Consider the following 84,030-nt stretch of genomic DNA (forward strand, 5'->3'; position numbering starts at 1 on the left):
TATAAGGAAAATAGCAGCTCAACGAGCTGTACATTATAAAATACATATCAAAAAAGCTGATTTCTATCAAATAATTAATAGAAATCAGCTTTTTTACATTGCCTAAGAACTTAATGTCCCAAGCCCTCTAAAATTTATTTTGGTTGATTGTCTTCTGGTTTATCTGAAGTCATTGTTTTTTTTGTATTATCATTTAATGAATCTTGTGCTTTTTCTGTTTTTGTTTCAACAGATGTTGTCACTTTATCATTTTCTACTTTTGTATTTTTTGGTTCAGTGACAACATTTTTATTCTTGTCAGCTGTTTTTACTTTATCTTTAGTAATTTTTTGACCACGTTTTAAGTAATATTGAACGATACCCATTAAAATGATTGCATGAATAACAACGAATAAAATAATTGTCATTACTGTATAAACTCTTATGATATTTTCTGCAACACTTTGAGAGAGTGATTGCGTATTAAATGAAATCAAGTAACCAACAGGTGTTTTAAATAAAATAATAATTAAGTTTAATAATAGTATTCCAATGAAAAATTTGAAAAATGTTTTTTGACCATTTTTCATTGCTTTAAATCCATTAGCTAAGTGTGTTTTTACTTTATCGTTAGTTGATTCAACGAAACTAGTCATAAAGTTGAAAATAGGTATTAACAATAACCAAGTAATAATTGCTTTAATCAATAAAACAACAATGATTATGATGCTTTGAGTTGTAATAGCAATACCAATTAGGTGTGTACTATCTGCATATGATGATTGTACTGAATTCATAATCATTTCTGATACTGGAGAAAATAATTTGTATAGTAATGATGTCAGAAGTGAAAGAACGATAATCATTGCTATAGATACAAGACCGATCAGAACGCTCTTTAAATAATTACCTTTTTTAAATGCAATAAATAAATCGGTAAATTTTACTTTTTCATGACTCATTGCTCGTTTCATAACATTTGTAATTCCGATAAAAATTTGAACTAAAACAAACAGTGAAACTACAGCTGCTATAAGTAATACAGCGATAACTTTTAAATATGCATCTACTGGTGGTTTTTGCCCAAATTGTGAATAAATTGCAATAGTTTGTGCATACTTAGCAAGCTGGAAATTAGCAAGTAAATATACAACTGCAATTACAGCAAATGCTATAAGTGCATATATCAATGTTATTAATAATTGTGGTTTAGCATTTTTAAATGCTGATTTAAAGTAAGTAAACAAAGTGGTGCCTCCTTTTCTTCATATAAATACAATAACAAAAAACACGTTATTTTCATATTAATATCTAATAAAAATTAATTAAAGTGACTAAAGTTAGAGAATTATAATAGTAAATTGTCAAAAATATGACTAATGTAAGAAATAATAGTTGAAAATTTGTTAATAAACATTGCATCATCAAAGACCAAACAAGTCGCCATAAAGGCATAAAAAACCTACTGCCATTGAAAAGTTTAATCGATGCAATGGCAGTAGGTTAAAATTATTAATGTACATGCGCGTGATGATGAGCATGATGGTTATGTGAATGACTATGTGTTCCTGAACATATAATCGATTCATCATGTTTGTGATTAGGCGTTTCTAATTGAATAGTCATATGGTGAATATTTAAATGTAATAAATCATGCTCAATGTTTTCTAATAATAATTCACATTCTTTCATTGTCAATGTATGGTCTACAACAACATGACAACTTAATGCATTCATATCATTTGAAATTGTCCAAACATGGCAATCATGCACACTTTGTATTCGTGAATCCTTTTTAATAGTAGTTATAACTTCATCTATATCAACATCACTTGGTGTGCCTTCCATTAAAATGTTAATTGAAGATTTTGTGATACCCCAAGCACTTTTTAAAATAATAACGGAAACTAAAATACTTGCGATAGGATCGGCGATTGTCCATCCAAATGCCCAAATTAAAATAGCTGCAGTAATGGCGCCAACTGAACCTAATAAGTCTCCGATAACATGTAGAAAAGCACCACGCATATTTAAATTGTGTGAAGTGTCGCCGCCTTTAAACATAAAGAATGCAACAACGATATTGACAATTAAACCGATAATACTAATGATTAACATTTCTTTTGATTGAACTTCAGAAGGAACAAAGAAACGTTTAATCGCTTCAAAAACAATTAAAATACTTATTACAAAAAGCGTTACACCATTAAATAATGCTGCGAGTACTTCGAAACGTTTATAACCAAATGTTTTCGTAGCTGTGGCGTTCTTTTCAGCATATATAAATGCGATTAAAGCAACACCTAATGAGAATGTGTCGCTAAACATATGGATACCGTCAGATAGTAATGCCAAGCTGTTAGCAAGGAGACCGCCGATGATTTCGATAAACATATATAGACCGATTATTAAAAACGATATAAACAATACTTTCTTATTATTTGTAGTTACATGACTATGCATATGGTCATGATGATGATGTGAATGAGACATATTATAACCCACTTTCTTTAGGATGATTCGCGTGATGTATGGCTTGCTTTAACATAGTTGCTACGTGGATGTCATCTAATGAATAAATCATTGATTGGCCTTGTCGTTTTGCTTTCACAAGATGCACACTTTTAAGTAATTTTAATTGGTGCGAGACATTTGATTGAGATAAATTCAATTGATGTGAAATGTGACCAACACTTGCTTCACTGACTGATAACAATTCCATGATACGTATTCGATTGTAATCGCCTAATGCCTTGAAAATTTCAGTTACGCGTTCTAATGTATCTGTATTTATTTCTGAATATTGTTCTGACATTATATGACAATCCTTTCATATGAATATTTGTTCATATATTAATTTAATACGTTCCCAGTAGTATGTCAATTGATTTTTATAGTTGTAACAAGTTTTACATATCTCATAAAGTGGTATGGCATAGGGAATAATAAATAGGAGAGTGTTGTAAATGAATATTTTGGTTATAGGTGCTAATGGCGGTGTAGGTTCGTTACTAGTGCAACAATTAGCAAAAGAAAATGTACCATTTACTGCAGGTGTTAGGCAATCAGATCAACTTAATGCGTTAAAATCACAAGGTATGAAAGCAATTCTTGTTGATGTTGAAAATGATTCAATAGAGACTTTAACTGAGACGTTTAAACCATTCGATAAAGTTATCTTTTCAGTAGGTTCTGGAGGGAACACAGGTGCAGATAAAACAATTATTGTCGATTTAGATGGTGCTGTTAAATCAATGATTGCGAGTAAAGAGGCTAATATTAAACACTATGTCATGGTTTCAACATATGATTCGAGACGTCAAGCTTTTGATGATAGCGGTGATTTAAAGCCTTATACAATTGCTAAACATTACGCTGATGACTATTTAAGACGTTCAGGATTGAATTATACAATTTTACATCCAGGGGCACTTACAAATGCAGCAGGATCTGGAAAGATAGAAGCTGCACAATATTTTGACGGTAAAGGTGAAATTCCTAGAGAAGATGTTGCGACAGTATTAAAAGAAATTGTCACATCCAATCATTTTAATCACCAAGAGTTTCAAATTATTAGTGGTGACAAGGACATTAAAGATGCTTTAACTCAATTTGAAATTGAAAAGGATTAATAAGGATAGTAAATATGATTTGAAGCGGGTTACGTTTTCGTAACTCGTTATTTTTTTGAAAATGATGAATTATAAGTATGAATAAGTACGTATTGTCTATGCATTTTACAAAGAATTTGAACAATGTATGGCACAACTATTAAAGTTGTTTATTAATTGGTATAATGGGCGAGTAAATTTAAAGGGAAATGTGTACAAATGTAAGAGAGATATAATCTCTATGCTATTAATTTTTAAAAATGTTAAAGTACTGTAAATTTAAGTGAAGCGCTTTAATTGGCAGTACTGCAATGTTAGTAAATATGGTACAATCACTAATAGTTAATTTGAAATGTGGAAGTTTATAATACGATGTAAATGAGAACAAAATCAAAATATAATGGAACAACAACATCAGAGTTCTATTGCTTACTTAATCACAATGGAGGTGCAACAATGCCATTATTTTTACAACCAATTTTAAAAACAAAATTATGGGGCGGTCAACGTCTAAGTGAGTTTGGATATCAATTAGACAATGATACAACTGGGGAATGTTGGTGTGTGTCAGCACATCCAAATGGTACGAGCGAGATTATTAATGGACCATATCAAGGTCAAACATTAGACCGTATTTGGTCAGAACATCGTGAATTGTTTGGTGATTTCCCAAGCAAAGATTTTCCGCTTCTAACTAAAATAGTGGATGCAAGAGAATCACTTTCTATTCATGTGCACCCTGATAATTCTTATGCTTATGAGCATGAAAACGGGCAATATGGCAAATCTGAATGTTGGTATATTATAGATGCAGAAGAAGATGCAGAAATAGTTATAGGGACATTAGCAGAGTCTAGAGAAGAAGTTGCGAATCATGTTCAACACGGAACGATAGAGTCGATACTTAGATATATTAAAGTAAAACCTGGAGAATTCTATTTTATTCCAGCAGGAACAGTACATACTATTTCTTCAGGAATATTAGCATACGAAACGATGCAATCGTCAGACATTACATATAGACTTTATGATTTCAATCGTCAAGATAATCAATATAATGATAGACCGTTAAATATTGAAAAAGCTTTAGACGTTATTCAGTACAATGCACCATTACCTAATATTTTGCCTGAAAGCGAAATTATTGAAAACCATAAGTGTACACACATTGTATCGAATGATTTCTTTACATTGGTTAAATGGGAAATTTCTGGCACGTTAAATTATATGAAGCCTAGAGAGTTCTGTTTAGTTACAGTGTTGGAAGGCGAAGGGCAAATGATTGTCGATGGTGAAATTTTCAAACTGACTACTGGTACAAACTTTATTTTGACTTCTGAAGATTTGGATAGTGTCTTTGAAGGTGATTTCACATTGATGATTAGCTATGTGTAATAGTGTAATAACAATTTAGGAGTGAATGATTTGAAGCAATTTCTATATATTGCGTTAGTATGTGGTGTGATAGCAGGTCTTGGTGCTTTCTTACATATACCGCAGTATCCGAGCATGACAATTCCACGTATAGTAGCTATTTTAGGAATTATCAGTGCTATGTTGACTTTTAAAGACAAGCAAATCAGCGCCTCATTAAAGTTTAGCGCATTGTTAATTAATGTGCTGCCATTATGCGGTACCTTTGTAGCTTCAAATTAATTGTCGATAGCGCGTTTGAATATAATACAGTGCATTAACAGAAGAAATATGATTGTGTTAATGACATTGATGAAAATAAAGCACATCAACATAACCTCTCACTTGCATAGTAGTGAGGGGGTTTTTGTTGGTTTATATAAAATGAAGTATTTAATATTTAATGAAAATTAAGACATGCTAAAATTCTAACGGCAGTATAGATATTTAAAAATGTGTATCAATAGCGCTATAGAGATAAGCAAGCATAGTGGTATCATATATAAATTTGTAATTTTTATTGCATAGTGTATGCAAGCATGTTTTTTATATGCAAAATAGGTAGCTAAATATGTTAAACTGTTTGTAACAATTTTTATCATTAAGACAGATATAATAAATAAAATATAGAAAACTGATTAAAAGGTATACAGTTGCTCGTATGTGTGTCCAACTGTATTTAGAGTCGCACTTGTTGTAAAGCAAAATAGTTCGACTTACTTAGAAGTGAAAACGATAAGGGTCTGGGACGTAAATTAATGTCCTGGGCGCTACAATGTTATAGGAAATGCGATTAAAATCGCAGTGAACAAAGGGTATACAGTTGTTCGCATACGCGTCCAACTGCATAAGAAACACTAAAAGAATGTAATTCATAGTGTTTCTAAAATTTATTCAGGTTAAGGAGTATTAAGATGACAGCAGAAACGAATTATTTTTGGTTGAATTGTGGATATAACCGTTGGAATCATAATGAACCGTTAGTAGGACAAACAGCTTTATTTGAATCAGGCGCACATTTTAACCCATCTCAAGGATTTAGAGCGTTTAAAAAGGCTAAAGTAGGAGATCAAGTCATCTTTTATCAAGTTCAGACGGATACTGGACTACTTGGATGTGGTGAAATTATTAGTGTTGAAACAGGTGCACAAAATAAAATACGTGTACAGTTTCGTTTTAATGAACAATTGAAACCATTAACAGCTGATTATTTAAAGCGTAGTGAAGCTTTGGAATTTCGTATGAGTAATATGAAAGAGACATTGTTCAACCAAATCACTGCAGAAGAGTTTGATTTAATAAGTGGTCTTGGTAAAGGCGAAATTAAGATACCACGTTATTTCTTTTTAGCTGAAACTGAAGAATTTGAACCTGGAAACCAATATACGATTTATACGCACACGTACAACGGTATTAAACGTAATGGTTATCATTTTTATACTCAGTTAGAAGAAGGCGACAATATTATTTTTTATAATCGAACGAAAAATCAATCTGTCGTTGGAATTGGAGAAGTTTCAAAGCATATTCATGAAAAACCACCAATTCCTGGTAGAACAAATAGTACAGTGATTGAAGTGTCTTATGAGAAAGACATTACGCCGATTACATTAAGTACATTAAATAAGCATCCTAAATTGAAAAACTTATATTTCCTTCAAGAAAATGCAAAACAGGCTATTGCAAGTATGTCACAAGCACAGTATGATGCAATTATTGAAATGAGCGATAATAATGGATTGAAATCTCCATTTGAAATGGTTCAAAAACCAGATATGCTTGAAAGTGAAAAAGAAGAAGCGTTAAAGCCATTTATTTTACTTGTTGTAGATCGAAAAGAAGAAGGCTTAAAAGCGGCTAATGACTTATTGCAAAAAGCAAATGCAAATCCTGTTATAACAACAGGTCATCCTGATTTTTCAGAAGATATGCTTTATGGCAAGTATTTACCAAATGAAACAGGGGCATTATACTATCGTGAAGGGTTTATTACTCAATTAATGCCTAAAAAGGATAAAAGTTATTTAGTTATTGATAATTTTAATCGTATAGATACAGACATTTTCCAAACGTATATTAATGTGTTAGAAGGCTATGAAGTAACATTACCACGTTATAATAAAGACGGTAATATGATTAAATGGTCACGACAAAAAGATTCTTTCTATTATTTCAATCCTAATTGGCATATTGTAGGTATTACATATGACAGTTTAGAGGAAATTAAGGAGAAATATTCAGAGCAGTTTTTAAAATACACACGTATAGTCAAAGTCAAACATGACTAATGATATATGGTAGTTTTTGAAAAGAAGTAAGGATAGGATTAAAAATTGCATAATTGCATATTTGAATAACCGCATAAAGAAAAATGACGGGTAATCAACCATAAGAGCTAATTAAGAGCTTATGATAGATTACTCGTTTTTATTTTAATAAATAATAAAGACAGTATATGAATATAGATGAATTTATGTTACTGAATTAAAACTTTATATGAGTTTTCCAGTCGTATGTTGAATAAGACGAATGACCAAACGCTAAGTTAATAATAAGAAATAAGATTACACTGTAGATTGAGAAATTTAAAGTAAATAAAAAATACATTATACAATAAATATAAAACTGGAAAATAAATTTTATGGCAATTTCGTGTCGCGAGGACTTATCAAGTGACAACCTTGTTTAAATGTTTTTAAATTAGGAAAAATGACTATAAGTACTATTAAAGGAGCGAATAAATTATGCCAATCGTATATTATGATGGAAACTGTATATATTGTTATAACTATGTCATTTGGTTAATTCAACATGACCTACCAAGAAATTATCAATTTGCCACGTTAAAAGGTGAAGTTGGCCAACAATTTTTTAAACAACATCCAGAAGCGGCAAATAAAAATAGTGTGATTTTACAGAAAGGTGATCGTATATATTTTGAATCGCAGGCGATTATTAAACTAATCACAGCACTACCTAATCGAACTAAATTATTGGGCGTAGGTTTATGGCTTGTACCTAAACCAGTCCGTAATTTCGGTTATCGAATGTTTGCTAATAATAGAAATAGAATGTGGAAAACAACATGGCACCAACCAAATGATTATGAAAAATCGTTCTTTTTAGATGATAATGCGAAAGTAAAACTTACTGATTGATAAAACATACTTGCTAATTGATAATGGATATATTAGATGATGAATTAAAATTTAGGCATTTAAAAAGCGGAACACCTTACATTTATATTAGAATAATTATAAAAAAGAAGGTAAAAGCACTTTACAGATTAGAATCATTATAATATAATAATTAATATAAATAAGCAAGACGTAGACAATTTTAAGGAGTGTATTAAATATGAGTAATCAACAAGATGTTGTAAAAGAATTGAATCAACAAGTAGCAAACTGGACAGTAGCTTACACAAAGCTACACAATTTCCACTGGTATGTGAAAGGGCCTAACTTCTTCTCATTACACGTTAAATTTGAAGAATTATATAATGAAGCAAGCCAATATGTAGACGAATTAGCTGAAAGAATTTTAGCGGTAGGAGGAAACCCTGTAGGTACATTAACTGAATGCTTAGAGCAATCAATTGTTAAAGAAGCTGCGAAAGGTTACTCTGCAGAACAAATGGTTGAAGAATTATCACAAGACTTCACAAATATCTCAAAACAATTAGAAAACGCAATCGAAATTGCTGGTAATGCTGGCGATGATGTATCAGAAGATATGTTTATAGGTATGCAAACATCAGTAGATAAACATAATTGGATGTTTAAATCTTACTTAAGCTAATCTACAGATAAGTAATAATATAAATAAAAGCCAACACATAAATGGGGATACGCCCAGAATGTGTTGGCTTTTTGAGTTTAATCGCATTGTTAAAGAGCAATTAAAGTCAATTTAAATAAGTTACTCTGCGATTTCTAAAGCGATTTCCATCATTTGTGTAAATGAATTTTGACGTTCTTCAGGTGTAGTAGCTTCGTCACGTAAAATATGATCACTTACTGTGAAAATACCAAGTGCTTTTTTACCAGCATGAATCGCATTTAAATATAAACCAGCTGATTCCATTTCGATACCTAAAATACCCATTTTTTTCCAAGCATCATTGAATGTTGGATCGGCATTGTAAAATGTATCAGAAGATAATACGTTACCTACGTGTGTAGTAGCACCGATTTGGTCAGCGACATTTTTAGCTTTAGTTACTAACTCGAAGTCAGCGATAGGCGCGAAATGACCTGGAATATTGTATTGATCTACATAATTTGAATTAGTTGATGCAGCTTGTGCAATAATAACATCGTATAAGTTAACATTTTCTTGTAATGCGCCACAAGAACCGATACGAATGATTGTATCTACATCAAAGAAGTTGTATAACTCATATGAGTAAATACCAATACTTGGAATACCCATACCAGAACCCATTACAGAAACTTCTTTACCTTTATATGTACCAGTGTAACCAAACATGTTACGTACATCGTTAAATTGTTCAACATTTTCTAAAAAATTATCAGCAATATATTTTGCACGTAGCGGATCGCCAGGCATTAATACTGTTTTAGCAATTTTTACTCCATTTGGTTGAATATGTGGTGTACCTTTTGTCATTTGTTATCTTCTCCTTAATATTCATTAATAATTTTAAGATAACATTTGTTTCCCTTTTTTGCGAATTTTTGTACTATAGAATTAAAGAATTATAAAAATATAATCCTGATTAGCTTGTTGTCAAGTCATCGTTCATAATGAAGATATCATGTTCAATTGTATTGTTTGTTTATGGGAAATGAATTAATGTAATAGTATATGTATGCGGTTACATAAAAAGCGAACATCTAACCTGATATTTAAATGAACCTGACGCTCAAACAACTAATTTACAACCGTATTTTTATAATCAACCATAAAGGAGGAGATAGAAAATGAATAGTGCAAAATTGATTGATCACACTTTATTGAAGCCTGAGTCAACACGTACGCAAATCGATCAAATCATCGATGAAGCGAAAGCATATAATTTTAAATCTGTATGTGTGAATCCAACACATGTTAAATATGCAGCAGAGCGACTAGCTGATTCAGAGGTGCTCGTTTGTACGGTAATAGGATTCCCATTAGGTGCATCGACAACTGCAACGAAAGCATTTGAAACAGAAGATGCAATTCAAAATGGTGCAGATGAAATTGACATGGTCATCAACATCGGCGCATTAAAAGATGGGCGTTTTGATGATGTACAACAAGACATTGAAGCAGTGGTTAAAGCTGCGAAAGATCACACAGTAAAAGTGATTATTGAGACGGTATTGTTGGACCATGACGAAATTGTAAAAGCGAGTGAATTAACAAAAGCGGCTGGTGCGGACTTCGTTAAAACTTCAACAGGTTTTGCAGGTGGCGGTGCGACTGCAGAAGACGTTAAATTAATGAAAGATACAGTAGGTGCTGATGTAGAAGTAAAAGCATCAGGTGGCGTACGTAATTTAGAAGATTTCAATAAAATGGTTGAAGCAGGTGCGACACGTATTGGTGCGAGCGCAGGCGTTCAAATTATGCAAGGTTTAGAAGCAGATTCAGATTACTAATTTTATAAAAAAATATGTAAGCATGGGACATCGTAACCATATATAAGTATGTCGATATCAGCTTTAAGACATCATAAATGCCATGATGATTCTAAGTTAATTTAATAGGGACTTTAACGTTATAACCAATCTATTTAAGAATAATAACATCGCATTGAAATTGTGATATTAAAAATGAAATCGATAGCTTGCTATAATAATTTTCGCTTGTGCTTTTAAAAATGGACTAGAGAAAGCGCAGATGCTTTGTCCTAAGCTTTTTAAGAAAAGGATGATAAAAATGAGAATGATAGACATTATTGAGAAAAAGCGTGACGGTCATACACTAACAACGGAAGAAATTAATTTCTTTATTGACGGCTATGTTAAAGGGGATATTCCTGATTACCAAGCATCAAGTTTAGCAATGGCGATTTATTTCCAAGATATGAATGATGATGAGCGTGCAGCATTAACGATGGCTATGGTTAATTCTGGTGATATGATAGATTTGAGTGATATTAAAGGTGTCAAAGTAGATAAGCACTCAACAGGTGGTGTAGGAGATACAACTACATTGGTTTTAGCACCATTAGTAGCAGCTGTAGATGTTCCTGTTGCAAAAATGAGTGGGCGTGGATTAGGTCATACAGGTGGTACGATTGATAAATTAGAAGCAATTGATGGTTTTCATGTTGAAATAGATGAAGCAACATTTGTGAAATTGGTTAATGAAAATAAAGTGGCAGTTGTAGGACAATCAGGAAATTTAACTCCTGCAGACAAAAAATTATATGCCTTAAGGGATGTTACTGGTACTGTCAATTCAATACCATTAATTGCCTCTTCAATTATGAGTAAAAAGATTGCTGCTGGTGCAGATGCAATTGTATTAGATGTAAAAACTGGTAGCGGTGCATTTATGAAAACATTAGAAGATGCTGAAGCATTAGCGCACGCAATGGTACGTATTGGTAATAATGTGGGACGTAATACGATGGCGATTATTTCTGATATGAATCAGCCACTTGGACGTGCGATTGGCAATGCGCTTGAGTTACAAGAAGCAATTGATACGTTGAAAGGACAAGGTCCGAAAGATTTAACAGAACTTGTATTAACATTAGGTTCTCAAATGGTTGTACTTGCAAACAAAGCTGAAACGCTTGAAGAAGCGAGAGCGTTGCTAATTGAGGCAATTAATTCAGGTGCAGCATTAGAAAAATTCAAAACATTTATTAAAAACCAAGGTGGCGACGAAACTGTTATTGACCATCCAGAGCGTTTGCCACAAGCTCAATATCAAATTGAATATAAAGCTAAAAAATCAGGTTATGTGACTGAATTAGTCTCTAACGATATAGGTGTCGCTTCGATGATGTTAGGAGCGGGACGTTTAACAAAAGAGGATGATATTGATTTAGCGGTTGGTATTGTTTTAAATAAAAAAATTGGTGATAAAGTAGAAGAAGGAGAATCATTATTAACGATTCACAGTAATCGCCAAGATGTAGACGATGTTGTTAAAAAATTAGATTCAAGCATAACAATTGCTGATCATGTTGTATCGCCTACATTAATTCATAAAATCATTATAGAATAGGAGTTGAAGCTGATTGAACATACTAAGATATTTATTAGGAATAGGTTTTAGTGTAATAGGTGTATTGCATTTTACACGAGAACGACAATTTAGAAATATCATACCGAAATGTTTGCCACTTCGAAAAACAGCGGTTCTTGTTACAGGAATCTTTGAGATATTATTTGGACTTGCACTTTTAATTAAAAGACCATCTCAATGCTTGAAAAATACAATCAATCTATTCTTGCTAGCTGTATTCCCAGCTAATATCTATATGGCAGTTAAAAAGTTACCTTTAGGAGATAAACAATTGCCAACATGGCAACTATATTTAAGGTTACCTATGCAGTTCGTGTTAATGGGACTAATTAAGAAATTATAGTGGTTCTCAAATAAATCGGACAAATGTTAAAGATTTTACTTTTTCATTTGTTCGATTTTTTGACTTTGAAGCATAATAAAAAGCAGTTGGACAATGGCGATTGTAACATCATTGTTCGACTGCTTTTCTGATTAACTTGATTGACTAAGATTTATTTTCCTGTACCGAAAACATCATGCCATTCGTTTCGTTTGTCTAGAAATGCTTGAGCGATAGTTTTAGCACCTTCTAATGAATGACTTGCTGCCCAGCCACATTGTACTTCATTACAAGCAGGCACTTCAGTAGCATTTAGCACATCATTTAAAGTTGCTTCAACAATATTTAATACATCATCATAATTATCATGATTAATAAATGATACATAGAAACCAGTTTGGCAACCCATAGGACTTAAATCAACAACTTTGTCACTATGATTTCTAATATTTTCAGCCATTAAATGTTCTAATGAATGTAGTCCGGGCATATCCATATGTTCTTTGTTTGGTTGTTTGAAACGAATGTCGTATTTGTGAATGACATCTCCGTTTAATCCTTCCATCGTTCCCGCTAATCTAATAAATGGGGCAACCACTTTAGTATGATCTAAATTGAAACTTTCAACATTCATTTTTGTCATTTTGAATTTCCTCCTATTAACTACTCAAAACTATAAAACGCTTATGATTTGTTGCATTATAAAACTTAAGTTTGTTGTAAGTTGTGTTTCTAACAATACTTAAATTGTAACAATAGGGCTTATGTTTTACAATTTGAAACTGTTTTATAAATTTATGAAAGGCTTTTAGTTATTAGAAAATTTTGTAAATAAAGAAAAACTAGATGACATCATGAGATAAAACCGATAGAATAAGTAATAATTCATTTTGAAAGAACAAAATATTGTGGATGATTAAAATGAGTGTAGGGTAAAAGGGAGATAGTAAAAAATGAGTGAAAAACAACAAATTCTCGATTATATAGAAACAAATAAATATAGTTATATCGAAATCAGTCATAGAATTCATGAACGTCCTGAACTTGGTAATGAAGAAATATTTGCGTCTCGAACTTTAATAGATCGTTTGAAAGAGCATGATTTTGAAATTGAAACCGAGATTGCTGGGCATGCAACTGGGTTTATAGCGACATATGATTCAGGTCTTGACGGGCCAGCTATAGGTTTTTTAGCAGAATACGATGCTTTGCCAGGGTTGGGTCATGCTTGTGGTCATAATATCATTGGAACTGCAAGTGTGCTTGGTGCAATTGGTTTGAAGCAAGTGATTGACCAAATTGGTGGTAAAGTAGTCGTTCTTGGATGTCCAGCTGAAGAAGGTGGGGAAAATGGTAGCGCTAAAGCTTCTTATGTCAAGGCTGGTGTGATTGATCAAATAGACATTGCCTTAATGATTCATCCGGGAAATGAAACTTATAAAACGATTGATACTTTGGCAGTGGATGTTTTAGATGTTAAATTTTACGGAAAAAGTGCTCATGCCTCTGAAAATGCAGATGAAGCGTTAAATGCATTAGACGCTATGATTAGTTATTTTAATGGTGTAGCACAACTACGACAACATATTAAAAAAGATCAACGTGTGCATGGTGTGATTTTAGATGGCGGGAAAGCAGCTAATATTATTCCAGACTATACACATGCTCGTTTTTATACTAGAGCAATGACGCGTAAAGAATTGGATATATTAACAGAAAAAGTAAATCAAATCGCACGTGGAGCTGCGATACAGACTGGTTGTGATTATGAATTTGGTCCAATTCAAAACGGTGTGAATGAATTCATTAAAACGCCGAAATTAGATGATTTATTTGCTAAATATGCTGAAGAAGTTGGTGAAGCAGTTATTGATGATGATTTTGGTTATGGCTCTACGGATACAGGGAACGTAAGTCATGTTGTGCCAACAATACATCCTCATATTAAAATAGGATCACGTAATTTAGTAGGACATACGCATAGATTTAGAGAAGCGGCTGCGAGTGTACATGGTGATGAAGCATTAATTAAAGGTGCTAAAATAATGGCGTTGATGGGGTTAGAGTTAATTACAAATCAAAACGTTTATCAAGACATTATTGAAGAGCATGCGCATTTGAAAGGGAATGGGAAGTAATGACAAATAATGGTAATGAGCCGAACTTAACGTTAAGTGATTTATATGACAAAGATGTTGTCTATACGTCAAGACCTTCGTATATATCGAATCCATGGTTGAAACCGGACGAACATCAATCTAATTTTTTAACTGGTAGGGAGTTATTAATAGCAAATCAATTACCTGTTATTGTTCACGAAGCTAGTGCGACAGACAAATTGCATCAGCTATTTCAAGTTATTGGTAAGGAAGTACCGAACTCAATTTATACATTTAACAATCAGCAATCTTACGAAAACTTGATCAAACAATTGGCACATAAGGAAAATAAAAAGATTTATTTTCAATATATTCATGATGAAACAATCTTGAATCAGCAATATTATGCATTAGATAAAACGTTATTTGTTGCTTTAAATAATAAAGCAAGAATACCTGAATGGACAAATGGAAAGTTTTTACCAAAAAGAAAAGTTGTAAAAATTGAGCAATTCGAAAACGAGATTAAGAATTGGGAATTCCCGTTTGTAATTAAGCCGGGAGATGATCTTCCGACAGCAGGTGGCTATGGCGTTATGATTTGTTATCATGATGCAGATTTACAAAAAGCGATAACGCGTATTAAACAGGCAACTGCTGAAACGAATTCGCTTATTATCGAACAGAAGATTGAAGAAAAAGCGAATTATTGCGTTCAGTTTGCATACTCGGAATCGCTAGGCATTCAATATCTTGGTGCGGCAACGCAATTAACGGATAAGTACGGATTTTATAACGGAAATGAAAATACTACTAATGTACCAGAGCACGTTATAGAAGCAGGTAGACAAATTATGGAAAACGGTGTGAATCAAGGATTCTTTGGTGTAGCTGGTTTTGACCTACTCGTCGATGAGGATGATAACGTTTATGCGATTGATTTAAACTTTAGACAAAATGGTTCAACGAGCATGTTATTACTTGCTAACGAGTTGAATTCAGGATATCAAAAGTTTTATAGTTATCATTCAAAAGGTGATAACACACATTTCTTCAATACGATTTTGAAATATGTCAAAGAAGGTAGTTTATACCCGTTATCTTATTATGATGGTGATTGGTACGGTGAAGATAAAGTTAAATCAAGGTTTGGCTGTATTTGGCATGGTGATTCAAAAGAAACAGTACTGGAGAATGAACGCGCATTTTTAGCTGAACTTGAACACTATTAGAGTTCGGAACATAAGGCGCTACAATGTTGTGTTGCCAGTAGTTGACTGAATATGCGTTTGTAACAAGCTTTTTTCGATTCTAGTCAACAGTAATTAAATTTATGATATGGCAATACTTTGTAATACTAATATTAAATGGCGACTTTTATTTCACTATGTTATAAGAGTTGCCATTTTGTTGATAAAGGTATACTAAAGGTTATCGTTTTGAAATTTTTAGTAACTAAATATGTTTCGTGTTATAGACCGAATTTGTGTATACGTAAAATTTAATGCTATTGAATTTTTAAAATGAAAAACATGACATTAAATTGAATTCATAATATGTCTAATTGACTAACTTGTTGGAGTCATTTACTATTTTATGTATGACATATTTTAAAAAGTGAGGGTCAAGCATGTCTTATAAAGCATATCCATTCTTTAGAGATATATTAATAAATGAATGTATTTATTTCGCCTCTAAAAATAAAAAACTAGTACGCCTAAATTATAAAAGTGAAGCGTATGTAGGCGTTTGGACAGAAGAAAGTGTGGCCGTATCATTTTTAACAAGTCGTGATATTCCATTTGATAAAGTTGTAAAAATGGACGTTGATCGTTTTGCTACTTATGAATTAGATGAATTGTTTGATGAACAAGACCATATTATTATGAATCAAACAATGGAAGAAGAAGGGCATCTACTAAACGTTGTAGCTGTTACACAAGAAGTGATGACGGAATTAGATAAAATTAGAATCAAAGAATTTGTCCAAGATGTAGCGAAATATGATGAAGTATACGGCTTAACTAAAAAAGGTAGTAAGCAGTTTATTCTCATTAGTGAAAATGATAGCGACGAAAAAAAGCCGCATATTATGCCTGTATGGAGTATTAAAAACAGAGCGTTAAAAGTTCGAGATGAAGATTTTGAAGAGTGTGATTTAATTACGATTGAAGGTTCTGTTTTCGGAGAATGGCTAGATGAACTTAGAGATGATCATAAAGCCGTTGCGATAGATTTAAAAACTGGCGTGGTTGGTACAATTGTTTCAGCGCAAAAATTGTCTAATGAACTTACATTTTAATTGAATTGAGTTGTAATTAATTAAGTGATAATAAATGGAACAATACGTATTCAAAACACTTAGACCATAAAATAAAAGGCCATTTATATAGCGTTTATTTAAAACAACGCGCATATAAATGGTCTTTTTCTATTTACCTAAATATAATGCACCAATAGCACCTGAAAATGCGCCGTTTTCAACATAGTACGGTTTGCAACCGCGTAACACAGTATAATCTTCCACAACTTTGCGTAATAAAGCGTTATTATGAAATGAAGAACCGATATAAACGATATTTTCAGTTTTAAATTCACGTGCAACAGTAATGGCCATTGTCGTAACAACTTCGCCAACGACACCAATAACGGCTGCTAATTTATTGCTAGGTGTAAAATCAGCATCTAAATGATGTAGTACATGACCAAAATTAGCTGCTGTTAAATCACCGGGAATGGGTGGTTCGGTATCTTTATAAATATGTCTAACCTTTAAATCGATAGTGTTACGATCACCGTGTTGTGCCATGTCAGTTAACTGTTTATAATCAGTGATTTGACTTAGTAAATAACCGAGTCCTTGAATCATGCCTCCACCTGTACCGATACCGCCTACACGACGTTGTGATTGGCCGTCGAAATAATGTAGTGACGTACCGGTACCAACATTTGCAAAAATATAATCTGCTAAGTCATGGCCTTGCTCTTTTAACAAAATACCTAGTCCTTGAGATGCAGCATCAAACTCTACAAAAATTTGTGCAGGAATGTTGATGTTTTCAGCAATGACACCTGCATTACCTCCAGTTAAGCATAATTTTTCAATTTGCTGTTGGTTTAACCATTCCACAACTTGATCAATATTTTTAGTTAATTCAGTTTTAAAAGTACGTTGGTTATCTTGCTCTTGAACGATTTTAATTAGTGTACCGCCAGCGTCAATGCCAACTTTCATAAGATTCCCACCTCATTATTAATGTCTATCCTTAAATAATAGTATAGTAAAATGACTAAAAAACAAGTAATAATAGTAATTATTAACAAATTTGATGCCATTGCATTTCAACATTGTAAGCGTATCGCAATTAATGTTTTACAAACGTGGACGTTAAGTTATATATATTATTTTCTAGGAATTTTGAAGTTGTATAGGATTGTTAGTTAGTGACGCAATATTAAAAGTAGTTCGTACGCAGTGTATTTGTAACTCTCTGATTAAAATGATAAGTAATGAGGAATAGTACATTAATTTTGAAATTTAAAAAATATAAATAAGTAATTTATTTAACTTAGAGCAAATAATGGTATCGTAGTGAAATAATAGGTAAAATAATATGGGGATTCATGCTTCATATATAAAAAGATAGGGGTTAAATATATGGCTAAAGAACTTTGTTTTGAAGGTATCACTTTAAAAGCATTTGATGAACAATATCGTTCAGCAATTAATGATTTTGACTTGAATGAAAGACAACAAATATATTCATCTTTACCTAAAGAAGTTATTGATGATGCAATTAATGATGCTGATAGGATTGCTAACGTAGCAATAAACGATAAAAATGAAGTGGTGGGCTTTTTTGTATTACATCGTTACTATCAGCATGAAGGTTATGATACACCTGAAAATGTCGTTTATATTCGTTCATTATCGATTAATGAAAAATATCAAGGCTTTGGATATGGCACGAAAATAATGATGTCATTGCCGCAATATGTTCAAGGTGTATTTCCTGATTTTAATCATCTATATCTAGTAGTAGATGCGGAAAATGACAATGCTTGGAACCTATACGAACGTGCTGGATTCATGCATACAGCTACTAAAGAAGAAGGACCAATTGGCAAAGAACGACTATATTACTTGGACTTAGATTCAAAACATGTTTCGTCATTAAAGCTTGAAGAAGAAAGTCGTTCAGAAGTGACCAATGTACATATCATTAATTTAATGATTGATGGCCAAAAGGTTGGCTTTATCGCATTGGAGCAGATTGGTGAACGCATGAACATTGCTGCTATTGAAGTGGATAAATCATATCGCTTTAATGGTATTGGTTCAAGTGCGCTGCGACAATTGCCAACTTACTTAAGAAAAAACTATGACAACCTTAATGTGATTACGATGATTCTGTTTGGAGAGAATAATGATTTTAAACCATTATGTCTAAATAGTAATTTCGTTGAAATCGAACAAACTGATGATTATGTCGTTTTTGAAAAATATTTAAATTACTAACAGTGATTGCGAAATATGATATTGTCATTTATAATTTAGTTTTGTTACTATATATAAATGAATTCAGACGTATAAATTTAGATTATATCCTTCGAAAGGAAGTATTGGGCAATGAAAATTCAAGATTATACAAAACAAATGGTTGATGAAAAATCATTTATTGATATGGCTTATACATTATTGAATGATAAAGGCGAAACAATGAACTTATATGATATCATCGATGAATTTAGAGCGTTAGGTGATTATGAGTACGAAGAAATTGAAAATCGTGTTGTACAATTTTACACGGATTTAAACACAGATGGTCGTTTTTTAAATGTTGGAGAAAATTTATGGGGATTACGTGATTGGTATTCGGTAGATGATATTGAAGAGAAAATCGCACCAACTATTCAAAAATTCGATATTCTGGATGCAGATGATGAAGAAGATCAAAACTTAAAATTATTGGGCGAAGATGAAATGGATGACGACGATGATATTCCAGCTCAAACAGATGATCAAGAAGAACTAAATGATCCAGAAGATGAGCAGGTTGAAGAAGAAATCAATCATTCGGATATAGTCATTGAAGAAGATGAAGATGAACTAGACGAAGACGAAGAAGTGTTTGAAGACGAAGAAGACTTCAACGATTAATTTTTTGTTTGACTTTTAGTTGAAAGATGATAAAATTTTATTCGGGCTCCTTTAAATAGGACACGTGTATAAAATTTATACGCTCCCCTTACAGAATTTGTGAGAGGGAGCGTTTTTTTATTTAATTGAGTAAATCAAGAAATGATAACGCAAAAATCAAAGTTGTAAATGATATACATAGTGACATAGCAGTATGGAAACGGTAAGTAAACAGAATTTAATTTTGTCGAATTCGACAAATAAACAACTTGAATGAGCTTGCTTTAATGTTATGTTTTACGTAATTTTTACAATTGATGAGGAAGCATTCCCTTTAATAATTAGGAGGTCAAGACATGACAAAATTTATTTTTGTAACAGGTGGCGTAGTTTCATCATTAGGGAAGGGTATTACAGCATCTTCTCTAGGTAGATTATTAAAAGATAGAGGTCTAAATGTAACAATTCAAAAATTCGATCCATACTTAAATGTTGACCCAGGTACAATGAGTCCTTATCAACATGGTGAAGTATTCGTAACGGATGATGGTGCAGAAACTGACCTAGACTTAGGACATTACGAAAGATTTATTGATATTAATTTAAACAAGTTTTCAAATGTGACAGCCGGTAAAGTGTATTCACACGTATTGAAAAAAGAACGTCGTGGTGATTACTTAGGCGGAACAGTTCAAGTTATTCCGCATATTACAAATGAAATTAAAGAACGTTTATTACTTGCAGGGGAAAGTACGAATGCAGACGTTGTTATCACTGAAATTGGCGGTACAACAGGTGATATTGAGTCATTACCGTTTATTGAAGCGATTCGTCAAATTCGTAGCGATTTAGGTAGAGAAAATGTTATGTATGTTCACTGTACATTACTGCCTTATATTAAAGCTGCTGGAGAAATGAAAACGAAGCCAACACAACATAGTGTTAAAGAATTACGAGGCTTAGGTATTCAACCAGACTTAATCGTTGTAAGAACTGAATATGAAATGACACAAGATTTAAAAGATAAAATTGCATTATTCTGTGACATTAATAAAGAAAGTGTTATTGAATGTCGTGATGCAGACTCTTTATACGAAATTCCATTACAATTAAGCCAACAAAATATGGATGATATCGTTATTAAACGTTTACAATTAAACGCGAAATATGAAACACAGCTTGATGAATGGAAACAGTTGTTAGATATCGTTAATAATTTAGATGGTAAAATTACAATTGGTTTAGTAGGTAAATATGTTAGCTTACAAGATGCATATTTATCAGTTGTTGAATCATTGAAACATGCTGGATATCCTTTTGCCAAAGATATTGACATTAGATGGATTGATTCAAGTGAAGTAACAGATGAAAATGCAGCCGAATACCTTTCAGATGTCGACGGTATTTTAGTACCAGGTGGATTTGGTTTCCGTGCAAGTGAAGGTAAAATTAGTGCAATTAAGTATGCTAGAGAAAACAATGTACCATTCTTTGGTATTTGTTTAGGAATGCAACTTGCAACAGTTGAATTTTCAAGAAACGTATTAGGCCTTGAAGGCGCACATTCAGCTGAATTAGACCCAGCAACACCATACCCAATTATAGATTTATTACCAGAACAAAAAGATATCGAAGATTTAGGTGGTACATTACGCTTAGGCTTATATCCATGTTCAATTAAAGAAGGCACATTGGCACAAGATGTTTATGGTAAAGCGGAAATTGAAGAAAGACATCGTCATCGTTATGAATTTAATAATGACTATAGAGAACAATTAGAAGCAAATGGTATGGTAATTTCTGGTACAAGTCCAGATGGACGTTTAGTAGAAATGGTAGAGATTCCGACAAATGATTTCTTTATTGCTTGTCAATTCCACCCAGAATTCTTATCTAGACCAAATCGTCCGCACCCGATTTTTAAATCATTTATTGAAGCTTCGTTAAAATATCAACAAAATAAATAAATTTGCTAATAAAACCGGTACTTTCATTGTTAAACATTGAAAGTACCGGTTTTTCATATAATTTTAATATTATGTTAGTGACAAGGTATGAAATAACAATAGTGACTTTTATAATTCTAAGTCTCTTGTCATTTCAATCATATGTGTATAAATGTCATAGTATACATAATTCAATGCCATCGCATGTGGTTGGACAATCTTATCGTAATCTTCAGTGTAGACTATAGGTCTTGGTGTAGATAAATCGATAAAATGTACGAGATGATCAGGGAAATCATCTGTTTTAGGTTTGTTGCTTATTAAGACCACATCGATATCTAAGTCGATAAGTTTTTGAATATCTAATGCAACTTGATCATTATAAAATGGTGCGAATAATAATACACGATCAGTTGAGTCAATTTCTTTAAAGTCTTTAATAGCGTCAAGTTTTCGGCTAGATTTTAAACGCTCATCACTATGTAGAATGAAACTTTCGAAAAACTGTAAATCATCATAACCTTTTACATAAACATAACCTTCGCCACCAATTGCTTGAATTAAACATTGAGCGGCCATTTGAATTTCTAAAGATTGTTTTTCTAGCCTATTAAAGATACCTATTAGTTGTGTGTTTAAGATTTTTGACATCTTTATCCTCCAATCTACTTATAAAATATTGTAATTAATGACTACATATTATGCAACGGCTTAAATTGTATAAAAATGTATACGTTTGCATTTAGTATAACTATCGCATTTTTCAAAAAATACACATTTAATCTGCAGTATTTCAATGCATTGACGCTATTTTTTTGATATAATTACTTTGAAAAATACGTGCGTAAGCACTCAAGGAGGAACTTTCATGCCTTTAGTTTCAATGAAAGAAATGTTAATTGATGCAAAAGAAAATGGTTATGCGGTAGGTCAATACAATATTAATAACCTAGAATTCACTCAAGCAATTTTAGAAGCGTCACAAGAAGAAAATGCACCTGTAATTTTAGGTGTTTCTGAAGGTGCTGCTCGTTACATGAGCGGTTTCTACACAATTGTTAAAATGGTTGAAGGGTTAATGCATGACTTAAACATCACTATTCCTGTAGCAATCCATTTAGACCATGGTTCAAGCTTTGAAAAATGTAAAGAAGCTATCGATGCTGGTTTCACATCAGTAATGATCGATGCTTCACACAGCCCATTCGAAGAAAACGTAGCAACAACTAAAAAAGTTGTTGAATACGCTCATGAAAAAGGTGTTTCTGTAGAAGCTGAATTAGGTACTGTTGGTGGACAAGAAGATGATGTTGTAGCAGACGGCATCATTTATGCTGATCCTAAAGAATGTCAAGAACTAGTTGAAAAAACTGGTATTGATGCATTAGCGCCAGCATTAGGTTCAGTTCATGGTCCATACAAAGGTGAACCAAAATTAGGATTTAAAGAAATGGAAGAAATCGGTTTATCTACAGGTTTACCATTAGTATTACACGGTGGTACTGGTATCCCGACTAAAGATATCCAAAAAGCAATTCCATTTGGTACAGCTAAAATTAACGTAAACACTGAAAACCAAATCGCTTCAGCAAAAGCAGTTCGTGACGTTTTAAATAACGACAAAGAAGTTTACGATCCTCGTAAATACTTAGGACCTGCACGTGAAGCTATCAAAGAAACAGTTAAAGGTAAAATTAAAGAGTTCGGTACTTCAAACCGCGCTAAATAATTAATATTTAGTTTTTAAGTTATTAATAACGTAGGGATATTAATTTTAAGAGAAGCAGACAAAATGGTGTTTGCTTCTTTTTTATGTCGTATAAGTAATAAATAAAACAGTTTGATTTTAAAATGAAAGCGTAAAAATGGTAAAATATACCAAAATTGATTGTGATATAATTATAAGGAAAATGAGCAATTTATGAAAAAAGTTTACGTACAAATCGTAGAATTAAAACTAAATAATTATCAAAACAACGTCAATATTTAGTTGAATAATCAGACTTTAGACCATGGTCAAGTGGGGAAGAACAGCATATATTAGTAAAGGTGAATGATTTGTTATTAATCAATCGAAAATAGAAAGACAAGATTTTAACGATTAAAATAAACTATTTTACAAATAAAGTAAAATTAATTTATAATGCTAATAATGCAAAAAATTAAAAAGTAATGGACAAAGGAGATAAATGATATGGCTCAAGAGGTAATAAAAATAAGAGGTGGACGCACACTAAATGGGGAAGTTAATATCAGTGGCGCGAAAAACAGTGCTGTAGCTATCATTCCTGCAACATTATTAGCTCAAGGACATGTGAAATTAGAAGGGTTACCGCAAATCTCTGATGTTAAAACTTTAGTGAGTTTATTAGAAGATTTAAATATTAAGGCATCACTAAATGGTACGGAATTAGAAGTTGATACAACTGAAATACAAAATGCTGCATTACCAAATAATAAAGTTGAATCATTACGTGCTTCATACTATATGATGGGTGCCATGTTAGGTAGATTTAAAAAATGTGTGATTGGTTTACCGGGAGGATGTCCACTTGGGCCACGTCCAATTGATCAACATATTAAAGGATTTAAAGCTTTAGGTGCTGAAATTGATGAATCAAGCACGACATCAATGAAAATTGAAGCTAAAGAATTAAAAGGTGCGCATATTTTTCTAGATATGGTTAGCGTAGGTGCAACAATTAACATTATGCTAGCTGCAGTTTATGCAACAGGACAAACTGTAATTGAAAATGCTGCTAAAGAACCGGAAGTAGTTGATGTTGCTAACTTCTTAACAAGTATGGGAGCTAATATTAAGGGAGCGGGTACATCAACAATTAAAATCAATGGCGTCAAAGAATTACATGGTTCTGAGTATCAAGTTATACCTGATAGAATTGAAGCAGGCACATATATGTGTATCGCTGCAGCATGTGGAGAAAATGTTATATTAAATAATATTGTTCCGAAACATGTAGAAACATTAACTGCTAAATTTAGTGAATTAGGTGTGAATGTTGATGTAAGAGACGAAAGAATTCGCATCAATAATAATGCGCCATATCAATTTGTTGATATTAAAACACTAGTATATCCAGGTTTTGCTACTGATTTGCAACAGCCTATTACACCATTATTATTTATGGCAAATGGTCCTTCATTTGTAACTGATACGATTTATCCGGAGCGTTTTAAACATGTTGAAGAATTAAAGCGCATGGGTGCAAATATTGAAGTTGACGAAGGCACAGCAACGATAAAACCATCAACATTACATGGTGCTGAAGTTTATGCTAGCGATTTAAGAGCAGGAGCTTGTTTAATTATTGCTGGTTTAATTGCTGAGGGTGTAACTACAATTTACAATGTTAAACATATTTATAGAGGTTATACAGATATTGTAGAACACTTAAAAGCTTTAGGTGCAGATATTTGGACGGAAACTGTATAGATTTATCTTGTTTTGTGGTATAATAATTATACTGATTAAAAAAGGGTGTTCGTTTACATTCTAAATTTATTGATGAGAGGTGAAGATGATGGAAGTATGTCCGTATCTCGAAGAAACTTTTAAAATACTTGGTAGAAGTTGGAATGGATTAATCATTAATTATCTCTCAAGATGTAATGACTGTTCAGCACACTTTTCCGATATGAAAAGAGATTTGAAAACAATAACACCGCGTGCATTAAGTCTTAAGTTGTCAGAGCTTGCACAATGGGAGTTAGTTGAGAAGCAAATCATTTCTACGAGTCCAGTACAAATTATTTATGTGCTAACTGAAAAAGGTAAAGCGTTAGCAGAGGCTTTACATCCAATTGAAGCATGGGCGCAATCATATGTCGATTTAACAGATCAACGTACTGCTAAATAATTACATGACGTTTAAACATAGCATTGATTATAACTATTTCTAAGTCTTCGCATTATTTGCGATGATGTGGGAATAGTTATTTTTATTTAAAAATATAAAAAAATAGATGCAGCAAAATTTTAAAGCATTTTATTTTGAACATATTAAAAGGGAGCGTATCATAATGGAATGTAATGTTTATATCGTATGCATTACGGATAAATAATATATAAATCATTCTTGAGGAGTGAAAGAATAATGAGAGACTACACAAAGCAATACATTAATGGCGAATGGGTAGAAAGTAATAGTAATGAAACGATAGAAGTTATAAATCCAGCAACCGAAGAAGTAATCGGGAAAGTTGCTAAAGGTAATAAAGCTGATGTTGATAAAGCCGTCGAGGCGGCAGACGATGTTTATTTAGAGTTCCGTCATACATCTGTGAAAGAAAGACAAGCGTTATTAGATAAAATTGTAAAAGAATATGAAAACAGAAAAGACGATATTGTACAAGCTATTACGGATGAATTAGGTGCTCCTTTATCATTATCTGAGCGTGTCCATTATCAAATGGGACTAAACCATTTTGTTGCAGCGAGAGACGCATTAGATAACTACGAATTTGAAGAACGCCGCGGAGATGATTTAGTTGTTAAAGAAGCAATCGGTGTATCTGGATTAATTACACCGTGGAACTTCCCTACAAACCAAACATCATTAAAATTAGCAGCAGCATTTGCGGCTGGTAGTCCAGTTGTACTTAAACCATCTGAAGAAACACCATTTGCAGCTGTCATTTTAGCTGAGATTTTTGATAAAGTCGGTGTTCCTAAAGGTGTATTTAACCTTGTTAATGGTGATGGTGCAGGTGTTGGGAATCCTTTATCTGAACATCCTAAAGTACGCATGATGTCATTTACAGGATCAGGCCCTACTGGTTCTAAAATTATGGAAAAAGCCGCTAAAGATTTTAAAAAGGTATCATTAGAGCTTGGTGGCAAATCACCATATATCGTCCTAGATGACGTAGATATTAAAGAAGCGGCTAAAGCAACAACAGGCAAAGTTGTTAATAATACTGGTCAAGTATGTACAGCTGGTACACGTGTTTTAGTGCCTAACAAAATTAAAGATGCATTCTTAGCTGAATTAAAAGAACAATTTAGCCAAGTGCGTGTCGGTAATCCAAGAGAAGATGGTACACAAGTAGGCCCTATCATTAGTAAAAAACAATTTGATCAAGTACAAAATTATATTAATAAAGGTATTGAAGAAGGTGCTGAATTATTTTATGGTGGTCCTGGTAAACCAGAAGGACTTGAAAAAGGATACTTTGCACGTCCGACAATTTTTATTAATGTAGATAATCAAATGACGATAGCACAAGAAGAAATTTTTGGGCCAGTAATGTCAGTTATCACTTATAACGATTTAGATGAAGCGATTCAAATTGCAAATGATACAAAATATGGTTTGGCAGGATATGTTATTGGTAAGGACAAAGAAACATTGCATAAAGTAGCTCGTTCTATTGAAGCAGGTACAGTAGAAATAAACGAAGCAGGTAGAAAGCCAGATTTACCATTTGGTGGCTATAAACAATCTGGTTTAGGTCGTGAATGGGGCGATTATGGTATTGAAGAGTTCTTAGAAGTGAAATCTATAGCTGGATATTTTAAATAAATTTGATTTTTGAATTAAAAATCGCAATAAAACAGTGCACATGACTAATTAAGTTTTGTGTACTGTTTTAATTTTGCAATTTTTATAAATAGATTTTGTAATTAAAATAAAAATTTGCTATAGTTATTCATGTATTTAAAAGGTTGGGGATTAGCATAATGGGATTGTGCTAGCACAGTTATTTATGCATTGTCATGCCTATCTATTACTTACTAACTAAAAAATAATGAAATGGGTGTAAACTATATGCCTGAAAGAGAACGTACATCTCCTCAGTATGAATCATTCCACGAATTGTACAAGAACTATACTACCAAGGAACTCACTCAAAAAGCTAAAACTCTTAAGTTGACGAACTATAGTAAATTAAATAAAAAAGAACTTGTTCTAGCTATTATGGAAGCACAAATGGAAAAAGATGGTAACTATTATATGGAAGGTATCTTAGATGATATACAACCAGATGGTTATGGTTTTTTAAGAACAGTGAACTATTCTAAAGGGGAAAAAGATATTTATATATCTGCTAGCCAAATTCGTCGTTTTGAAATTAAACGTGGGGATAAAGTAACTGGGAAAGTTAGAAAACCTAAAGATAACGAAAAATATTATGGCTTATTACAAGTTGACTTTGTCAATGACCATAACGCAGAAGAAGTGAAGAAACGTCCGCATTTCCAAGCTTTGACACCACTTTATCCAGATGAGCGTATTAAATTAGAGACAGAAACACAAAATTATTCAACGCGCATCATGGATTTAGTAACACCGATTGGTTTAGGTCAACGTGGTTTAATAGTGGCGCCACCTAAAGCAGGTAAAACATCGTTATTAAAAGAAATAGCGAATGCAATCAGTACGAACAAACCAGATGCAAAGCTATTTATTTTGTTAGTTGGCGAGCGTCCTGAAGAGGTAACAGATTTAGAACGCTCAGTAGAAGCTGCTGAAGTCGTTCATTCAACGTTTGACGAACCACCAGAACACCATGTTAAAGTAGCTGAATTATTACTTGAACGTGCAAAGCGTTTAGTAGAAATTGGGGAAGATGTCATTATTTTAATGGATTCTATAACGAGATTAGCACGCGCTTATAACTTAGTTATTCCACCAAGTGGTCGTACATTATCAGGTGGTTTAGATCCTGCATCTTTACACAAACCAAAAGCATTCTTCGGTGCAGCGAGAAATATTGAAGCGGGTGGAAGTTTAACAATACTTGCAACTGCATTAGTTGATACGGGTTCACGTATGGACGATATGATTTACGAAGAATTTAAAGGAACAGGTAACATGGAGTTACATTTAGATCGTAAATTGTCTGAACGTCGTATCTTCCCTGCAATTGATATTGGCAGAAGTTCAACGCGTAAAGAAGAATTGTTGATAAGTAAATCTGAATTAGACACATTATGGCAATTAAGAAATCTATTCACTGACTCAACTGACTTTACTGAAAGATTTATTCGCAAACTTAAAAGGTCTAAGAATAATGAAGATTTCTTCAAGCAGCTACAAAAGTCTGCAGAAGAAAGTACTAAAACGGGTCGACCTATAATTTAATAAACATTATATAGGGGCTTGCGTTTTGAATTAATTACCTTTATAATTACACAGTATTGGGTAAAAACTCACAAATAACTCTGTTCCAGATGGTTCAGGGCAAAGGAGCTGAAAATAATGAAACAAGGAATTCATCCTGAGTATCACCAAGTAATCTTTTTAGATACTACTACAAACTTCAAATTCTTAAGCGGTTCTACAAAAACATCTTCAGAAATGATGGAGTGGGAAGATGGAAAAGAATACCCAGTTATTCGTTTAGATATTTCATCTGATTCACATCCATTCTACACTGGACGTCAAAAATTCGCTGCTGCGGATGGACGTGTGGAACGTTTCAACAAAAAGTTTGGTCTTAAATCAAACAACTAATATAGTAATCGTTAAGCTGTCTGCATCCTATAATGGAATTGTAGACAGCTTTTTTATTTATAAGCGTAGTAAGGGTATATACTTATGACTGTGTTCAAAGAAGTGACTCAATACCATGTTGTTAATACATAATGATAAATTTCCCCCTTTATTAAAGTTTGTATTGAGTAGAAACACCGCACGAATAAGAAGCAACAAATTAGAATAGCTGTATATAAATATGCAAGACAAATTTATAAAATAATTGTTCATGTACAATATCGATATAATTATGAAAAAGACATTTATGAATATTTGAAATATGATATAATAAAGCGATTATGTTTTGAAAAAGGTGGAACTCTCAATGTATGAAACTTACCATTCCGGTTGGATAGAATGTATTACAGGTAGTATGTTTAGCGGTAAATCCGAAGAACTAATAAGACGTCTAAGAAGGGGTATATACGCTAAACAAAAAGTCGTTGTATTTAAACCGGCGATTGATGATCGATATCATAAAGAAAAAGTGGTCTCTCATAATGGTAATGCCATTGAAGCGATTAATATTTCTAAAGCAAGTGAAATTATGACGCACGACTTAACTAATGTTGATGTTATAGGAATAGACGAAGTGCAATTTTTTGACGATGAAATTGTAAGTATAGTAGAAAAACTATCAGCAGATGGACACCGTGTTATTGTTGCTGGATTAGATATGGATTTTAGGGGCGAACCGTTCGAACCAATGCCTAAATTGATGGCTGTCAGTGAACAAGTAACGAAACTTCAAGCAGTTTGTGCTGTTTGTGGTTCTTCATCTAGTAGAACGCAACGATTAATAAATGGTAAACCAGCTAAAATCGATGATCCGATTATCTTAGTAGGTGCCAATGAAAGTTATGAGCCACGTTGTCGCGCGCACCATATCGTAGCACCTAGTGATAATAATAAGGAGGAATTATAAGTGTTTGATCAATTAGATATTGTAGAAGAAAGATACGAACAGTTAAATGAACTGTTAAGTGACCCAGATGTTGTAAATGATTCAGATAAATTACGTAAATATTCTAAAGAGCAAGCTGATTTACAAAAAACTGTAGATGTTTATCGTAACTATAAAGCTAAAAAAGAAGAATTAGCTGATATTGAAGAAATGTTAAGTGAGACTGATGATAAAGAAGAAGTAGAAATGTTAAAAGAGGAGAGTAATGGTATTAAAGCTGAACTTCCAAATCTTGAAGAAGAGCTTAAAATATTATTGATTCCTAAAGATCCTAATGATGACAAAGACGTTATTGTAGAAATAAGAGCAGCAGCAGGTGGTGATGAGGCTGCGATTTTTGCTGGTGATTTAATGCGTATGTATTCAAAGTATGCTGAATCACAAGGATTCAAAACTGAAATAGTAGAAGCGTCTGAAAGTGACCATGGTGGTTACAAAGAAATTAGTTTCTCAGTTTCTGGTAATGGCGCGTATAGTAAATTGAAATTTGAAAATGGTGCGCACCGCGTTCAACGTGTGCCTGAAACAGAATCAGGTGGACGTATTCATACTTCAACAGCTACAGTGGCAGTTTTACCAGAAGTTGAAGATGTAGAAATTGAAATTAGAAATGAAGATTTAAAAATCGACACGTATCGTTCAAGTGGTGCAGGTGGTCAGCACGTAAACACAACTGACTCTGCAGTACGTATTACCCATTTACCAACTGGTGTCATTGCAACATCTTCTGAGAAGTCTCAAATTCAAAACCGTGAAAAAGCAATGAAAGTGTTAAAAGCACGTTTATACGATATGAAAGTTCAAGAAGAACAACAAAAGTATGCGTCACAACGTAAATCAGCAGTCGGTACTGGTGATCGTTCAGAACGTATTCGAACTTATAATTATCCACAAAGCCGTGTAACAGACCATCGTATAGGTCTAACGCTTCAAAAATTAGGGCAAATTATGGAAGGCCATTTAGAAGAAATTATAGATGCACTGACTTTATCAGAGCAGACAGATAAATTGAAAGAACTTAATAATGGTGAATTATAAAGAAAAGTTAGATGAAGCAATTCATTTAACACAACAAAAAGGGTTTGAACAAACACGAGCTGAATGGTTAATGTTAGATGTATTTCAATGGACGCGTACGGACTTTGTAGTCCACATGCATGATGATATGCCGAAAGCGATGATTATGAAGTTCGACTTAGCATTACAACGTATGTTATTAGGAGAGCCTATACAGTATATAGTTGGCTTTGCCTCATTTTATGGTAGAACGTTTGATGTAAACTCAAATTGTTTGATACCAAGACCTGAAACTGAAGAAGTAATGTTGCATTTCTTACAACAGTTAGAAGATGATGCAACAATCGTAGATATCGGAACGGGTAGTGGTGTACTTGCAATTACTTTGAAATGTGAAAAGCCGGATTTAAATGTTATTGCTACTGATATTTCACTTGAAGCAATGAATATGGCTCGTAATAATGCTGAGAAGCATCAACCACAAATACAATTTTTAACAGGGGATGCATTAAAGCCCTTAATTAATGAAGGTATCAAGTTGAACGGCTTGATATCTAATCCACCATATATAGATGAAAAAGATATGGTTACGATGTCTCCAACGGTTACGAGATTCGAACCACATCAGGCATTGTTTGCAGATAACCATGGATATGCTATTTATGAATCAATCATTGAAGATTTACCTCACGTTATGGAAAAAGGCAGCCCAGTTGTTTTTGAAATTGGTTACAATCAAGGTGAGGCACTTAAATCAATAATTTTAAATAAATTTCCTGACAAAAAAATCGACATTATTAAAGATATAAATGGCCACGATCGAATCGTCTCATTTAAATGGTAATTAGAAGTTATGCCTTTGCTATGATTAGTTAAGTGCATAGCTTTTTGCTTTATATTATGATAAATAAGAAAGGCGTGATTAAGTTGGATACTAAAATTTGGGATGTTAGAGAATATAATGAAGATTTACAGCAATATCCTAAAATTAATGAAATAAAAGACATTGTTTTAAACGGTGGTTTAATAGGTTTACCAACTGAAACAGTTTATGGACTTGCAGCAAATGCGACAAATGAAGAAGCTGTAGCTAAAATATATGAAGCTAAAGGCCGTCCATCTGACAATCCGCTTATTGTTCATATACACAGTAAAGGTCAATTAAAAGATTTTACATATACTTTGGATCCACGCGTAGAAAAGTTAATGCAGGCATTCTGGCCGGGCCCTATTTCGTTTATATTGCCGTTAAAGCCAGGCTATCTATGTCGAAAAGTTTCTGGAGGTTTATCATCAGTTGCTGTTAGAATGCCAAGCCATTCTGTAGGTAGACAATTATTACAAATCATAAATGAACCTCTAGCTGCTCCAAGTGCTAATTTAAGTGGTAGACCTTCACCAACAACTTTCAATCATGTATATCAAGATTTGAATGGCCGTATCGATGGTATTGTTCAAGCTGAACAAAGTGAAGAAGGATTAGAAAGTACGGTTTTAGATTGCACATCTTTTCCTTATAAAATTGCAAGACCTGGTTCTATAACAGCAGCAATGATTACAGAAATACTTCCGAATAGTATCGCCCATGCTGATTATAATGATACTGAGCAGCCAATTGCACCAGGTATGAAGTATAAGCATTACTCACCCAATACACCACTTACAATTATTACAGATATTGAGAGCAAAATTGGAAATGACGGTAAAGATTGGTCTTCTATAGCTTTTATTGTGCCGAGTAATAAGGTGGCGTTTATACCAAGTGAAGCGCAATTCATTCAATTATGTCAGGATGACAATGATGTTAAACAAGCAAGTCATAATCTTTATGATGTGTTACATTCACTTGATGAAAATGAAAATATTTCAGCGGCGTATATATACGGCTTTGAGCTGAATGATAATACAGAAGCAATTATGAATCGCATGTTAAAAGCTGCAGGTAATCACATTATTAAAGGATGTGAACTATGAAGATTTTATTCGTTTGTACAGGTAACACATGTCGTAGCCCATTAGCGGAAAGTATTGCAAAAGAGGTTATGCCAAATCATCAATTTGAATCAAGAGGTATATTCGCTGTGAACAATCAAGGTGTTTCGAATTATGTTGAAGACTTAGTTGAAGAACATCATTTAGCTGAAACGACCTTATCGCAACAATTTACTGAAGCAGATTTGAAAGCAGATATTATTTTGACGATGTCGTATTCGCACAAAGAATTAATAGAGGCACACTTTGGTTTGCAAAATCATGTTTTCACATTGCATGAATATGTAAAAGAAGCAGGAGAAGTTATAGATCCATACGGCGGAACAAAAGAAATGTATGTACATACCTATGAAGAACTTGTAAGTTTAATTTTAAAATTAAAAGATATTATTTGCTAGTAGGAATTCTGTATAATTAGTATATGTTAACAGTTAAATAAGTTATAATAGAGGAGTGTAGCACTTTGCTATATTCCTTTTTTATTTTTAGGAAGGGTGGGCTTTTATGAAAGATTTGACAATGTTATTAGACGAATTAAAAGATATGTCCTTTTTTAATAAAGGAGATATATGTTTAATTGGATGTTCAACATCGGAAGTCATTGGCGAAAAAATAGGGACTGTCGGTTCGATGGAAGTTGCAGAAACTATTTTTAATGCATTAGATGTTGTGAGTAAAGAGACAGGCGTTACTTTTGCTTTTCAAGGATGTGAACATATCAACAGAGCGATAACAATAGAAAAATCTCAGTATAATCCATTAACAATGGAAGAAGTTTCCGTCGTTCCAGATGTACATGCTGGAGGGGGTTTGGCAACATACGCTTTTCAGCATATGAAGGATCCGATCGTGGTCGAACATATTACTGTTCCTTGTGGAATTGATATTGGTCAAACATTAATAGGCATGCATATTAAACATGTATGTGTACCTGTAAGGACTTCAGTAAAGCAAGTAGGACAGGCAATTGTAACTATTGCCACATCTAGGCCGAAAAAGATTGGTGGCGAACGTGCTAAATACCAATAAGTTTTTTTGAAAGAAGGGGAGATTTTATGTCTTATATCACCAAGCAAGATAAAGTTATCGCAGAAGCAATCGAGAGAGAATTTCAGAGACAAAATAGCAACATAGAGTTAATCGCATCGGAAAATTTTGTATCGGAAGCGGTTATGGAAGCACAAGGTTCAGTGTTGACTAATAAGTATGCTGAAGGCTATCCAGGACGCCGATATTATGGTGGATGTGAGTTTGTAGATGTTACTGAAAGCATCGCAATTGATCGTGCTAAAGCATTGTTTGGAGCTGAACATGTCAATGTTCAACCACATTCAGGTTCACAAGCGAACATGGCTGTTTACTTAGTTGCATTAGAAATGGGCGACACAGTTTTAGGTATGAATTTGAGTCATGGTGGTCACTTGACACATGGAGCGCCTGTTAATTTTAGTGGTAAATTCTACAATTTCGTTGAATATGGAGTAGATAAAGACACAGAACGAATCAATTATGATGAAGTTCGTAAATTAGCGTTAGAGCATAAGCCTAAGCTTATTGTGGCAGGAGCATCAGCATATTCAAGAACAATTGACTTCAAAAAGTTTAAAGAAATCGCAGATGAAGTAAACGCTAAGTTAATGGTAGACATGGCACATATTGCAGGATTAGTAGCGGCAGGTTTACATCCAAATCCAGTAGAATATGCTGATTTTGTAACAACTACAACACACAAAACATTACGCGGACCACGTGGTGGTATGATTTTATGTAAGGAAGAATATAAAAAAGACATAGATAAAACAATTTTCCCTGGTATTCAAGGTGGACCTCTTGAGCATGTTATTGCAGCAAAAGCAGTTGCTTTTGGAGAAGCGTTAGAAAATAATTTCAAAACGTATCAACAACAAGTGGTTAAAAACGCAAAAGTTCTTGCAGAAGCATTAATTAATGAAGGATTTAGAATTGTTTCTGGCGGTACAGATAATCACTTAGTAGCTGTTGATGTAAAAGGGTCTATAGGACTTACTGGTAAAGAAGCTGAAGAGACTTTAGATTCAGTTGGTATCACATGTAACAAAAATACCATTCCGTTCGATCAAGAAAAACCTTTTGTAACGAGTGGTATACGTTTAGGTACACCTGCTGCAACAACGCGTGGATTTGATGAAAAAGCTTTTGAGGAAGTTGCAAAAATCATCAGTTTAGCATTGAAAAATAGTAAAGATGAAGAAAAATTACAACAAGCTAAAGAACGCGTTGCGAAATTAACAGCTGAATATCCTCTATATCAATAAACATACACAAAGATAGGAGTAATTTTTATGAGTAAAGTACACGTTTTCGATCATCCATTAATTCAACACAAACTAAGCTATATTAGAGATGTAAATACAGGTACTAAAGAATTTAGAGAACTTGTAGACGAAGTTGGTATGTTGATGGCATATGAAGTAACTAGAGACTTAGAGCTTCAGGATGTTGATATTGAAACGCCTGTAACTAAAATGACGGCTAAACGATTAGCTGGTAAAAAATTAGCTATCGTTCCAATTTTAAGAGCTGGTTTAGGTATGACTGATGGTATTTTAAGTTTAGTACCTGCAGCCAGAGTTGGACATATCGGTTTGTATCGAGATCCCGAAACATTAAAGGCTGTAGAGTATTTTGCTAAGTTACCTCAAGATATTACTGAAAGACAAATCATTGTTGTTGATCCTATGTTAGCAACAGGCGCATCAGCAATTGAAGCTATTACTTCATTGAAGAAACGTGGCGCTAAAAATATTCGCTTCATGTGTTTAATTGCAGCACCAGAAGGCGTAGAAAAGATGCATGAAGCACATCCGGATGTAGATATTTATATTGCTGCACTTGATGAAAAGCTAAATGATAAAGCATATATCACACCAGGGTTAGGCGACGCTGGAGATAGATTGTTTGGTACTAAATAGAAGAATCGGAGATAAGTAGTTTGATGAAAAAGATTATGACCATATTTGGAACAAGACCCGAAGCCATAAAGATGGCTCCTTTAGTTAAAGCTTTGGAACAAGAAAAAATGCTCGAGCCAATTGTTGTTGTTACAGCACAGCATAGAGAAATGCTTGATTCAGTATTAAGTACCTTTGAAATCAAACCAAAATACGATTTGAATATTATGAAATCAGGACAGACACTTTCTGAGATAACTTCTAAATCAATCACTCAATTAGAACAAGTGATTCAATTAGAAAAACCAGACATGGTACTTGTACATGGTGATACGATGACGACATTTGCAGGTGGTTTAGCGGCATTTTATAACCAAGTGCCGATTGGACACGTTGAAGCAGGGCTTAGAAGTTATGATAAATATTCACCTTTTCCAGAAGAGGTGAATAGACAATTAGTTGGTGTATTAGCTGACTTACATTTTGCACCTACTAAAAATGCTGCATCGCATTTGTTAAGTGAAGGGAAATATTCAGAAAGTGTTGTTGTCACTGGTAATACTGCGATTGATGCTATGAAATATACAGTTGATGACAATTATAAATCTAACATCATGGATAAATACCATGACAAAAAATTCATTCTTATGACAGCACACCGACGAGAAAATATCGGGAAACCCATGGAAAATATATTTAAAGCGGTTAGACGCTTAATAGATGAGTATACTGATTTAGCACTGGTATATCCAATGCATAAAAACCCGAAAGTTCGAGAGGTGGCTCAAAAGATTTTAGGTAGTCATGACAGAATTGAATTGATTGAACCTTTGGACGTAGTAGATTTCCATAATTTTGCTAAAAAATCTTATTTTATTTTGACAGATTCAGGTGGAATTCAGGAAGAAGCGCCATCATTTAATAAGCCAGTTTTAGTTTTGCGAAGTGTTACAGAACGTCCTGAAGGTGTTGAAGCTGGCACATTAAAAGTCATTGGAACAAATAAGCAAAATGTGTATCAAGCTGCAAAAGAATTAATCGATGATGAGAGATTATATCATCAAATGTCTGAAGCATCTAATCCTTACGGTGATGGATTTGCTTCAGAAAGAATAGTTAATCATATTAAGTATTATTTGAATTTAATCACTGAAAAACCAAGCGATTTCTGAGGAAAATAGACTTTTTGTCTAATTGTGTCTAAATTGTGTCTAACTATGCTTATTTTTTTACAACAATTTGAATAGAATTGACACCACAAATCGCCTATATTATCATTTAGTTTGTATGAGTGGAACGGTTTTCATGATTGATATCAGTCACACGGAGGCATATAAAATGAGTCGTTTCTACAACATTTTTAAACAGTTCATTCAATATTATTTTTATCTAATAATAATATTGGGAGGATTATACCTTTATACACACCATGCATTTATCTTAGGATTAATCATTGGTGTTACTGGTTCTGCAATCAACACATGTATTTTTGAATGCTATTTAGCTAAAGCTAAAAGACCAGACACTATGTATATTTCAACTGGAAATATGTGGCGATACTTAGTTGCAATTATTGCCTGTATGATTTGGTACCTTAATAAAGCGCATGTAAGTATCATCGGTATAATTATTGGTTTAATGATTTCATATGTTGTAGTTATCATACGTCCTTTACTAAAGGTGAGCAAATAAATTAAGAAAGAGGTGAGATTATGGATCACAAATCCCCGCTCGTGAGTTGGAATTTATTCGGTTTTGATATCGTTTTCAATTTATCAAGTATATTGATGATACTTGTTACGGCGTTTCTTGTTTTTCTACTTGCTATCATTTGTACGCGTAATTTGAAAAAAAGACCAACTGGCAAACAAAATTTCGTTGAATGGATTTTTGATTTCGTGAGGGGAATCATTGAAGGTAACATGGCTTGGAAAAAAGGTGGTCAATTCCACTTCTTAGCAGTAACGCTGATTCTGTACATTTTTATAGCTAATATGTTAGGTCTTCCGTTTTCTATAGTAACGAAAGATCACACATTGTGGTGGAAATCACCGACAGCTGATGCAACAGTGACTTTAACGTTGTCTACAACGATAATACTGTTAACTCACTTTTATGGAATTAAAATGCGTGGTACGAAACAATATCTTAAAGGTTATGTACAGCCGTTTTGGCCATTGGCAATTATTAATGTTTTTGAAGAGTTCACTTCAACATTAACGCTTGGTCTGCGTTTGTACGGTAACATATTTGCAGGTGAGATACTATTAACATTACTTGCTGGCTTATTCTTTAACGAACCAGCATGGGGTTGGATTATTAGTATCCCAGGATTAATTGTTTGGCAAGCATTTTCAATATTTGTAGGAACAATCCAAGCATATATCTTTATTATGCTTTCGATGGTTTATATGTCACATAAAGTGGCAGATGAACACTAAAAATTTCAATAATTATATACAATCACAGGAGGAAATTAAATTATGAATTTAATCGCAGCAGCAATCGCAATTGGTTTATCAGCATTAGGAGCAGGTATCGGTAACGGTTTAATCGTTTCAAGAACAGTTGAAGGTGTAGCACGTCAACCAGAAGCACGTGGTCAATTAATGGGTATCATGTTCATTGGTGTAGGTTTAGTTGAGGCATTACCTATCATCGGTGTAGTAATTGCATTCATGACATTTGCTGGATAATTAACAGATAAAAGAGGTCGGGACAAAGCGCATAGGACATAATTCATGATGCATATATAGTAATATCTTTGAACTTTATTAAATAGTTGAGATATGAATGCACCATGCCTATCGCATAAATTCAGTAGGTCCTAACCTCGTCGTTTTTTTCTATATAACACTAGCGATTATTTTAATGAAAGGAGTGTCATGAACCCGTGACTGAAACAGCTAACTTATTCGTTCTTGGTGCAGCTGGAGGCGTTGAGTGGGGTACTGTGATTGTACAGGTCCTAACTTTCATCGTGTTACTTGCGTTACTTAAAAAGTTCGCATGGGGTCCATTGAAAGATGTAATGGATAAACGTGAAAGAGATATTAACAGAGATATCGATGACGCAGAACAAGCTAAGTTAAATGCACAGAAACTTGAAGAAGAAAATAAACAAAAACTTAAAGAAACACAAGAAGAAGTTCAAAAGATTTTAGAAGATGCTAAGGTTCAAGCACGTCAACAGCAAGAACAAATTATTCATGAAGCAAACGTACGTGCAAACGGTATGATTGAAACAGCACAAAGTGAAATCAATAGCCAAAAAGAACGTGCCATTGCAGATATTAATAATCAAGTATCTGAACTATCAGTGTTAATTGCTTCTAAAGTTCTTAGAAAAGAAATTTCTGAACAAGACCAAAAAGCATTGGTTGACAAGTATCTAAAAGAGGCAGGCGATAAATAATGGTAAAAGTAGCTAACAAGTATGCTAAAGCATTATTTGACGTGTCATTAGATACAAATAATTTAGAGACTATTAATGAAGAATTAACAGTTATAAATGAAGCAGTAAAAGATAAAATTGAGCAATTGAAAATGGTTGACAGTAATCCAACTCAAACAGCAGAACAACGTCGTGAGTTGATTAATGGTGTATTTACTGACATTAATCCATACATTAAAAATATGATGTACGTGTTAGCAGATAATAGACATATCTCATTAATAGCTGACGTATTCAAGGCGTTCCAAAGCTTATATAACGGACACTACAATCAAGATTTTGCAACAATTGAGTCAACATATGAATTGAGTCAAGAAGAGTTAGATAAGATTGTCAAACTAGTAACTCAACAAACGAAGTTATCTAAAGTTATTGTAGATACAAAAATTAATCCAGATTTAATTGGTGGATTTAGAGTTAAAGTCGGCACAACTGTATTAGATGGTAGTGTTAGAAATGATCTTGTCCAATTACAAAGAAAATTTAGAAGAGTTAATTAATTATAAAGAGGAGTGACATAGATGGCCATAAAAGCTGAAGAAATCAGTGCATTACTTCGCTCACAAATTGAAAATTATGAGTCAGAAATGTCCGTAACTGATGTAGGTACTGTATTACAAATTGGTGATGGTATTGCATTAATTCACGGATTAAATGACGTTATGGCTGGTGAGCTAGTAGAATTCCATAACGGCGTACTTGGTTTAGCCCAAAACCTTGAAGAGTCAAACGTGGGTGTGGTTATTTTAGGACCATATACAGGTATTACTGAAGGTGACGAAGTTAAACGTACTGGTCGTATCATGGAAGTACCAGTAGGTGAAGAACTAATCGGAAGAGTTGTTAATCCATTAGGACAACCTATTGATGGACAAGGACCGATTAACACAACTAAAACACGTCCAGTAGAGAAAAAAGCTACTGGTGTAATGGATCGTAAATCAGTAGATGAGCCATTACAAACAGGTATCAAAGCAATTGATGCTTTAGTACCAATTGGTAGAGGTCAACGTGAGTTAATCATTGGTGACCGTCAAACAGGTAAAACAACAATTGCAATTGACACAATTTTGAACCAAAAAGATCAAGGTACGATTTGTATCTATGTTGCTATTGGTCAAAAAGATTCAACAGTAAGAGCAAATGTTGAAAAGTTAAGACAAGCAGGCGCTTTAGACTACACTATTGTTGTAGCAGCATCAGCTTCTGAACCTTCTCCATTATTATATATTGCACCATATTCAGGTGTAACAATGGGTGAAGAATTCATGTTTAACGGTAAACATGTTTTAATCGTTTATGATGATTTAACTAAACAAGCAGCAGCTTATCGTGAGTTATCATTATTATTACGTAGACCTCCAGGTCGTGAAGCATACCCAGGTGACGTATTCTACTTACATAGTAGATTATTAGAAAGAGCAGCAAAATTAAACGATGACTTAGGTAGCGGTTCAATTACTGCATTACCAATTATCGAAACACAAGCTGGTGATATTTCAGCTTATGTACCAACAAACGTTATTTCAATTACAGATGGACAAATCTTCTTACAATCTGATTTATTCTTCTCAGGTGTAAGACCAGCGATTAATGCCGGACAATCTGTATCTCGTGTTGGTGGATCTGCACAAATTAAAGCAATGAAGAAAGTTGCTGGTACGTTACGTCTTGACTTAGCGTCATACAGAGAACTTGAATCATTTGCACAATTCGGTTCAGACCTTGATGAATTTACTGCAAGTAAATTAGAACGTGGTAAACGTACTGTTGAAGTCTTAAAACAAGATCAAAACAAACCATTACCAGTTGAACACCAAGTGTTGATTATTTATGCATTAACAAAAGGATATTTAGATGATATTCCAGTTGTAGATATCACACGTTTTGAAGACGAGTTAAACCACTGGGCAGAATCAAATGCTACTGAACTGTTAAATGAAATCAGAGAAACTGGTGGCTTACCAGATGCTGAGAAGTTTGACACAGCAATTAACGAATTCAAAAAAAGCTTTAGCAAATCTGAATAATAAACAAGTTTAGTATAAGGTGGTGAGATAGTGGCTTCTCTTAAAGAAATAGATACTCGAATAAAATCAACCAAAAAAATGAAGCAGATTACGAAAGCGATGAACATGGTATCAAGTTCAAAACTTCGTAGAGCTGAAAAAAATACAAAACAATTCACACCATATATGGATAAAATGCAAGATGCAATTACTGCAGTTGCAGGGGCAAGTAGCAATACAAACCATCCAATGCTAAGACCTCGTAAAATTACTAGAAGTGGATATTTAGTTATCACGAGTGATAAAGGTTTAGCAGGTGCATATAGTGCAAACGTGCTTAAAAAATTGATTACTGATATTGAAGCGAAACATCAAGATAGTAGCGAATACAGTATTGTAGTTTTAGGGCAACAAGGTGTTGATTTCCTAAAAAATAGAGGTTATGACATTGAGTATTCTCAAGTAGACGTACCTGATCAACCTTCTTTCAAATCTGTTCAAGCACTAGCTAACCATGCTATAGACTTATACAGTGAAGAAGAAATTGATGAATTAAATATATACTATAGTCATTATGTCAGCGTTCTTGAAAACAAGCCTACATCTAGACAAGTATTACCATTATCTCAAGAGGATTCTAGTAAGGGGCATGGTCATTTGTCTTCTTATGAATTTGAGCCAGATAAAGAATCTATCTTAAGTGTAATCTTGCCTCAATATGTTGAGAGTTTGATTTACGGAACAATATTAGACGCAAAAGCAAGTGAGCATGCAACACGTATGACTGCGATGAAAAATGCCACTGATAATGCAACTGAACTTATTGATGACTTATCATTAGAATATAACAGAGCGAGACAAGCAGAAATTACGCAACAAATTACTGAAATTGTTGGTGGTTCCGCAGCGCTTGAATAATATTTAAAGGAGGAAAATAGCATGGGAATTGGCCGTGTAACTCAAGTTATGGGTCCTGTAATTGATGTTCGATTTGAACATAACGAAGTTCCTAAAATTAATAACGCCTTGGTTATTGATGTGCCTAAAGAAGAAGGTACAATACAACTAACATTAGAAGTTGCGCTGCAATTAGGTGACGACGTTGTTCGTACAATTGCGATGGATTCAACTGATGGTGTCCAAAGAGGAATGGATGTAAAAGATACAGGCAAAGAAATTAGTGTACCTGTTGGTGACGAAACATTAGGTCGTGTATTTAATGTACTAGGTGAAACAATTGACCTTAAAGAAGAAATTAGTGATTCTGTTCGCCGCGATCCTATCCATCGTCAAGCACCAGCATTCGATGAACTTTCAACAGAAGTTCAAATTTTAGAAACAGGTATTAAAGTAGTAGATTTACTAGCACCTTATATTAAAGGTGGTAAAATCGGATTGTTCGGTGGTGCCGGTGTAGGTAAAACAGTATTAATCCAAGAATTAATTAACAACATCGCTCAAGAGCACGGTGGTATTTCTGTATTCGCCGGTGTAGGTGAACGTACTCGTGAAGGTAACGATTTATACTTCGAAATGAGTGACAGTGGTGTAATTAAGAAAACAGCCATGGTATTCGGGCAAATGAATGAGCCACCTGGTGCACGTATGCGTGTTGCATTATCTGGTTTAACAATGGCTGAATATTTCCGTGACGAACAAGGTCAAGACGTATTATTATTCATCGATAACATTTTCAGATTTACACAAGCTGGTTCTGAGGTATCTGCATTATTAGGTCGTATGCCTTCTGCAGTAGGTTACCAACCAACACTTGCTACTGAAATGGGACAATTACAAGAACGTATTACGTCTACAACAAAAGGATCAGTTACTTCTATTCAAGCGGTATTCGTACCTGCCGATGACTATACTGACCCAGCGCCTGCGACAGCGTTTGCCCATTTAGATGCAACTACAAACTTAGAACGTAAATTAACTGAAATGGGTATTTATCCAGCCGTGGATCCATTAGCGTCTACATCAAGAGCATTGGAACCATCAATTGTAGGTCAAGAACATTATGAAGTAGCTCGTGATGTACAATCAACACTTCAAAAATACCGTGAATTACAAGATATCATTGCTATCTTAGGTATGGACGAATTATCTGATGAAGATAAACAAACAGTTGAACGCGCACGTAGAATTCAATTCTTCTTATCTCAAAACTTCCACGTAGCGGAACAATTTACTGGTCAAAAAGGTTCTTATGTACCTGTTAAGACAACAGTTGCAAACTTTAAAGATATCTTAGATGGTAAATATGACCATATTCCAGAAGATGCTTTCCGTTTAGTTGGTAGCATGGATGATGTTATTGCAAAAGCTAAAGATATGGGTGTTGAAGTATAACAATTAGGAGGAATGGATAATGAATACATTAAACCTAGATATTGTCACTCCTAATGGTTCTGTTTACAATCGTGATAATGTTGAACTCGTTGTTATGCAAACAACAGCTGGTGAGATAGGTGTCATGAGTGGACATATTCCAACTGTAGCTGCTTTAAAAACAGGCTTTGTAAAAGTGAAATTTCACGATGGAACTGAATATATTGCTGTAAGCGATGGCTTTGTTGAAGTTAGAAAAGATAAAGTTTCAATCATTGTTCAGACTGCAGAAACTGCAAGAGAAATTGATGTTGAAAGAGCTAAATTAGCCAAAGCAAGAGCAGAGTCTCACTTGGAAAATGATGACGACAATACTGATATTCATAGAGCCGAAAGAGCTTTAGAGAGAGCAAATAACCGTTTGCGTGTGGCTGAATTAAAATAGTAAATAAAGGGTCGAAGATGTGATTTCATATCTTCGACCCTTTTTTGAATTATATTGATTTAAAGATACAAAACATGAGAGGGGGAAGGAATTGATAAAGAACCATTAAAGATTTATGATGTAGTGGTTCTTTATCATTAAACACAGCTAATGTGTACTTAAAAATAGGAATACATGAGTAAAACTCATGTATAAGAAATACTAATTTCTAAAGAAAAAGTATTTCTTTATGTTGGGGCCCCGCAAACTACTGCCAAATATAACACTATAGAGTCTAGACATTGATTTATGTCCGACTCCCAAGAATAGTTTTACTTTTTTACAATCACTAATAGATTGCTAAAATCAAAATTTCCTTCACCACTATCTACAGTCGACATTTCATTTTTTGAAAGTATCTACATTTTTTCATACCAAGATATTTTATAGTTATGATATTTATGTAAAAAGAATTATATAGTAAGTTAGCTTAAACTTTACTAAAAACGGGTATTAAACTTTGTATCATTATTTAAATTTTTCATGTACAATGTAATACAGTAATCTTATGAGGTGATAAAATGGATTATATCGGACAATATGCAGTTATCCATTTAGTGTTACATGTTGTATGTATTTGTATTGCCTATTGGGCTTTACAATCAATTAGATTAGATCAATTTTTTAAAAAAGGATACGCCACTCAATTACAAGTGTGTATGATATTTGTTGCTATTTTATTAGGCACAGCAGTAAGCAATTTTATTGTAGATTTGTTACAATACTCGACGCAGGTAAAATATTTAATAAAATAAGTCTAACTCTATGATTTGTAATCAAAACTAGATATAATTAAATAATGACTTAAAATAATTTTAAAATAGGGAAATGTAAAGTAATAGGAGTTCTAAGTGGAGGATTTACGATGGATAAAATAGTAATCAAAGGTGGAAATAAATTAACGGGTGAAGTTAAAGTAGAAGGTGCTAAAAATGCAGTATTACCAATATTGACAGCATCTTTATTAGCTTCTGATAAACCGAGCAAATTAGTTAATGTTCCAGCTTTAAGTGATGTAGAAACAATAAATAATGTATTAACAACTTTAAATGCTGACGTTACATACAAAAAGGACGAAAATGCTGTTGTCGTTGATGCAACAAAGACTCTAAATGAAGAGGCACCATATGAATATGTTAGTAAAATGCGTGCAAGTATTTTAGTTATGGGACCTCTTTTAGCAAGACTAGGACATGCTATTGTTGCATTGCCTGGTGGTTGTGCAATTGGAAGTAGACCGATTGAGCAACACATTAAAGGTTTTGAAGCTTTAGGCGCAGAAATTCATCTTGAAAATGGTAATATTTATGCTAATGCTAAAGATGGATTAAAAGGTACATCAATTCATTTAGATTTTCCAAGTGTAGGAGCAACACAAAATATTATTATGGCAGCATCATTAGCTAAGGGTAAGACTTTAATTGAAAATGCAGCTAAAGAACCTGAAATTGTCGATTTAGCAAACTACATTAATGAAATGGGTGGTAGAATTACTGGTGCTGGTACAGACACAATTACAATCAATGGTGTAGAATCATTACATGGTGTAGAACATGCTATCATTCCAGATAGAATTGAAGCAGGCACATTACTAATCGCTGGTGCTATAACGCGTGGTGATATTTTTGTACGTGGTGCAATCAAAGAACATATGGCGAGTTTAGTCTATAAACTAGAAGAAATGGGCGTTGAATTGGACTATCAAGAAGATGGTATTCGTGTACGTGCTGAAGGGGAATTACAACCTGTAGACATCAAAACACTACCACATCCTGGATTCCCGACTGATATGCAATCACAAATGATGGCATTGTTATTAACGGCAAATGGTCATAAAGTCGTAACCGAAACTGTTTTTGAAAACCGTTTTATGCATGTTGCAGAGTTCAAACGTATGAATGCTAATATCAATGTAGAAGGTCGTAGTGCTAAACTTGAAGGTAAAAGTCAATTGCAAGGTGCACAAGTTAAAGCGACTGATTTAAGAGCAGCAGCAGCCTTAATTTTAGCTGGATTAGTTGCTGATGGTAAAACAAGCGTTACTGAATTAACGCACCTAGATAGAGGCTATGTTGACTTACACGGTAAATTGAAGCAATTAGGTGCAGACATTGAACGTATTAACGATTAATTCAGTAAATTAATATAATGGAGGATTTCAACCATGGAAACAATTTTTGATTATAACCAAATTAAACAAATTATACCTCACAGACAGCCATTTTTATTAATTGATAAAGTAGTTGAATATGAAGAAGGTCAACGTTGTGTGGCTATTAAACAAGTATCAGGAAACGAACCATTCTTTCAAGGGCATTTTCCTGAGTATGCGGTAATGCCAGGCGTATTAATTACTGAAGCGTTAGCTCAAACAGGTGCGGTAGCTATTTTAAATAGTGAAGAAAATAAAGGTAAAATCGCTTTATTTGCTGGTATTGATAAATGTCGTTTTAAACGTCAAGTAGTACCTGGTGATACTTTAACGTTGGAAGTAGAAATCACTAAAATTAAAGGACCAATCGGTAAAGGTAATGCTAAAGCTACTGTCGATGGTCAACTTGCTTGTAGTTGTGAACTTACATTTGCAATTCAAGATGTAAAATAAAACAAAAAAAACATTCAAAGATTTAATGTGTTGGCATAATCTTTGAATGTTTTTTATTTTACTCTTCTAATTTTTCATCCTTTAACTTTGGTTTAGACTGCATCATTCGATTAAATGATTTTTTTAATTCTTCACCAGATAATCCATCATCAATAAGTTGTTCTAATAAACTTTCAGCATACTGTTGACGTAAAGTGTAAATATGACATTCAAATACGATAGACATTGTTGTTTTAAAATTTTTAATACTTTTCACAGTAGATTCAAATAAAGCTGGATCATTGGCTGGACGCGTGATGACGACACGAATATCCAATAACTGTTCATTGTCTTGATATTCCTTAAATGTTTCATAATGCTCATTAGAAATGACAATTTCAAGCAACCAACCCGTGCCACTTTCCTCTTTATTAATTATTACGCCATCTTCTAATTCATATTCTATAATTCTGCCGTGTTCATTCACAATTTGAAACCTTACTGCTTTAAAAGTTTTCATATTCCCACATCCCATTAGTTTAATATTTATGATTTTTGAATTATTTAGAAGATTTAAGGTCATTTCATGACTAATTTCTTTAAATATAACAAATAACGAGATGCTATAGCTATTAATTATATAAAATTTGCCATTTTGACCATTTTTAAGCTAGTAATTAAGATATAGGCATAGGAGGTGAATCACACACTACATGCTAAATAAAATCGTAATTGTCGGGAGACTGACGAAAGACGCACAAATATTTGAAAAGGAGGATAGAAAAATTGCAACGTTTTGTGTTGCAACGCACCGAAATTATAAAGATGAAAATGGAGAAATCGTCTGTGATTACTTATTCTGTAAAGCATTTGGCAAGTTAGCTTCTAATATAGAAAAATATACTAATCAAGGTACATTGGTTGGTATAACTGGTCAAATGAGATCAAGAAAGTATGATAAAGACGGACAAACACACTTTGTCACTGAATTATATGTTGAAACAATAAAATTTATGTCCCCTAAATCCCAAAATAATGAAATTCTCTCAGATAGTATTTTAGATATTGACTCTCAAAATATAGATAATCATGACTTATTAGAAATTTAAATCCAATTATCCTAAACATCCTTAATATACATTTAATCCATCCTAAATTTTTTATAGATCTAATTAACTTGAAATATACTCACTTAAAAACGACTTACATGACTAGTACTGTTGTGTAGGTCGTCTTTTTGTGTAGTTTTTCTAATAGAAAATAGACATAGATTGCAAAACGATTACATAAAAAATTGCAAATAAAAAACATTTTTACTGTCATGACAATTCTCGATAGAATCATATCTGAAATTATGGGGGATTTCGTTGTAATCACTGTGTAAAAAAGAAGGCTATTTTTTTATTTTGTTGTAACCTGCACGGATTTTATAGATGTTACAGTAGTCTCTGTAAAACTTTTAGAGAAACAAATTACTTGTAGGAGGATTTTAAGATTATGAAGAAAACATTACTCGCATCATCATTAGCAGTAGGTTTAGGAATCGTAGCAGGAAATGCAGGTCACGAAGCCCATGCAAGTGAAGCGGACTTAAATAAAGCATCTTTAGCGCAAATGGCGCAATCAAATGATCAAACATTAAATCAAAAACCAATTGAAGCTGGGGCTTATAATTATACATTTGACTATGAAGGGTTTACTTATCACTTTGAATCAGATGGTACACACTTTGCTTGGAATTACCATGCAACAGGTGCTAATGGAGCAGACATGAGTGCACAAGCACCTGCAACTAATAATGTTGCACCATCAGCTGTTCAAGCTAATCAAGTACAATCACAAGAAGTTGAAGCACCACAAAATGCTCAAACTCAACAACCACAAGCATCAACATCAAACAATTCACAAGTTACTGCAACACCAACTGAATCAAAAGCATCAGAAGGTTCATCAGTAAATGTGAATGCTCATCTAAAACAAATTGCTCAACGTGAATCAGGTGGCAATATTCATGCTGTAAATCCAACATCAGGTGCAGCTGGTAAGTATCAATTCTTACAATCAACTTGGGATTCAGTAGCACCTGCTAAATATAAAGGTGTATCACCAGCAAATGCTCCTGAAAGTGTTCAAGATGCCGCAGCAGTAAAATTATATAACACTGGTGGCGCTGGACATTGGGTTACTGCATAAGCCATTTATGCATAGCTAATTAATAGTTATATAAGTAACTTTTAGATTGGAATATATCGGGGAATTCTCGATATGTTCCGGTTTTTTTATTTCGCAAATATATGTCATTATAGAGGCTGGGACATAAATCAATGTTCTATGCTCTACGAAGTTATATTGGCAGTAGTTGACTGAACGAAAATGCGCTTGTAACAAGCTTTTTCCAACTCTAGTCAACCTTGCCGGCGGGGCCCCAACACAGAGAAATTGGATTCCCAATTTCTACAGACAATGCTAGTTGGGGTGGGACGACGAAATAAATTTTGCGAAAATATCATTTCTGTCCCACTCCCAACTGAGCAACAATAATTGAAAATGTTGAAACCGTTTGCTAAGATTAATTTGCAATTGAATACTAAGGAACTACTAGGGGAGCCTAATGATATGGCTGAGATGAATTGTTCAGACCCTTATGACCTGATTTGGTTAGTACCAACGTAGGAAAGTAGTTATTGAAGTGATGGGGCTAGTATAGCAACATTGCCATCAAACTACTTTCATGTTGGAAGTAGTTTTTTTATTTAGGGAGGATTTTTTACAATGGAATTTTCACAAAAATTGTACCAAACTGCAAAGCCAATCATTAATGATATTTATGAGGATGACTTTATTCAAAAAATGTTATTAGGCAATATACAAGCTGATGCATTACGTCACTATTTACAAGCTGATGCAGCTTATTTAAAAGAATTCACAAACTTATATGCTTTGTTAATTCCAAAAATGAATAGCATGAATGACGTAAAATTTTTAGTAGAGCAAATAGAATTTATGGTTGAAGGTGAAGTACTTGCGCATGATATTTTAGCGCAAATTGTTGGTGAATCATACGAAGAAATCATTAAAACAAAAGTTTGGCCACCAAGTGGCGACCATTACATAAAACATATGTATTTCCAAGCGCATAGTCGTGAAAATGCTATTTATACAATTGCTGCAATGGCACCTTGTCCATATATTTATGCAGAAATAGCTAAGCGCTCTCAAAGTGATCATAAGCTTAATAGAGAAAAAGATACGGCAAAATGGTTTGATTTTTATAGTACTGAAATGGATGACATAATTAACGTATTTGAGGCATTAATGAATAAATTAGCCGAATCAATGTCTGACAAGGAATTGGAACAAGTAAAGCAAGTATTTTTAGAAAGTTGCATACATGAGCGTCGATTTTTCAATATGGCTATGACACTAGAACAATGGGGATTTGGAGGAAAAGTAAATGATTAAACCTAAAATAGCATTAACCATTGCAGGTACTGATCCAACAGGTGGTGCCGGCGTAATGGCTGATTTAAAATCATTTCATTCATGTGGTGTATATGGTATGGGCGTCGTTACAAGTATTGTTGCTCAAAATACATTGGGCGTACAACATATTCATAATTTAAATCATCAATGGGTAGATGAACAACTTGATAGTGTCTTCAATGATACCTTACCTCATGCTATTAAAACGGGGATGATTGCTACAGCAGATACTATGGAAACGATTCGTCATTATTTAATGCAACATGAATCTATTCCATATGTAATTGATCCTGTTATGTTGGCGAAAAGCGGTGATTCATTAATGGATAATGACACAAAGCAAAACTTGCAGCATACGTTATTGCCATTAGCTGACGTAGTAACACCGAATTTACCAGAAGCTGAAGAAATAACGGGACTAACCATTGATAGTGAAGAAAAAATTATGCAGGCTGGCCGCATCTTTATTAATGAGATTGGTAGTAAAGGTGTCATCATTAAAGGCGGTCATTCAAATGATACTGATATAGCAAAAGATTATTTATTTACTAACGAAGGTGTTCAAACATTTGAAAATGAACGATTTAAAACAAAACATACGCATGGAACAGGGTGTACATTTTCAGCAGTTATAACGGCAGAACTTGCAAAAGGTAGACCATTATTTGAGGCTGTACACAAGGCTAAAAAGTTTATTTCAATGAGTATACAATATACGCCTGAAATCGGCCGTGGTAGAGGTCCAGTGAATCATTTTGCATATTTAAAGAAAGAGGGATTAGACGATGAATTATCTAAATAAAATACGTATTGAAAACCCATTAACAATTTGTTATACAAACGATGTAGTTAAAAATTTTACAGCGAATGGTTTATTAAGTATTGGTGCTAGCCCTGCAATGAGTGAAGCTCCCGAAGAAGCTGAAGAATTTTACAAAGTTGCACAAGCGCTATTAATCAATATCGGTACTTTAACAGCAGAAAATGAACAAGATATTATTGCGATTGCTCAAACGGCAAATGAGGCAGGCTTACCTATTGTATTTGACCCTGTAGCTGTTGGTGCTTCTACATATCGAAAGCAATTTTGTAAATTATTATTGAAATCAGCGAAAGTATCAGTAATTAAAGGCAATGCATCTGAAATATTAGCGTTGATTGATGATACAGCAACTATGAAAGGTACAGATAGTGATGCTAATCTTGATGCGGTTGCAATAGCGAAAAAGGCTTACGCAACATATAAAACTGCAATAGTAATCACAGGTAAAGAGGACGTTATTGTTCAAGATAATAAAGCCATCGTATTAGCTAATGGATCTCCATTATTAGCACGAGTAACTGGAGCTGGTTGTTTATTAGGAGGCGTTATTGCTGGATTTTTATTTAGAGAAACAGAACCAGACATAGAAGCGTTAATTGAAGCGGTAAGCGTATTTAATATTGCTGCTGAGGTAGCTGCTGAAAATGAAAATTGTGGTGGTCCTGGTACGTTTTCACCATTGTTGCTTGATACGTTATATCATTTAAATGAAACAACCTATCAACAACGGATTCGTATTCAAGAGGTGGAATAATATGTTTAACCAATCGTATCTAAATGTGTATTTTATTTGTGGGACCTCCGATGTTCCGAGTCATCGAACTATTCATGAAGTATTAGAAGCAGCATTAAAGGCAGGGATTACACTTTTCCAATTTCGAGAAAAGGGTGAATCAGCTTTAAAAGGAAACGATAAACTTGTATTAGCTAAAGAATTACAGCATCTCTGTCATCAATATGATGTGCCTTTTATCGTTAATGATGATGTATCCTTGGCAAAAGAAATTAACGCGGATGGTATACATGTCGGTCAAGATGATGCGAAAGTCAAAGAGATAGCACAATATTTCACTGATAAAATTATTGGACTTAGTATTAGTGATTTAGATGAGTATGCAAAATCTGATTTAACTCATGTTGATTATATAGGTGTTGGACCAATCTATCCTACGCCGTCGAAGCATGACGCGCATATACCAGTAGGTCCAGAAATGATTGCAACGTTTAAAGAAATGAATCCGCAACTACCGATTGTAGCTATTGGCGGTATCAATACTAATAATGTGGCGCCGATTGTAGAAGCAGGTGCCAATGGAATTTCAGTCATTTCAGCCATTTCTAAAAGTGAAAATATTGAAAAGACTGTTAATCGATTCAAAGATTTTTTTAATAATTAGTTAAATTTTTCCACTTATTGTTTCATACGTACTCATTAATGTGATAGAATAAATCCTATGTGAATATAATGATAGAGGTGGAAAAATGAAGAAAAAAGCGTTACTACCATTATTTTTAGGTATTATGGTCTTTTTGGCTGGTTGTGACTATTCTAAACCTGAAAAACGTAGTGGGTTTTTCTACAATACATTCGTAGATCCAATGAAAAATGTATTGGATTGGTTGGGAAATAACTTATTAAACGACAATTATGGTTTAGCTATTATTATCCTTGTATTGGTAATTCGTATTATTTTATTACCATTCATGTTGTCAAACTATAAAAATAGTCATATGATGCGTCAAAAAATGAAAGTTGCAAAGCCAGAAGTTGAAAAAATTCAAGAAAAAGTGAAACGTGCGCGTACACAAGAAGAAAAAATGGCTGCAAACCAAGAATTAATGCAAGTATATAAAAAGTATGACATGAACCCGATTAAGAGTATGTTGGGTTGTTTACCAATGCTAATCCAATTGCCAATCATCATGGGATTATACTTTGTACTTAAAGACCAACTTGTAGATGGTTTGTTTAAATATCCACACTTCTTATGGTTCGATTTAGGACGTCCTGATATTTGGATTACAATTATTGCCGGTGTTTTATACTTTATCCAAGCATATGTATCAAGTAAAACGATGCCAGACGAACAACGTCAAATGGGTTACATGATGATGGTCATTTCACCAATTATGATTATCTGGATTTCATTAAGCTCAGCATCAGCACTTGGTTTGTACTGGTCAGTCAGTGCGGCGTTCCTTGTAGTTCAAACACACTTTGCGAACATTTATTATGAAAAAGTCGCTAAAAAAGAAGTACAACCTTTCATTGAAGCGTATGAAAGAGAGCACAACGGCGGCAGCAATAAAAAAGGCAAAAACACACAAGTAGTGTCTAAAAAGAAAAAGAAATAACCTTAGCAAGTCCAAATAATGTGCACCCTAAAAGTTGAAGATAATTTTAACTTTATAGGGCGCACATTATTTTTCGCTTCAATAGCGAAACTTAGTGTCACATTATACAATATGTGATAAATAGAAACAGCAGTAAGATGATTTCAAATGTGAAAGTCATCCTACTGCTGTTTTTATTTGAAATAGTATTAACGAGATTTCAGTATGTAAAAAGTGGTTAATAACAGAGTTGTCATTCTTCATCGCAATGTCATCTTGACACAATGATTCATCAGTGTAGAAGTATATGTCGTAACGCAACATGTCCACAGCAATTCACTAATGCATGTAACAGTGTGAAATAATAACGTCACAACGGCATAATACACATTGCAACGTCCCAACAACATATCATAGAATCGTAACGGCATGGCATGACACCAAAACTGGCTATAACACCATAACACCATAACACCGCAATGCCACATCATAGCACTACATCAAGTCGCATCGTAGCACCAGCACATCAAAGTAACATGGCATCAACACCAAACCTGTCTATAACACCATAACAGCGCAACGCCACATCATAGCACTATATCAAGTCGCATCGTGGTACCAGCACATCAAAGTAGCATGGCATCAACACCAAGCTCCCACAACAGCACATCAAAGTAACAAGGCATGACACCAAGCTTCCACAACAACACGCCATTACATCGCATCATCATACTACAACTTCAATGTCTAGTCGTGATAATTCCATTCCGTAAAAAACTGTTTCAAGTACATCATCATAAAGTCGTGACGTTCTTTAGCAATCATCTTCGCCGTATCTGTATGCATTAAAGATTCTAACTTAAGTAATTTTTCAAAGAAATGTTTAATTGCAGATGGTGGCAACTGTTCAACTAAATCATCATTAATCTTATCTAGTGACATATGTTCTGTCCACATAGGTTCACCAAAGTGTCCTGCAAATTGAAATGTTCGTGCAACACCTATAGCGCCTATAGCATCAAGACGATCTGCATCCCTGACAATTTGACCTTCTAAAGATAAAGTGACATGATCATTTTTGCCATTGCGATAGCTCATATTATTAATAATAAATAAAATGTGCTCTTGATCTTCGGTTGATAGTGATAAAGAAGATAAAAATGTCTTCAATTCAACATATTGTTTGTTAGCATCTACAACTTTTTCGTCAACGGTATCATGAAGCAAACATGCGAGTTCAATGACTAAAGTATCATTAACACCTTCATTTTCAGCGATTGATTTAGCTAAAGCAGTGACACGATATACATGCGCAATATCATGGCCTGTATAATCATTTTGATGAATAGATTCCATATATTTTTTGGCAGCACTAATGACGTCTGATTGTTGCATTAAAGTTACACTCCTCATATTTCTATTTTATAAGATAGGTGACAATAATTGTGAAATACCTTCTTTAAATTTAATCCAAAGACTTCGCTTAGCATAACGTGCTTTTGTTAATTCAGAAGATACTACTAAATCATCTATAAAAGCTTGTTTTAATTTTTTGGCAATTTGTTGGTCATAAATAAAAGCGTTGACTTCGAAATTCAATGTGAAACTGCGATGGTCCATATTAGCTGTTCCCACACTTGCAATTTCATCATCTATAACAAGTGTTTTTGAGTGTAAAAAGCCATTGTCGTAGTGAAATACTTTAACACCGGCATCTAATAAGGATGCTGCATTTTTTAAAGTAGCCCAAAAAACAAACGGATGGTCAGGTTTATTAGGAATCATGATATTGACATCAACACCACCTAATGCCGCAATTTTAATAGAATCTAAAAAGGCTTGATCAGGTATGAAATAGGGAGATTGAATATAAATCGATTTTTTAGCAGATGAAATCATTTTTAAATAACCGTATTTAATCTGTTCCCATTCTTCGTCAGGACCACTAGAAGCTATTTGAACGCCAATTGTTCCACCAGAATTTACATCTGGGAAATAACGATCATCATAGGAGATGTGGTCACGTGTGGCTTGTGAATTCCAATCTAGAATAAATCGTAATTGCAATGCATTCACTGCATCCCCGACAATTCGTAAATGCGTATCTCGCCAATAGCCGAATTTTTTTGATTTACCTAAGTACTCATCACCAACATTAAAACCACCAACATATCCAATTTGCCCATCTATTACAACAATTTTTCGATGGTTTCGATTGTTCATACGCAAGTTAATTAAAGGTAATTTTGATGGGAAAAATGCTTCAGCATGTCCACCTTTATTGCGAAACGGGCGTAAGCCTTTTTTACGCAGTCCACGAGAACCCATGTCATCATAAAGAATTTTAACTTCTACACCTTGTTCCGCTTTTTTACCAAGTTCATTTAAAATGGTACGACCTAATTCATCATTTTGAATAATATAGTACTGAAAATGAATATAATCAGTAGCATTACGGATGTCTTGTATTAGGTCATCAAATTTTTCTTGGCCGTCTGTGTATATTTTTAAATCGTTGTCTGTTGTTAAAAATGCTGCGTTATTATATAACAACATTTGAATCATTTCTTTAAATTTTACAATTTGATAATTGGAATTTGAAAAGTTTTCATTTTTTAAAGCAGCTAATTGCTCATCAACGATTAACTCTAATCCTTTTTTATCTTCCTTATCAATTTTGAAAATTTGGTCACGTTGAATTTGTCGTCCTAATAGTAAGTATAAAATGAAACCGAATAAAGGCAAGAAAACTAAGACTAGTAACCAAGCCCAGATAGAATTGGCAGAACGTCTTTCCATGAAAATAATGGTAAAGGCGAATAATAAGTTTAAAATAAATGCACCAATAAATATTGAATTTAAAATAATATTAGAATGCTTGAGTGCAATGGATAATAACTCTATCATTTGAAACCTCCCATCGAAAATCTTAAACGAGTAGTATATCTTATTAATTGTATCATGAAGCAATTTAAATATCATGACAATTTAGTTTGAAAAACACACTTTGTGTTGACGTTGTGTTTTATGGGATATAGTATAGTAAGGAATGTAAATGAAGGAGTGAATGCTATGACTGAACAAGATAATGCACATCATTCTGAACAAATAAAAACGAATCTTAAATCACGTTTAAATCGAATTGAAGGACAAGTGAGAGCGATTAATCGCATGATTGAAGAAGATGTCTATTGTGATGATGTCCTTACGCAAATAAGAGCGACACGTTCGGCGTTAAACAGTGTTGCGATAAAGTTATTAGAACAACATATGAAAAGTTGTATTATGAATAAAGTTAATCAAGGTGCTCAGGAAGAGGCAATGGAAGAGTTATTAGTGACTTTTCAAAAATTGATTAAAGACTAAAGGAGTTTAAGATGATACATCAAAATACGATTTACACAGCGGGAATTGAAACAGAAGAACAAGTAAGTCAATTGACAGAACGCATTTCAAATATGATAGGTGTTCATCAAGTGAATATTAATATAATAGATGGTCAAGTAACTGTATCGTATGAGACACCAGCAAATTTGAATAGTATTGAAAAAGAAATCTATGATGAAGGATACAAAATTGTATTTTAGGGTATAATGTAGAGTGCGCTATAGATTTTAATTTTGAAAATAAATTAAAAATTTTGTAAATGATGTAGTAAAGGTATGTCGAATAGGGTAAGATAATATTGAAAGCGATCCAAACGAGGTGATAATAATGAAACGTCCTGAAAAGATTCAAAATGTAGTCAAACTATTGTCATCATTAGGTGTGAATATTAAAAAAACTAAATCTCGTTTAGACATTATTAATACTTTGCCAGCATCTAATAAAGTAAGTCACGAATTAAAATAATTGACTGTGATTGTGAATCACACACCGTTAAAGCTATCGTCGGACTATTCGATGATAGCTTTTTTGACTGGATTTACTAAAATGAAAGCAAGTACTATATAACAAAATCCCTCTTTAGAGTGTACATTTTACAATGTGTACTTCAAAGAGGGATTGTTATTATCGAGTAATACCTATATATGACATTTTAAATCGACGACGTAAATAGACTATATAACGTCATCTTGAAAAGTTATGATATTTGAAACTCAAAATAGTTTAAATTAATTACTTTTTGGATGGTATAAATCGACATATCGTTTTGGTTCATGATAATAAATTGATAAGACTATACCTATTCCAGTCATCATACTCCATAGTGCACTACCACCATAACTAATAAATGGTAATGGAATACCAGTGATTGGTAACAACTGAATTGTCATACCAATATTTTGTAAAATATGGAACACAAGTAAAGTGACGAAACCAACGATAAAGATTTTGTTAAATTGATCTTCAATTTTCGCAGCTAATCTTATTAGATGGAAGATTAAAAATAAAAATATTAAGATCAATATGACAGAACCGATAAAGCCAAGTTCCTCCCCAATCACTGAAAAGATAAAGTCAGTATGATTTTCAGGTATATAAACTTCACCGTGATTGTATCCTTTACCTAGTAACTGTCCAGAACCGATAGCTTTAAGTGATTCAGTTAAATGATAGCCATCACCACTACTATATGTATAGGGGTCAAGCCATGAATTGATTCGTCCCATTTGATACAGTTGGACACCTAATAAATTTTCAATTAATGCGGGTGCATATAGAATACCTAAAATGACTGTCATTGCACCAACAATACCTGTAATAAAGATAGGTGCTAAGATACGCCATGTTATACCACTTACTAACATCACACCTGCAATAATAGCAGCTAATACTAATGTAGTTCCTAGGTCATTTTGCAGTAATATTAAAATACTTGGTACTAACGAGACACCAATAATTTTGAAAAATAATAACAAATCACTTTGGAATGATTTATTGAATGTGAATTGATTATGTCTAGAAACGACACGCGCTAATGCTAAAATTAAAATAATTTTCATGAATTCAGATGGCTGAATACTGATAGGGCCAAACGTGTACCAACTTTTGGCACCATTGATAATAGGTGTAATAGGTGACTCAGGAATAACGAGCAAGCCTATTAATAAAAGACAGATTAAGAAATACAATAAATATGTATAATGTTTAATCTTTTTAGGTGAAATAAACATGATGATACCTGCAAAAATTGCACCTAAAATGTAATAAAAAATTTGTCTGATACCGAAATTAGCACTGTATTGACCACCGCCCATTGCCGAGTTAATAAGCAGAACACTGAAAATTGCTAAAACAGCTATAGTGGCTACTAATACCCAGTCTACTTTGCGAAGCCAATGCTTATCCGGCTGTTGACGAGATGAATAATTCATTGCAAACTCCTTTTATACTCACTAATGTTTATATCAATTTTACATGACTTTTTAAAAATTAGCTAGAATATCACAGTGATATCAGCTATAGATTTCAATTTGAATTAGGAATAAAATAGAGGGGAATATTGTTCTGATTATAAATGAATCAACATAGATACAGACACATAACGCCTCGTTTTTAAAATGCAAAATAGCATTAAAATGTGATACTATTAAGATTCAAAGATGCGAATAAATCAATTAACAATAGGACTAAATCAATATTAATTTATATTAAGGTAGCAAACCCTGATATATCATTGGAGGAAAACGAAATGACAAAAGAAAATATTTGTATCGTTTTTGGAGGGAAAAGTGCAGAACACGAAGTATCGATTCTGACAGCACAAAATGTATTAAATGCAATAGATAAAGACAAATATCATGTTGATATCATTTATATTACCAATGATGGTGATTGGAGAAAGCAAAATAATATTACAGCTGAAATTAAATCTACTGATGAGCTTCATTTAGAAAATGGAGAGGCGCTTGAGATTTCACAGCTATTGAAAGAAAGTAGTTCAGGACAACCATACGATGCAGTATTCCCATTATTACATGGTCCTAATGGTGAAGATGGCACGATTCAAGGACTTTTTGAAGTTTTGGATGTACCATATGTAGGAAATGGTGTATTGTCAGCTGCAAGTTCTATGGACAAACTTGTAATGAAACAATTATTTGAACATCGAGGGTTACCACAGTTACCTTATATTAGTTTCTTACGTTCTGAATATGAAAAATATGAACATAACATTTTAAAATTAGTAAATGATAAATTAAATTACCCAGTCTTTGTTAAACCTGCTAACTTAGGGTCAAGTGTAGGTATCAGTAAATGTAATAATGAAGCGGAACTTAAAGAAGGTATTAAAGAAGCATTCCAATTTGACCGTAAGCTTGTTATTGAACAAGGCGTTAACGCACGTGAAATTGAAGTAGCAGTTTTAGGAAATGACTATCCTGAAGCGACTTGGCCAGGTGAAGTCGTAAAAGATGTCGCGTTTTACGATTACAAATCAAAATATAAAGATGGTAAGGTTCAATTACAAATTCCAGCTGACTTAGACGAAGATGTTCAATTAACGCTTAGAAATATGGCGTTAGAGGCATTCAAAGCGACAGATTGTTCTGGTTTAGTCCGTGCTGATTTCTTTGTAACAGAAGACAACCAAATATATATTAATGAAACAAATGCAATGCCTGGATTTACGGCTTTCAGTATGTATCCCAAATTATGGGAAAATATGGGCTTATCTTATCCAGAATTGATTACAAAACTTATCGAGCTTGCTAAAGAACGTCACCAGGATAAACAGAAAAATAAATACAAAATTGACTAACTGAGGTTGTTATTATGATTAATGTTACATTAAAGCAAATTCAATCATGGATTCCTTGTGAAATTGAAGATCAATTTTTAAATCAAGAGATAAATGGAGTCACAATTGATTCACGAGCAATTTCTAAAAATATGTTATTTATACCATTTAAAGGTGAAAATGTTGACGGTCATCGCTTTGTCTCTAAAGCATTACAAGATGGTGCTGGAGCTGCTTTTTATCAAAGAGGAACACCTATAGATGAAAATGTAAGCGGGCCTATTATATGGGTTGAAGACACATTAACGGCATTACAACAATTGGCACAAGCTTACTTGAGACATGTAAATCCTAAAGTAATTGCCGTCACAGGGTCTAATGGTAAAACAACGACTAAAGATATGATTGAAAGTGTATTGCATACCGAATTTAAAGTTAAGAAAACGCAAGGTAATTACAATAATGAAATTGGTTTACCTTTAACTATTTTGGAATTAGATAATGATACTGAAATATCAATATTGGAGATGGGGATGTCAGGTTTCCATGAAATTGAATTTCTGTCAAACCTCGCTCAACCAGATATTGCAGTTATAACTAATATTGGTGAGTCACATATGCAAGATTTAGGTTCGCGCGAGGGGATTGCTAAAGCTAAATCTGAAATTACAATAGGTCTAAAAGATAATGGTACGTTTATATATGATGGCGATGAACCATTATTGAAACCGCATGTTAAAGAAGTTGAAAATGCAAAATGTATTAGTATCGGTGTTGCTACTGATAATGCATTAGTTTGTTCTGTTGATGATAGAGATACTACAGGTATTTCATTTACGATTAATAATAAAGAACATTATGATCTACCAATATTAGGAAAGCATAATATGAAAAATGCGACGATTGCCATTGCGGTTGGTCATGAATTAGGTTTGACATATAACACAATCTATCAAAATTTAAAAAATGTCAGCTTAACTGGTATGCGTATGGAGCAACATACATTAGAAAATGATATTACTGTGATAAATGATGCCTATAATGCAAGTCCTACAAGTATGAGAGCAGCTATTGATACACTGAGTACTTTGACAGGGCGTCGCATTCTAATTTTAGGAGATGTTTTAGAATTAGGTGAAAATAGCAAAGAAATGCATATCGGTGTAGGTAATTATTTAGAAGAAAAGCATATAGATGTGTTGTATACGTTTGGTAATGAAGCGAAGTATATTTATGATTCGGGCCAGCAACATGTCGAAAAAGCACAACACTTCAATTCTAAAGACGATATGATAGAAGTTTTAATAAACGATTTAAAAGCGCATGACCGTGTATTAGTTAAAGGATCACGTGGTATGAAATTAGAAGAAGTGGTAAATGCTTTAATTTCATAGAGATTAGTCGAGGGACCTTTTACTTATAAAAATGATTTGAATTAATACTAAAAGATTACAAAGAAGAGGTGGTTTTGTGTGTAAATACAAAATTGCCTTTTTCTTTTTATGTTAAATCTATAAATTTGAAACTAAATCAAGGTTAATTCTATGTACACACTTTATATAGGAAGTAGTTTGAATGTTTATATAATGTTTTACAAAAAGATGTAGTATTATAATGTCTAATTTCACATGTGTTTCAGTAAAATTTGTTGTGGAATGTTAACGATATACGTATTTTATAAAAAAATTTTTATAATGATTATTCGAATGATGCGTAACGCTTACATCTTATCTAATGCTAGCTTTTTGACAAAAATATGACAATCAATTAATGTGATTCTAATAAATATTCGCAAATTGCTTTATTGCGATTAAATTTTTTTGGTGGTACTATATAGAAGTTGATGAAATATTAATGAACTTATATGCAAAAGTATATTGAGAAATAAACAGGTAAAAAGGAGAATTATTTTGCAAAATTTTAAAGAACTAGGGATTTCGGATAATACGGTTCAGTCACTTGAATCAATGGGATTTAAAGAGCCGACACCTATCCAAAAAGACAGTATCCCTTATGCGTTACAAGGAATTGATATCCTTGGGCAAGCTCAAACCGGTACAGGTAAAACAGGAGCATTCGGTATTCCTTTAATTGAGAAAGTAGTAGGGAAACAAGGGGTTCAATCGTTGATTTTAGCACCTACAAGAGAATTGGCAATGCAGGTAGCTGAACAATTAAGAGAATTTAGCCGTGGACAAGGTGTCCAAGTTGTTACTGTATTCGGTGGTATGCCTATCGAACGCCAAATTAAAGCCTTGAAAAAAGGCCCACAAATCGTAGTCGGAACACCTGGGCGTGTTATCGACCATTTAAATCGTCGCACATTAAAAACGGACGGAATTCATACTTTGATTTTAGATGAAGCTGATGAAATGATGAATATGGGATTTATCGATGATATGAGATTTATTATGGATAAAATTCCAGCAGTACAACGTCAAACAATGTTGTTCTCAGCTACAATGCCTAAAGCAATCCAAGCTTTAGTACAACAATTTATGAAATCACCAAAAATCATTAAGACAATGAATAATGAAATGTCTGATCCACAAATCGAAGAATTCTATACAATTGTTAAAGAATTAGAGAAATTTGATACATTTACAAATTTCCTAGATGTTCATCAACCTGAATTAGCAATCGTATTCGGACGTACAAAACGTCGTGTTGATGAATTAACAAGTGCTTTGATTTCTAAAGGATATAAAGCTGAAGGTTTACATGGTGATATTACACAAGCGAAACGTTTAGAAGTATTAAAGAAATTTAAAAATGACCAAATTAATATTTTAGTCGCTACTGATGTAGCAGCAAGAGGACTAGATATTTCTGGTGTGAGTCATGTTTATAACTTTGATATACCTCAAGATACTGAAAGCTATACACACCGTATTGGTCGTACGGGTCGTGCTGGTAAAGAAGGTATCGCTGTAACGTTTGTTAATCCAATCGAAATGGATTATATCAGACAAATTGAAGATGCAAACGGTAGAAAAATGAGTGCACTTCGTCCACCTCATCGTAAAGAAGTACTTCAAGCACGTGAAGATGACATCAAAGAAAAAGTTGAAAACTGGATGTCTAAAGAGTCAGAATCACGCTTGAAACGTATTTCTACAGAGTTGTTAAATGAATATAACGATGTTGATTTAGTTGCTGCACTTTTACAAGAGTTAGTAGAAGCGAACGATGAAGTTGAAGTTCAATTAACTTTTGAAAAACCATTATCTCGCAAAGGCCGTAATGGTAAACCAAGCGGTTCTCGTAACAGAAATAGTAAGCGTGGTAATCCTAAATTTGACAGTAAGAGTAAACGTTCAAAAGGATACTCAAGTAAGAAGAAAAGTACAAAAAAATTCGACCGTAAAGAGAAGAGCAGCGGTGGAAGCAGACCTATGAAAGGTCGCACATTTGCTGACCATCAAAAATAATTTATAGATTAAGAGCTTAAAGATGTAATGTCTTGAGCTCTTTTTTGTTTTCAATAATTGATTCTCTGTAGATATCAAAGTACTAACGTTTTAAAGGTTAAATATTTAATTGGATTGAGATCTGTATGCGGTTATATCATTCTGTGTAAATATGGTTCTCCACCAAATGTGGTGAGTATATAATTTAAAGAACTATTTTTAAATTAAGAATAATCGAACATAAATAAACTTTATGAAATTTCAGTATCATGTTCTTGTAAAAAAATAATAGGGCTTTTTGCTGACGCTAGTGCGCGATAAATAATAAGTTGAATATAAAAAAGATCACTGCCAATCATTCTTTTAATGGCAGCGATCTTTTTTATTTAATTATTTCTCTTTCCACTGCAACATTTGATAACCAATGCGTGGATGTGTTTTAATAATATCTTTTGCGTCCTCATGACATTGTGAAAGTTTTTGTCTTAATGATGTCATATGCACTCTTAAACTAGGCATTTCAGTCTTATTAACATAGCCATATATTCGTTTTAATATCATCTCATAAGTGAGTACTTTTCCTTTATGATTTGACAATAGTTCTAACAAGCTAAATTCATTTGGCGTCAAATGTACCTCCTGATTATTAATAACAACAGATTTGGAGCCAAAGTCGATGCTTAGCAAACCGTTAGTAAATACAATGTTAGTTTCTTGATGTGACTTAGCGATTCTCTCGATGACTCGTATTCGTGCCCGAAGCTCATCAACATTAAAAGGTTTAGTCATATAGTCATTCGCACCGTTATCTAAAGCTTGAATAATTGTTTGTTCTTCTTGTCTTGCACTTATTACAATGATAGGAATGTCAGTATGTTGCCTGATTTCTGAAATCAAACATAATCCATCTTTATCTGGTAAACCTAAATCTAATAAAATGACATCTGGTTTATCAATTTGAATTTTAAAGTGTGCTTGTGTGGCATTGTCGGCTGTAGTTACATTGTAATAATCTAAAGTTAATGCAACATCAAGTAAATGTGTGATTGCGTGATCATCTTCAATTATCAATATTTTAGATTGCATTATATGTCTCCTTCATTAAAGTCTGTATCTATATTGAAATAGAATATACTGCCGTGTGGTTGGTTCGGTTTATATTGTAAGTTTGATTGATGTTTGTGTAGGATAGTCTGTACTAAATATAAGCCTAGTCCCATGCTTTCTTTTTGGTTATCTTTAAAATATTTATTTGATCCTGTGTAAAAAGGCTCGAATATCTTTTGTTGTTCTTCTAAACTAATTCCAGGTCCTTCGTCTATAACGGCAAATTCGATTTGTTCATCGCTAGCATAACGAATAGATAAATTGATTTTGGTGTCAGTAGAAGTGTGTTTAACTGCATTTTCAATCAAATTGAATAAAGCTTGTAAAATCAACTTACTGTCAATGTGTATAAACTGTAAATCTACTGAGGATGATACAGTTATACGCTTTTTTAAATGGCGACGTTCTAAAATCATATCGATTTCTTCTACTAATTCACTAACAAGATAAGGTTGCAATTTTATTTGAACATTTGATGACTGTAATTTTGTTAATGATAAAATATTTGTCACTAATAGATATAAATACTGACTTTCTTGAAAACTATGCACAAGTAATTGTTCCTTTTCTATGATAGACATATCTTTACTATGTGATACTAAAATATCTAAATTTCCCATAATTGTTGTTAACGGTGTACGTATGTCATGCGAAATTGATCTTAAAAAATTTGAATGTGTCAGTTGACGTTCAGCCTGTAACATGGATTCTCTCGTTTGTTTAAGTAACGTCACATTTTCAACGGCGAGAGAAAGTTCATTTAACATTGATTCTAATATTGATGCATCATATGGATTAATCACTTGAGAACTTTGGTAATCAATGGCTAGAATGCCTTTAATCGGAGATGTGCCAATTGGTATCAACCATTTATTAATGCCTGGAAATGTATCTGTTGTTGCACCAGCTTGTCTTTCATTTTTAATTACCCAGCTTAATGCTTGTTCATGCTGTTGAGTCGTATTATCGATATGGTTTTGCAATGGTATTGTTTTAATTACTTTCGATTGATTGATAACGTATATAGTAATTGATTGTTGCAATAATTGATTAATTTGGTATCCAGCATTTATTAGTAAGTTTTCAACTGTATAAGTTTGTTTAATCGAATCATTAAATTGAAATAATAAATCTGTACGATAAAGTTGCTTTTTAGTAATGGAGTATTGGAATTTAATTTGTTTTAATAAAGCACTCGTTAAAATACTTGTTAAAATGCTAACGATAAATGTAATAGGATAGTCAAAGCGATATACTTCAAATGTATATCTAGGTTCCGTAAAAAAATAATTAAAAACAAATACGTTAATAATTGCTGCTAAAAAGCCAATGATGAAGGATCGCGTCCAAATGGATAATAAAATGATGCCGATGAGAAAAATCATTAAAATAATCGTACTAGACTCATGCTTATCAAGTTGATAAATCCACAGTCCCATCATTACACAAATTATTTGAATCAAAATCATTTTTAACATATCTATGGCGAAACGTTTGCCTTTAGGGCGATAGGGTGATTTGTTCATTTTCAATTCAACAGGTATTTGTTTGATTGGAACGATTTCGACTTTATAGCTATGTTCAAAGGACATTAAATGGTCAATTAAAGGTGTATTGAAAAAGTCTCGCCACTTATTTCTAATATGTTGTCCGATAATTAATTTGGTTACATCTTGATTTTTACACCATTCGTCTAATCCTAATGCAACGGTTTGGCTATAAACTACTTTTACTTTTGCTCCTAATGATTTTGCAAGCATGAGATGTTGATGCACTTGCTTTTGACTATCTTTATATTGCCTGTTTTTTTCGAATACATCTATATAAATAGCAGTGAATTTCGCATGTTCTTTTTGAGCAATATGGAATGCCTCTTTAATTACTGCTTCATTATAAATGCTCCCACTAATTGCCACAGCAATATGAGGTTTGAGTGACGTTTTATGATTGTGTCGGACTTTTTCTTTATCACTCATCAAGTCGGCAACTGTTCTTAACGTCAATGTACGCAGTTCGCTTAGGTGGGCATACGTAAAGAAATTACTAAATGCTACATCTAGCCTATCCTTTTTATATACCTTGCCAGCTTTTAAGCGTTTAATTAATTGTTCAGGTGAGATATCTACGACTTCTAATACATCGGCGCTCATTATGAAATAGTCGGGTACACGTTCTTTAACATGTACACCGGTCATCAGTTCAATTTGACTACTTAAACTTTCAATATGTTGAATGTTCAAAGTAGTATGAACATCGATACCATGATTTAAAATTTCTTCAATATCCATATATCGTTTCTCATGACGATCTCTAGAAATATTCGTATGTGCTAACTCATCGATAAGTACTATTGTCGGCGATTCTTCGATTATGCGGTCGACATCTAAATATTGAAAATGATGACTACCATGTTTAGTAAAATTGGTTGTGATTTTAGGTAATTGTTCAGCTAATGCATTTGTTTCATCACGCTGATGCGGTTCAATATATCCTATTTTAATATCAACGTTACTTTGAAATAGTTCAATGGCATTTGAAAGCATCTCAAATGTTTTACCAACACCTGGACTGTAACCGATGTAAATTGTTAAAGATCCACGCTTTTTTCCTATGTTTAGCGATTCAGTGTTTGACATAACCTTCACCTCGATAGCAATATCATAATATTCTTCACAATTAAATGCTATAAAATTTATTTCTGCATACACATCTTAATGATTTCTTAATAACTAATTTTGAAAATTAATATTTCTCTCATAAACAAGTTGTTACGATGTTGTTGTGTTGTAAGGAGGTTATGGCAATGCTCATCGTTTTATTACTGGTAGTTATTGCATTAGTTTTGTATTTATTTTATGCCTTAATTCGTAGTGAAAAATTTTAGAAATATATTAAGTGAGGGTTATCATGGAAATAATTTTGTTTCTAACAATGATGGTTATGATTACGTATGTTTTTAGTGGATATCTATATCGCGTAGCATTGGTGCAATCGTCAAGAGTAGATTTAATATTTACTAGATTTGAAAATATGTGTTTTAAAATTATCGGCACAGATTTAGAACACATGTCAGCTAAAACATATGTCAAACATTTTCTGGCATTTAATGGATTTATGGGGTTTATAACATTTGTATTGCTAATAGTTCAGCAATGGCTTTTTTTAAATCCAAATCATAATTTAAACCAATCGATAGATTTAGCGTTTAATACAGCAATATCTTTTTTAACAAATAGTAATTTACAACACTATAACGGTGAATCAGATGTGACATATTTAACGCAAATGATTGTAATGACATATTTAATGTTTACATCTAGTGCATCAGGTTACGCCGTTTGTATAGCGATGTTGAGACGTTTAACTGGATTAACTAATATCATTGGTAATTTTTATCAAGATATTGTTCGGTTTATTGTCCGAGTACTTTTACCATTATCATGTTTAATTAGTATTTTATTGATGACTCAAGGTGTACCACAAACGTTGCATGCTAATTTAATGATTCGGACTTTAAGCGGACATATTCAACATATTGCATTTGGACCTATTGCATCACTTGAATCAATAAAACATCTTGGTACGAATGGTGGAGGATTTTTAGCAGGAAATTCTGCAACACCTTTTGAAAATCCAAATATTTGGAGCAATTTTATAGAAATGGGCAGTATGATGTTACTTCCTATGTCAATGTTGTTCTTATTTGGTCGCATGTTAAGTAGACATGGTAAACGAGTACATCGTCATGCGTTGATATTATTTGTCGCAATGTTTTTCATTTTTATAGCAATTCTTACATTAACTATGTGGAGTGAGTATCGTGGTAATCCAATACTAGCGAATTTAGGCATTTATGGACCGAATATGGAAGGTAAAGAGGTACGGTTTGGAGCAGGCTTGTCAGCACTATTTACAGTTATTACGACGGCATTTACAACGGGTTCTGTTAATAACATGCATGATAGCTTAACGCCTATAGGTGGATTAGGACCAATGGTATTAATGATGCTAAATGTTGTATTTGGTGGCGAAGGCGTAGGACTCATGAATTTATTGATATTTGTCTTACTGACGGTGTTTATATGCAGTTTGATGGTTGGTAAAACACCAGAATATTTAAATATGCCAATTGGCGCCCGTGAAATGAAATGTATTGTCTTAGTCTTTCTCATACATCCAATTTTAATTTTAGTATTTTCAGCACTTGCTTTTATGATTCCTGGAGCAAGTGAAAGTATAACGAATCCGTCTTTTCATGGTATTTCACAAGTTATGTATGAAATAACATCAGCTGCTGCGAACAATGGATCAGGGTTTGAAGGACTGAAAGATGATACAACATTCTGGAATATCTCTACAGGAATCATTATGTTGCTTTCTCGTTATATACCAATTATTTTGCAATTAATGATTGCATCAAGTTTAGTGAATAAAAAATCATACCATCAAGATAAATATACAATAGCGATTGATAAACCTTATTTTGGCGTATCACTAATCGTATTTATCGTTTTACTAAGTGGTTTGACATTTATTCCAGTACTATTACTTGGTCCTATTGGTGAATTTTTAACTTTAAAATAAAGTAAAGGGATGGAAAAAATGCATCATGTAAATAAATATTTCAATCAAACAATGGTGATAGAAGCTTTGAAAATGAGTTTTTATAAGCTGAATCCTAAACAATTAATAAAAAATCCGATAATGTTTGTCGTTGAGGTTGGAATGATTTTAACGTTGATATTAATATGTTTTCCTGACATATTTGGAACTAGCTATCTATCGCGAGGTTATTTGATTACAATTTTTATCATATTATTAATAACTATATTGTTTGCTAATTTTTCAGAAGCCTTTGCTGAAGGTCGTGGAAAAGCGCAAGCTGATAGTTTAAGACAAGCACAATCAAATTTAACTGCTCGATTGATAGAAGAAAATGGTGCGTATCGGATAGTGAACGCCACAGAGTTAAAAGCCGGACAAAATATTCGGGTAGAAAATGGAGAAACAATCCCTGCTGATGGCGTTGTAATAAATGGATTAGCAACCGTTGAAGAATCTGCAATTACTGGTGAGTCTGCACCTGTGATAAAAGAATCAGGTGGCGATTTTGATGGAGTCATTGGCGGTACACTTGTAACATCTGATTGGTTAGAAATACGTGTTGAGAGTGAAGCGGGTACATCTTTTTTAGATAAAATGATTGCCTTAGTTGAAGGGGCGGAAAGAAATAAAACACCAAATGAAATTGCACTTTTTACATTATTAACAACGTTAACAATTATATTTTTAGTCGTTATTGTAACGTTATATCCAATAGCATCTTACCTGCATTTAATTTTACCTATTGCGATGCTCATTGCGTTAACAGTATGTTTAATACCAACGACAATCGGTGGTTTGTTATCGGCGATTGGTATTGCAGGCATGGATCGTGTTACTCAATTCAATGTATTAGCGAAAAGTGGGCGTGCTGTAGAAGTATGTGGAGATGTCGATGTAATGATTTTAGACAAGACAGGCACAATCACTTATGGCAATCGAATCGCTAGTGAATTTTTACCAGTGAATCAACAAATGCTGGAAAAATTGATAGTCGCTGCTTATATGTCATCAATCTACGATGATACGCCAGAAGGAAAAAGTATTGTACGATTAGCGAAGCAGATGTATATAAATGAGCTGCCTAAAGACATTGATGGCACATATAAGCCTTTTACAGCTGAAACTAGAATGAGCGGAATCATTACAAATGAAATATCGGTATTCAAAGGTGCACCTAATAGTATGATAAATCTTGTCAAACAACAACAAGGCAATATTCCTCTTAACATTGAGTCTCTCTGTATGGATGTATCGAGTAAAGGTGGCACACCATTAATAGTCATTGAAAACAATGTCATGCTTGGCGTGATTTATTTAAAAGATGTGATTAAAGATGGTCTTGTAGAACGATTTACTGAATTGAGAAAAATGGGGATTGAAACAGTTATGTGTACAGGTGATAATGCTTTAACAGCAGCTACAATTGCAAAAGAAGCCGGGGTTGATAGATTTGTTGCAGAGTGTAAACCCGAAGATAAAATTAAAGTCATCAAAGATGAACAAGCGAAAGGCCATATTGTTGCGATGACAGGAGATGGTACAAATGATGCACCTGCGCTAGCACAAGCGAATATAGGATTAGCTATGAACTCAGGGACAATTAGTGCTAAAGAGGCAGCTAATCTAATTGATTTAGATTCGAATCCTACAAAGTTAATAGAGGTTGTAAAAATAGGCAAACAATTATTAATGACGAGAGGTGCATTAACGACATTTAGTTTGGCTAATGACGTAGCAAAATACTTTGCAATTTTACCTGCACTAATGATGTCAACAATTCCAGAAATGACTTCACTAAATATTATGCATTTATCGTCACCTAAATCTGCAATTATATCAGCTTTGATATTCAATGCATTAATCATTGTTGCCTTAATTCCAATTGCCATGAAAGGTGTAAAAGTAAAGGGTTACAGCATTGATAGAATCTTTATAAATAATATGTTGATTTATGGATTAGGTGGATTAATCGTCCCGTTTTTAGGCATTAAATTAATAGATATGATTGTACAATTTTTTGTGTAAAGAGGAAGGAGCCTGTACCATGAATACGATAAGAAATAGTATTTGTTTAACGATAATAACTATGGTATTATGTGGATTTTTATTCCCGTTAGCTATCACGTTAATTGGTCAAATATTTTTTTATCAACAAGCAAATGGCAGTTTAATTACGTATGACAATCGTATAGTTGGATCAAAATTGATTGGACAGCACTGGACAGAGACACGATATTTTCACGGGAGACCGAGTGCAGTTGATTATAATATGAATCCTGAAAAATTATATAAAAACGGCGTATCATCAGGTGGAAGTAATGAATCGAATGGAAACACCGAATTAATAGCACGCATGAAACATCATGTTAAATTTGGGAATTCAAATGTAACAATAGATGCTGCAACAAGTTCTGGGTCGGGCTTAGATCCGCATATTACGGTTGAAAATGCATTGAAGCAAGCACCTCGTATTGCTGATGCTCGTCATATATCTACTTCAAGAGTGGCCGACTTGATTCAACATCGTAAGCAGCGTGGTGTGTTAACAAATGATTATGTGAATGTGCTTGAACTAAATATTGCTCTTGATAAGATGAAAGATTGAATATAGATGAAAGGCATCATGTTGATAAAATTATAACATGGTGTCTTTTTAACAATTCAAGCACTTTCTGCTTAACTAAATTTTTAGATGTACCTTTAGGAAGAATAAATTAGCATGAAATATTCCATATGCTATAATTATCAACATATAAAAATAAAATGAAATAGATTATAAATCCGTATAATTTTTTATTTGGGGAGAGGGGTATATGTCAGATTATACTAAGTTGTCTAAGAGTCCTAAGTCAGCATTGTTGTATTACTACATTACGAATGGCTTAGAATTTATATTGAGTGTAGCTGTGTATGTCATTTTTTATTTTATATGGTTAAGATTTGAATGGCCACATTACTTACTTTATATTTTGTTGGTTTTAGGTGCTCTGAGTACATTAAAATTATTTATTAAGCCTTTATGGCAATATCATTGTCGCTTTTATAAAGTTGATCAACTAAGTGTACAATATCGTACATCATTTTTTATATATAAAGAAGAAACGAGTCGAATTGAACGTTTACAATACTTGTCGATTAAATCTAATCCAATTAGTAAAGTGCTTAATTTGTATAAAGTTGGATTTATGACTGCAGGTCATACTATTTATTTACCGATGATGTCTCATGACGATGTTAAAATAATCGAAGCGAGAACTATGTCGAATTTGAGAGGGGTTGAAAGTGATGTCTGAACCTCAAAAATTACATCCGATTTCATATTTTAATGGCATAATCAATGCTATCAAACAAAACATAGTCGTCTTTTTTATTTTCATTATCTTTCAATTGAAAGATTTTGACTATGCGAATCCCGAATCATATTTATGGATAGGTATTGTATTTGTATTCTTTTTAATATCATACATTTCTCAAATTGTCGGAATTATGAACACGCGATATTGGATTGAGGATAATTATTTCATTTTAACAACAGGTATTTTTAATAAAAAGCGTAAAGAATTAAATATAAAACGTATTCAGTCCGTTGATATGACACAAGGGGTCGTCAATCAAATTATTGGTGGTGTGGATTTACAAATCAAAACACCAAGTGATGGTATTGTCTTAAGTGTTATTTCGAAAAAACAAGGTGAATATCTTGAACGCTATATTGATCAATTGCAAACAGAGTTGAAGACAGAAGTGGCGCAAAAGTCTAGTGCTGAGAAGAATGACAACTGTAATCATGACATTGAAGGTAATGTGGAAGACATCGCAGAAGGTCGCTTAGATGAAGTGCAGAACACTGATAGTATGCTTAATCAGAAAAATAAACGCATTCCTATATATCAGATGAATTTTAAAGAATCACTATTTATGGCAATGACCAGTGGCGCCATTGGTGTAACGTTAGCAGCTTTAGTACCGATTTACGGGGCTGTAAGAGAGTTGATCCCATGGTCGAAGCTAAATCATGAAATTAGTCAATGGGTTCAAATTGTAAGTATTTCAGTATTAATCATCATTTTACTAGTATTAATAGTGGCATATATTATTGGAACGATTATAACGATGATAAGATTTTATGGCTTTTCGGTGATGCTTGAAAATGAGCAACTTAAAATTGAATATGGTCTCTTTAACAAGAAGAAAGTAACTGTACCAACGAAACGATTGCAAGCTGTTGTTGAACGTCAGTCATATATACGAAGATTATTTGGCTACACAGCAATACATTTTATCATCACAAGTGATTTTGAAAATAAAAAAATCGAAGATGATGACAATGATTCAGGTAGTGTGCCGATATTGCCGTTTATTAAACGAGACAAAGCATATCAAATTATCCAGAATTTAGTACCAGATTTATCTTATCAACAAGTTAATGAAGGTATGCCTTTGTCAGGTTTCCACAGACACTTTTTAATACCTAGTATTATTGTCATAGCTATGGCAGGTATTGGCTGTTATTTTTGGAATCAATTATTATTGTTATTTACGATTATAACAATAGTCATTATTGGTTTATTTGTGATCAAAGGATATCTTTATGTCAAACATGCGGGTTTTAAAATGACAGAAGAACAAATTACTATCCAGAATTTCGAGCTATTGAAACGAAATATTTATTATTTTAAAGCGCATCACATTATAGGATTTGACACTTGGCAACATACATTACTTAAACGCAACAATTTAAATAATTTTAGCTTTATTGTTGCTAAAGGTGTGGGAGCCCAATCGATTAACCTAAAATACGCAAGAAGTGAAGATGCAAATAAATTGAAATCATGGTATTTAAGAGGTGAAAATGATGAGGGATTATAATTTTATGTCACCACACGCTAAAAAAGTGATGAGGTTAAGTGCTGTGCTGTTTTGGATACCCATAGCGCTTGTACTTTTAATCGCATTTAATATTTTGAACTGGCTATTTTGGGAGATATTAGATAACAATATATCCATTGTTAGTAGTGTGATTATAATATTACTTGTTGCTGTTTTCACGCTTGTCATAGCGCCAGTATATCGATATAAGCACTGCAGATATGCATTTGAAAAACACCATTTGCGTGTACGAAACGGCATTTTATTTTTGGATGAAAAAGTAATACCATATTTTCGTATTCAAAATATTGATATCGATGTTGGTCCTATAATGAGACGCTATCGATTAGCAACTTTGACACTTTATACAGCGGGTGGTCAAGCTGAAATTGAATTAATAGATAGAAGTGAAGCACGTAGATTGAAACGATGGTTAAATAACGAGAGACATTTAGAAAACAATAAAAATGAGGAATAATCAATGATACATGGAATTGGTGTAGATTTAATCGAAATCGATCGAATACAATTGTTATATAGTAAGCAACCAAAATTGGTTGAGCGGATTTTAACTAAAAATGAACAGCACAAATTCAACAATTTCACACATGAGCAACGTAAAATTGAATTTTTAGCTGGCAGGTTTGCTACAAAAGAAGCGTTCAGTAAAGCATTAGGCACAGGCTTAGGAAAACATGTAGCTTTTAACGATATAGACTGTTACAACGACGAACTTGGCAAACCAAAGATTGATTACGAAGGGTTTATCGTACATGTTAGTATCTCACACACTGAGCATTATGCGATGAGCCAAGTTGTTTTAGAAAAGTCAGCATTTTAAATTTGTTATACAATGATAATTAAGATCTAGTTTTAAAACGTGTGGGAATTACAGGAGGAAGTAATATGACGGATAAATATTATAGATCTGCGTATATGAATGTAGATTTAAACGCTGTTGCATCAAATTTCAAAGTATTCAGTACATTGCATCCAAATAAAACAGTGATGGCTGTCGTTAAAGCCAATGCCTATGGACTAGGTAGTGTTAAAGTAGCACGTCATTTAATGGAAAATGGCGCCACATTTTTTGCTGTAGCAACGTTAGATGAAGCGATAGAACTTAGAATGCATGGGATTACTGCTAAAATTTTAGTCTTAGGTGTGTTACCAGCTAAAGATATTGATAAAGCGATACAACACCGAGTTGCCTTAACGGTTCCGTCTAAACAGTGGTTGAAAGAAGCAATTAAAAACATTTCTGGTGAGCAAGAGAAAAAGTTATGGTTGCACATTAAATTAGATACAGGAATGGGACGTTTAGGTATTAAAGATACTAAAACGTATCAAGAAGTGATTGAAATCATTCAACAATATGAGCAACTTGTATTTGAAGGCGTGTTTACACACTTTGCCTGTGCTGACGAACCAGGAGATATGACAACTGAACAATATCAACGTTTTAAAGATATGGTCAATGAAGCAATTAAACCTGAATATATACATTGTCAGAACTCAGCAGGCTCTCTATTAATGGATTGCCAATTCTGTAATGCAATAAGACCAGGAATTTCCCTTTATGGATATTATCCATCAGAGTATGTACAGCAAAAAGTTAAAGTACACCTTAAACCAAGTGTGCAATTAATTGCTAATGTAGTTCAAACAAAGACGCTACAAGCGGGTGAGTCTGTAAGTTATGGTGCAACTTATACAGCTACTGACCCAACTACAATAGCATTGTTACCTATTGGATATGCAGATGGCTATTTACGCATAATGCAAGGTAGCTTTGTAAATGTAAATGGTCATCAATGCGAAGTTATTGGTCGCGTATGTATGGATCAGACAATTGTTAAAGTGCCAGATCAAGTTAAAGCTGGAGATTCGGTGATTTTAATAGATAATCATAGAGAAAGTCCACAGTCGGTAGAGGTGGTAGCTGAAAAGCAACATACTATTAATTATGAAGTGCTTTGTAACTTGTCGAGACGTTTGCCGCGAATCTATCATGATGGTGATCAACGTTTTGTAACAAATGAATTGTTAAAATAATATGGTCAGTGCATATAAAATTTGTTATCATTAGAGTAATTAAAGGTCATTTAATAACTTTTGGAATCAATTGGAGGTTCTCATATGTTATCTTTTAGTCAAAATAGAAGTCATAGCTTAGAACAATCTTTAAAAGAAGGATATTCACAAATGGCTGATTTAAATCTCTCCCTAGCGAACGAAGCTTTTCCGATAGAGTGTGAAGCATGCGATTGCAACGAAACATATTTATCTTCTAATTCAACGAATGAATGATTAGACGAGGAGATGTTTATTTAGCAGATTTATCACCAGTACAGGGATCTGAACAAGGGGGAGTCAGACCTGTAGTCATAATTCAAAATGATACTGGTAATAAATATAGTCCTACAGTTATTGTTGCGGCAATAACTGGTAGGATTAATAAAGCGAAAATACCGACACATGTAGAGATTGAAAAGAAAAAGTATAAATTGGATAAAGACTCAGTTATATTATTAGAACAAATTCGTACACTTGATAAAAAACGATTGAAAGAAAAACTGACGTACTTATCCGATGATAAAATGAAAGAAGTAGATAATGCACTAATGATTAGTTTAGGGCTGAATGCAGTAGCTCACCAGAAAAATTAGGCGTCTATTATATGTATTTTTCAGAGATAAATAAAATATTGATATAAAAGACAATAACTTTATAATAATTATAACTATTTCTAAATTCTGTACGAAGAATTTTCTTATAAACAAAGATTTTAGCAAATACCAGTTATGATATTCATATTTTTTATTATAAAAGGATGTCTTAAGTTTTTTAGGCTTTAGGTATTCCATCCTAAAGTTTTTTTAGCTTAAAAGTATCATCTACAGCAAAATTGCAAACGACAAAATTGATAAGTGCAATTAAATAAATGTTAGTAAGTGAATCATAATTATCCTTGCTTAAGCATTTGCTTTGTAAGGGAAGTGAGGAGGCAACTAATCGTGGAAGAATTTAAGCAACATTATAAGGGTTTAATTGATGAAAGTTTAACGTGCCAAGATAAAGTAGAATTGATAAAAAAGTGTGAGAAATACACTGACGAAGTGATTCGTAAGGACGTCTTGCCTGAAGACATTGTCGATATTCACAAAAACTATATATTGACGTTAAACTTAACGCGTGAAGATGTGTTCAAGACATTAGATGTCTTACAAGAAATCGTTAAAGGCTTTGGTTATAGTTATCGAGATTATCAAAGATTGGTAGATAAACTTCAAGTTCACGATAAAGAGATAGACTTAGCTTCTAGCTTACAACAAACAATGCTTAAAACAGATATTCCACAATTTGATAGTATTCAAATTGGCGTTATTTCAGTGGCGGCACAAAAAGTAAGTGGAGATTATTTTAATTTAATTGACCATAACGATGGCACAATGAGCTTTGCTGTTGCAGATGTCATTGGAAAAGGTATACCAGCTGCTTTAGCAATGAGTATGATAAAGTTTGGCATGGATTCTTATGGACACTCACAATTACCGAGTGATGGTTTAAAACGTTTAAATCGTGTTGTTGAAAAGAATATTAATCAAAATATGTTCGTCACAATGTTTTATGGTTTATATGAAGAAATGAACCATTTATTGTATTGTAGTTCAGCTGGTCATGAGCCTGGATATATTTATCGCGCTGAAAAAGAAGAATTTGAAGAAATTTCAGTTAGAGGTAGAGTGTTAGGAATCAGTTCACAAACACGATATCAACAACAAGAAATTCCAATATACCTTGATGATTTAATTATCATTTTAACGGATGGTGTGACTGAAGCTAGAAATAGTGAAGGTACCTTTATAGATAAACAAAAACTTTTAGAATATATTAAAAAACATAAACATATGCACCCACAAGATATTGTTCAAATTATCTATGAAGCAATTTTAAAGCTTCAAAACCCAAATAAAAAAGATGATATGACTATTTTGATTATAAAAAGAGTAAATTAATTTAAAAAAGAAGATTAGAAATTATTTCGATGGGTATATAATAATTTGAAATATAAATATGGTGGATACAGCGCTTAAAATGAAGATAAATATTTTTAATAAGTAGGAGTGTAATGAAATGAATCTTAATATAGAAACAACCACTCAAGATAAATTTTACGAAGTTAAAGTCGGTGGAGAATTAGATGTTTATACTGTGCCTGAATTAGAAGAGGTTTTAACACCTATGAGACAAGATGGAACTCGTGATATTTATGTTAATTTAGAAAATGTGAGTTATATGGATTCGACAGGTTTAGGTTTATTCGTAGGTACATTAAAAGCATTAAACCAAAATGATAAAGAGCTATACATTTTAGGTGTGTCAGATCGTATCGGTAGACTATTTGAAATTACTGGTCTTAAGGATTTAATGCATGTTAATGAAGGAACGGAGGTCGAATAACATGCAATCTAAAGAAGATTTTATCGAAATGCGCGTGCCAGCATCGGCAGAGTATGTAAGTTTAATTCGTTTAACACTTTCTGGCGTTTTTTCGAGAGCTGGTGCTACATATGATGATATTGAAGATGCCAAGATTGCAGTTAGTGAAGCTGTGACAAATGCAGTTAAACATGCATACAAAGAAAATAACAATGTAGGCATTATTAACATATATTTTGAAATTTTAGAAGATAAAATTAAAATTGTTATTTCTGATAAAGGTGACAGTTTTGATTATGAAACAACTAAATCAAAAATAGGTCCTTACGATAAAGACGAAAATATAGACTTTTTACGCGAAGGTGGCCTAGGTTTATTTTTAATCGAATCTTTAATGGATGAAGTGACAGTATATAAAGAATCTGGTGTGACAATCAGTATGACTAAGTATATAAAAAAAGAGCAGGTGCGAAATAATGGCGAAAGAGTCGAAATCAGCTAATGAAGTTTCACCTGAGCAAATTAACCAATGGATTAAAGAACACCAAGAAAATAAGAATACAGATGCACAGGATAAGTTAGTTAAACATTACCAAAAACTAATTGAGTCATTGGCATATAAATATTCTAAAGGACAATCACATCACGAAGATTTAGTTCAAGTTGGTATGGTTGGTTTAATAGGTGCCATAAATAGATTCGATATGTCCTTTGAACGGAAGTTTGAAGCCTTTTTAGTACCTACTGTAATCGGTGAAATCAAAAGATATCTACGAGATAAAACTTGGAGTGTACATGTTCCGAGACGTATTAAAGAAATTGGGCCAAGAATCAAAAAAGTGAGCGATGAACTAACCGCTGAATTAGAGCGTTCACCTTCTATCAGTGAAATAGCTGATCGATTAGAAGTCTCAGAAGAAGAAGTGTTAGAAGCAATGGAAATGGGACAAAGTTATAATGCGTTAAGTGTTGATCATTCCATTGAAGCTGATAAAGATGGTTCAACTGTTACGCTATTAGATATTATGGGACAACAAGATGACCATTATGACTTAACTGAAAAACGTATGATTTTAGAAAAAATATTACCTATATTATCTGATCGCGAACGAGAAATCATACAATGTACGTTTATTGAAGGTTTGAGTCAAAAAGAGACAGGTGAGCGTATCGGTTTAAGTCAAATGCATGTATCACGACTTCAAAGAACGGCAATTAAGAAATTACAAGAAGCAGCACATAAATAGAATTTGCTTATTAATGATACGTTTTATAATGAAAAATCCATATAATTATCCCTTGATTATTAAATTGAAATCGAGGGGTATTTTTAATTTAATTAAGATTTTCGAATTAATACATTATTAACGTAGTTTAATGTGTATCCACATAAATGTCGCGATATAGTATTAATAATTTAAGTGAAGAAGATATCTAATTGTCGTTTTAAATAGGTGGATTGCTATTAGAATAAAAAAAGTAGTCTTAGATTATGAAATTTAGAAATGATGGTGTGTCATTTTCAATAATCTTAGTGCGTTTTAAAATATAGTATGACCTAATCATTCGTTTTAAATGTTTTGGAAGTGAAAATTACATTAAGTATCATACCTTAATAGAAGTATTTTAGAATATGTTAAAATAAATGAGTAAATTTAAGAAAAAGTGTGGGTTAAGTAAATGGACAATCAATTGATTAATTCAATCATAGAGAAATATCAATTTAGTAAAAAACAAATTGAAGCAGTATTAACACTGCTAGAAGAAAAAAATACAGTACCATTTATTGCGAGGTATCGAAAAGAGCAAACTGGTGGACTAGATGAAGTTCAAATAAAGCAAATTGATGACGAATACCAATATATGGTCAATTTACAAAAACGTAAAGAAGAAGTTATCAAAAATATAGAACAGCAAGGATTACTTACTGAGGAATTAAAGAACGATATTTTAAAACAGAACAAATTACAACGTGTTGAAGACCTATATAGGCCTTTTAAACAAAAGAAAAAGACAAGGGCAACTGAGGCGAAACGTAAAGGGTTAGAGCCATTAGCGATATGGATGAAGGCACGTAAACATGAAGTCTCAATTGAAGAAAAAGCACAACAGTTTATAAATGAAGAAGTGCAATCGGTTGAAGATGCTATCAAAGGTGCACAAGATATTATTGCGGAACAAATTTCAGATAATCCTAAATATAGAACAAAAATTTTAAAAGATATGTATCATCAAGGTGTGTTAACTACATCTAAAAAGAAAAATGCTGAAGATGAAAAAGGTATTTTTGAAATGTACTATGCATATAGTGAGCCAATTAAACGCATTGCTAATCATAGAGTTTTAGCTGTTAATCGTGGTGAAAAAGAGAAAGTATTATCTGTAAAGTTTGAATTCGATACGACATCAGTAGAGGATTTCATTGCACGTCAAGAAATCAATCATAATAATGTAAATCGCAGTTATATTTTAGAGGCGATTAAAGATAGCTTGAAACGCTTAATTGTCCCTTCGATAGAGCGTGAAATCCATGCTGATTTAACTGAAAAAGCTGAAAATCATGCAATAGATGTTTTTAGTGAAAACTTAAGAAATCTATTACTGCAACCTCCAATGAAAGGTAAACAAATATTAGGCGTAGATCCAGCATTTAGAACAGGTTGTAAATTAGCAGTCATTAACCCATTCGGTACTTTTATAGCAAAAGGTGTGATTTATCCGCATCCACCAGTTTCTAAAAAAGAGGCAGCAGAGAAGGATTTTGTACAAATGGTTAAAGCGTATGATGTGCAATTAATTGCAATTGGCAATGGTACTGCAAGTCGTGAAACAGAACAATTTGTTGCAGATTTAATTAAAAAGCATCAGTTGCCAGTACAATTCATCATTGTCAATGAAGCGGGCGCTTCAGTATACTCAGCATCAGAAATTGCTAGAGATGAATTTCCTGATTTTCAAGTGGAAGAAAGAAGTGCCGTATCAATTGGACGACGCGTTCAAGATCCATTAAGTGAATTAGTTAAAATCGATCCTAAATCTATTGGTGTCGGACAATACCAGCATGATGTTAATCAAAAAGCACTAGAAAATGCATTAACTTTCGTTGTTGAAACAGCAGTTAACCAAGTAGGTGTTGATGTCAATACAGCATCATCATCATTATTACAATATGTGTCTGGTCTAAGTTCGCAAATTGCTAAAAATATAATTGCATATAGAGAAGAAAATGGCGCAATAAAGCATAATAAAGAGTTAAGCAAGATTAAGCGTTTGGGTGCTAAAACTTTTGAGCAGAGTATAGGATTTTTAAGAATAGTAGACGGTTCAGAGCCATTGGATAATACATCGATTCATCCCGAAAGCTATAAAGTAACGTATCAGTTATTAGATAAACTCGGATTTGGTGGCAATGATTTAGGTAGTGATGCATTAAAAGCTAAATTAAATTCATTGAATATGGATGAACTGGCGATTGAATTACAAGTCGGTGTACCTACATTAGAGGATATTATTAAATCCTTGAAAGCACCTAATCGAGATCCAAGGGACGAGTTTGAAACACCAATCCTTAAATCCGATGTGCTATCAATTGAAGATTTACAAGAAGGAATGAAATTGAGTGGTACAGTTAGAAATGTAGTAGATTTTGGAGCATTTGTAGATATAGGTGTTAAACAAGATGGACTTGTCCATGTTTCGAAACTTTCTAAGAAGTTCGTAAAAAATCCAATGGATATTGTCAGTGTTGGTGATATCGTTGACGTTTGGATTTACAGTATTGACAAAAATAAAGACAAAGTATCATTAACGATGATTGATCCACATGAATAATGACAAACTTCAGCGAATGGTTGAGAATCTTTCGGAAGAAAAATTTGGACGTACGTTTCGACATTGTGCATATTTTAATAAAAGGTTACGTACAACAGGCGGACGTTATCTTTTAAAGTCCCATGATATTGAAATTAATCCAAAACAATATGAGCATTATGGAGAAGATGCTGTTGTAAAAATTATACTGCACGAACTGTGTCATTATCACTTGCATATCGCTGGTAAAGGTTATCAACATAAAGATCAAGATTTTAAACGATTGAGCCAACAGGTTGGAGCACCTAGATTTTGTAACAGCATTGAAAGCTATCAACAACGGGCGAATTATGAATATTATTGCACTAAATGTCATGCAAAATATATACGTATCCGTAAAGTTGATACGAATCGTATGCGTTGCGGACATTGCAATGGAAAATTAAGAATGAAAAGACAATTGAAATAAGTACAATACAAATAGAGCTAATTCGTGTATATGTAAGATTATTTATGAGTTGTATGGAATTTATATAAAATTTATCAGTGAGTTATTTTGATTGGTAAACATAGTAATTGAATAAGAAGAAATTGTGTTTATAAAATGTTTAAAGCCGAGATTGTCGTAATTTAATACTTCGCAATCTCGGCTTTTCTACTTATGATATAGGTAATGGCATAAATTGTGGCTTGATAGGATGAAATTAAAATGATTAGATTAAAAATCTTGGCGTATTTTAGTAATAATTAATATATAAACTTTACCCAATTAAAGCTTTAAAGTAGCACAAAAGATAATTATACATTTTTTATGACATTTTGATTGAACTTTTCTATTGACTGTACAGCTTATAGTTAGTATGATTAAACACGTTCCTTAAAAAAGAACAAATTAAATAAACTTTGATTTGAAAGACAGTCAATTCTAAATTTAATTTATAAAATATGTTGACAATAAGTTCTTAATGTTTTATTATAAATAGCGTTGTGTTAACAACTGATAACACAAATTAATTTAATGTAAAAAAACGATTAAAAGTTATTGACAAATATTTTCAAACATAATATAATAAATAACGTTCTGAAAAACGAAGATGTTTTAAATGCCTATATCCGCGGTCGTGGCGGAATGGCAGACGCGCTAGGTTGAGGGCCTAGTGGGAGAAATCCCGTGGAGGTTCAAGTCCTCTCGGCCGCATCAAAATTCTTAATTAAATAAGCGGGTGTAGTTTAATGGCAAAACCTCAGCCTTCCAAGCTGATGTTGTGGGTTCGATTCCCATCACCCGCTCCATAGATAATTTTAATGAACATTGAAAACTGAATGACAATATGTCAACGTTAATTCCAAAAACGTAACTATAAGTTACAAACATTATTTAGTATTTATGAGCTAATCAAACATCATAATTTTTATGGAGAGTTTGATCCTGGCTCAGGATGAACGCTGGCGGCGTGCCTAATACATGCAAGTCG

86 protein-coding genes, 2 tRNA genes, 1 rRNA gene and 1 riboswitch are annotated in these 84,030 nt (G+C 33.2%); of the genes, 76 read left to right on the forward strand and 13 right to left on the reverse strand.

Annotated features, from left to right (window positions below):
* Positions 1-134: 134 nt before the first annotated feature.
* The 3 genes from IDG63_RS07385 to czrA form a co-directional block, all read right to left on the reverse strand.
* The gene (locus IDG63_RS07385; protein WP_000495672.1) at positions 135-1,226 is read right to left on the reverse strand and encodes a hypothetical protein; all 1,092 of its coding nucleotides are present in this window, start codon (positions 1,224-1,226) and stop codon (positions 135-137) included.
* 265 nt (positions 1,227-1,491) lie between these two features.
* Positions 1,492-2,472: a CDF family zinc efflux transporter CzrB gene (gene czrB, locus IDG63_RS07390; protein WP_000019739.1), complete on the reverse strand. Its 981-nt coding sequence runs from the start codon at positions 2,470-2,472 to the stop codon at positions 1,492-1,494.
* Position 2,473: 1 nt separating this feature from the next.
* Complete coding sequence (gene czrA / locus IDG63_RS07395; RefSeq protein WP_000003759.1) at positions 2,474-2,794, reverse strand: Zn(II)-responsive metalloregulatory transcriptional repressor CzrA; 321 nt, start codon at positions 2,792-2,794, stop codon at positions 2,474-2,476.
* Between the two features lie 151 nt (positions 2,795-2,945).
* On the opposite strand from czrA, the gene IDG63_RS07400 reads away from it, so the two are divergent.
* From IDG63_RS07400 to IDG63_RS07425, 6 genes are all read left to right on the forward strand, one after another.
* Positions 2,946-3,611: an SDR family oxidoreductase gene (locus IDG63_RS07400; RefSeq protein WP_001024093.1), complete on the forward strand. Its 666-nt coding sequence runs from the start codon at positions 2,946-2,948 to the stop codon at positions 3,609-3,611.
* A gap of 435 nt (positions 3,612-4,046) precedes the next feature.
* Positions 4,047-4,985, forward strand: a complete 939-nt coding sequence (locus tag IDG63_RS07405; RefSeq protein WP_001127960.1) for a type I phosphomannose isomerase catalytic subunit — start codon at positions 4,047-4,049, stop codon at positions 4,983-4,985.
* A 30-nt stretch (positions 4,986-5,015) separates the two neighbouring features.
* Positions 5,016-5,246, forward strand: a complete 231-nt coding sequence (locus IDG63_RS07410) for a hypothetical protein (protein ID WP_000808817.1) — start codon at positions 5,016-5,018, stop codon at positions 5,244-5,246.
* A gap of 671 nt (positions 5,247-5,917) precedes the next feature.
* On the forward strand, positions 5,918-7,291 hold the full coding sequence (locus IDG63_RS07415; protein WP_000123402.1) for an EVE domain-containing protein: 1,374 nt from the start codon (positions 5,918-5,920) through the stop codon (positions 7,289-7,291).
* A gap of 456 nt (positions 7,292-7,747) precedes the next feature.
* A complete protein-coding gene (locus IDG63_RS07420) occupies positions 7,748-8,161 on the forward strand; it encodes a thiol-disulfide oxidoreductase DCC family protein (RefSeq protein WP_001123303.1) in 414 nt (137 codons plus the stop codon).
* A 199-nt stretch (positions 8,162-8,360) separates the two neighbouring features.
* Entirely contained in the window at positions 8,361-8,804 is a 444-nt protein-coding gene (locus tag IDG63_RS07425; protein WP_000070866.1) for a Dps family protein, read from the forward strand.
* A 120-nt stretch (positions 8,805-8,924) separates the two neighbouring features.
* Here the strand turns inward: IDG63_RS07425 and deoD are convergent, their stop codons facing one another.
* Positions 8,925-9,635, reverse strand: coding sequence for a purine-nucleoside phosphorylase (gene deoD, locus IDG63_RS07430; protein ID WP_000160304.1), 711 nt, complete (start codon positions 9,633-9,635; stop codon positions 8,925-8,927).
* Between the two features lie 314 nt (positions 9,636-9,949).
* On the opposite strand from deoD, the gene deoC reads away from it, so the two are divergent.
* The 3 genes from deoC to IDG63_RS07445 all read left to right on the forward strand — a co-directional run bounded on the left by deoC (position 9,950) and on the right by IDG63_RS07445 (position 12,558).
* Complete coding sequence (gene deoC, locus IDG63_RS07435) at positions 9,950-10,612, forward strand: deoxyribose-phosphate aldolase (protein WP_001083323.1); 663 nt, start codon at positions 9,950-9,952, stop codon at positions 10,610-10,612.
* A gap of 280 nt (positions 10,613-10,892) precedes the next feature.
* Positions 10,893-12,194, forward strand: a complete 1,302-nt coding sequence (locus IDG63_RS07440; protein WP_001242310.1) for a pyrimidine-nucleoside phosphorylase — start codon at positions 10,893-10,895, stop codon at positions 12,192-12,194.
* Positions 12,195-12,207: 13 nt separating this feature from the next.
* The gene (locus IDG63_RS07445; protein ID WP_001024035.1) at positions 12,208-12,558 is read left to right on the forward strand and encodes a DoxX family protein; all 351 of its coding nucleotides are present in this window, start codon (positions 12,208-12,210) and stop codon (positions 12,556-12,558) included.
* Between the two features lie 151 nt (positions 12,559-12,709).
* Here IDG63_RS07445 and IDG63_RS07450 read toward each other — a convergent pair whose 3' ends face one another.
* Positions 12,710-13,180: an S-ribosylhomocysteine lyase gene (locus tag IDG63_RS07450; RefSeq protein ID WP_000164421.1), complete on the reverse strand. Its 471-nt coding sequence runs from the start codon at positions 13,178-13,180 to the stop codon at positions 12,710-12,712.
* A gap of 310 nt (positions 13,181-13,490) precedes the next feature.
* Between IDG63_RS07450 and IDG63_RS07455 the strand changes: the two genes are divergently transcribed.
* The 3 genes from IDG63_RS07455 (at position 13,491) to IDG63_RS07465 (ending at position 16,938) form a co-directional block, all read left to right on the forward strand.
* Positions 13,491-14,675, forward strand: a complete 1,185-nt coding sequence (locus IDG63_RS07455; protein ID WP_001291498.1) for a M20 family metallopeptidase — start codon at positions 13,491-13,493, stop codon at positions 14,673-14,675.
* Positions 14,675-15,868, forward strand: coding sequence for an L-aspartate--L-methionine ligase LdmS (gene ldmS, locus IDG63_RS07460; RefSeq protein WP_000183722.1), 1,194 nt, complete (start codon positions 14,675-14,677; stop codon positions 15,866-15,868). The genes IDG63_RS07455 and ldmS overlap by 1 nt, the downstream gene beginning before the upstream one ends.
* A gap of 398 nt (positions 15,869-16,266) precedes the next feature.
* Positions 16,267-16,938 (forward strand): DUF2750 domain-containing protein, encoded by a 672-nt coding sequence (locus tag IDG63_RS07465; protein ID WP_000120549.1) that lies wholly within the window; start codon positions 16,267-16,269, stop codon positions 16,936-16,938.
* A 129-nt stretch (positions 16,939-17,067) separates the two neighbouring features.
* On the opposite strand, the gene coaW is transcribed toward IDG63_RS07465, so the two are convergent.
* Complete coding sequence (gene coaW, locus IDG63_RS07470) at positions 17,068-17,871, reverse strand: type II pantothenate kinase (protein WP_000862728.1); 804 nt, start codon at positions 17,869-17,871, stop codon at positions 17,068-17,070.
* A 423-nt stretch (positions 17,872-18,294) separates the two neighbouring features.
* On the opposite strand from coaW, the gene IDG63_RS07475 reads away from it, so the two are divergent.
* The 3 genes from IDG63_RS07475 (at position 18,295) to IDG63_RS07485 (ending at position 21,743) form a co-directional block, all read left to right on the forward strand.
* A complete protein-coding gene (locus IDG63_RS07475; RefSeq protein ID WP_001040736.1) occupies positions 18,295-19,155 on the forward strand; it encodes a GNAT family N-acetyltransferase in 861 nt (286 codons plus the stop codon).
* A 111-nt stretch (positions 19,156-19,266) separates the two neighbouring features.
* Complete coding sequence (rpoE, locus tag IDG63_RS07480) at positions 19,267-19,797, forward strand: DNA-directed RNA polymerase subunit delta (RefSeq protein WP_000701483.1); 531 nt, start codon at positions 19,267-19,269, stop codon at positions 19,795-19,797.
* A 335-nt stretch (positions 19,798-20,132) separates the two neighbouring features.
* Entirely contained in the window at positions 20,133-21,743 is a 1,611-nt protein-coding gene (locus tag IDG63_RS07485; protein WP_000159965.1) for a CTP synthase, read from the forward strand.
* Positions 21,744-21,851: 108 nt separating this feature from the next.
* Here IDG63_RS07485 and IDG63_RS07490 read toward each other — a convergent pair whose 3' ends face one another.
* Positions 21,852-22,373 carry a DUF2529 domain-containing protein gene (locus tag IDG63_RS07490; protein WP_000036004.1) on the reverse strand — a complete coding sequence of 174 codons (522 nt, stop codon included), beginning with the start codon at positions 22,371-22,373 and terminating at the stop codon, positions 21,852-21,854.
* Between the two features lie 217 nt (positions 22,374-22,590).
* Between IDG63_RS07490 and fdaB the strand changes: the two genes are divergently transcribed.
* The 28 genes from fdaB to fabZ all read left to right on the forward strand — a co-directional run bounded on the left by fdaB (position 22,591) and on the right by fabZ (position 47,007).
* The gene (gene fdaB / locus IDG63_RS07495; RefSeq protein ID WP_001131841.1) at positions 22,591-23,451 is read left to right on the forward strand and encodes a class IIb fructose-bisphosphate aldolase FdaB; all 861 of its coding nucleotides are present in this window, start codon (positions 22,591-22,593) and stop codon (positions 23,449-23,451) included.
* Between the two features lie 465 nt (positions 23,452-23,916).
* Entirely contained in the window at positions 23,917-25,176 is a 1,260-nt protein-coding gene (locus IDG63_RS07500) for a UDP-N-acetylglucosamine 1-carboxyvinyltransferase (RefSeq protein ID WP_000046602.1), read from the forward strand.
* Positions 25,177-25,264: 88 nt separating this feature from the next.
* Entirely contained in the window at positions 25,265-25,600 is a 336-nt protein-coding gene (locus tag IDG63_RS07505) for a winged helix-turn-helix transcriptional regulator (RefSeq protein WP_000451438.1), read from the forward strand.
* A 237-nt stretch (positions 25,601-25,837) separates the two neighbouring features.
* Positions 25,838-27,265: an aldehyde dehydrogenase family protein gene (locus IDG63_RS07510; protein ID WP_001206093.1), complete on the forward strand. Its 1,428-nt coding sequence runs from the start codon at positions 25,838-25,840 to the stop codon at positions 27,263-27,265.
* A 246-nt stretch (positions 27,266-27,511) separates the two neighbouring features.
* Positions 27,512-28,828 (forward strand): transcription termination factor Rho, encoded by a 1,317-nt coding sequence (gene rho, locus IDG63_RS07515; RefSeq protein ID WP_001115101.1) that lies wholly within the window; start codon positions 27,512-27,514, stop codon positions 28,826-28,828.
* A gap of 117 nt (positions 28,829-28,945) precedes the next feature.
* Entirely contained in the window at positions 28,946-29,200 is a 255-nt protein-coding gene (locus IDG63_RS07520; RefSeq protein ID WP_000808968.1) for a type B 50S ribosomal protein L31, read from the forward strand.
* A gap of 346 nt (positions 29,201-29,546) precedes the next feature.
* Complete coding sequence (locus IDG63_RS07525) at positions 29,547-30,146, forward strand: thymidine kinase (protein WP_000273356.1); 600 nt, start codon at positions 29,547-29,549, stop codon at positions 30,144-30,146.
* The gene (prfA, locus tag IDG63_RS07530; RefSeq protein WP_000460242.1) at positions 30,147-31,223 is read left to right on the forward strand and encodes a peptide chain release factor 1; all 1,077 of its coding nucleotides are present in this window, start codon (positions 30,147-30,149) and stop codon (positions 31,221-31,223) included.
* A complete protein-coding gene (gene prmC, locus IDG63_RS07535; RefSeq protein WP_000248729.1) occupies positions 31,210-32,046 on the forward strand; it encodes a peptide chain release factor N(5)-glutamine methyltransferase in 837 nt (278 codons plus the stop codon). The genes prfA and prmC overlap by 14 nt, the downstream gene beginning before the upstream one ends.
* Before the next feature lie 83 nt (positions 32,047-32,129).
* Positions 32,130-33,176 carry an L-threonylcarbamoyladenylate synthase gene (locus IDG63_RS07540; protein ID WP_000379902.1) on the forward strand — a complete coding sequence of 349 codons (1,047 nt, stop codon included), beginning with the start codon at positions 32,130-32,132 and terminating at the stop codon, positions 33,174-33,176.
* Positions 33,173-33,592, forward strand: a complete 420-nt coding sequence (locus tag IDG63_RS07545) for a low molecular weight protein arginine phosphatase (RefSeq protein ID WP_000697334.1) — start codon at positions 33,173-33,175, stop codon at positions 33,590-33,592. The genes IDG63_RS07540 and IDG63_RS07545 overlap by 4 nt, the downstream gene beginning before the upstream one ends.
* 106 nt (positions 33,593-33,698) lie before the next feature.
* Positions 33,699-34,223, forward strand: a complete 525-nt coding sequence (locus IDG63_RS07550; RefSeq protein ID WP_000654182.1) for a TIGR01440 family protein — start codon at positions 33,699-33,701, stop codon at positions 34,221-34,223.
* A 26-nt stretch (positions 34,224-34,249) separates the two neighbouring features.
* On the forward strand, positions 34,250-35,488 hold the full coding sequence (gene glyA, locus IDG63_RS07555) for a serine hydroxymethyltransferase (RefSeq protein WP_000120494.1): 1,239 nt from the start codon (positions 34,250-34,252) through the stop codon (positions 35,486-35,488).
* Between the two features lie 27 nt (positions 35,489-35,515).
* Positions 35,516-36,145 carry a uracil phosphoribosyltransferase gene (upp, locus tag IDG63_RS07560; protein WP_000048712.1) on the forward strand — a complete coding sequence of 210 codons (630 nt, stop codon included), beginning with the start codon at positions 35,516-35,518 and terminating at the stop codon, positions 36,143-36,145.
* Positions 36,146-36,168: 23 nt separating this feature from the next.
* Positions 36,169-37,296, forward strand: coding sequence for a non-hydrolyzing UDP-N-acetylglucosamine 2-epimerase (wecB, locus tag IDG63_RS07565; protein ID WP_000723418.1), 1,128 nt, complete (start codon positions 36,169-36,171; stop codon positions 37,294-37,296).
* A gap of 67 nt (positions 37,297-37,363) precedes the next feature.
* Positions 37,364-37,816 (forward strand): ATP synthase subunit I, encoded by a 453-nt coding sequence (locus IDG63_RS07570; RefSeq protein ID WP_072414315.1) that lies wholly within the window; start codon positions 37,364-37,366, stop codon positions 37,814-37,816.
* 20 nt (positions 37,817-37,836) lie between these two features.
* Positions 37,837-38,565 carry a F0F1 ATP synthase subunit A gene (atpB, locus tag IDG63_RS07575; protein ID WP_000349655.1) on the forward strand — a complete coding sequence of 243 codons (729 nt, stop codon included), beginning with the start codon at positions 37,837-37,839 and terminating at the stop codon, positions 38,563-38,565.
* A gap of 42 nt (positions 38,566-38,607) precedes the next feature.
* The gene (gene atpE / locus IDG63_RS07580) at positions 38,608-38,820 is read left to right on the forward strand and encodes a F0F1 ATP synthase subunit C (RefSeq protein ID WP_001048816.1); all 213 of its coding nucleotides are present in this window, start codon (positions 38,608-38,610) and stop codon (positions 38,818-38,820) included.
* Between the two features lie 197 nt (positions 38,821-39,017).
* Entirely contained in the window at positions 39,018-39,539 is a 522-nt protein-coding gene (locus tag IDG63_RS07585) for a F0F1 ATP synthase subunit B (RefSeq protein ID WP_000140679.1), read from the forward strand.
* Complete coding sequence (locus IDG63_RS07590) at positions 39,539-40,078, forward strand: F0F1 ATP synthase subunit delta (RefSeq protein WP_000241344.1); 540 nt, start codon at positions 39,539-39,541, stop codon at positions 40,076-40,078. The genes IDG63_RS07585 and IDG63_RS07590 overlap by 1 nt, the downstream gene beginning before the upstream one ends.
* Before the next feature lie 21 nt (positions 40,079-40,099).
* Positions 40,100-41,608, forward strand: a complete 1,509-nt coding sequence (gene atpA, locus IDG63_RS07595) for a F0F1 ATP synthase subunit alpha (RefSeq protein WP_206176402.1) — start codon at positions 40,100-40,102, stop codon at positions 41,606-41,608.
* 30 nt (positions 41,609-41,638) lie between these two features.
* Entirely contained in the window at positions 41,639-42,505 is an 867-nt protein-coding gene (gene atpG, locus IDG63_RS07600; protein ID WP_000157603.1) for an ATP synthase F1 subunit gamma, read from the forward strand.
* 21 nt (positions 42,506-42,526) lie between these two features.
* Positions 42,527-43,939, forward strand: coding sequence for a F0F1 ATP synthase subunit beta (gene atpD / locus IDG63_RS07605; RefSeq protein ID WP_000511135.1), 1,413 nt, complete (start codon positions 42,527-42,529; stop codon positions 43,937-43,939).
* Between the two features lie 19 nt (positions 43,940-43,958).
* Positions 43,959-44,363 carry a F0F1 ATP synthase subunit epsilon gene (locus IDG63_RS07610; RefSeq protein ID WP_001094394.1) on the forward strand — a complete coding sequence of 135 codons (405 nt, stop codon included), beginning with the start codon at positions 43,959-43,961 and terminating at the stop codon, positions 44,361-44,363.
* A 336-nt stretch (positions 44,364-44,699) separates the two neighbouring features.
* Positions 44,700-44,792, forward strand: a complete 93-nt coding sequence (locus tag IDG63_RS07615; protein WP_031835036.1) for a hypothetical protein — start codon at positions 44,700-44,702, stop codon at positions 44,790-44,792.
* A gap of 131 nt (positions 44,793-44,923) precedes the next feature.
* Positions 44,924-45,157: a DUF1146 family protein gene (locus IDG63_RS07620; protein ID WP_000384523.1), complete on the forward strand. Its 234-nt coding sequence runs from the start codon at positions 44,924-44,926 to the stop codon at positions 45,155-45,157.
* A gap of 110 nt (positions 45,158-45,267) precedes the next feature.
* Positions 45,268-46,533, forward strand: a complete 1,266-nt coding sequence (gene murA / locus IDG63_RS07625) for a UDP-N-acetylglucosamine 1-carboxyvinyltransferase (protein ID WP_000358006.1) — start codon at positions 45,268-45,270, stop codon at positions 46,531-46,533.
* 33 nt (positions 46,534-46,566) lie between these two features.
* Positions 46,567-47,007 (forward strand): 3-hydroxyacyl-ACP dehydratase FabZ, encoded by a 441-nt coding sequence (fabZ, locus tag IDG63_RS07630; RefSeq protein WP_000447678.1) that lies wholly within the window; start codon positions 46,567-46,569, stop codon positions 47,005-47,007.
* Between the two features lie 58 nt (positions 47,008-47,065).
* Here fabZ and IDG63_RS07635 read toward each other — a convergent pair whose 3' ends face one another.
* Positions 47,066-47,506: a YwpF-like family protein gene (locus IDG63_RS07635; RefSeq protein WP_000846746.1), complete on the reverse strand. Its 441-nt coding sequence runs from the start codon at positions 47,504-47,506 to the stop codon at positions 47,066-47,068.
* A 193-nt stretch (positions 47,507-47,699) separates the two neighbouring features.
* Between IDG63_RS07635 and IDG63_RS07640 the strand changes: the two genes are divergently transcribed.
* The 7 genes from IDG63_RS07640 to yidC all read left to right on the forward strand — a co-directional run bounded on the left by IDG63_RS07640 (position 47,700) and on the right by yidC (position 53,647).
* Complete coding sequence (locus IDG63_RS07640) at positions 47,700-48,095, forward strand: single-stranded DNA-binding protein (RefSeq protein ID WP_000932694.1); 396 nt, start codon at positions 47,700-47,702, stop codon at positions 48,093-48,095.
* Positions 48,096-48,483: 388 nt separating this feature from the next.
* A complete protein-coding gene (gene sceD, locus IDG63_RS07645; protein ID WP_000752001.1) occupies positions 48,484-49,179 on the forward strand; it encodes a lytic transglycosylase SceD in 696 nt (231 codons plus the stop codon).
* Positions 49,180-49,576: 397 nt separating this feature from the next.
* Positions 49,577-49,679, forward strand: a riboswitch (TPP riboswitch).
* A 79-nt stretch (positions 49,680-49,758) separates the two neighbouring features.
* The gene (gene tenA / locus IDG63_RS07650; protein ID WP_000396079.1) at positions 49,759-50,448 is read left to right on the forward strand and encodes a thiaminase II; all 690 of its coding nucleotides are present in this window, start codon (positions 49,759-49,761) and stop codon (positions 50,446-50,448) included.
* On the forward strand, positions 50,441-51,271 hold the full coding sequence (gene thiD, locus IDG63_RS07655; RefSeq protein ID WP_000594959.1) for a bifunctional hydroxymethylpyrimidine kinase/phosphomethylpyrimidine kinase: 831 nt from the start codon (positions 50,441-50,443) through the stop codon (positions 51,269-51,271). Before tenA ends, thiD begins: the two co-directional genes overlap by 8 nt.
* Positions 51,255-52,046 carry a hydroxyethylthiazole kinase gene (gene thiM, locus IDG63_RS07660; RefSeq protein ID WP_001108480.1) on the forward strand — a complete coding sequence of 264 codons (792 nt, stop codon included), beginning with the start codon at positions 51,255-51,257 and terminating at the stop codon, positions 52,044-52,046. Before thiD ends, thiM begins: the two co-directional genes overlap by 17 nt.
* A gap of 1 nt (position 52,047) precedes the next feature.
* Positions 52,048-52,689 carry a thiamine phosphate synthase gene (gene thiE, locus IDG63_RS07665; RefSeq protein WP_000483153.1) on the forward strand — a complete coding sequence of 214 codons (642 nt, stop codon included), beginning with the start codon at positions 52,048-52,050 and terminating at the stop codon, positions 52,687-52,689.
* An 85-nt stretch (positions 52,690-52,774) separates the two neighbouring features.
* On the forward strand, positions 52,775-53,647 hold the full coding sequence (gene yidC, locus IDG63_RS07670; protein ID WP_000725802.1) for a membrane protein insertase YidC: 873 nt from the start codon (positions 52,775-52,777) through the stop codon (positions 53,645-53,647).
* 726 nt (positions 53,648-54,373) lie between these two features.
* Here yidC and IDG63_RS07675 read toward each other — a convergent pair.
* Both IDG63_RS07675 and cls read right to left on the reverse strand, forming a co-directional pair.
* The gene (locus IDG63_RS07675) at positions 54,374-55,021 is read right to left on the reverse strand and encodes an HD domain-containing protein (protein WP_001187634.1); all 648 of its coding nucleotides are present in this window, start codon (positions 55,019-55,021) and stop codon (positions 54,374-54,376) included.
* Positions 55,022-55,048: 27 nt separating this feature from the next.
* A complete protein-coding gene (gene cls / locus IDG63_RS07680) occupies positions 55,049-56,533 on the reverse strand; it encodes a cardiolipin synthase (protein WP_206176404.1) in 1,485 nt (494 codons plus the stop codon).
* 165 nt (positions 56,534-56,698) lie between these two features.
* Here cls and csoR point away from each other — a divergent pair, with 165 nt between their 5' ends.
* The 3 genes from csoR to IDG63_RS07695 all read left to right on the forward strand — a co-directional run bounded on the left by csoR (position 56,699) and on the right by IDG63_RS07695 (position 57,478).
* Positions 56,699-56,992, forward strand: coding sequence for a copper-sensing transcriptional repressor CsoR (csoR, locus tag IDG63_RS07685; protein WP_000138932.1), 294 nt, complete (start codon positions 56,699-56,701; stop codon positions 56,990-56,992).
* Positions 56,993-57,003: 11 nt separating this feature from the next.
* Positions 57,004-57,213 carry a putative copper chaperone CsoZ gene (csoZ, locus tag IDG63_RS07690; RefSeq protein ID WP_000581792.1) on the forward strand — a complete coding sequence of 70 codons (210 nt, stop codon included), beginning with the start codon at positions 57,004-57,006 and terminating at the stop codon, positions 57,211-57,213.
* A 127-nt stretch (positions 57,214-57,340) separates the two neighbouring features.
* Positions 57,341-57,478: an Lmo0850 family protein gene (locus IDG63_RS07695; RefSeq protein WP_000828354.1), complete on the forward strand. Its 138-nt coding sequence runs from the start codon at positions 57,341-57,343 to the stop codon at positions 57,476-57,478.
* A 263-nt stretch (positions 57,479-57,741) separates the two neighbouring features.
* Here the strand turns inward: IDG63_RS07695 and IDG63_RS07700 are convergent, their stop codons facing one another.
* The gene (locus tag IDG63_RS07700) at positions 57,742-58,944 is read right to left on the reverse strand and encodes an FtsW/RodA/SpoVE family cell cycle protein (protein WP_001109939.1); all 1,203 of its coding nucleotides are present in this window, start codon (positions 58,942-58,944) and stop codon (positions 57,742-57,744) included.
* Between the two features lie 317 nt (positions 58,945-59,261).
* On the opposite strand from IDG63_RS07700, the gene IDG63_RS07705 reads away from it, so the two are divergent.
* From IDG63_RS07705 to cshA, 3 genes are all read left to right on the forward strand, one after another.
* Positions 59,262-60,332, forward strand: a complete 1,071-nt coding sequence (locus IDG63_RS07705; RefSeq protein WP_000159631.1) for a D-alanine--D-alanine ligase — start codon at positions 59,262-59,264, stop codon at positions 60,330-60,332.
* A 14-nt stretch (positions 60,333-60,346) separates the two neighbouring features.
* Positions 60,347-61,705, forward strand: coding sequence for a UDP-N-acetylmuramoyl-tripeptide--D-alanyl-D-alanine ligase (locus IDG63_RS07710; RefSeq protein WP_000611465.1), 1,359 nt, complete (start codon positions 60,347-60,349; stop codon positions 61,703-61,705).
* A 516-nt stretch (positions 61,706-62,221) separates the two neighbouring features.
* Positions 62,222-63,742: a degradosome RNA helicase CshA gene (gene cshA, locus IDG63_RS07715; protein ID WP_001178942.1), complete on the forward strand. Its 1,521-nt coding sequence runs from the start codon at positions 62,222-62,224 to the stop codon at positions 63,740-63,742.
* Between the two features lie 369 nt (positions 63,743-64,111).
* Here cshA and IDG63_RS07720 read toward each other — a convergent pair whose 3' ends face one another.
* A complete protein-coding gene (locus IDG63_RS07720) occupies positions 64,112-64,807 on the reverse strand; it encodes a response regulator transcription factor (RefSeq protein WP_001190841.1) in 696 nt (231 codons plus the stop codon).
* The gene (locus tag IDG63_RS07725) at positions 64,807-67,464 is read right to left on the reverse strand and encodes a sensor histidine kinase (RefSeq protein WP_000072283.1); all 2,658 of its coding nucleotides are present in this window, start codon (positions 67,462-67,464) and stop codon (positions 64,807-64,809) included. Before IDG63_RS07725 ends, IDG63_RS07720 begins: the two co-directional genes overlap by 1 nt.
* 137 nt (positions 67,465-67,601) lie before the next feature.
* Between IDG63_RS07725 and kdpF the strand changes: the two genes are divergently transcribed.
* From kdpF to IDG63_RS07825, 20 genes are all read left to right on the forward strand, one after another.
* Entirely contained in the window at positions 67,602-67,712 is a 111-nt protein-coding gene (gene kdpF / locus IDG63_RS07730; protein WP_001789641.1) for a K(+)-transporting ATPase subunit F, read from the forward strand.
* 23 nt (positions 67,713-67,735) lie between these two features.
* The gene (kdpA, locus tag IDG63_RS07735) at positions 67,736-69,412 is read left to right on the forward strand and encodes a potassium-transporting ATPase subunit KdpA (RefSeq protein ID WP_000402653.1); all 1,677 of its coding nucleotides are present in this window, start codon (positions 67,736-67,738) and stop codon (positions 69,410-69,412) included.
* 18 nt (positions 69,413-69,430) lie between these two features.
* On the forward strand, positions 69,431-71,458 hold the full coding sequence (gene kdpB, locus IDG63_RS07740) for a potassium-transporting ATPase subunit KdpB (protein WP_086095881.1): 2,028 nt from the start codon (positions 69,431-69,433) through the stop codon (positions 71,456-71,458).
* A gap of 19 nt (positions 71,459-71,477) precedes the next feature.
* Positions 71,478-72,038, forward strand: a complete 561-nt coding sequence (locus IDG63_RS07745) for a K(+)-transporting ATPase subunit C (RefSeq protein WP_001092409.1) — start codon at positions 71,478-71,480, stop codon at positions 72,036-72,038.
* 208 nt (positions 72,039-72,246) lie between these two features.
* Positions 72,247-72,726 carry a PH domain-containing protein gene (locus IDG63_RS07750; protein WP_001287079.1) on the forward strand — a complete coding sequence of 160 codons (480 nt, stop codon included), beginning with the start codon at positions 72,247-72,249 and terminating at the stop codon, positions 72,724-72,726.
* Positions 72,719-74,302, forward strand: a complete 1,584-nt coding sequence (locus IDG63_RS07755; RefSeq protein WP_001294620.1) for a PH domain-containing protein — start codon at positions 72,719-72,721, stop codon at positions 74,300-74,302. The genes IDG63_RS07750 and IDG63_RS07755 overlap by 8 nt, the downstream gene beginning before the upstream one ends.
* Positions 74,289-74,780: a PH domain-containing protein gene (locus tag IDG63_RS07760; RefSeq protein WP_001205912.1), complete on the forward strand. Its 492-nt coding sequence runs from the start codon at positions 74,289-74,291 to the stop codon at positions 74,778-74,780. The genes IDG63_RS07755 and IDG63_RS07760 overlap by 14 nt, the downstream gene beginning before the upstream one ends.
* 3 nt (positions 74,781-74,783) lie before the next feature.
* Entirely contained in the window at positions 74,784-75,143 is a 360-nt protein-coding gene (gene acpS / locus IDG63_RS07765; RefSeq protein ID WP_000581202.1) for a holo-ACP synthase, read from the forward strand.
* Between the two features lie 65 nt (positions 75,144-75,208).
* Positions 75,209-76,357, forward strand: coding sequence for an alanine racemase (gene alr / locus IDG63_RS07770; protein WP_000130547.1), 1,149 nt, complete (start codon positions 75,209-75,211; stop codon positions 76,355-76,357).
* Positions 76,358-76,441: 84 nt separating this feature from the next.
* Entirely contained in the window at positions 76,442-76,612 is a 171-nt protein-coding gene (mazE, locus tag IDG63_RS07775; protein ID WP_000948331.1) for a type II toxin-antitoxin system antitoxin MazE, read from the forward strand.
* Entirely contained in the window at positions 76,609-76,971 is a 363-nt protein-coding gene (locus IDG63_RS07780) for a type II toxin-antitoxin system PemK/MazF family toxin (protein WP_000621175.1), read from the forward strand. The genes mazE and IDG63_RS07780 overlap by 4 nt, the downstream gene beginning before the upstream one ends.
* Positions 76,972-77,319: 348 nt before the next feature.
* Positions 77,320-78,321 (forward strand): SpoIIE family protein phosphatase, encoded by a 1,002-nt coding sequence (locus tag IDG63_RS07785; protein ID WP_000390829.1) that lies wholly within the window; start codon positions 77,320-77,322, stop codon positions 78,319-78,321.
* Positions 78,322-78,439: 118 nt separating this feature from the next.
* The gene (locus IDG63_RS07790) at positions 78,440-78,766 is read left to right on the forward strand and encodes an anti-sigma factor antagonist (RefSeq protein WP_001052491.1); all 327 of its coding nucleotides are present in this window, start codon (positions 78,440-78,442) and stop codon (positions 78,764-78,766) included.
* 1 nt (position 78,767) lies between these two features.
* Positions 78,768-79,247, forward strand: coding sequence for an anti-sigma B factor RsbW (rsbW, locus tag IDG63_RS07795; protein WP_001190829.1), 480 nt, complete (start codon positions 78,768-78,770; stop codon positions 79,245-79,247).
* A complete protein-coding gene (sigB, locus tag IDG63_RS07800) occupies positions 79,222-79,992 on the forward strand; it encodes an RNA polymerase sigma factor SigB (RefSeq protein ID WP_001041107.1) in 771 nt (256 codons plus the stop codon). Before rsbW ends, sigB begins: the two co-directional genes overlap by 26 nt.
* A gap of 433 nt (positions 79,993-80,425) precedes the next feature.
* Positions 80,426-82,576, forward strand: a complete 2,151-nt coding sequence (locus tag IDG63_RS07805; RefSeq protein ID WP_000370139.1) for a Tex family protein — start codon at positions 80,426-80,428, stop codon at positions 82,574-82,576.
* Positions 82,569-83,024 (forward strand): SprT family protein, encoded by a 456-nt coding sequence (locus IDG63_RS07810; RefSeq protein WP_001058111.1) that lies wholly within the window; start codon positions 82,569-82,571, stop codon positions 83,022-83,024. The genes IDG63_RS07805 and IDG63_RS07810 overlap by 8 nt, the downstream gene beginning before the upstream one ends.
* Positions 83,025-83,670: 646 nt before the next feature.
* Positions 83,671-83,753, forward strand: a tRNA-Leu gene (locus IDG63_RS07815).
* 21 nt (positions 83,754-83,774) lie between these two features.
* Positions 83,775-83,848, forward strand: a tRNA-Gly gene (locus IDG63_RS07820).
* 118 nt (positions 83,849-83,966) lie between these two features.
* A 16S ribosomal RNA gene (locus tag IDG63_RS07825) occupies positions 83,967-84,030 on the forward strand; the annotation flags it as partial.

The sequence above is a fragment of the Staphylococcus sp. EG-SA-14 genome (assembly GCF_017151935.1).
In the GTDB taxonomy this organism is placed as follows: domain Bacteria; phylum Bacillota; class Bacilli; order Staphylococcales; family Staphylococcaceae; genus Staphylococcus; species Staphylococcus aureus.

Bases quoted from the DNA above. Each gene is read 5' to 3' on its own strand.
- IDG63_RS07400 (WP_001024093.1), top strand. From the start codon at position 2,946: ATGAATATTTTGGTTATAGGTGCTAATGGCGGTGTAGGTTCGTTACTA.
- tenA (WP_000396079.1), top strand. From the start codon at position 49,759: ATGGAATTTTCACAAAAATTGTACCAAACTGCAAAGCCAATCATTAAT.
- IDG63_RS07450 (WP_000164421.1), bottom strand. From the start codon at position 13,180: ATGACAAAAATGAATGTTGAAAGTTTCAATTTAGATCATACTAAAGTG.
- IDG63_RS07420 (WP_001123303.1), top strand. From the start codon at position 7,748: ATGCCAATCGTATATTATGATGGAAACTGTATATATTGTTATAACTAT.
- alr (WP_000130547.1), top strand. From the start codon at position 75,209: ATGACGGATAAATATTATAGATCTGCGTATATGAATGTAGATTTAAAC.
- IDG63_RS07505 (WP_000451438.1), top strand. From the start codon at position 25,265: ATGGAAGTATGTCCGTATCTCGAAGAAACTTTTAAAATACTTGGTAGA.
- IDG63_RS07590 (WP_000241344.1), top strand. From the start codon at position 39,539: ATGGTAAAAGTAGCTAACAAGTATGCTAAAGCATTATTTGACGTGTCA.
- deoC (WP_001083323.1), top strand. From the start codon at position 9,950: ATGAATAGTGCAAAATTGATTGATCACACTTTATTGAAGCCTGAGTCA.
- IDG63_RS07745 (WP_001092409.1), top strand. From the start codon at position 71,478: ATGAATACGATAAGAAATAGTATTTGTTTAACGATAATAACTATGGTA.
- deoD (WP_000160304.1), bottom strand. From the start codon at position 9,635: ATGACAAAAGGTACACCACATATTCAACCAAATGGAGTAAAAATTGCT.
- czrB (WP_000019739.1), bottom strand. From the start codon at position 2,472: ATGTCTCATTCACATCATCATCATGACCATATGCATAGTCATGTAACT.
- upp (WP_000048712.1), top strand. From the start codon at position 35,516: ATGAGTAAAGTACACGTTTTCGATCATCCATTAATTCAACACAAACTA.
- acpS (WP_000581202.1), top strand. From the start codon at position 74,784: ATGATACATGGAATTGGTGTAGATTTAATCGAAATCGATCGAATACAA.
- czrA (WP_000003759.1), bottom strand. From the start codon at position 2,794: ATGTCAGAACAATATTCAGAAATAAATACAGATACATTAGAACGCGTA.
- IDG63_RS07525 (WP_000273356.1), top strand. From the start codon at position 29,547: ATGTATGAAACTTACCATTCCGGTTGGATAGAATGTATTACAGGTAGT.
- IDG63_RS07810 (WP_001058111.1), top strand. From the start codon at position 82,569: ATGAATAATGACAAACTTCAGCGAATGGTTGAGAATCTTTCGGAAGAA.
- atpB (WP_000349655.1), top strand. From the start codon at position 37,837: ATGGATCACAAATCCCCGCTCGTGAGTTGGAATTTATTCGGTTTTGAT.
- IDG63_RS07405 (WP_001127960.1), top strand. From the start codon at position 4,047: ATGCCATTATTTTTACAACCAATTTTAAAAACAAAATTATGGGGCGGT.
- IDG63_RS07790 (WP_001052491.1), top strand. From the start codon at position 78,440: ATGAATCTTAATATAGAAACAACCACTCAAGATAAATTTTACGAAGTT.
- IDG63_RS07755 (WP_001294620.1), top strand. From the start codon at position 72,719: ATGTCTGAACCTCAAAAATTACATCCGATTTCATATTTTAATGGCATA.
- cls (WP_206176404.1), bottom strand. From the start codon at position 56,533: ATGATAGAGTTATTATCCATTGCACTCAAGCATTCTAATATTATTTTA.
- IDG63_RS07440 (WP_001242310.1), top strand. From the start codon at position 10,893: ATGAGAATGATAGACATTATTGAGAAAAAGCGTGACGGTCATACACTA.
- thiE (WP_000483153.1), top strand. From the start codon at position 52,048: ATGTTTAACCAATCGTATCTAAATGTGTATTTTATTTGTGGGACCTCC.
- IDG63_RS07720 (WP_001190841.1), bottom strand. From the start codon at position 64,807: ATGCAATCTAAAATATTGATAATTGAAGATGATCACGCAATCACACAT.
- IDG63_RS07725 (WP_000072283.1), bottom strand. From the start codon at position 67,464: ATGTCAAACACTGAATCGCTAAACATAGGAAAAAAGCGTGGATCTTTA.
- fdaB (WP_001131841.1), top strand. From the start codon at position 22,591: ATGCCTTTAGTTTCAATGAAAGAAATGTTAATTGATGCAAAAGAAAAT.
- thiM (WP_001108480.1), top strand. From the start codon at position 51,255: ATGAATTATCTAAATAAAATACGTATTGAAAACCCATTAACAATTTGT.
- IDG63_RS07415 (WP_000123402.1), top strand. From the start codon at position 5,918: ATGACAGCAGAAACGAATTATTTTTGGTTGAATTGTGGATATAACCGT.
- IDG63_RS07705 (WP_000159631.1), top strand. From the start codon at position 59,262: ATGACAAAAGAAAATATTTGTATCGTTTTTGGAGGGAAAAGTGCAGAA.
- coaW (WP_000862728.1), bottom strand. From the start codon at position 17,871: ATGAAAGTTGGCATTGACGCTGGCGGTACACTAATTAAAATCGTTCAA.
- kdpA (WP_000402653.1), top strand. From the start codon at position 67,736: ATGGAAATAATTTTGTTTCTAACAATGATGGTTATGATTACGTATGTT.
- IDG63_RS07475 (WP_001040736.1), top strand. From the start codon at position 18,295: ATGGCTAAAGAACTTTGTTTTGAAGGTATCACTTTAAAAGCATTTGAT.
- kdpB (WP_086095881.1), top strand. From the start codon at position 69,431: ATGCATCATGTAAATAAATATTTCAATCAAACAATGGTGATAGAAGCT.
- IDG63_RS07550 (WP_000654182.1), top strand. From the start codon at position 33,699: ATGAAAGATTTGACAATGTTATTAGACGAATTAAAAGATATGTCCTTT.
- IDG63_RS07760 (WP_001205912.1), top strand. From the start codon at position 74,289: ATGAGGGATTATAATTTTATGTCACCACACGCTAAAAAAGTGATGAGG.
- IDG63_RS07610 (WP_001094394.1), top strand. From the start codon at position 43,959: ATGAATACATTAAACCTAGATATTGTCACTCCTAATGGTTCTGTTTAC.
- sigB (WP_001041107.1), top strand. From the start codon at position 79,222: ATGGCGAAAGAGTCGAAATCAGCTAATGAAGTTTCACCTGAGCAAATT.
- IDG63_RS07520 (WP_000808968.1), top strand. From the start codon at position 28,946: ATGAAACAAGGAATTCATCCTGAGTATCACCAAGTAATCTTTTTAGAT.
- prmC (WP_000248729.1), top strand. From the start codon at position 31,210: ATGGTGAATTATAAAGAAAAGTTAGATGAAGCAATTCATTTAACACAA.
- IDG63_RS07425 (WP_000070866.1), top strand. From the start codon at position 8,361: ATGAGTAATCAACAAGATGTTGTAAAAGAATTGAATCAACAAGTAGCA.
- rho (WP_001115101.1), top strand. From the start codon at position 27,512: ATGCCTGAAAGAGAACGTACATCTCCTCAGTATGAATCATTCCACGAA.
- IDG63_RS07490 (WP_000036004.1), bottom strand. From the start codon at position 22,373: ATGTCAAAAATCTTAAACACACAACTAATAGGTATCTTTAATAGGCTA.
- mazE (WP_000948331.1), top strand. From the start codon at position 76,442: ATGTTATCTTTTAGTCAAAATAGAAGTCATAGCTTAGAACAATCTTTA.
- ldmS (WP_000183722.1), top strand. From the start codon at position 14,675: ATGACAAATAATGGTAATGAGCCGAACTTAACGTTAAGTGATTTATAT.
- IDG63_RS07485 (WP_000159965.1), top strand. From the start codon at position 20,133: ATGACAAAATTTATTTTTGTAACAGGTGGCGTAGTTTCATCATTAGGG.
- IDG63_RS07620 (WP_000384523.1), top strand. From the start codon at position 44,924: ATGGATTATATCGGACAATATGCAGTTATCCATTTAGTGTTACATGTT.
- IDG63_RS07780 (WP_000621175.1), top strand. From the start codon at position 76,609: ATGATTAGACGAGGAGATGTTTATTTAGCAGATTTATCACCAGTACAG.
- IDG63_RS07640 (WP_000932694.1), top strand. From the start codon at position 47,700: ATGCTAAATAAAATCGTAATTGTCGGGAGACTGACGAAAGACGCACAA.
- csoZ (WP_000581792.1), top strand. From the start codon at position 57,004: ATGATACATCAAAATACGATTTACACAGCGGGAATTGAAACAGAAGAA.
- yidC (WP_000725802.1), top strand. From the start codon at position 52,775: ATGAAGAAAAAAGCGTTACTACCATTATTTTTAGGTATTATGGTCTTT.
- thiD (WP_000594959.1), top strand. From the start codon at position 50,441: ATGATTAAACCTAAAATAGCATTAACCATTGCAGGTACTGATCCAACA.
- IDG63_RS07510 (WP_001206093.1), top strand. From the start codon at position 25,838: ATGAGAGACTACACAAAGCAATACATTAATGGCGAATGGGTAGAAAGT.
- murA (WP_000358006.1), top strand. From the start codon at position 45,268: ATGGATAAAATAGTAATCAAAGGTGGAAATAAATTAACGGGTGAAGTT.
- atpE (WP_001048816.1), top strand. From the start codon at position 38,608: ATGAATTTAATCGCAGCAGCAATCGCAATTGGTTTATCAGCATTAGGA.
- IDG63_RS07500 (WP_000046602.1), top strand. From the start codon at position 23,917: ATGGCTCAAGAGGTAATAAAAATAAGAGGTGGACGCACACTAAATGGG.
- IDG63_RS07805 (WP_000370139.1), top strand. From the start codon at position 80,426: ATGGACAATCAATTGATTAATTCAATCATAGAGAAATATCAATTTAGT.
- IDG63_RS07700 (WP_001109939.1), bottom strand. From the start codon at position 58,944: ATGAATTATTCATCTCGTCAACAGCCGGATAAGCATTGGCTTCGCAAA.
- atpA (WP_206176402.1), top strand. From the start codon at position 40,100: ATGGCCATAAAAGCTGAAGAAATCAGTGCATTACTTCGCTCACAAATT.
- kdpF (WP_001789641.1), top strand. From the start codon at position 67,602: ATGTTGTTGTGTTGTAAGGAGGTTATGGCAATGCTCATCGTTTTATTA.
- IDG63_RS07710 (WP_000611465.1), top strand. From the start codon at position 60,347: ATGATTAATGTTACATTAAAGCAAATTCAATCATGGATTCCTTGTGAA.
- IDG63_RS07750 (WP_001287079.1), top strand. From the start codon at position 72,247: ATGTCAGATTATACTAAGTTGTCTAAGAGTCCTAAGTCAGCATTGTTG.
- IDG63_RS07675 (WP_001187634.1), bottom strand. From the start codon at position 55,021: ATGCAACAATCAGACGTCATTAGTGCTGCCAAAAAATATATGGAATCT.
- rsbW (WP_001190829.1), top strand. From the start codon at position 78,768: ATGCAATCTAAAGAAGATTTTATCGAAATGCGCGTGCCAGCATCGGCA.
- IDG63_RS07465 (WP_000120549.1), top strand. From the start codon at position 16,267: ATGTCTTATAAAGCATATCCATTCTTTAGAGATATATTAATAAATGAA.
- atpD (WP_000511135.1), top strand. From the start codon at position 42,527: ATGGGAATTGGCCGTGTAACTCAAGTTATGGGTCCTGTAATTGATGTT.
- rpoE (WP_000701483.1), top strand. From the start codon at position 19,267: ATGAAAATTCAAGATTATACAAAACAAATGGTTGATGAAAAATCATTT.
- wecB (WP_000723418.1), top strand. From the start codon at position 36,169: ATGAAAAAGATTATGACCATATTTGGAACAAGACCCGAAGCCATAAAG.
- sceD (WP_000752001.1), top strand. From the start codon at position 48,484: ATGAAGAAAACATTACTCGCATCATCATTAGCAGTAGGTTTAGGAATC.
- IDG63_RS07455 (WP_001291498.1), top strand. From the start codon at position 13,491: ATGAGTGAAAAACAACAAATTCTCGATTATATAGAAACAAATAAATAT.
- glyA (WP_000120494.1), top strand. From the start codon at position 34,250: ATGTCTTATATCACCAAGCAAGATAAAGTTATCGCAGAAGCAATCGAG.
- fabZ (WP_000447678.1), top strand. From the start codon at position 46,567: ATGGAAACAATTTTTGATTATAACCAAATTAAACAAATTATACCTCAC.
- IDG63_RS07545 (WP_000697334.1), top strand. From the start codon at position 33,173: ATGAAGATTTTATTCGTTTGTACAGGTAACACATGTCGTAGCCCATTA.
- IDG63_RS07695 (WP_000828354.1), top strand. From the start codon at position 57,341: ATGAAACGTCCTGAAAAGATTCAAAATGTAGTCAAACTATTGTCATCA.
- csoR (WP_000138932.1), top strand. From the start codon at position 56,699: ATGACTGAACAAGATAATGCACATCATTCTGAACAAATAAAAACGAAT.
- IDG63_RS07635 (WP_000846746.1), bottom strand. From the start codon at position 47,506: ATGAAAACTTTTAAAGCAGTAAGGTTTCAAATTGTGAATGAACACGGC.